Origin of the sequence: Bradyrhizobium sp. ORS 86 (assembly GCF_045571475.1) — a bacterium.
GTDB lineage: Bacteria > Pseudomonadota > Alphaproteobacteria > Rhizobiales > Xanthobacteraceae > Bradyrhizobium.
Genome location: NZ_CP120699.1, coordinates 5,802,550 through 5,916,211 on the forward strand (window position 1 = coordinate 5,802,550; position 113,662 = coordinate 5,916,211).

The following is a 113,662-nucleotide window of genomic DNA, read 5'->3' on the forward strand; positions in this document are numbered from 1 at the left end:
CCTGCCAGATCTTCTCGCCGATCATGCAATTGACGCGCGGCTCCTTGTCGGCGGCCCGCACCACGGGTCGCTCCGGCGTGCGGCCGGCGACCTCGAGCAGGAGCTTGGTGCGGATCGCCTCCTTGAACTTCTCGCGGTCCTTGATCGACACCACGAAGGAGCCGGGACCGCCGATCACGCAGTCCTCGTAGTACCAGTCGAGATTTTCGATATCCATCGTCGAATAGGACGGCTCCTTCACCATGATCGGCAGGCCGTTGATGACGATGCCCTTCTCCAGCGCCATGTCGCGCGCGGGCTGGATCGGCGCGCCGTTGTTGTTGGGTCCGTCGCCGGAAATATCGATGACGCGCCGCAGGCCGCGATGCGGGTTCTCGTCGAACAACGGAACCGCGAAATAGATCGCACCCGAGATCGAGGTGCGCGAGGCCCGGCGAACCGGCGTCTTCATGATCTCGGCCGCGACGGCATCCGCGGATTCAGGACCGTCGATCACGCGCCAGGGGATGATGATTTTCTGATCGTTTGACGCAGCCCATTCAACATAGGTGATCGAAATCTTGCCGTTCGGCCCGGCCTTGAGCGCCTGCAGGAACTCCCTAGAGACGATCGCCTGCGCGTAACCCTCGCGCTGGACCGCGAGTTCGTCCATGTCCATCGAATAGGAGACGTCGACCGCAAGGATCAGTTCGACATCGACGCTCGGGGTGGATTCCTTCTCGACCAGCCGCTCGTTGGGCTGCGTTCCCGGCCCGGGCGCGGCAACACCGGCCGCATCGCCGCTTGCCAGCATGCCGGCGACAAGCACCGCTCCGATCGAGACATACCAGCGCATCGCTGCCCTCCCGTCGTATGACTGTCATCGTGACACGCAAATCAGGCGGCGCAAAGCGCGAACAGCGTCCGCGCTTCACATTCAGGTTAAGCCCGTCCGCCTTGATTTGGGCGACGACGACGGCGCGCGCCGTGCCGTTGCCGCAATGAGCCCGTGCAAATCGACCGGTTCCAGCGAAGCCCGGAAGGCATTATTATCCGGAGTGCAACCGTGAGGGAGGTGCCGGGCAATGCCCGATACCATCGTCAAGCCGAAAACCAAGGCGAAGACCAAGGTCGAGCGGCCGCGTCTGCACAAGGTCATCCTGATCAACGATGATTACACGCCGCGTGAATTCGTCGTGACCGTGCTGAAGGCGGAATTCCGCATGACCGACGATCAAGCCTACAAGGTGATGCTGACGGCGCATCAGCGCGGTGTCTGCGTGGTCGCGGTGTTCACCAGGGATGTCGCCGAGACCAAGGCGACACGAGCCACCGACGCCGGCCGCGCCAAGGGCTATCCGCTGCTGTTCACCACCGAGCCGGAAGAGTAGCACCCTCACCGCTCCGCCGGCTGCGCGAGCTGCGCCCGTCCGCCCGCCGCGATGTCGGCGACGACGGCGCCCATCACCAACGCACCGCCGACGAACGCTCGGACCGACGGCACCTCGGCAAAGGCTAGCCACACCCAGAGCGGCATCAGCGGTGTTTCGAGCGTGGCGATCAGCGAGGCCTGCCCGGACGGTATCAGCCGGGAGCCCAGCGTGAACAGCGTGAGGCCGAGCCCGACCTGGCAGAACCCGAACATCGCGAGCACGCCGAGGTCGGATGCCGTGGCCGAGCCGATAGCCTGCGCAAAGGGAATGCTGATCAGGCTGCCGAGAAAGTTCGATAATGCGGCAGCCGCAACCATCGGTGTCTCCCGATGCCTGCGGATGGCGACCGTCATCAGCGACAGCGCCAGCATCATCACGCAGGCGAGCCCGATGCCCCTATAATCCGCGACGCCGCCTGCACTGCTGACGGCGACGGCCACGCCGACCAATGCCACCGCGCTGGCCAGCAGCGTCCGCGGCAGGGCGGCTTCACGCAACCATATCCAGGCGATCGCGGCGGCGGCAAAGGGCTGGACGGCGACGATGACGGCGACATTGGCCACGCTCGTCATTTGCAAGGCCGGGATGAACGTCACCATGCCAACGGTCGAAAGGCCGGCCACCAGCCAACCGCTGGCGCGCATCGCGATGAGGTCGCGCGCGCCACGCCGGCCTTGGGTGGCGACGAGGAACAGGGTGATCGCGCCGCCGCCGAACAGCCCGCGCCAGAACAGGATGGTCCAGGAATCGAAGTGGAGCAGCCGGGTGAAGAACGCCGCGGTGCTCCATGCGACCGCGGCCGCGGCGATCAGGGCAATGCCGGTCCGATGCTGGGCATCCACGCACTTGGCGCCGCTCCTAAAGCACGATGAGATTGGGTTGAATCGTCATCGCGCTTTAGCTTCCTGCTTGAGCATGATCTTTTCGGAAAGCTGCATCACACTTTTCCGGATCATGCTCTAGGCGTGAGCGGCGCGCGACGCTTCGTCGTGCAGGCCATAGACCCGCTCAGCCTTCGAGAATCCGGCGATCGGAAACTCGCCAAGCTCGCTCCAGCCGCCGTCGCAAATGCCGGCGAAGCGCTCGGAGGCAACGACAGTGCGGCCAAGTCGGCCGGCGATCCTCTCCAGCCGCGCGGCGAGATTGACCGCAGGCCCGATGCAGGTGAAGTCCAGCCGGTTGCCGCCCCCGATATTGCCGTAGAGCACGCGCCCGAGATGCAGGGCGACGCCGAAGCGGAAACGCTCGACGTCTTCGCCATTGGGAAATTGCAGCGCCGCGACGCCGGCGCGAGATTCGCGCGCCGCCTCCAGCACCCGTGAACAAACCTGCTCCTCGTTGCCGACATATTCGTCGACCGGAAACACCGCGAGCAGGCCATCACCCATGAATTTCAGCACCTCGCCGCCGTGGGCGCGGATCGCGGACACTTGGCAATCGAAATAGAGGTTGAGGATCTCCACCATGGTCTCGGCCGGCAAGCGATCCGACAACGCGGTGAAACCGCGCAGATCGGACAGCCAGATCGCGGCATCCATCGTATCGGCATGGCCGCGCCTGATCTGGCCGCCCATGATGCGCTCGCCGGCGCGGTTGCCGACATAGGTATCGAGCAGAAGCGCGGCGGTGCGCCGCAGCGTCACGATCTCGATATAGCGCGCCAATGGAACGGTGAGCGACCGGATCACGTTCAGTTGCTCCTCGGTGAAGCCACCCGGCTGCTTGGTGGTCCAGCTCGAAGCATTGGGAAAGCCGTCAGTGTTGATCAGCGGCATGGCGATGTAGTCGGTGACGCCTTCCGGGCGCAGGTCCTCGACAATCGGAAAACGCGCGCTTGCCGGATCGTCGAGCCGCGCCCTCACCTCGACGCATTGCTTGAAAACGATCGAAAGCGGACTTGCGGCATATCCCGGGGAGTCCAGAATGTCGTGACTGACGCTGCCGGTCTCCACTTCGGCCCCAGGCTTCCAGATGAAACTGCGCCCGTAGATCTCGGGATGCAGCGTGCGAACGAACACGCCGACGCGCCATAGCGGCAGGCCGGCGCGAACCACGCGTTCGCAGCATTCCGCCATCATCTGCGACGGGGTGGGCGCCGAGCGCGCTCCGCCGATCATCCACTCGATGATGTCCCGCAACTCCGACGCGTTCATGGCAGTACCCCCGACGAGCACCCGACCTGGAGCAGCTTCGGTCTGGCTGAATCAGAACCGAAGCTCCAGATTCTTGTTTTGGCGCGTTCTCTTGGCAAGAAACCGGTGCCTGTCCCGGATCAAGTCCGGGACAGGCCTCGCCCGAAAACGCAGTAGCGACCGCTACTATACAGGAATCAGCGGCCGGTCTGTCCGCGATGGCGCAGAAAATGATCGGCCAGCACGCAGGCCATCATGGCCTCGCCGACCGGCACGGCACGGATGCCGACGCAGGGATCGTGGCGGCCTTTGGTCAGGATGTCGGTGTCGGCGCCTTTGCGATCCACGGTCCGGCGTGGCGTCAGGATCGAGGATGTCGGCTTGACCGCGAAGCGCACCACGACCGGCTGGCCGGTCGAGATGCCGCCCAAAATGCCGCCGGCATTGTTGGACAGGAACCTGGTGCCGTCATTGCCGGTCCGCATCTCGTCGGCGTTCTCTTCGCCGGAGAGCTCCGCAGCACCGAAACCTGCGCCGATCTCGACGCCCTTGACCGCATTGATGGTCATCATCGCCGCCGCCAGCTCGCTGTCGAGCTTGGCATAGATCGGCGCGCCGAGCCCGGCCGGCACGCCCTCGGCGACGACCTCGATCACGGCGCCGATCGAGGAGCCGCTCTTCCTGATGCCGTCGAGATAGCTTTCGAAGAATGCCGCCTTGTCCTTGTCCGGGCAGAAGAACGGATTGTTCGCGATCTCGTCCCAGTCCCACTTGTCGCGATCGATCTTGTGCGGGCCCATCTGCACCAGCGCGCCGCGCACCTTCACGCCCGGCAGGACCTTGCGCGCGATTGCGCCCGCCGCGACGCGGGTCGCGGTCTCGCGCGCCGAGGAGCGCCCGCCGCCGCGATAGTCACGCAGGCCGTATTTCGCCTCATAGGTGAAGTCGGCATGACCGGGGCGGAACTTGTCCTTGATCTCGGAATAATCCTTGGAGCGCTGGTCGGTATTCTCGATCAAAAGCGCGATCGGCGTGCCCGTCGTCACCTGCACGCCGGTCTCCGGATGCGCCATCACGCCGGACAGGATCTTCACCGCATCCGGCTCCTGGCGCTGGGTGGTGAAGCGCGACTGGCCGGGACGGCGGCGATCGAGGTCGTGCTGGATCTCCTCCACTTTGAGCGGGATCAGGGGCGGACAGCCGTCGACCACGCAGCCGATCGCCACCCCATGGCTTTCGCCGAAGGTCGTCACGCGGAACATATGGCCGAAGGTGTTGAAGGACATCTTTTGCGCTTGTGTAAGTCAGTTCTGGCTTGTGGTAACGCGCGCAGGCACCGGGGTCAAACTACTGATCCGTCATTCCGGGGCGATGCGCAGCATCGAACCCGGAATCTCGAAATTCCGGGTTCGCCCTCCAGGCGCCCCGGAATGACCGCGTAGCTCAACTATATTTCCGCAACCCGGCCTCATCGAATACGTAGACCGCGCCCTGCTCGATTGTGAGATCGGCGGCGCTGGCCGGGGTCTCGAAGCCGAGCGCCACCATCAGCGCCCGGGCGGTGCCGCCATGGGCGACGGCGACCGTGTCCGAGCCCACCGACTGGTACCAGTCGGTCATCCGCGCCTGCACCTCGACATAGCTTTCGCCGCCCGGCGCCGCCACCGTCCACTTCTCGACCAGGCGCCGGGCATAGAGGGCGGGGTCGGCGGCCTGGGCTTGCGTGAGCGTCGATCCTTCCCACGTCCCGTAGCCGATCTCGCGCAGCCTGTCGTCGAGGGCATAGCCGCCCGGCGGCAGGCCGAGCTCGGTGCGCACCAGCTCCATGGTCGCACGCGCCCGGATCAGCGGGCTGGCAACGAAGGCGAGCTGCGTCTTGTCGCGACCATCGCGGGCGAACAGGCCGGCGAGGATGCGCCCCGCATGCGCCGCCTGGCGGCGGCCGAGCTCGTTCAGCGCGATGTCCTGCACGCCCTGCAGCCTGCCTTCCGCATTCCATGAGGTCTCGCCGTGACGGATATAGTAGATCGTCGGCACCGGCATTGCGTGATGATTAATCCCTGCTGAGCGAGTTGCGTTGCCTCGTAGAGATCACGTAGCCGGAATCGACATGCCGGGTACAGCCCAAATCTGCTCTTTGGCCACCGCGCCGCGCGGACAAATCGGCGCAATCGGAATAGTCACGTCATTTGGGTGTTATGTTGGGAAAGGCGGCTGCCGCCGCAACCATCGAAGACAGGGATGCATGACCGCCTTTCGTCAAAGCGTCGAGGCCATGATACCGGCGCTCCGTCGCTACGCGCGCGCACTCGCGCGTGACGCCGACATCGCCGACGATCTGGTGCAGGACACGCTGGTGCGGGCGCTCCGCTCGGAGCGGCTGTTTCTCGGCGGCGACCTCAGGAGCTGGCTCTACACGATCCTGACCAACCTTAACAAGAACCGGCGGCGCTCGCTGGCGCGCCGGCCGCCACTGATGCCGCTGCTCGACAACAACGCCGACGCCAGCGGCACCGAGGCCGAGGGACGCGATATCGAGCGCGCATTGTCGACGCTGGTGGAGGAGCAGCGCTCGGTGCTGCTGCTGGTGATGCTGGAGGGCCTGAGCTACCGCGAGGTCGCCGACATCCAGGGCGTGCCGATCGGCACCGTAATGTCCCGGCTGGCCCGCGCCCGCGCCCATGTGAGAGCCTCGCTGGACGGCGAGCGTCCGGCGCTCAGGCGGGTGAAATGACACGATGTGTGACGGCAACGTTACGCGTGAACGATTTCCAATCGAGATTTGACAGAGACGACTGATATGACCGACCCGAACATTCCCGTCACCGAAGACGAGTTGCATGCTTACGTCGACAACGAGCTGCCGGCCGAGCGCCGCGGAGATGTCGAGGCCTGGCTCGCGGCGCATCCGGACGAAGCGGCGCGGGTGCAGTCATGGCGTGCGATGGCGGAGGCGCTGCACGCGCGCTACGATTCCGTGCTCGACGAGGCGGTGCCGAAGCGGCTCGAACTCGAGCGGCTGGAGCGTCAGCCGCGGCGCTGGATCTATGGCGCGGTGGCGGCAACGCTCACCGCCTTCGTCGTCGGCGGTGGCATCGGCTGGGTCGCGCGCGGCATGGCGGTCGCGCCATCGACCTTCCAGAGCTTCACGCTCGATGCCCTCGATGCACACCGGTTGTATGTGGTCGAGGTCCGCCATCCCGTCGAGGTGCCCGGCAACGAGCGTGCGCATCTGCAGGCCTGGCTGACCAAGCGCTGCGGCTGGGACGTGCGCGCGCCGGAGCTGACCGGGCTGAAGCTGATCGGCGGCCGGCTGCTGCCCGGACCGGGCGGGCCGGCGTCGTTCCTGATGTATGAGAGCGCGTCCGGCGAGCGCTATACGATCTACACCGCGAAGGCGAAGACCGAGGCGACGCAGATGCGATACGCCGTGCACGGCAATGACGGCGCGCTGTTCTGGGCCGACCGTGGTGTCGCCTATGTCGTCAGCGGCGGCACCGACCGCTCGCGCCTGACGCAGGTCGCGCAGGCAGTCTACGATCAGATGGAGAAAAGCGGCGGATAGCGCACGTCCACCGAAACGCCACGACGCCAGCGTTGAATGAATCTTGCCTCATTTGGCGTCCCAATTCGGACATTGAAAATTTCGAATCGTGTCATCGGCACGTCTCAATATCGCACCGGATGATCACGCGAGGATGATCTGCGCTCGATCCGCCGATCGACGCACGCGGCCTCGATTGGGGTTTTGTACCGCGCTGGTCCCCCTCTCGAGGCCGCACTCCCTCGTCCGCTCCCGAACCGTCCGCTCGCCGCAGAACGGGACGGAGCGGCTTGCTATCCTCTGGCGCCAGCGCGACCTTGGCACTCGCGGACGCTCGCCCCCGGCCCCGAAACACTCCGGGGCAGTTCAGTTTCGCATCTCAAGCGTGTCGGCTGTCAGCCGAGATCGCTGCGCGGATTGTAGGGGTGTCGATCCCGCCACGTCTGCATCAATGCCTCAAGATCGGCATCGTTCCCGTCGGGGAGGATGATGCGGGTGGTGACGTAGAGGTCGCCGGTCGCGCCCGCCTTCGGCAGACCCTTGCCCTTGAGGCGGAAGGTGCGGCCGCTGGAGGTGTTCTTCGGGATCGACAGTTCGACCGCGCTGCCGAGCGTTGGCACGCGGACCTTGCCGCCGAGCACCGCCTCATAAAGTGTGATCGGCAGATCGATCCTGAGATCATTGCCATCGACCTTGAAGAACGGATGCGGCGCGATCGAGATCGTGATCAGGAGGTCGCCGGGCGGATGACCGGGCGCGGTCTCACCTTGCCCTTTCAGCCGGATCTGCTGGCCGCTCGCGACGCCCGCGGGAATCTTGACGTTGAGCTCACGGCCGGTCGGCAGCCGAACGCGCTTCTCGCCGCCCTTGACCGATTCCTCCAGTGACACCGTCATGGACACCGAAAGGTCGAGATCGACCCCGACCCCGCCGCCGGCATCGAATTCGAACGGGCTTGCGCGCCCGGCGCGACCACCGCGGGCCGCGTTGCCGAACATGCTGTTGAGGATATCCTCGAAGCTGCCGCCACCCATGCCACCGCCCGGGCCGGTGCGGAAGCTGTACTCGAAGCCGCCCGGACCGGCACGGCCGCCGGCACCGGCGCCGCCGCCGGGGAATCCCTGGAAGCGCGGCTTGCCTTCCGCATCGATCTCGCCACGGTCGAACTGCCGGCGCTTGTCCTCGTCGCCGATGATCTCGTTGGCAGCGTTGATCTCGGCAAAGCGGGCGGCTGCCTTGGGATCACCCTTGTTGTTGTCGGGATGATGCTTTTTGGCGAGCTTGCGATAGGCGCTCTTGATCGTCGCAGCGCTGGCGCTCCGCTGCACCCCCAACACGTCATAGGGGTCGCGCATCCGTCAGGTCTCCTTCACGGGAAAATCAGTCCAGGATCGGGAACCCGTCCGGGCCCACCTTGCTTTCATCTGGGGGTTCAGTGGCATTTTTGCAACTAGCCCGGCGCCGTCGCCACCTCAAATACCGGCGGCACTCAGGACTTTCTCCACGGCGTCATGCTACGGATTTCCCACCGCCCCCGTCCAGTCTTGCAGGCGACGCCCTGCAACCAGGTTTCGGTGGTTCCGTTGACGTAGCTTGCGAGAAAGTCGCGGCAGACCCGGCCATCCTCGCCGGAATAGGCCTGCGCCAGCGGCGTCACCGATCCGCGTGCCCCGGTCTGCGGATTCTCCCAAGGCTGGCTGGAATCCTTGTCACCCTTGGTCAGCACGTCGGAGGCCGCGTTGCGGGCGAAGGCAAGGTCGCTGTCGGTCGGCACCACCGCGTTGACCGGTGTCGGGCGGATCGAGCCCGTCACATCCGCGTCGTCCACCCGCGCGAAGGCATCGACCTGCGACAGGCTGCAGCCGCTTGCGCCGACACCGATGAGAATCAGTGTAACCACCGTTCCCGCGGGACGGATCGCCGATAGGCCAATGCGGTCCCATGCCCTATATAGGGCGAGCAACGCGTTTTGTGACGCGGGCGGAAGCAAATCGGGACCCCTGACATGACCGACACGACCTCCATCAAACACCCGACACCGTTAACATCGGGTGATTTTACCGCGGCGGAGGAGCCGTTCGCGTTGTTCGGTGAATGGTTTGCGGAGGCTGCCAAGTCCGAGCCCAATGATCCGAATGCGATGGCGCTCGCCACCGTCGATGCCGAAGGGCTGCCCGACGTGCGGATGGTGCTGATGAAGGGCTTCGATGCCGACGGCTTCGTCTTCTACAGCCACATCGCCTCCGCCAAGGGCCGCGAACTGGCCGCCAATCCGAGGGCGGCTTTGCTATTTCACTGGAAATCGCTGCGTCGGCAGGTGCGGATCCGCGGCCTTGTCGCGCCGGTGACCGATGCCGAGGCCGATGCTTATTTCGCCACGCGGCCGAAGCAGGCGCAGATCGGCGCGTGGGCGAGCAAGCAATCGCAGCCGCTGGAAAGCCGTTTCGCCTTTGAGCAGGCGATCGCCAAGGTCGGCGCGAGATACGTTATCGGCGAGGTGCCGCGGCCGCCGGGCTGGAGCGGATGGCGGATCACGCCCGTGCGCATCGAGTTCTGGCATGACCGTCCGTTCCGCCTGCACGACCGCATCGAATTCCGCCGCGACGGCGCCGGTAGTGCGTGGTCGAAAGTGCGGCTGTATCCCTGATGCCAATTTGTTTGAGCATGATCTCTTCGGAAAACCGGCTTCCACTTTTCCGGATCATGCTCCGGACGCCGACGCCGTTCAACGCTGAAAGGTCCCCATGTCTCCCACATCGAACGCGCCGCGGCGCACGCTGCTCCTGACCGGCGCCAGCCGTGGCATCGGCCATGCCACAGCGATCCGGTTCTCATCCGCCGGCTGGCGCGTCATCACCTGCTCGCGGCACGCCTTTCCCGAAGTCTGCCCGTGGGGCGCTGGGCCGGAAGACCATATCGAGGTCGATCTCGGCAGCCATGACGACACCGTGCGCGCGATCTCCGAAATCAGGCGACGGCTGGAGAACGACGAACTCCACGCGCTAGTCAACAATGCCGCGATCTCGCCGAAGGCCCCGGGCGGCGGGCGGCTCGGCACCATGGATACCGACATCGAAACCTGGAACCAGGTCTTTCACGTCAACTTCTTCGCGCCGATCATGATCGCGCGCGGGCTGATCGAGGAGCTGAAGCACGCGCGCGGCGCGGTGGTGAACGTCACCTCGATCGCGGGCTCCCGCGTGCATCCCTTTGCCGGCGCGGCCTACGCGACGTCGAAGGCGGCGTTGGCGGCGCTGACGCGCGAGATGGCATCGGACTTCGGCCGCGTCGGCGTCCGCGTCAACGCGATCGCGCCGGGCGAGATCGATACCGCGATCCTGTCGCCGGGCACCGAGAAGATCGTCGAGCAGCAGATCCCGATGCATCGCCTGGGCACGCCAGACGAGGTCGCCAAGATCATCTACGTGCTGTGCACGGAAACCAGCTCTTACGTGAACGGCGCGGAGATCCACATCAACGGTGGCCAGCACGTCTAGCGCTAAGGGTTAGTTGCGACGTCATTGCTGGGAGAGAGAGGGACGAAGCGATCCCGGCCGCCGCCGCGGCCGTATTCCAGGGATGGCTTCGATTGCGAATGCAACGACGCAAGAAGGCTTCTGCCTCCGAGGCTTCTGCCTCTAGTCCGCGTAGAACCTGCGCGACTTCTTCTCAAGCGGCCGCAGCGCGATGTCATTCAACGCGCTGGAGCAGTCGTCGTCGTCTTCACCATCGAGCAACGCAGCGCCACAGTATCGGCAAAGCCTCGGCGAGATCGCCTGCACCTTGCCTGCTGCGCGGTCTTGTTGATAGCGCGCAAAGTCGATGACGTTACGCCGTGGGGTTATGATCTTCTCAACCATTGCTGTCCTCCGGCTTCGAGGCAGGCGTTATCGCAGACAAGTTTCGCCCAAACGTTCAGGGCAACACTCAAATTTTAGGAGAGGAAATAAGGCAGCCTGCCCTAATCCCAAAATGCGACGCGCGCGCTGAAAGCAGCCGTCACAGCCACTTCTTCCACTTGAAGATCCAGTACGGCACGATCGCCGCGGCGAGCATGCCGACCAGGGCCAGCGGGTAGCCGTGCGTCCATTCGAGTTCCGGCATCACCTTGAAGTTCATGCCGTAGATCGAGGCGATCAGCGTCGGCGGCATCAACACCACCGCCATCACCGAGAACAGCTTGATGATGTTGTTCTGTTCCAGATTGACCACGCCGAGCATGGCGTCGAGCACGAAGGTGATCTTGTTGGAGAGGTAGGAGGCGTGGTCCGTCAGCGACGCCACGTCGCGCTGCATGGTCTTGAGCTGCTCGCGCATGTCCTTCGACCATTTCACCCCTTCCACGACCGCGGACAGGAAGGTGACGAGGCGTCCGATCGAGACCAGGCTTTCACGGACCTTCGAGGTCAGGTCGCCCTTGCGGCCGATGGCGATCAGGATCTGCGAATATTGCTTGGCGTGGCCGTGACGCTCGCTCTCGGGCTCGAAAATGTCATGCGATACCTGATCGATATCCGCGCCGCAGCGCTCAAGAATGTCGGCGCAGCGGTCGATCACGGCGTCCAGGAGCTCCATCAGCACCTGCTCGCCGGTGATGCCGGGCGGGCAGGCGCGTGCCAGCTTGTTCTCGACCAGCGCGAACGGCTTGGGCAGATCGTAGCGCACCGTAACCAGGCGATGGCCGGTCAGGATGAAGGTGACGGCCGTGGTCCGCGGCATGTCCGTGTCGGACTGGCACATCAGCGTCGCGGTCATGTAGCGCGCGCCACTCTCGATGTAGAGACGGCTGGAGATCTCGATCTCCTGCATGTCTTCCCGCGTGGGAACCGCGATCTTGGCCAGCCTCTCGACGGCCCGATCCTCCTCCACGGTCGGGTTCACCAGATCGACCCACACTGCGTTGTCAGGCAGTCCGGCCAGGTCGGTGATGGCAACCTTTTTGAGGGACACATCGGAGGGGACGAACACCGACAGCATTGGGAACTCCGGAGGCGGCTGGCAGACCGGTGGACTTAGCCCGATTCTGGCTGGCGGTTCATGACTGGGACATGAATCCGGTGCCGTTTTGTAGCGGCCAAGCGGCGACGGCGTGACATCTGCCGCTCCGATCGTTGCCCGTTTGCACCGAAAGGCAGCCCGGCGGTCGAAAATTTGCGGCAAAAAAGCCACAGACGGCGTCCCGCAACGCGGGAAGAGCATCTAAACGCTGGGATTGACGGGAGGTTTCGGCAATAATGCTTTCGATGGAATCGTGGCGTTTGGGGCGCGTTATGGGCGCTTTGGGGCGCGGATTTTCGATTGGACTGTAATCATGTCGCTCAAAGTTACCCTGGGAATTCTGGCCACGGGCCTGACGCTGTCTGGTTGCATGCAGGCCACAACCTACGAGGCAACCAACACCGCGAACTTCAAGCCACGTGACAAGGAACTCATGGCGAAGAGCACCTTCGTCAAGACGCCGGTCGCCGAACCGTTCCGCCGCGCCATTGTCGAGTACCACCGCAAGGAAGCCCCCGGCTCGATCGTGGTCGATTCCGACAACCATTACCTCTACTACGTGATGGATGGCGGCAAGGCGATCCGCTACGGCATCACTGTGGGCGAAGAGGCGATGGCCTGGTCCGGCATCGCCAAGGTGGGCGCCATGACCGAATGGCCGGCCTGGCACCCGACCCCCGGCGAAATCTCCCGCCTCGGAGTTCCCAGCTACGTCGCCCCCGGCCCCGACAATCCAATGGGTTCGCGCGCGATGTATCTTTACTCGGGCGGCAAGGACACGCTGTTCCGGATCCACGGCACCAACCAGCCGGAGTATATCGGTGCGTCGATCTCGTCAGGTTGCATCCGCATGACCAACGAGGACGTCATCGACCTCTATAACCGCGTCAAGCTCGGCACCATCGTGGTGGTGTTGGAGCCCAAGCATGGCGACTCGCCGTTCAATTCGCAGATGGCGCTGCAGGGCGGCGGCGGCAACGTCACCTACTGATCCGCCCGACCATCGCAGACGACATCAAGGGCGCCGGCTATGCCGGCGCTTTTTCGTTGGCCGTGGCCTGGTCGCGGCGGCGTCGGGAGCGGCCGCGTCTTCCGCTTTCGTCGCGTCCGGCTTGCCGTGGTCTGCCTTGGACGTATCAGGTTCGGACGAGCCAGTTTTCGGCACATCAGGCTTGGACGTGTCGGATTTGGCCGCTACCTCGCGCGGTGGAGCGTCCTCCGGGCGGGCCGCCGGCAGCAGCGGGGCGACCTGCGGCAGCGGGTCATACACATTCCACTGGCAGATCCGGTAATTATTGCGACGCTCCATCAGGTCGAGATGGATGTGGTCCTCGTGATACCAATCCGAGCCCGGGCCAAGCACGGTGGAGAAGCGGGTGCAGACCGAATGCAGCACGGTCTCGCGCAAACTGCGCGGCACGGTGCGGTCGGTGAGCGAGATCGAGCTGCCGTTGGCGAGCTTGAAGGCGCGCACGTCGAGCGCATTGGCACGGCCATGCTCGGAGAGCTGCGCACCGGCCACACGATTGCGGCCGCGGCACTCGAACGAGTCGAAATTGTCGAGATCGCTGATCGGGCTGCCAAGTCCGGCGGCTAGCGGAGCGATGTCGGTGCGAACCCATTCCGCGACCGCAGTCGCCATCTTGCAGCGGAGGACCGCAGCCGGTTTCACCGCAACCTTCCGCTTGTCCGGCAGCACGATCGCTTCCAGCCGCACCAGATCCTCGCCGCCGCAATCGCCGGGGCCGTGGATGTCAGGGATGCTCGGCGCAATCGCGATCTCCTCGGTCAGGGCCTGCCGGCAGGCCGTGGGCTGCGGCGGAGCGGGCTCAGCCGGCTTTGCGGCCTCGGCGGGCTTGGCCTGCTCCGCGGGCCGCTCCGTCACCGCGGGCTGCTTCGCTGCGGCCGGCGCCTCGGCGGGGCGCGGCCTCGGCAATGGCACGGCCGCGCGGCGCTTCACCGCGCGCGGCTTCGCCGGGCGGGCGCCGAACAGGTCATCCCATGGAAAGCCGGCCGAGCGCCGGGCGGCCTCCGCCGGATTGGCCTGCACGCCAAGCCAAAGCAGCGCCGCGGCGGCGGTAACCATTGCCGCGCGCCCGCGACGAAACGCGCCATCAGCCCATTTTCGGCTTGCTTTCTCCGCGCTAAAGTTCATGTCAATTCCATGATTTTACTGCCGGCCGACCAAGATGCCGGTGGATCATGCGTGAGGATTGAGGAGGGATTTGCGTATGCTTGGCTTGATGCAAGATTGGCCCTTGCTGTGTCACAAGATTATCGAGCACGCCGCGAAATATCACGGCACGCAGGAGGTCGTGACGCGGTCGGTCGAAGGCCCCATCCATCGCACCAATTACGCTGAAATCCACGCCCGCGCGCTGAAGGTCTCGCAGAGCCTGGAACGCGACGGCATCAAGCTCGGCGACCGCGTCGCCACGATCGCCTGGAACACCTGGCGCCATCTCGAGGTCTGGTATGGCATCATGGGGATCGGCGCGATCTGCCATACGGTGAATCCGCGCCTGTTTCCGGAGCAGATTGCCTGGATCGTCAACCACGCCCAGGACCGCATCGTCGTCACCGACCTCACCTTCGTTCCGGTGCTGGAGAAGATCGCGGGCCAGTTGCCGAGCGTCGAGCGCTATGTGGTGCTGACCGACAAGGGGCATATGCCAGAGACCACGCTGAAGAACGCGATCGCCTATGAAGACTGGATCGCGGCGTCCGACGGCAAGTTCCAGTGGAAGACCTTCGACGAAAACACCGCGGCAGCGATGTGCTACACGTCCGGTACGACGGGCGATCCCAAGGGTGTGCTCTACTCGCACCGGTCCAACGTGTTGCATGCGCTGATGGCCAACTCGAAGGACGCGCTCGGCACCTCCGCCGCAGACACAATGCTTCCGGTGGTCCCGTTGTTCCATGCCAACAGTTGGGGCATCGCCTTCTCCGCGCCTTCGATGGGCACCAAGCTCGTGATGCCTGGCCCGAAGCTCGATGGCGCCTCGGTCTATGAATTGATGCAGACCGAGAAGGTCACCCATACGGCTGGCGTGCCGACGGTGTGGCTGATGCTGCTGCAATACATGGCGGCCAACAACCTCAAGCTGCCCGATCTGCAGATGGTGGTGTGCGGCGGTTCGGCAATGCCGCGCTCGATGATCAAGGCTTTCCTCGACATGGGCACGCAGGTGCGCCACGCCTGGGGCATGACCGAGATGAGTCCACTCGGCACGCTGGCCACGCTGAAGCCGCCGTTCTCCGGACGCACCGGCGAGGAACGGCTCGACGTCCTGCAGACCCAGGGCTATCCGCCGTTCGGCGTGGAGATGAAGATCACCGACGATGCGGGCAAGGAGCTGCCGTGGGACGGCAAGACCTTCGGCCGGCTCAAGGTCTCTGGCCCTGCGATCGCAAAGGCCTATTTCAGGGTCGAGAGCAGCATCCTCGACGAGGAAGGCTATTTCGACACCGGAGACGTCTCCACGATCGACCCGCACGGCTACATGCGGATCACCGACCGCTCCAAGGACGTCATTAAGTCCGGCGGCGAATGGATTTCGTCGATCGATCTCGAGAACCTTGCGGTCGGCCATCCGGCGGTCGCGGAGGCCGCCGTAATCGGCGTCCATCATCCCAAATGGGATGAGCGCCCGCTCCTGATCGTGCAGCTCAAGCAGGGCCAGAACGCCACCCGCGAGGACATCCTGAAATACATGGACGGCAAGATCGCGAAATGGTGGATGCCCGACGACGTCGCCTTCGTCGACGGTATTCCGCACACCGCAACCGGCAAGATCCTGAAAACGGCCCTGCGCGATCAGTTCAAGGACTACACCTTGCCGACGGCAGCAGCCTAGCCTCGTTGTCACCCTCTTCCCTTGCGGGAGAGGGTGCGCTCCGCATAGCGAGCGCGGGTGAGGGGTCTGTCTCCGCGGAGCTAGACCCCTCATCCGTCGCGGACTTCGCATAGCCGATGCGGCGCATCGGCGGCCTCTTTGGAGGACGGCGGCCGATGGGCCGCCTGTGGACACCTTCTCCCACAGGGGGAGAAGGTGTCCCCCAAATTCCCTTGAATTTGCCGCAGGTCCGTGGTCTCACACGGATCAGTCACGGCGGCATTGGTCGCCCCGGCGTATCTCAACCGGGAGATTTTTCGACGATGGCGCGCAGGTTCTCCGCTCCCTACCAGCAGGAGCCCGTGTCCGGTCTCGCCACCTGGTCACGCAACCTCGCCATCTTCTCCGTCGTCGCAGTGCTGGTTTCGGTCCTCATCGTCCGCTTCGGATTCCTGGAGGTGAAGCCGGCGCTGGCGACCTTCTTTGGCGCGCTGGGCTGTGCCGGCCTGTCGATCCTGGTCGGCCTCGGCGCCTTCGCCGCAATCTGGCAGAACGGCACGCGCGGCATGGGCCGGATCCTGCTCGCATTGTTGATCGACGCCCTCGTGCTCGCCTACCCCGCCTACCTCCTCTATCAGTACCGCAAGCTGCCGCGGATCTACGACATCACGACCGATGCGATCGATCCGCCGAGATTCGAGGCGCTGGCACGCTTACGCACCGGTGAAGGCACCAATCCTGCGGCCTATGCCGGCCTTTATTCGGCCGAACAGCAGCGCAAGGCCTACCCCGACATCGAGACCGTCGAACTTGAGGCGTCGGCCACCCGCGCATTCGATGTGACGCTGCGGCTGGTGAACCGTCGTAAATGGCTTGTTATCGACGAGCGCGCGCCGCAGCCGCCGCGCAATATCGGCCGGATCGAGGCGGTGGCGCGCACGCCGATCATGGGGTTCCGCGAGGACGTCTCGATCCGGGTGACGCCCGACGGCGAGGACTCGCGCGTCGATATCCGCTCGGCCTCGCGTTACTTCGACGCCGATCTCGGCAGCAACGCGGCGCGGGTGACGAAGCTGATCGAGGACATCAACACCGCTGTCGACAACGACAACTCCAAGCCGGCGAAGAAGCCGCAGGCTCCGCCGCCGAAGGCGCCGGCGAAGACGGTGAAGAAATAGCATTTCGCCGCGCCACCGCCGTGCTCCCTCGCCCCGCTCTCGCGGGGAGAGGGTTGGAGCGAGGGGCCTCTATCAGCGAACGCAATGGCGAGACCGAGCTTGTGGCATGCCCCTCACCCGAAATTCGAGCTACGCCCGAATTTGGACTTCTCGCCGTGAAGAACGGGGCGAGGTTAAGAAGCCAGCCGATACGTCCCGCCGATCACGGGATCGCCATCGGTCACGACAATGCCGCGTCCGACAAGGTCCTCCAGATGCGCCAGCACGGAATAGCCGGCGGCGGTGGCGAGGCGCGGATCGAGCCCGATATAGATCGCGCGCACCATCGTCGGGATGTCGGCCTCGCCCTTGCCGAGGCGATGCAGGATCGATGCCTCGCGCGCTCGGCGGTGACGGGCCAGGAAGCGGACATAGCGCGGACCTTCCGGAATCTCAGGTCCATGGCCTGAGAAATAGAGCTGCTCGGGCCGCTGCTCCAGCCGCTCGAGCGATGCCATGTAGTCGATCATCGAGCCGTCAGGCGGCGCCACGATCGAGGTCGACCAGCCCATCACGTGGTCGCCGACGAAATTGATGCTGCGCTCGGCCCATGCAAACGCCAGATGATTGGCGGTGTGCCCTGGCGTTGCGACCGCCTCCAGCGCAAAGCCCGCGCCTTCGATGACGTCGCCGTGCTTGACCTGCACATCGGGTCGGAAATCGCGGTCGGCGCCGGATTCCGGATTGTGCTTCTCGCTCTCGAAGCGTGGACGCGAGGCGCGATGCGGCCCCTCGGCATAAACCGGCGCGCCGGTCGCGGCCTTGATCCGCGGGGTGTTCGGCGAATGGTCGCGATGGGTATGGGTGACCAGTATGTGCGTGACGGTTTCGCCCCTGACCGCATCGAGCAGCGCCTTGGCATGCGCCTCGTCATCCGGACCGGGATCGATGATCGCGACCTTCCCCTTCCCCACGATGTAGCTGACGGTCCCGGTGAAGGTGAACGGACTCGGATTGTTGCAGAGGACGCGGCGCACGCCGGGCCGGACCTCTTCGACCACGCCGGGCTTGAGCGGGAAGTTGCGGTTGAACGGGATGTCGTCGTTGTCGGCCATGGGATTACCTACACTCGCTGTCATCCCCCGCCAAAGCGGGGGATCCAGTAAACGCTGGCAGTCATGATTAAGCGAGAGGCCTCTGGAATACTGGATCGTCCGCCCTCGCGGACGATGACAGCATTGCCTTGGGCACGCCAGCGCTCCTTACGAGAACGCCTGGATACCCGTGATCGCACGTCCAAGGATCAGAGCGTGGACGTCGTGGGTCCCCTCATAGGTGTTCACGGTTTCCAGGTTCGCGGTGTGCCGCATCACGTGATATTCGATCTGGATGCCGTTGCCGCCGTGCATGTCGCGCGCCATACGGGCGATGTCGAGCGCCTTGCCGCAATTGTTGCGTTTGACGATCGAGATCATCTCCGGCGCCATCTTGCCTTCGTCCATCAGACGACCGACGCGAAGCGAAGCTTGAAGGCCGAGCGCAATCTCGGTCTCCATGTCGGCGAGCTTCTTCTGCACGAGCTGGGTCGCGGCAAGCGGCCGGTTGAACTGCTTGCGGTCGAGCGTGTACTGGCGGGCGCGGTGCATGCAGTCCTCGGCGGCGCCCATCGCGCCCCAGGAGATGCCGTAGCGGGCGCGGTTGAGACAGCCGAACGGCCCCTTCAGGCCGGACACGTTGGGCAGCAGCGCGCTTTCCGGCACCACGACGTTATCGAGTACGATCTCGCCGGTGATCGAGGCGCGCAAGCTGAGCTTGCCGCCGACCTTCGGCGCCGACAGACCCTTCATGCCCTTTTCCAGGATGAAGCCGCGGATCTGGTTGTCATGCGCTGCTGACTTGGCCCAGACCACGAAGACGTCGGCGATCGGCGCATTCGAAATCCACATCTTGGCGCCGTTGAGCTTGTAGCCGTCCGACACCTTCTCGGCGCGGGTCTTCATGCCGCCGGGATCGGAACCGGCGTCCGGCTCGGTCAGGCCGAAGCAGCCGACCCACTCGCCGGTCGCAAGCTTGGGCAGATATTTCTTGCGCTGGTTCTCGTCGCCATAGGCATAGATCGGATACATCACCAGCGAGGTCTGCACCGAGTTCATCGAACGATAGCCGCTGTCGACGCGCTCGATCTCGCGCGCCACGAGGCCATAGGCCACGTAGCTCGCATTGGCGCAGCCATATTCCTCCGGGAGCGTCACGCCGATCAGACCGAGCTCGCCCATCTCGTTGAAGATCTCGCGATCGGTCTTTTCTTCGAGATAGGCTTTGGTGACGCGCGGCAGGAGCTTGTCCTGTGCGTAAGCTCGGGCAGTGTCGCGGATCAGGCGCTCGTCCTCGGTGAGTTGCTCGTCGAGCAGGAACGGATCATCCCACTGGAAGCTGGCAGCAGCCGGCTTGTCCTTGGCCTGGGGGCGCACGCTCATGAAACATCCTTTCGCATAGGTCTTTCGGAGTTTGGCGGATAAATTAAAGCGCTATGCTGCAAAGCGCAATTGAATTGGGTTTTCGTCATTCCGCGGCATGCGACGGGGTGAGCCTCAGCGACGCGCCCCGTGGAATCCCGAGATTCCGGGTTCGATGCATGCGCATCACCCCGGAATGACAAATGCTAGTGCTCGAGCTTCTCGTTGGACACGATCTCGATGCCGAAGCCGGAAAGACCTTTGTAGTCGTGCACCGACGACGTCAGGTTGCGGATCGAGGTGACGCCGAGATCGCGCAGGATCTGTGCGCCGACGCCAACCTCGCGCCACTGTTTGTTGCGATCGGCCTCCGCGCTCTTCATCTCGCCGACCGGCTCGACCGGAACACCCGCAGCGCCATCGCGCAAATACACCAGCACGCCGCGGCCGGCATGCTTGAACTGTCGTAGCACGGCTTCCATCCGCGCCTGACCGGTGAACAGGTCCTTGACGATGTTGGGCTTGTGCAGTCGCGTCAGCACGTTCCGGCCGTCGCCGATGCCGTTGTAGACGAAGGCCGCATGCATGATCTCGTCGAATGGCGAGCGATAGGCGAAGCCCTGGAGCGGGCCGATCGGGCTCTCGGTGGTGAAGGTTGCAACTCGCTCGATCAGCTTCTCGCGCGCCTGGCGGTAGGCGATCAGGTCCGCGATCGTGACGTGCTTGAGCTTGTGGGCGGCGGCGAATTTCGCGACCTGCTCGCCCTTCATCACGGTTCCGTCGTCATTCATCAGCTCGCTGATGACGCCAACCGGTGGCAGGCCGGTGAGCTTGCACAGATCGACCGCGGCTTCGGTATGGCCGGAACGCATCAGCACGCCGCCATCGCGGGCGATCAGCGGGAAGATGTGACCGGGCCGAGCGAAGTCGTTGGCACCGGCGTTGGGATTGGCGAGCGCGCGGCAGCAGGAAGCGCGTTCCTCGGCCGAGATGCCGGTGCCGCCGTCCGGCTTGTAGTCGATCGAGACCGTGAACGCCGTGGTGTGGTTGGACTCGTTGTGCGCCACCATCGGGTCGAGCCGCAGCCGGCGCGCGTCATCGGTGGTGATCGGCGCGCAGACGATGCCGGAGGTGTGGCGGATGATGAAGGCCATCTTTTCCGCCGTGCAGAACGACGCCGCGACGATCAGATCGCCCTCGCCCTCCCGGTCGTCATCATCGGTGACGACGACGAGCTCTCCCCCTGCAAACGCCTGTAGCACTTCCTGGATCGTATCGGCCATTGTCCTGACATCTCGCTATGTGCAGGCAGTGGATTAGCCGGGTTCCTAAGCCCGCGCCAGTATCATTATGCAACCCGCCATGCATTGGACAGGCATACCAGGGCGGTGACGGACACCCGTGGCCCGGATGGAGCGAAGCGCAATCCGGGACATTCCCGCGTGCAAGGTCCCCCGGATTTCGCTTCGCTGCATCCGGGCTGCAGTGCGAGCTCCTACGGCAGCACCTCGCGCCGCTCGGCCAGCCGGGCATCCATCTCGGCGCGCTTGTCGTCGAGCAGGCCGGCATCGGTGGCCTCGATCACGGCATAGAGTTCGCCGGCGTCGCTGATCCGGGTCACCGTGACATAGTCGGCGCCGGCCTTGTAGAGCTCCTCGACGTCGGCCAAGAGATCGGCGGTCGCGACGATCTTCGCAGTCGGGTTCAGGGTCCGGACATGGCGCACCAGCTTCTCGTTGTCGGCGCCGACGAGCAGGAAATCCGGCACGCTCAGGATGATGATCTCGGCCTTGCCGATGCCGGCATGGACCAGCGTATCGACATTGCTGATGTCGCCGTAGATCACATGCAGCCCGCGGTCGGAGAGCGTGCGGAACACAAGCGGATTGAAGTCAATGACGCTAATCTGCTCGAGCAGCGACTGGTTCTGCCGCTCGATCTGGTTGAGCAACGCGCTCGCCGCGCGGAAAAAGCCGAGGATAACGATACGCCTGATCTCGCCATGGCCGCCCTCGCCCGCCCCCTCGCTGTCCTGGGCGTGGTCGAGATCGCGCAGCCCTATCCGCTTCAGGGGACCGATCAGGCCACGCACGATCTGGTCGCTGCGCCCCATCGCAAAGGTCGAGAGCACCGCCAGCACTACGAAGGCAAACGAGGCGGCGCTCGCAGTCTCGGTCGAGATGTGATTAGCGGCGGTCCCGGTCTGGATCACCACCAGCGAGAACTCGGAGATCTGCGCCAGATTGATCGCGGGCAGGAGGCTGGCGCGCAGGCCCTGCTTCATCAGGTAGAGCGGCGTGAACGTCGTCAGCAGCCGGCTCGCCACGGTGAACGCGGCGATGACAAGCGCGAGCCCGATCACCGAGAGGCCTGGAATCGGGATCGTCATGCCGAGCGCGACGAAAAACAGGGTGATGAAAAAGTCCCTGAGCGTCGTGACCTTCGCGGTGACGTCGAGCGCGTACGGAAAGGTCGAGATCGAGACTCCGGCGACCAGCGAACCCATTTCGCGGGACAGATGCAGGCGCTCCGCGATCTCGCCGATCAGGAAGCACCAAGCGAGCGCTCCGAGCAGCACCAGCTCCGGCCGGCGCGCGATCTGGTGGAACAGCCGCGGCAGCACGTAGCGGCTCAGCACCAGCGCGGTCGCGACCAGGACGGCGACGCGGGCGATCGACAGCAGCACCACGCCGACCTGCAGATTGTCGAGGCTCGGCTGCACGGCCAGGAACAGGATCGCGAAGATGTCCTGCAAGACCAGTACGCCGAGCGTGATCCGGCCCGGCAGGGTGTCGAGCTCGCGCTTCTCATAGAGCACCTTGACGATGATCACGGTCGAGGACAATGCGCAGGCGACGCAGAGATAGAGCGCATCGAACTTGCCGCCGCCGATCGAAAGGCCAATTCCCGCAAAGAACAGGATGCCGAGCAGGCAGCCGCCGATAAGCTGGCCGGCACCGGCGAACAGAATCACCTTGCCGGCACGGACGATCTTCTTCAGGTCGATCTCCAGCCCGATCATGAACAGCATGAAGATCAGGCCGAGCTCGGAGATGACGCTGATCGATTCCTGCGACTTGACCCAGCCCATGCCGAATGGACCAATGAAAAAGCCGGCGATAAGGTAGGCGAGGATTAGCGGCTGCCGGGAGAAATGGGCCAGCAGCCCAAGGCCCCAGGCAAACAGGATACAGAGAGTGATGTCGCGAATAAGCTCGTGCATGCGTCAAGGCTTCCTGTGCCGCAACCTAGAGGGCTGGGCGTGAGGATCAATCAAGCAATGTGTCACATCCGCGCAGGCGGCGTTTTTCTCGCGATTCTCGCCTGCCTGTTGACCCTGCGCATGACACAGGCGCTAGCGCAATCCCCGGGAAGTATTGAGCAAAATTTTGCGAATTCGCTCACCTCAGTGCCGGCGGGGGATCTCTCCGTCACCGGCGCATTCTATGTGCCGGTCTATTCCAGCGTGTCGATGAGCCAGGGCAAGCTCAGGGCCGATTTCTCGGTGACCCTGAGCGTCCACAACGCCTCCGAGACAAAGCCGCTGGTGCTGAAGCGGATCGCCTATTTCGACACATCAGGCAAGATGGTGGAGAGCTACCTCAAATCGCCGGTCGCGCTAAAACCGTTCGCAACCGTCGAGGTCGTCATCGCCACGACCGATACCCGCGGCGGCACCGGCGCCAATTTCGCGGTCGATTGGGCGGCCGCCGGCGAGATCGCGGAGCCGGTTGTGGAGGCGTTGATGATCGGCAGCGTCGGCGCCGGGCATTATGCGTTCATCACTCAGGGCCGCCCGGTCAGGCTGCTCGGCAAGAACTAACTTCATGGAAGGCCGCGCCAGGGCCTTCTCAACGACAACAAAGACGGAGCGAAACATCCATGTCCACCTCAGCCCAGTTCGATTTTGCACCCCTGCTCCCGGCCGGCCTGCCCGCGCCGGCCGCGCGGTGGACCGGGCTTGCGAAGTACAGTTTCGTCGGCGGCAACAACGATCCCGAGCAGGTCCCGGTCGAGGGGCTGCTGGAGGCGGTCAACGCCGTGCTCAAGCGCGAGGGCAAGAATCTCGCGACCTACAACCTCGCTCACGGCCCGCAGGGTTACCTGCCGTTGCGCGAATTCCTGGCGCAGAAGCTGAAACGCGACGCCGGCATCGCCTGCACGCCGGACGAGATCATGATCGTGTCCGGTTCGCTGCAGGCGCTCGACCTCGTCAATCACACCCTGCTCGCCAAGGGCGACACGGTGCTGATCGAGCAGGAGACCTATCAGGGCTCGCTGAACCGGCTGACGCGGCTCGGTGTCAACGCGGTCGGGATTCCGCTCGACGGCGAAGGCATGCGAATGGACGCGCTGGCGTCGGCACTCGCTGATCACAAGCGCCGCGGCATCACGCCGAAATACATCTACACCATCCCGACGGTGCAAAACCCGACCGGCTCGATCCTTCCCGAACGCCGCCGCGCCGAGATGCTGAAGCTCTCACAGGACTACGGCGTGCCGATCTTCGAGGACGATTGCTATGCCGACCTGGTCTGGAGCGGCGCGCGGCCGCCCGCGATCTACGCCATGAGCCAGCACGGCGGCGTGATCCATATCGGCTCGTTCTCGAAATCGATCGCGCCGGCGTTGCGCGTCGGCTTCATCGTGGCACCTTGGGAGATGATGTCGCGGATGCTGGCGCTGAAGACCGACGCCGGCTCCGGTGCGCTGGAGCAGATGATGCTGGCCGAATATTGCGCGCCGCACTTTGCGACCCATGTGCCGCGGCTGACGCGCGGCTTGCGGGCCAAGCTCGACACGCTGATGGAGGCGCTGAACGAGCAGTTCGGCACCGCCGCCGAGTTCGAGGCGCCCAAGGGCGGCATCTTCCTGTGGGTCAAGCTGCCCGACAACGTCGACACGATGAAGCTCTATCAGGCGGCGCTCGCCGCCGGCGTCTCGATCAATCCCGGACCGGAATGGTCGACCAGCAAGGCGCACTCGGGCAGCCGGCTCAGGCTCTGCTTCGCGAGCCCCTCGCATCAGCAGATCCGCGAAGGCATCGCCGTGCTGGCCGAAGTATGCCGGAAGGAATTCGGCGTGCCGACGCGAAGCAGCAATGTGGAGAAGCGCGGTTAGCTCGTGGCACGATAGACCAATCCGTTGTGCTCGGAGTGACGCGGCAATGCGCATTTGCTGAACAAGCGTTCAGGAAACTCTCCGGCTTCCGCAGGAACGTTTCAATCGCTGCGCTGTTTCATTCTCGCTTAATTGAGGAGGATGAGATGAAGAAGTTTGGATATGTTGTTGCTGCAATCGGCGCGCTCGCATTGGTGGCGCCGTCGGTCGCGAGCGCCGATACTGTCGTGGTGAACCGCGGCTATCATCATTGGGACCATGGTTGGCGCGCCCACGCCGAAATGCGCGACCACGGCTGGCATCGCGGCTGGCACCATCATGACCGCGTCGTGGTGATCAAGCGACATCGCTACTGAGACCGGCACAATCAACACCAAGGCCGACACGATAGAAATGGAAAATGGCTCCTCGCGGAGCCATTTTCTTTATGACGCTGCATCACCGCCAGTTGCAGATGCCGCCTGAGCGGCACGGCCAGGTCTGGATCCGCGTATCGCGGGCCTGGGCGTCGAGCGGGTTGCTGTGGCGACGCGCCAGCTTGGCCCGCGCGGGAACGCGCCTTTCCGCTCGCTGCTTCTCGACCGGCTTCCGCTCGACCTGCTTCTTCTCGACCGGCTTCGCCGTCACCTTGGCAGTGCGCACGGCCCTCTGGGGCGCAACCTTGGTGTCCTCGACCTTCGGTTCGGCATTGGCCTGCGGCGTAGCCGCGCCAGGAGCGGAATTGGCTTCGACGGGGACCGGCTCGAACTGGGCAGGCGGGCCGAGCCGCTTCGGCGACAGCACGGCCCTGGAGAGATCGAGACTGAAGAATTCGTCCGGACGGTACTCGTCAGCGAATGCCACGCCACCCAACAGCAGGGACGCGGTGCAGACGGCGACACCAAATACGCTTTTCAGGACCATCAAACGGCCTCCTGAAATCACCCGAACAGAACAATAATTCACGTAGGAGCCCGGCCGCGCCAATCCAGCCGAAGCCGCGAGCGGGGCCACCGTTCAACGACGGCGGCCGCGGAAGGTTCCCACCGCGGCCGACTTCACGGCCTTATTCGGCCGCCTGCGCCATCGGCCGGCCGATCGCGCTCTCCAGCCGCGCACATTCGCCGCGGAAGCGGGCGACGTTGGCTTCCTTGATGTGGCCGTAGCCGCGCACCAGATCGGCCGACTTCGCCAGTGCCACCAGCCGTGGCAGGTCGACCGGCTTTTTGCCGTCGAGATGACGCAGGATCATCGCGGAATATTCGCCCGGCAGCGCGCGCTCCATCCTGCGCTCAGCGGTGTAGCCGAAGATGTCGAATGCGGTGCCGCGCAAGCCCTTCAGTCGCGCCAGGATGCTGAAGGCCTGGAACACCCATGGGCCAAACTCGCGCTTCTGCAGACGTCCGGTGACGGGATCGCGTGGTGCGAGCAGTGGCGGCGCCAGCAGCACCTTCAGCTTCGGATTGCCGTCGAACTGCTCCCGCAAGGACCTGGCGAACTCGCCGTCGGAATAAAGCCGGGCGACCTCATATTCGTCCTTGTAGGCCATCAGCTTGAACAGGCCCTTGGCGAACGCCTCGGTCAAATCCTGCGAACCGGGCGCCGCCGCAGCCTCGGCCGCACGCACCCGCGCGACGTCGGCGAGATAGCGCTTGGCGTAAGCCTCGTCCTGATAGTCGGTCAGGAACTTGGCGCGGTACGCGATTGCCTCGTCCAGCGTCCGCTTGGCCGGCGCAGCACCCGCGCTCTTGAAGCGCGCGGCGCTGATGACGCGCGGCAGGTCGTGCGCGGCAAGCCGTCCCCACGAGAACGCCGTCTTGTTCATCTCGATCGCCGCACCGTTGAGCTCGATCGCCTTCAGGATGGCATCCAGCGACAGCGGGATCGCGCCGCGCTGGAACGCAAAGCCGAGCATGAAGGCGTTGGTCGCGATGCTGTCGCCCATCAGCGCGGTGGCAAGGCCCGTGGCGTCGAGAATGTCGAGATCGCCAGGCGTCACCGCGCCGTTCAGCGCATCGCGCATCGCGCCGGCCTCGAAATCGATGTCCGGATCGATCACGAAGCTCGCGGTCGGCAACAGATCGGCGTTGACCACGGCGCGGGTGACGCCGCGCTCGGCCCGGCTCAGCGCCGGCGCGCTGGTCGCAACGACGAGGTCGCAGCCGAGGATCAGATTGGCATTGCCCGGCGCGATGCGGACGGTGGTCAGCATGTCGGCCGCCGGCGCGAGCCGGACGTGGCTCATGACAGCGCCGTTCTTCTGCGAGAGGCCGGTGAAGTCGAGCGTCGAGCAGGCCAGCCCCTGCACATGCGCGGCCATGCCAAGCAGCGCGCCGATGGTGATGACGCCGGTGCCGCCGATCCCGGTGACCAGGATGTTGTAGGGCGCATCCAGCGCGGCCGCCGGCGGCGTCGGCAGGTCGGCGAACAGCGCTTTCGGATCGGCCGCGGTGCGGTCGGCCTTGCGCAGCTTGGGATCGAGCACGGTAACGAAGCTCGGGCAGAATCCCTCGATGCAGGAGAAATCCTTGTTGCAGTTCGACTGGTCGATGCGGCGCTTGCGGCCGAACTCGGTCTCCAGCGGCTGCACCGAGACGCAGTTCGAGGCCTGCGAACAGTCGCCGCAGCCCTCGCAGACGCGCTCGTTGATGAAGATGCGCTTCGCCGGATCGGGATAGAGCCCGCGCTTGCGGCGGCGGCGCTTTTCTGCGGCGCAGGTCTGGTCGTAGATCAGAACCGTCAGGCCCTTGATCTCGCGCAAGTTCCGCTGCACGGCATCGAGCTCGCGGCGATGATGCACGGTGGCGCCGGCAGGGAAGTAATTGGCGGGGTACTTGTCGGGATCATCGGAGACGATCGCGAGCCGCTTGGTGCCTTCGGCCGCCACCTGGTGGGCGATCTGCGACACCGTGAAGCCGCCCTCGGCAGGCTGGCCGCCGGTCATGGCGACCGCGTCGTTGTAGAGGATCTTGTAGGTGATGTTGACGCCGGCGGCGGCGGCCGCACGCAGCGCCAGCAGGCCGGAATGAGTGTAGGTGCCGTCGCCGAGATTCTGGAACACGTGCTGTTCGGTGGTAAAGGGCGCCTGCCCGATCCAGCTCACGCCTTCCGCGCCCATGTGCGAGATGGTCTGGGTGTTGCGGTTCGGCACCGACAGCGCCATGCCGTGGCAACCGATACCGGCCATGGCACGGCTGCCCTCGGGGATCTTGGTGGAGGTATTGTGCGGGCAGCCCGAGCAGAAATACGGGGTGCGCGCCAGCTTGACGCTACCCGTGCCTTCGGCCGGCCGATCGAACGCCTCGAGCTTGGCGAGCCGCTGCTCCAGCATCGGGCTGCGATGCCCGAGCTTGCGCAGCCGCGCCACCACGGCGGCCGCCACCATGGTCGGCGTCAGCTCGCCTTCGCTCGGCAACAAAATCGCGCCGCTCTCGTCGCGCTTGCCCACCACCGATGGCCGCTTCGAGGCGTCCATGTTGTAGAGGATGCGAACAAGCTGGTCCTCGATGAAGCCGCGCTTCTCCTCGACCACGAGCACGTCCCGCAGGCCTTCGGCGAAGGCGCGCGCCCCGCGTTGCTCCAGCGGCCAGGTCAGCGCCACCTTGTAGATGCGCAGGCCGAGCGTCTGGGCCTCGGCGTCCGTGATGCCGAGATCGGCGAGCGCCTGGCGCAGATCGAGATAGGCCTTGCCGGTCGCCATGATGCCGAGCCGCGCCGGCTTCGAATCCAGCACGATGCGGTCGAAGCGGTTGACGCGGGTAAAGGCGGCGACCGCCTCCATCTTCGGACCATGCAGCCGCCGCTCCGCCTCCAGCGGCGGATCCGGCCAGCGGATCGACAGCCCGCCCGGCGGCATCTCGAAGTCGTCGGGCATGATGATCTTGATGCGGTCAGGGTCGCTGACGATCGAGGCTGAGCTTTCCACCGTCTCCGAGATCGCCTTGAAGCCGACCCAGCAGCCCGAATAGCGCGACAACGCAAAGCCGAGGATGCCGAGATCGAGATAATCCTGCAGCGTCGCCGGATTGACCACGGGCATCAGTGCCGAGGCGAACACCTGCTCGCTCTGATGGGCCAGCGTCGAGGACTGGCAGCCATGGTCGTCACCGGCGAGCGCGATCACGCCGCCATTGGGGGAGGTACCGGCAGAATTGGCGTGCTTGAGCGCATCAAGCGAGCGGTCGACGCCGGGGCCCTTGCCGTACCAGATGCCGAACACGCCATCGACCTTGGCGCCCGGAAACATGCCGACCTGCTGGCTGCCCCATACCGCGGTCGCCGCCAGGTCCTCATTGAGACCCGGCACGAAGGCGATGTCATGCTCTTTCAGGAAAGACTTCGCGCGCCACAGCGCGTGGTCGTACATGCCGAGCGGCGAGCCGCGATAGCCGGAAATGAAACCCGCGGTGTTCAGCCCATGCGCGCGATCGCGCTCGCGCTGCAACATGGGCAATCGGACCAGCGCCTGGGTACCGGAAAGGAAAATTCGTTTCGCGTCCAACCGGTACTTGTCGTCCAGTCCAACTTCCATCAACGCCATTCGTCAGGCTCCCCGTCCCGTCTCTGCCACGCCGGTGTGACCCGGTCTCGTTTCATTCGGACAGGATCATGCATCAGCATGCACTGATTTTGTTATGCATGAACAGCCCTGTTCCCTTGCGGCAAGACATATCTCCTTTCTCCGCTGCCTATGCGTGGTCTTGCCGAACGCCGGCTTCTTTGAAACGGTGGCGCGCAAAGGGAGACCAAGGATGATCACAGTCGAATCCGCGTTCACGACGGAAATCGTGGAGAATGGCGATCTGCTGGTGGGTCCCTGGCGCAGCCCGAAGCAGATGCTTCGGGCCCAGGTCTACGACTCTCACGCGTCGATCCACGACGACGCAACCGCGCAGAAGCTCGGCTTCCGCGGCGGCACGATCGAAGGGCCAACTCACTTCAGCCAGTTCGCACCGTTGTGCGAACGGATCTGGGGCCGGGCCTGGTTCATAACCGGATGCCTGTCCGCGCATTACCGCAATCCGGCCTTTGAGGGCGAGGAGGTGCAGGCCCAGATCGAGAAGCCGAAACCGGGCCAAACCGTCTGCGCGATCGGAATGATCAAGCGCGATGGCACCGAGATCCTGCGCGGGACCGCGTCGATTGACGGCGACGGCACGGAGACGGCCCTGACCCGCCGGCTCGGCGACTTGAAGCCATTGACCGATCCCGTCATCCTCGCCGACATCAAGGTCGGCATGAAGACGCCGCGCCAGGCGATCAAGATGGATTTCGACCAGAACATGGGCGATCTCTACCCATTCTCGCTGACCGACAAGCTGAAGGTGATCACCGAACCGTCGGACTACTATTCGCTCGAGCACAATCCCTGGGGCCGCGCCATCATCCCGATGGAAATGCTGAGCGTGCTGTTCCAGTACCGCGCGCGCGAGGACCGGCTGCCGGTTCGCGGCCTCGCCGTCGGATTATTCGCCGACCAGGAGATTCGCCTGCTGCGCGGGCCGCTATTCCCAGGCGAAACCTACTGGGCTGAACGTGAGGTCGTCGCGCTCTCCGGCAGCAAGCGCACTGAGAGCATGTGGGTGCGCACCACCGTGTTCGACGCCGACAACATTCCGGTTGCGACCATGCTGCTCAACGGCGCCAGCATGAAGGACTCCTACGCCAATTATCAAACCGAGTACAAAGCGCTGTACGGCTGAATCCCGCCCATCCCGCAAGCCGCCGAACCAAGGACAACAACAATGGCCCGCCTGCCCTATCTCGAAGCCGATCAGGTTGCGCCCGAATATCGGGACATGCTCAAGCGCAACACCAATTTGCACAAGCTGCTGGTCAACTCGCCGGACATGGCGCGCGCCTTCAACGGGATCGGCGGCTACATCCGCTTCAAGAGCAAGCTCGATCCGCGCTTGAGGGAACTCGCGATCCTCCAGGTCGGATGGATGGAGAAGTCGGAATACGAGTTCACCCATCATGTGAAGATCGGCAAGGAGTTCGGCGTCACCGACGCCGACATCGAGGGCCTGATCGCCGAGACCGAGGGCAAGCCGTCGAAGCTCGAGCCGCTCGCCAGGGCGATCCTTCGAGGCGCCCGCGAAATGGTGCGGGAGCTCGCGATGTCGGATGCGACCTTTGCCGAGATCAAGGCGCAGCTCTCCGACGAGCACATGACCGACCTCGTGCTGACCATTGCATTCTACTGTGCCGTGGTCCGCGTGCTCGCGACCATGAAGATCGACAACGAACCAACCTATAAAGAGGTACTGCAGCAGTACCCGTTACCGGGAGTGAAGTGACATGCGCCTGCAAGATCGTGTCGCTATCGTCGTCGGGGCCGGACAGAGCCCCGGTGAGGGCATCGGCAACGGCCGCGCCACCGCGCTAACGTTTGCCCGCGAGGGCGCGAAGGTGTTGTGCGTCGATCACAATCTGGTTTCAGCGCAGGAGACCGCCGACCTGATCGCGGCCAAGGGCGGCACCGCAGTGGCCTTCAAGGCCGACGTTACGAAGAACGCCGACATCAGGGCCATGGTGACCGACGCGCATACGCGCTGGGGCAGCATCGACATCCTGCACAACAATGTCGGCGTCAGCCTGTCCGGCGGCGACGCCGAGCTGCTCGATATCACCGAAGAGGCCTTCGATCGCTGCGTGGCGATCAACCTGAAGAGCTGTGTTCTCGCCGCCAAGCACGTGATCCCGATCATGCGACAGCAGCAGCGCGGCGCGATCATCAACATCTCCTCGATGGCCGCGATCACGACCTATCCCTACGTTGCCTACAAGGCGACGAAGTCCGCGATGATCGCATTCACCGAGCAGCTCGCCTACCAGAACGCGCAATACGGCATTCGCGCCAATGTGATCCTCCCCGGGTTGATGAACACGCCGATGGCGGTCGACACCCGCGCCCGCGAATTCAAGAAGAGCCGCGCCGAGGTCGAGGCCGAACGCGACAGCAAGGTGCCGCTCCGCCACAAGATGGGCACCGGCTGGGACGTCGCCAACGCCGCGCTGTTTCTCGCTTCCGACGAAGCCAACTTCATCACCGGTGTCACGTTGCCAGTCGACGGCGGCGCGAGCGTGCGGCGCGGTTAACCAATGCGGTTAACCTCTGTGACGACATCACGCGTCGCGATGCATCACGATTCGAAAAACTTGAAATAATCCAATGACACGATGATGTGACGGTGGGTCCACATAAATCGAAATCCTGACTCGTTGTGGTCGCACGAAATTCATCTGCGCTCTGTATCTCGCATCCCGTGAATTGCTGGAGTGCAAAGATCCATGAGCGAAGAACTCGAACTCAGACCCGATCAGTGGGACGCGTTGAAAGCGCTGCGGGCCCCCGCGGCAAACCCTTCCAAACTGAGCCGGTTTGCGGTCGAAAGCCTCATCACGCTTGGCTATGTTGCGGTGCGGGGTGATTCGTTTGCGTTGACGCCTGCGGGCCGTAAGGCGCTGGTCCGCGGTTCCTCGCAACTGCTGCTGGACATTGCCGCCTGACCTTTCGAAAACTTCATGAAAACGCACGCGGCATCATGCCGCGTGCGCCTTGTTCGGGATCGTCGCCTCGCCGTGCTGGGTCAACGGCTTCATCCCGGTGAGGCTGCGCAGCAGCACATAGAATACCGGTGTCAGGAACAGGCCGAAGACCGTGACACCGATCATGCCGGAGAACACGGCGACGCCCATCGCGCGCCGCATCTCCGAGCCCGCGCCGGTCGACAGCACCAGCGGCAACACGCCCATGATGAACGCCATCGACGTCATCAGGATCGGCCGCAGCCGCAACCGGCTTGCCTCGATCGCGGCACGGATTGGCGAACGTCCAGCGAATTCAAGCTCGCGCGCAAATTCGACGATCAGAATCGCGTTCTTGGCCGACAGTCCCACCAGCACGATCAGGCCGATCTGGGTGAAGACGTTGTTGTCACCCTTCGAGAGCCAGACGCCGAACATCGCGGCCAACAGGCCCATCGGCACGATCATGATGATCGAGAGCGGCAGCGTCAGGCTCTCATAGAGCGCGGCGAGCACCAGGAACACCAGCAGGATCGCCAACGGAAACACCCAGAGTCCCGAATTGCCGGCGATGAATTCCTGATAAGTCAGGTCGGTCCACTCGAAGGCAAAGCCGGGCGGCAGCACCTCCGCGGCGATCCGCGTCGCCGCCTCCTGCGCCTGGCCGGAGGAATAGCCCGGCGCCGCGGCGGCGTTGATGTCCGACGACAGGAAGCCGTTGTAGCGGATCGCACGCTCCGGACCCGCGCTCTGGCGGACCTTCAGCAGCGCCGACAGCGGCACCATGTCGCCCGAGGACGAGCGCACCTTCAACTGCCTGATATCGTCGGCCCGCGCGCGGAACGGAGCGTCGGCCTGGACATAGACAGAATAGGTGCGCCCGAACTTGTTGAAGTCGTTCACGTAGTACGACCCCAGATAGATCTGCAGCGTATTGAACACCTCAGTCACGGGCACACCGAGCTGCAGCGCCTTGGTGCGATCGATGTCAGCAAAGAGCTGCGGCACGTTGACCTGGAAGCTGGAGAACGCGCCGGCGATCTCCGGTGCCTTCTGGATCGCGGCCATGAACGCCTTGGTCGCATCGTTCAGCGCCTCGTAGCCGAGGCCGGCGCGGTCCTCGATCTGCAGCTTGAAGCCGCCGATGGTGCCGAGCCCGTTGACCGGCGGCGGCGGGAACATGGCGATGAAAGCCTCCTGGATGCCGGCATACTTCTTGTTCAATTCGGCTGCGATCGCCGGACCGCTCAGCGAAGGATCCTTGCGCTCGTCGAACGGCTTCAGCGTCGAGAACACGATGCCGGCATTGGAGGAGTTGGTGAAGCCGGAGATCGACAGGCCCGGGAACGCCACCGAGCTCTCGACGCCTGGCTGCGTCAGTGCGATGTCGCTCATCTTGCGGATCACTTCCTCGGTGCGGTCGAGCGTGGCGCCGTCGGGCAGTCGCGCAAAACCGACCAGATACTGCTTGTCCTGGCCCGGCACGAAGCCGCTCGGCACCTGCCTGAACAATACGCCGGTGACGCCGATCAACAGCACGTAGATGCCCATCACCGCGGCCTTGCCGAAGATCACCTTGGAAACGGTGCGGCCATAGTTCTCCGAGGAGCGGGTGAAGACGCGGTTGAAGCCGCGGAAGAACCAGCCGAGCCCCTTCTCCAGGATCAGCGTCAGCCGGTCCTTCGGCTCGTGGTGGCCCTTCAGCAGTAGCGCCGACAGCGCCGGCGACAGCGTGAGCGAGTTGATCGCCGAGATCACTGTCGAGATGGCGATCGTCAGCGCGAACTGCTTGTAGAACTGCCCGGTGAGGCCGGAGATGAAGGCGAGCGGCACGAACACCGCGATCAGCACCAGCGCGATCGCGATGATCGGCCCCGATACTTCCCGCATCGCCTGGTTGGTGGCATCGCGCGGCGATAGGCCGGACTCGATGTTGCGCTCGACATTCTCGACCACGACGATGGCATCGTCGACCACGATGCCGATCGCCAGCACCAGGCCGAACAGGCTAAGCGCGTTGATCGAGAATCCGAATATGTGCATCACCGCGAAAGTGCCGACGATCGACACCGGGACGGCGAGCAGCGGAATGATCGAGGCGCGCCAGGTCTGCAGGAACAGGATCACGACCAGCACGACGAGCGCGATCGCCTCCAGCAGCGTGTGGATGACGGCCTCGATCGAGGAGCGCACGAACTGCGTCGGGTCGTAGACGATCTGGTAGGACACGCCTTCCGGCATGTTCTTCTTGATCTCCGCCATGGTGGCGCGGACATTGTCCGAAATCTGCAGCGCGTTGGAGCCGGGGGCCTGGAAAATCGGCAGCGCGACCGCCTGCTTGTTGTCGAGCAGCGAGCGCAGGCCGTATTCGGAAGCGCCGAGCTCGATCCGCGCGACGTCGCGCAACCGCACCACCTCGCCCCGCGAGCCTGTCTTGACAACGATGTCGCCGAACTGCTCCTCGGTCGACAACCGTCCTTCGGCGTTGACGGAGAGCTGCAGGTCGATGCCCTTGACGCTGGGCGACGAGCCGACCACGCCGGCGGCCGCCTCGACGTTCTGCGCCTGGATCGCACGCACCACGTCGCTCGCGGTCAGGCTGTGTTCGGCGGCCTTTTGCGGATCGACCCAGACCCGCATCGAGTAGTCGCCGGCGCCGTAAATCTGCACATCGCCGACGCCGTCGATCCGCGCCAGCCGGTCCTTGACATTGAGCACCGCATAGTTGCGCAGATACGTCATGTCGTAGCGGTTGTTCGGCGATAGCAGATGCACGACCATGGTGAGGTCGGGCGAGCTCTTCTTGGTGATGATGCCGAGCTGGCGCACCACCGCCGGCAGGCGCGGTTCGGCCTGCTGCACGCGGTTCTGCACCAGTTGCGTCGCCTTGTCGGGATCGGTGCCGAGGCGGAAGGTGACGGTCAGCGTCATCGCTCCGTCGGTGGTCGCCTGGCTGCTCATATAGAGCATGCCCTCGACGCCGTTGATCTGCTCCTCGATCGGGGTCGCGACCGTCTCGGCGATCACCTTCGGATTGGCGCCAGGATAGGTCGCGCGCACCACGACCGACGGCGGCACGACGTCCGGGTATTCCGAGATCGGCATCGCCAAGAGCGAGATCAGGCCGGCCAGGAAGATCAGGATCGACAAGACGCCCGCAAAGATCGGCCGGTCGATGAAGAATTTTGAAAGATTCATAGTGATGCCCCCGGGCGCAGCAGCTTGTTAACGCTGCGCCGTGTGCTGGTTGGTCTCGGCCGATGCCTGTTGCATGCCTCTCGCGCCCATCTCGGCGACTTCAGTCTTCAAGAGCGCGCCGGGGCGCACGCGTTGCAGGCCGTTGACCACGATGCGGTCGCCCGATTTCAGTCCGGCGGTCACGACGCGCAGACCGTCGACCGAGCCGCCGAGCGTGATCGAGCGGTAGACCGCGCGATTGTCGTCGCCGACCACCATGACGAACTTCTTGTCCTGGTCGGTGCCGACCGCACGCTCGTCGATCAGAACCAGCGTCTGCTGTTGCGGCTGGCCCATGCGCACGCGCGCGAACTGACCGGGGATCAGCCGGCCGTCATCGTTGCGGAACACGGCGCGGACGCGGATGGTGCCGCTCTGGCCGTTGACCTGGTTGTCGATGAGCTGGATGTGCCCCTTGGCGCCGAGGCCGCCTGATGTCGTCATGTCGACCGGGATCCGGCCGAGGTCGCCGCGCTTGCCGGAGGCGTCGGCGATCGAGTTCAATGCCCGCAGCACCACCTCTTCGTCCGCATCGAAGCTGGCATAGATCGGATTGACCGAGACGAGCGTGGTCAGCACCGGCGACGCAGTGCCGGCGGCGACGAGGTTGCCGACGGTGACCTCGATCCTCCCGACCCGGCCATCGACCGGCGCGCGGACCTCGGTGTAGTCGAGGTTGAGCTTTGCTGTCTGCAGCGTGGCTTCGGCCGCCTTCACATTGGCGATCGCCTCACGGTTAGCGTTGTCGCGCTGGTCGAAATCGCGCTTGGTCACGATGTTGTTGCCGACGAGCTGCGCGCCGCGCTCGACCTCAGTGGCGGTGAAGACGGCGCGGGCCTTCGCGGCCTCGAGCTGCGCCTGGGCCTTATCGACCTCGGCGGCATAGGGCGCGGGATCGATCTTGAACAGGACATCGCCGGCCTTCACCAGCGCGCCCTCCGTGAAATTGGCCGAAAGGATCGCGCCGGCAACCCGCGGCCGAACCTGGACGCGGTCGACAGCCTCGAGCCGGCCCGAGAAGTCATCGAACAGGGTGGTCCGGCGCGGCTCGACGACCGCAACGGTCACCGCGACGGCCTGCTCGGGAGCGGTCGCGGCGGTAGTCGCCTGCGCAGCATAAAAATAGCGGCCGGTTGCGATCGAACCGGCCACCGCAACGGCGCCGAGGATCACGATACCGCCGACGCTGCGTCGGAAACGGCCGGAACGGGAGGTTTGGATCAGCGAGGGCATTTGCGCGCTCCAGATAACTGTAGTGTTCGCTACAGATGTGGAGCTGGACGCGGGTCCGCAAGATACTTATGTATCGGACGCTAGGAAATTCTTAGCAGACTGTTGGGGAAACTGGAAGTCAGGGGAAAGATCAAATTCGACAACGGGATAGAGTGGGGACAATCCGTCACAGAAACGGCACCCGGCTCAGGGAGTGAGACACATGGCTATGGGACGTCCCCGCGCTTTCGACGCCGATGCGGCGTTGGACCGGGCTATGGAGGTGTTCTGGCGGCACGGTTACGAGGGCGCAACGATCGCGCAGCTCACCGAAGTCATGTGCATCAATCCACCGAGCCTCTACGCCGCCTTCGGCAGCAAGGAGGGGCTCTTGAAGGCCGCCCTCGACCGCTACACTGAGAAGCGCAACGCCTGGATGGAGAAGGTGCTGAGCGCTCCAACCGCCCGCGACGTGGCGGAGCGGATGCTGATGGAGACCGCCGACACCCAGACCGACCCCGCCAACCCGCCGGGCTGCTTGCTGGTCCAGGGCGGCCTCGCCTGCGGCACCGGCTCGGCCAACGTCCCGTTCGAACTGGCCGCGCGGCGCGCGCAGACCGAGGAGCAGTTGCGCGAGCGCTTCGTGCGCGCCAAGGCCGAGCATGATCTCGGCGAGGCCGCCGATCCCGCCGCGCTCGCGCGCTACCTCTCCGCCATCACCGCCGGCATGGGCGTGATGGCCTCTTCCGGCGCCGACCGCGAGGCATTGCGCCAGGTCGCAGCGGTGTCGTTGAAGGCGTTCGAAGAGCAATCGAAGGGCAAGCAAGCCGCCTAGCCATCACCACATCGTCTGCCGCGCACGCTCGGGCCATTCCCGATCGTATTTTTCGCCGCCGACGGTGTTCGCGCTCATCTCGGCGAGGATCTGGCCCGGCGTCGGCAATGTCCTGGGGTCAACCCGCTTGTCTGGATTCCAGAGGTCGGAACGCACGATCGCGCGGGCGCATTGGAAATACATCTCCTCGACCGTCATCACGATGACCGTGCGCGGCGCCTTGCCCTCGATCTTGAACGAGGCAAGCAACTCGGGCTCTGTCGTGAGATAGGCGCGGCCATTGACGCGCAGCGTGCTGCCCGAGCCCGGGATCAGGAACAATAGCCCGACGCGGGGATCGCGGACGATGTTGCGCAGCGAATCGCAGCGGTTGTTGCCGCGGCGATCCGGCATCATCAGCGTCTTCTCGTCATGGATGCGGACGAAGCCCGGCAGATCGCCGCGCGGCGAGCAATCGAGCCCTTCGGGCCCCGCTGTCGCCAGCGACACGAAGGGCGATTTCTCGATCAGCGCGCGGTAGAGCGGCGTCACGCAGCCCGCGACCTTCACGGTCGAGGCATCGTTCGGGAAACCATAGATCGCCTCGAGTTGCTCGATCGTCTCAATCACCGACATCAGTGCCCTTTCTCGTTTGGAAGTCGCCGCCTAACCGTCCCAGCGCTCGCCCTTGATGACGCGGACAAGCTGCCGCGCGTGATAGTCGGCGGTGCCGGAATTGACGATGGTGAAATCCGGCGTCGCGGTGGTTTCGTCGACGGTGCGCGCCAACCGCTGCGCGAGCTGGCCGTCGCTGGCGCGGGCGCGCATCGCGATTCGTGCGGCGAGCACATCCGGCGGCGCCGTAATCGAGACCACCACGACATTGGCATAGTTGCGGCGCGCGGCCGAGATCACCGTGCGTGAGACATTGGCGATCACGGTGCGGCCGGCTCCGATGTCGTCGTCGATGATCCGCGACAGCGCATAGCGATGCCCATGGGCTTCCCAATGCATGGCATAGTCACCGGCAATCACCGCGCGCTGGAACGCCTCCGCGCTGACCTCCTCGTTGTCTTCCGAGGCCGAGGCTTCGCGGGTGATCAGGCGGCGCGGAAACACAATATTGCGGTCATCGCTACAGGACGCCTTCGCCAATCCCAGCAGCGTGTCCTTGCCGGCACCGCTCGGGCCGACCACCAGCACCAGCCGTCCGGGGCCGATCGCGCCGGCACGCGGCGCGGCGATGATCGGAGCTTCGCTCATGCGACCCTCCTCCCTTCGCGCCAGACGCTGCGCACCACCGGCAGGCCACGCGCGATGTGCACCCGGATCAGATCGGCGCGTTTGCCGACCGCGATCTCGCCGCGATCGGCAAGCCCGACCGCCTCGGCCGGCGTCTTCGTCACGGTCCGAACGGCGGACGCGAGATCGATCGTCGGCACCCGCTGCGGCAATTGCAGCGCCGCCATCAACAGGCTCGACGGGATATAGTCCGACGACAGGATATCGAGCATGCCCTCGCGCGCCAGGTCGACGGCTGCAATGTTGCCGGAATGCGAGCCGCCGCGCACGACGTTCGGTGCACCCATCAGGATGTCGATGCCCGCGGCGTGCAGCCCGCGCGCGGCTTCCATCGTGGTCGGGAACTCCGCGACCGACACCTTGTCGTTGACGGCATCGGCCACGTTCTCGTCCGTGGTGTCGTCGTGGCTCGCCAGCGGGATCTTGTACTCATGCGCCAGCGCGACGATCGCGCGCATATTGGTCGCGGCATATTCCTTCTGATAGGAGAAGCGCTTTGCGAACAGCACGTCGAGCTGAGCATCGGTCATGCCACCGCCCTTGCCGCGGTAGTAGTCGCGCAGCTTCACCTCGTCGCGGAACTGGCGCTGGCCCGGCGTGTGGTCCATCAGCGACATCAGCCGGACATCCGGGCGATCGATCAGCTCCTTGGCTTCCGCGACCACGTCGGGCATCGGAATTTCGCAACGCAGATGCAGGAAGTGATCGGCGCGCAGCAGCTTCTCCTCGCGCGCCGCCGCGATCGCCTCGGCCAGCAGGCCGGCGCGGCCATCGACGCCCTCGGCGCCGTCCTCGCGCCACACGCGGAGCGAATCCAGCACCGTGGTGATGCCCGACGTTGCGAGCTGCCCGTCATAGGAGATCACGGCTGCAACCGGATTCCAGTACACCTTGGGCCGCGGCACGTAGTGCATTTCGAGATGATCGGTGTGCAACTCGATCATGCCGGGCATGATCAGATCGCCGCCGACGTCCTCGGCCGCTTCTGGCGCCCTGCCCTCGCCAAATTCGGCGACCTTGCCGTCTGACATCGCGACCCAGCCCTGCTCGATTACGCGATCGGCGAGGACGATCCGGGCGTTGCCGATGACGGTGTCTTGCTTGGCGATCATTTCAAACGGTCCTTCAGGCAGCAGCGGCAAACGAAGTCACATCGACGGTACGGTCCGCAATCAGATGCCGGATCTCATCGTCATGGACGATCGCGACCATCGCGACGCCCTTTGTCTTCTTTTCTGCAATCAGCTCAACCACCACGGCGCGGTTGGCGGCGTCAAGCGACGCGGTCGGCTCGTCCAGCAGCAGTATCGGCAGATCCGAGATAAAGCCACGGGCAATGTTGACGCGCTGCTGCTCGCCGCCGGAGAAGGTCGCCGGCGGCAGCGGCCACAGCCGCTCCGGAATATTGAGCCGGCGCAGCAGGCGGCCGGCGCGTGCGCGGGCCTCCTCACGGGCGACGCCATTGGCGATCAGGGGCTCGGCGACGACGTCGATCGTCGCCACCCGCGGTACGGCACGAAGAAACTGGCTGACATAGCCGATGGTCGAGCGGCGGATGCTCAACACCTGGCGCGGCTCGGCGGTGGCAAGATCGATCACCGCACCATGATGGCGGATGCCGATCCGGCCGCGGTCGCAACGATAATTGCCGAAGATCATCTTCAGAATGGAGGATTTGCCGGCGCCCGACGGGCCCGACAACACCACGCATTCGCCCGGTTCGACGTGGAACGAGACGCCGCGCACCACAGGCAGCTCGACGCCGCCCTGCAGGTGCATGGTGAAGGTCTTCTCGGCATTGGCAAGTTCGATCATCGCGGTCATTTGCGGACTCATGGCGGCAGAATCGAGGAAACGAGCAGTTGCGTATAGGGCTCGCGCGGATCGTCGAGCACCTGGTCGGTCAATCCGGTCTCGATGACACGGCCGCCCTTCATCACCATCACGCGGTGCGACAGCAAGCGGGCGACGGCGAGATCGTGGGTCACGACGATGGCGGCAAGGCCGAGCTCACTGACGAGGTTGCGCATCAAATCGAGCAGGCGCGCCTGCACCGAGACGTCGAGGCCGCCGGTCGGCTCATCCATGAACACCAGCCGCGGCTCGGTGACAAGGTTGCGCGCGATCTGCAGCCGTTGCCGCATGCCGCCGGAATAGGTCTTGGGCGCGTCGTCGATGCGGCCGACATCGATCTCGACCCGCTCGAGCCAGGTCGATGCGGTGTCGCGGATCCGGCCATAGTGATTCCAGCCGACCGCCATCAGCCGTTCGCCGACATTGGCGCCGGCCGAGACCGCCATGCGCAGCCCCTGCGCCGGATCCTGGTGCACATAGCCCCAATCGGTGCGGAACAGGAAACGTCGCTCGGCTTCGCCAAGGCCGGCGAGATCGCGTAGCACGCCGTCGCGCATCCGGTAGGACACCCGTCCCGCGCTTGGCGCGAGCTGCGCCGAAAGAAGCTGCAGCAAGGTCGACTTGCCGGACCCGGACTCGCCGACGATCGCCAGCACCTCGCCGGGATAGAGCGAGAAGGAGACGTCGCGACAGGCCGCGAGCTGGCCATAATTCTTGGCGAGCCCTTCGGCGACCAGCAGCGGCTGGTCGTTGTCGAGACAAGACGGCTCAGACATGCGCCTTCTCCTTGTGCGGCGCCGCGCTGAGCGCGCCGTGATGACCGGCCGCCTGGCGCTGCTCGCAGAAATCGGTGTCGGAGCAGACGAACATCCGCCCGCCCTTATCGTCGGTGACGATCTCGTCGAGATAGGAATCAGCAGCGCCGCAGAGCGCGCATGGCGCATCGAAGCGATAGCGCGTGAACGGGTGATCCTCGAAATCGAGCGAGACCACGGTGGTGTGCGGAGGGATCGCATAGATGCGCTTCTCGCGGCCGGCGCCGAACAGTTGCAGCGCCGGGCAATTGTCCATCTTCGGATTGTCGAATTTCGGCGTCGGCGACGGATCCATCACATAGCGCGCGTTCACCTTGACCGGATAGGCGTAGGCGGTGGCGATGTGGCCGAACCGCGCGATGTCCTCATAGAGTTTTACATGCATCAGTCCGTATTCGGCGAGCGCATGCATGCGCCGCGTCTCGGTCTCACGCGGCTCGAGGAACCGTAGCGGCTCCGGGATCGGCACCTGATAGACCAGCACCTGCCCCGCATGCAGCGGCGCCTCGGGAATTCGGTGGCGGGTTTGGATCACGGTCGCCTCCGTGGTCGAGGTCGTGGTCGCCACACCCGCGGTCTTGCCGAAGAACTTGCGGATCGAGATCGCGTTGGTGGTGTCGTCCGAACCCTGGTCGATCACCTTCAACACGTCGTCAGGCCCGAGGATCGCTGCGGTCACCTGCACGCCGCCGGTGCCCCAGCCATAGGGCATCGGCATCTCGCGGCTCGCGAACGGCACCTGATAGCCGGGAATCGCGATCGCCTTGAGGATCGCACGGCGGATCATCCGCTTGGTCTGTTCATCGAGATAGGCGAAGTTGTAAGTCGGCGCGTTCATTCCGCGGCCTCCCGCATTTCGGGCGAATGGTTCGCCTCGGCGAATTCCTGCCGCAGCTTGCGCAACAGGCCGAGCTCGGACTGGAAGTCGACATAATGCGGCAGCTTCAGATGTTCGACGAAGCCGGTCGCCTGAACATTGTCGGAGTGCGACATCACGAACTCCTCGTCCTGCGCTGGTGAGCTCACCTCCTCGTCAAGCTCGCGTGCGCGAAGCGCGCGATCGACCAGCGCCATCGACATCGTCTTGCGCTCGCTCTGTCCGAACGCCAGGCCATAGCCGCGAGTGAAGCATGGCGCCTCGGTCGCCGAGCCCTTGAACTGATTGACCATCTGACATTCGGTCAGCTCGATCGAGCCGAGCGGCACGGCGAAGCCTGCATCCTCAGCGAAGAACTCGACCTCGACGTCGCCGAAGCGGATCTCGCCGGCGAACGGATGGTTGCGGCCATAGCCGCGCTGCGTCGAATAGCCGAGCGCGAGCAGGAAGCCCTCATCGCCGCGCGCGAGATTCTGCAGCCGCAGGTCGCGATCAGCCGGAAAGTTCAGCGGCTCGCGGGTGAGGTCGCCGACCGGTGCGTCAGCGTCCGCCTGCGGCGAGCTTTCGATCAGGCCGTCACGGCCGAGAATGTCGGTCACGCGCGGCGTCGCGGCCTGCGACGCCTCCGCCGTCAGCGGCTGCTCCGGCACCAAACCCTCGGCAAGCTGCGGATCGAGCAGCCGGTGGGTGTAGTCGAAGGTGGGCCCCAGGATCTGGCCGCCCGGAATGTCCTTGAAGGTCGAGGAGATCCGGCGACGCACCTGCATCTCGCCGGTATTCACCGGCTCGGTCGCGCCGAAGCGCGGCAGCGTGGCACGGAACGCGCGGACCAGGAAGATCGCCTCGATCATGTCGCCGCGCGCCTGCTTGATCGCCAGCGCCGCGAGCTCGCGATCGTAGAGCGAGCCTTCGGTCATAACGCGATCGACGCCGAGCGAAAGCTGCTCGGCGATCTGCGCCAGCGACACTTCCGGTACATCGCGGTCGCCACGCCGCTCATGCGCGAGCAGGCGGTGGGCGTTCTCGATGGCGCGTTCGCCTCCCTTGACGGCTACGTACATGGCTTACACTCCACTTGCGACCAATCGCGTAGTGCGCGGGATCGCGACAATCGCATCGTCATGAACCAACACGACGTCGATGCCGCGCGGGAACAGGGCTTCGTTGATCGAAAGTCTTCCGAACAGGTCGCGCGGCTGGATCATCGCTTGCAGCAGCGCGGTGCCGTCGATGCCCGGGCCCTTCAGTTCGAAGGCCGGTCCCTGCGTCAAGCTGTCCACCTGTAGGATCAGCGTGGTCGAGCGATCCGGATACTCGCTGCTGCCGAACGCGAAGCGATCGAGCGCCGGCAGGTTCGCGGCGTCGCCGATCAGCGCGAAACTGGCGACGGAGGGATCCGCGATCACCGGCGCGCTGGTGTGAAACTTGAGCCATCGCGCGACGTCTGGTGTCGCCGACATCGCACCATCGAGCCAGATCGGCGTGTCGTGATCGAACAGTGTCAGCGCGACCGCAGCCGTGCCGCGCATCACCCCGGCGGGCGTCCCTGCACTCGCCGTGACGCGCTGGATGCTGCCCGGGCGCGCCATCGCGTCCATCACCGAGCGGAACGTCGACTGCGCCGACAGCACCTTGTCGGCAAAACCTGCGGGCAATTCGGCAACCGTCGTCATCGCATCATCCCTCCCCGCGCACCATCGTGTAGAAATCGACTCGCGTGGCCGCGGTCTCGGCGGCCTTGCGGCCGCGTTCAGCGTCGATCGCCGCGCGCAGCGGCGCAATCACCTTCGCCTCCACCGCACCGGACAACGCCGCCGATTGCACCATGGCGTCGCACAGCGCGATCATCTGCGCCTTTTGTGCGTCGCGGCCGAGCGTGTAGCCGAAACCGACTTCCCCGGTCGCAAGCCGCACCACGGCGCGCGACACCGTCGCCTCGCCGAGATTGAACGGCGCGCCGTCGCCGCCGACCCGGCCGCGCAGCATCACAAGGCCGTTCTCGGGCTCGCGAAGATTTTCATGCGCAGGCATCGCGATCTCACGCATTCGCTCGGCGATCGCGGCGGCGCCGGAATGCGCCAGCACCGCCATCGCGGCCTTGCGCTGCGCTTGTTTGCTGTTCGGTCCGGTCGAAGCCATGAGAAACCTTGCCCGATTCAAGTTGTCTATGTTAATAGACAACTTGATAGCGGAGCGCCATGACTGTTTCGTGACAAACTGAAGATTTCTGCTATCACGGCGCCATGAGCATGCAGGAAAGTTCCGGCGTCGCCTTGTGGCGGCAGGTCGCCGACGGCATCGAACGCGGCATCGCTGACGGCCGCTTCGTCGCGGGCGAAAAGCTGCCGGGCGAGATGGAGATTGCCGAGACCTACCGCGTCAACCGCCACACCGTGCGGCGTGCGCTGGCGGCGCTGGCGGAACGCGGCCTGGTGCGCGCCGAGCGCGGCAGCGGCACCTATGTCGAGGCGCAGCGCCTCGCTTATCCGCTGCGCTCCCGCACCCGATTTTCCGAGATAGTCGGCGCCGGCGGACACGAACCGCGCGGCCAGTTGATCGACGCCCGTGACGACGTCGCCACCCGCGAGATCGCTCGCGAGCTAGGCTTGAAGATCGGCGCCGCACTGGTCCGGATCGAGTCGGTCCGGCTCGCCGACCGCACCCCGATCTGCGTCTCCACCACCTGGCTGTCGGCCGAACGCTTTCCCGACGCCGGCAGCGTGTTTGCCAACGTCCGCTCCATGACGAAGCTGCTGGCGCATTACGGCGTGAAGGACTACCGGCGTTCCTCGACCCGGATCACCGGAGCGATCGTCGATGCCACCGACGCCGCGCGGCTCAATCTCGCGCTGGGCCATGCGGTGCTCGTCGTCGATGCCACTGACGTCGACACCGCGGACAAGCCGCTCGTCACCAAGCGCTCGCGCTTCGCCGCCGAGCGGGTCGAGTTCCTGGTCGAGAATGGTTGAGACGTTACGAGGTCCCTGCTCTCCCTCGCCCCGCTCTTGCGGGGAGAGGGTTGGGGTGAGGGCCCCCTCCGCAAATGCGAGAGTTGAGGGTGCGCGGAGAACCCCCTCACCCGGAATTTGCGCTACGCGAAAATTCCGGCCCCTCCCCGCGCGCGGTAGGGCAATTGCATTTGGAAGAAAAACGCCCTGTGGTCTATCCTTCGAGACGCCCGCCTTTGGCGGGCTCCTCAGGATGACGTCCGGTTTTGCGGCGCAATAGTAGACCCTCATGGTGAGGAGCGCCGCTTGCGGCGCGTCTCGAACCACGAGGCCGAGGACGTGCGCAGCCGCCCAAGGCGGCATATGCGATTGCCCTGCCGCGCGCGGGGAGAGGCAACAGAGAATTAAGCCACCGCTCTCCGCCCGATGATGGCGAAGCGAAGCTTGCTGGAGATGAAGTCGATCGCGGCGACCGCGATCAGGATCGTCAGGATCAGGAACGACACCTTTTGCCACTCCAGCACGCGGATCTGCTCAGCGAGCTGCAGGCCGATGCCGCCGGCGCCGACGATGCCGATGATGGTGGCCGAGCGGGTGTTCGACTCGATGAAATAGAGCACCTGGCCTGCGATGACCGGCAGCACCTGCGGCAGCAGGCCGAAGCGAATTTCATGCAGCGCATGGCCGCCGGAGGCCCTGACGCCCTCGACCTGCTTGCGATCGGCCACCTCGATCGCCTCGGAGAACAGCTTGCCGAATGCACCGAAATCCGACACCGCGATCGCCAGCACGCCGGCAAACGGGCCGAGACCGACGACGTTGATCCAGACCAGCGCCCAGATCAGCGTATCGACGCCGCGGAGCGAATCCAGGAACCGGCGCACCGGAAAGCGGATCAGGTTCGACGGGATGATGTTGCGCGCCGCCAGCAGGCTGACCGGCAGCGCCATCACTGCCGCAAGCGTGGTGCCAAGCAGCGCGATCGACAACGTCTCGCCGAGCGCCTGCATGTAGAGCGGAAAGGACGAGCCGGGATTGGGCGGGATCATCATCATGGTGATCCAGCCGAGCTGACTGATGCCGCCAACCAGCTTTGCCGGCGAGAAATCGAGATCGACGAGGCCGAACACGAAGATCGCCAGCGCGGCCGCGATCACCGCCGGCGTCGCCAGCCGCGCCGAGGCGGGCCGCTCGAAGACGTCGGGATATTTCGCCCGCAGCTCGCAGGTATTGGGCGTCGGCAATTGGCTCATCGGCGCGCCTCCTTGCCGAACAGCCGGGCGCGCAGCCAACCGGTCGAGATGTCGATGATGAACACCGTGACGATGATCATCACGAGGATGGCGCTGACATCGGAATAGTAGAACTTGCGGATCGCGACCACGAGCTCCTGGCCAATGCCGCCGGCGCCGACGAAGCCCATGACCGAGGCCTCGCGGACGTTGATCTCGAACCGCAGCAGCGCATAGCTGGCGTAGCCGGCCACGACCTGGGGCAGCACGGCAAAACGCATGCACGACAGCCAGCTCGCGCCGGTGGAGCGGATGCCCTCGACCGGTTTCATGTCGGCATTCTCAACGATCTCGGCGAATAATTTGCCGAGCGCACCGGTGGAGTGGATCGCGATCGCCAGCACGCCGGCCATCGGCCCTAAGCCGAAGGCGATCACGAAGATCAGCGCGAACACGATGCCAGGCACCGTGCGGGCGAATTCCAGCAGGCGGCGCACTCCGAACCGTAGCCACGGCGACGGCGACGTGTTCTCGGCCGCGAAGAAGTTCAGAGCGAAGGCGAGCACGGCGCCGATCAGCGTGCCGACATAGCTGATCAAAAGCGTCTCGCCGAGCAGCTTCAGCCACTTCTTCCAGCCCCAGAGCCACTCGGCCGGATTGGTCCACACCCGCCCGCCGGAATCGAGGGTGAGGATGCGATCGAAATAGCTGACGAAGTTGCCGAAATAGGTGAACAGCGTGCGTAGATTCACTTCCGCGCCGAGCGCCGCGATCAGAAGCGCCGCACAGAACACCGCGACCGCCAGCGTCGCCTTCAGCCGCTTGCGAGCGATTGCCTTGCGATAGGCATCGTTCAGCGCCGCCAGTTGCTGGGCTGGGAGGACGGATACGGCGGTCGCCATCGCGGGCCAATCTGCTCGAGAAAGTAATGGAAAAAGGGCCGGGTCATAGAACCCGGCCCAGTTCAATGCGCGCGCGATCAGGACGCCTTCTTGCGCAGGTTATCCACGAACTTGATCAGCTCGATGGTCTTGTCATAGTCGGCATTGGTGATCGATTGCCACGGACGGTTCTTGCCGTCGGACAGCTTCTTGAAGGCCTCCGGATCCTTCTTGTCGGCATCGAGGAACGCCTGCTTAATCGCGGCCTTCATGTCGTCGGGCAGGTCGCGGAGGTAGGCATAGGGCGAGTTGATGATGAGGTCGGACTTCGAAATGATGCGGAAGTCTTCCTTCTTCATCGGCGTTCCGTCGCTCGACTTCACCATGTTCTTGTTGAGCATGCGCGTGAGATTGGAATCGTCGTCGGCGTTCCACCAGTTGGCGGCGACGTCCACGGTGCCCTGCGCCAGCGCCAGCACGGCGTTCTCGTGGCTGCCGGTGAAGATCACCTTGGAGAAGAAGCTGTCCGGATCGATGCCCATCTGGTTCAGCTTGAAGCGCGGCATGTTGTTGCCGGAGGTTGAATTGGGATCGACCAGGCCGAGGTTCTTGCCCTTGAGATCCTCGACCTTCTGATACGGGCTCTTGGCGAGCACGTAGAACACCGAGTAATACCCCTTGGAGCCGTCGGCATTGACGTCGATTACGAACGCATCGGTCTTGACGCCAGTGAGAAGGGCACGCGAGAACGACGCCGGACCGTAGTAGCCGATCTGGATGTTGCCGGCGCGCTGGCCCTCGATCACCGCTGCGTAGTCGTTGGCGACGCGCAGGTTCACCTTGATGCCGAGTTCCTTCGACAGGTAGTTGATGAACGGCCCGAAGCGCTCGGTGACGCCGGAGCCGTTCTCGGCCGGAATCACGGCGAAGGTGATCTCCGGATACTTCGACTTCCAGTCCGAGGCCGAAGCCGAGCCGGCGAATGCCAGCGAGGCAGCGCCGGCCAATACGGTGCGACGAGTGATCATGATAAACCCCTTGTTGTGGTTACGCGTGTTTGGCCGGGCGAAATGCCCGTCCATCCTGATCGGGAATTGTGCGCCGCTCAGGCCGCCGCTGCGGTGCCGAGCGCCGGAACATTTGCGCCCTCGGGCGCGGGCAACGGCGCCCCGCCGATGACGTCATTGGCCTCGAGGTCGTAGAGCTCTCGGGCGATGTGGTCGGTCAGCATCGATGGTTGACCGTCGAACACCACGCGGCCCGCCGCCATGCCGATCAGGCGGTCGCAATAGGTCCGCGCCAGGTCGAGCGAATGCAGGTTGCAGAGCACGGTGATGCCGAAATGCTTGTTGATGCGCAGCAGCGCATCCATCACGATCTTGGTGTTGCGCGGATCGAGCGACGCAATCGGCTCGTCGGCCAGGATGATGTCGGGCTCCTGCACCAGCGCGCGTGCGATCGCGACGCGCTGCTGCTGGCCGCCGGAGAGCTGGTCGGCGCGCTGTGCGGAGAGTTGCGCAATGTCGAACTGCTCGAGCGCGGACATCGCGAGCGCCCGGTCCTGCTCCGGCCACATCTGCGCCAGCGAGCGCCACGACGGGATTTCGGCAAGCCTTCCCATCAGCACGTTGGTCAGAACGTCGAGCCGGCCGACCAGATTGAATTGCTGAAAGATCATCGCCGAACGCGCGCGCCACTGCCGCAGCGCCTTGCCGCGCAGCGCGGTGACGTCGGTGCCTTCGAACAGGATGCGGCCGGAAGTCGGATCGGCGAGGCGGTTGATCATCCGCAGCAGCGTCGACTTGCCGGCACCGGAGCGGCCGATCACGCCGACGAAACTGCCCGGCGCGATCGAGAATGACGCGTCATCGACTGCGGCTTTTGTGCCGAACCGGCACGTCAGACCTTCCACCACCAGCATGCAATGCTCCACCCGCGTCTCGATGGGGCCATCGCTATCCCCGCTGTTTTACAGTTATGTGACGACACGGCCACGGTGCGGCGATCGTCCACACCACCTCTCTTACCGTCATCGCAACGTCATGGTCTTGTCATCAAGCACCCTGATGACGAGCGCATCTCCCTGGAAGCCATGATTTGCGGAGGCCCTGATGGCCGGAAAGAAACTCTCGATCGTACCGACGATCGATCCCACCGCGGCGGTGCGCGACAGCAAGCTCGGCACCTATACGGAAGTCGGCGCGCGCACGATCCTGCTGGAAGTCAGCATGGACGATTACTCCTACGTCGTGAATGACAGCCAGATCACCTACACGACGATCGGAAAATTCTGCTCGATCGCCGCGATGACCCGGATCAATCCCGGGAATCATCCGATGCATCGCGCGACGCAGGCGCATTTCACCTACCGCGCCAGCGCCTACTTTCCCGGAGAGGGCGACGACACCGACTTCTTCAACTGGCGACGTGCGCATCACGTGCATATCGGCCATGACGTATGGATTGGTCACGGCGCGATCATATTACCGGGCCGGAACATCGGCACCGGCGCCGTCGTCGCCGCGGGGGCGATCGTCACCAAGGACGTGCCTGCCTATACGATCGTTGCCGGCAATCCGGCGCGTCAAATCAGGCCGCGCTTTGCCGCGCCAATCGCAGATCGCCTCACCGCACTGGGCTGGTGGGACTGGGACCACGAGACGCTGCGCCGCGCGCTGCCCGATTTCCGCAAGCTTTCGGTGGAAGAGTTCCTCGACAAGTACGAAGCTGAGAGTGCGTCCGAATCACAAGACAAACAGCGGAGTGCCGCATCGTGACCGACATTTTCATCGAAGGCGGCCGCGCGCTGATCGAGGGGACGTTCGTCGAGACATCGCTTCGGACTGCGGGACGCGGCATCGCCGCGATCGATGCCGACCAGGGCCGCGCGGCGCTCCACCTTGATGCCAACGGCTTGTTGGTGCTGCCTGGCATCGTCGACCTGCATGGCGATGCCTTCGAGCGGCAGATGATGCCGCGTCCCGGCGTCGACTTCGCGACCGACATTGCGCTCATCGACAGCGACCGGCAGGCGATCGCCAACGGCATCACCACCGTGTTCCACAGCACGACCTGGTCATGGGAGCCCGGCCTGCGCAGCGCCGACAATGCGCGGAAACTGCTCGAGACGATCGAGGCATTGCGGCCGCAGCTTGCCGCCGATACGCACTTTCACCTGCGCCACGAGACCCACAATCTCGACGCCGAGGCCGAGATCACGCAATGGCTCGCCGAGGGCCGCATCGACCTGTTCGCCTTCAACGATCACAGCAACGTCAAGCCGAAGAAGCGCAACCAGCTCGCCGAGCGTGCCGGGCTCTCGGTCGAGGCGATCAACGAGATGCTCGACCAGGTCGTCGCCCGCCGCCCCGACGTGCCGGCCTCGATCGCGCGTCTGGCCGCCGCGGCGCGTGCCGCCGGCATCCGCATGCTCTCGCATGACGACAACAACCCCGTCATGCGCCAGGAGTATCGCGCACTCGGCGCTGCGATCGCCGAATTTCCGATCAACGAGGAGACCGCGCGCGACGCGGCCGCCGCCGGCGACTTCATCGTGTTCGGCGCCCCCAACGTGGTGCGGGGCGGCAGCCACACCGGCTGGACCAAGGCATCCGAGATGATCGCGAAGGGCCTCTGCTCGGTGCTGGCGTCGGACTATTACTATCCGGCACAACTGCTCGCAGCATTCCGTCTGGCGGCCGACGGCATCCTGCCGCTCGCCAGCGCCTGGGACCTGATTTCCTCGGCGCCGGCGCGCGCCGCGGGGCTCGATGATCGCGGCGTGCTGGCTACCGGCCGCCGCGCCGACATCGTCATCATCGACGACCAGGTGCCGTTGCGGCCCCGCGTCGTGGCTGTGATATCAGCCGGACGATTGGTGCATCTGGCGGATGCAAGCTGTCTCGTTCATTCGCGCGCGCCGCGCAAGACGGTTGCAGCGGCGTAGCCTCACTCTATTCTGCTGCCATGGCCAATCATCCGCGCTACGCGATCTACCATGCGCCGTCACCGGACAGCGCGCTGCACCGCTTCGGCTCGATGCTGCTCGGCTACGATGCTGCGTCGGGTGACGACCTCCCGTTCCCCAATGGGGTCACCCCCGACTGGCGCGAAGTCACAGAGGACCCGCGCAAATACGGATTTCACGCCACGCTGAAGGCGCCGATCACGCTGGCCGACGGCAAGCGCGAAGGCGACCTCATCGAAGCCTGCGCTGCCTTCGCCGGCCGCGCGCGGCGCATTCCGGTGATCGAGCCGGTCGTCGATGCGATCAGCGGCTTCATCGCGGTGATTCCGGCGCAACGTTCCGACGACTTGCAACAGCTTGCCGCCGACTGCGTCATCGAGTTCGACGCCTTCCGCGCGCCGCTGACGCCGCAAGATCGAGCCCGCCGCAAACCCGAGAAGCTCTCGGCGCGACAATGCGACTATCTCGATCGCTGGGGCTATCCTTACGTCATGGAGGAATTCCGCTTCCACATGACGCTGACGGGACGGCTGAGCGACGACAGGCGCGGCCCGATCGTGGCCTGGCTGCGCGAACGATTTGCGACACTCGGTCTCACGACGCTGGCGATCGACCGTCTGGCGCTGTTCAGGCAGGACCACACAACGTCCCGCTTCCGCATCATCGCAAGCTGGCCGCTGCGCGGCGGCTGAGATTGACCGCGAGGCTACTTCCACCCGGGCTCGCGCCACGCCTGGACGGGACGAGAGTACGCCTATTCCGCCGGCCGGGTGCGCGCGATGATCTCGGCGGCGCCCTTCTCCAGGAGCTCCATCCCGACGGCGCGGCCGAGTTCGCGCGGGCGGCTCGCCGGGCCGCGTCGCGTCGCTTCGATGAAGCGGCCGGCGTCGTCGAGCACGGACGCCCGCAGCGTCATCTCGCTGCCGGCGAGCGTCGCGTGTCCCGCGATCGGCGAATTGCAGTGGCCGTTGAGCACCCACAGCACCTCGCGCTCGGCCGCGGCGCTGAGCCGCGACGGAACGTTGTCGATTGCCGCCAGCCGCGCGCGCGTCACCCAGTCGGTTTCGACACATTCGACGGTGACGATGCCCTGCCCGACCGCCGGCAGCATCTCATCGACGGAAAAATCATGCGCGATGCGCGCGGCCATACCGATGCGCTCGAGGCCGGAGCGCGCCATCACCAGCGCATCCGCCGGTCCCACCGCGCCGCCATCGGGCAAGCGCTGCTTGTCGCCGCGATCGAGCTTGGCGATCCGGGTGTCGGCGGCGCCGCGGAAATGGATCACGGTGGCTTCGGGGAACAACCGGCGCAGATAGGCGGCACGCCGCACCGCGTTGGTGCCGATCATGAACCCCTTGCCGCGCGCGGCGCGGAGGGTCTCGAGCGACAGGCCGGGCCGCAGCACGAGCGAATCGTTGGCGGCATCCCGCGCCAGCATCGCGCCGAGAACCAGGCCCGGCGTCTCCTCATTGCCCGGCACGTCCTTCAGCGAATGCATTGCGGCCTGCAACGTGCCGGCGCGCATTGCCTCGCGGATCTCGGCGACGAAAGCGCCGCCCTTGCCGCCATGCTGCAACAGCTTGCTGGTCTGGTCGCGGTCTCCGCGGGTCTCGAACTTGACGACCTCGACGGCCAAATCCGGCGCGGCGGCGCGCAGCAGGCGCGCGACGTCGTTCGTCTGTGCCAGCGCCATCGCGCTCTTGCGCGTCCCGATTCGTAAAGCCTGTCCCGACACAGTGTCTCCGATGCGAATGACCATCAGGGGCTGGCATTAGAGCAAAAGGCCAGTCAAAACAACGGTTTTTGCCCCGACCGAGCCGCGCTCAGGCGATGTCGTCGACCAGCACGACGCCGGCTGCCAGCATGGCGGTCGTGGCGGTCGCGAGCGAGCCCGCGAGATCGATGGCGCGGCAGCCCGACAGCACCACGGTGGCCTCGAAGCCGAGCCGCCGCGCATCCAGCGCTGAATAGTGCACGCAGTAATCCGTCGCGAGCCCCGCCATGACAATCCGCGTCAGGCCGCGCTCGCGCAGATAGCCGGCGAGCCCGGTCGGCGTTGTCCGATCGTTCTCGAAGAACGCGGAATAGGAATCGATCGCCGTGCGGAACCCCTTGCGGATCACGAGCTCGGCCCTGTCGGTCGCGAGCTGCGAATGGAAGGCGGCGCCGGGCGTACCCTGCACGCAATGATCCGGCCACAGCGTTTGCGGACCATAGGGCATGGTGACGGTCGAGAACGGCGCCGCGCCGGGATGCGACGACGCAAAGGAGCTGTGGCCCGCCGGGTGCCAGTCCTGGGTCAGCGCCACATGGTCGAACCGCTCGGCGAGCCGATTGATAACCGGCACCACGGCATCGCCATCCGCGACTGCCAGCGCACCACCGGGGCAGAAATCATTCTGCACATCGATGACGAGCAGGAGATCGTCGGGCCGGATTGTCATCGCGGCCTCAAGTTCCGATCCGAAGCGGCGCGTGCAGCTTGCGCAGGCAGGCGATCACCGACAGCGCGGTGATGCGGCCGGTCTTCGGATTCTCCGAGGGGATGTTCTCGATCGTCATCGAGAACCGGGCAGAATCGGAATCGACCTCGATGCGGTGGGTGTTGCGCGTCACGGTCGGGTCCGCCCAGATCTCGACCCGGGTGCGATCCGGGCCGATGCCGGCGAGCGACAGCGCCACCGCGACGTTGAGGTTGGCCGGAAAACCCTTCGCCGCCTCGCGCGCGCTGCCCTCGAACACCCGCAGCGGCTCGGCGATGCCCTCGATCCGGATGTCGTTCTCGACCAGATGTGGCGCGCCGAGCAGGCCGGCCACCGGCTTGCGCGTCACGATCGTCGCCGAGTGGATGGTCCCGAGCGCGGCGGCCGTCACCGCATCGAGCCCGATCAGCGCGCCGGTCGGCACGATGATCTGGCCGCCGTTGTCCCTCGCAAGGCCGATCAGGTCTTCGTTCTGCAGCAGCGCGCCGACGCTCAGCACCACGGCGGTCTTGCCGCGCTCGACCGCCGGCGCCACGATCGTGCGCACCAGCTTGCTCGGTGCGCACTCGACGACGATGTCGGCAACATCGGCGAGATCGGCGATCGGCAGCACCTTAGGCGGCGCCTTCAGCTCGGCAAGCCAGCCGCGATGCTTCGCGGGATCCTGCGACGACACCGCCACAAGCGCCAGCCCATCGATGCCTCGATCGAGCGCCTTGACGACATCGGCCCCGATCGCGCCAAGGCCGGCCACCGCCACGCGGGTCCTGGTTCTGGAATCCGCCATTGCTTACGTCTTGCCTCCGGCGAGCATCTTGACCAGGCGATAGAGATAATCCTCGCCCTGATAGAACGACTTTACGAGCACGCGCTCGTCCTTGCCATGATTCCTGTTGTCGTTGATGTCGGCGGCAAGCCCGGAGTGGCCGTAGGTCGGAATCCCGGCATTGCGCAGATAGCTGCCGTCGGTTGCGCCGGTGCTCATGACCGGGACGATCGCGGCATCCGGCCAGAACTCCTTCGACAGCTTCTCGATCGACCCCATCACCTCCTCGTTCAGCGGCGACGGCGGGCTCAGCACCGCTTTGCCGGTCGGCGTCACCGCGATCTGCTTGTCATCAAGCACCCGCTCGATCGTCGCCTGCACACCCTCGACCGGCTCACCCGGCATGATCCGGCAATTCACCTTGGCGGTCGCGAGCTGCGGCAGCGCGTTCAGGGCATGGCCGCCTTGCAGCATGGTCGCGACGCAGGTGGTGCGGAGCTGCGCGTTGTAGCCGACATTATCGGACAACCGCGCCAATGCCGCGGGATCGGGCTGCGGCGCCAGCACCGCACGGATGTCATCCGCAGTCTGCTTGGTCTCCAGCTCCGCCATCCGCGTGAAATAAAGCCGCGTCGTCTCGTTGATATTCAGGGGGAAGCTGAAATTGGAGAGCCTGATCAGCCCCGCCGCAAGACGATAGATCGCGTTGTCCTTGCGCGGCAACGAGCTGTGGCCGCCGCGATCCTTGACTGTGAGCTGATAGCCGATCGAGACCTTCTCGCTGGTCTGCACCGTGTTGCGGATCGCCTTGCCGTCCTTCAGCCCGACGCCGCCACCTTCATTCAGCGCGAATTCGGCATCGATCAGGTCGCGGTGGTTCTTGATCAGCCACTGCATGCCGAGGCCGTTGGCGTCGAGGATCTCCTCGTCGGTCTCAAGCGCCACGATGATGTCGCGGTCGGGCTTATAGCCCTCCCTCTTGTAGCGGATCAGGTTGGTGATGAAGGCGGAGGCCATGTACTTGTCGTCGCTGCTGCCGCGCCCGTAGAAGTAGCCATCCTGCTCGGTGAGCTTGAACGGGTCGACCGACCAGTCCTCCCGGTTGGCAGGGACGACGTCCAGATGGGCGACCAGCAGGATCGGCTTGCGCGCGCCGGAACCGTGCAGCCGCGCCACCAGATTGCCCTTGTGCGGCGCCGGCGAGAACACATGCACGTCGCTCTCCGGGAAGCCCGCGGCACGCAGCCGGGCGCCCATCGCCTCGGCGGCCTTCTGCGTATCGCCGGTCGCGGTGGTCGTGTTGATCTCGACCAGCTCCTGATAGATGCCGCGGGCGAACTGCTGCTGCTCGGTCAACCCTTGCGCCGCCGCGGCGGTTGCCAGCAGCACCGGACCGATAACGGCGGACAACAGCAGCGATCGACTTACTTTCCTGGTCTTGTACGACATCGTGCTCTCCCCGGAATTCCACCGCCTCACCGGCCGAATTCAGACAGGCGGCCCACGCTTTGGCAAGACGGCGAGCCATTCAATTTACGCGGGTATATCCCCGTAGTTTCGCGCGCATCACTTCGCGGCCATGTCCTTGGCCGCGACCACCTCGATCTCGACCAGGAAGCCGGGATTGGCGAGCGCGGCGACGCCAACCACGGAGCGCGCGGGCAGGTTCGGCTGGCTGCCGCCGAAGAACTGCGTATAGCCTTCCATGAACGCCTTGAAGTCCATCGGCGCGGACGGGGTGTGCACCAGGAACACCTGCATCTTGACGACGTCGCCCATGCCGAGCCCCTGGCCTTCAAGGATGCCCTTGATGCGATTGAGCACGCCGACCGTCTGGGTCCTGGTGTCGCCATAGGCCTGCGGGCTTGCCGGATCGGCGTCCTTGTTGGCGACCGGCGGCACCTGGCCGCTGACATAGATGGTCGTCGCACTGCCGGTGACGGTGACAGACTGCGCAATCGGGAATGTCGAATTGGGGATGGGATGCCTGATCACATCGGCGCAGGCTGCGGTCGCCACGGCGGACAATGTGGCACCCAGTGCGATAGCAGCGAATTTCATCAGTCTTTCCCCTGAGCTTGTGACGCGATTAGCGGCGGGCGTCCTGAACGTCCTTTGCTGTCACCACATCCTGAAAGTTGTTGCCGAAATGCGTCCGCAGATAGTTCACAACGGCGGCGACCTGACCATCAGTCATCATGTCGCCGAAGGCCGGCATGCCACGACGGCCATTGACGACGAGGAAGACCGGGTAGCTGCCGGTTTCGAGATTCTTGTTGCCGGCCAGGGACGGATAGCTTCCGGCGCCGATCGCTCCGGTGGCATCCGCCATATGGCAGCCCTGGCAGACATTGGCGAACAACTCCTCGCCGGTCATCTCCACGAAGCGGTAGCCCGAAGAGAACGTGCGCGGACTCGCGGTACTGTCCTGCCCGATGGCGGCGGTGGCCGACAGCAGTGTCAGCGCAACAACCGCCGATGTCCTTGCCAACGTCATCACGTCTTCACCACGCGTTCGTGCAGCCGCGTGACGGCGTCGAGCGAGGACAGGATCGCGCCCTCCTGCCATGCCGGCAGGTCGGACGCATGCTCGCCTGCCAGCAGCACGCGGCCATCGATCTGGCAGAGGTTGCGATAGTGTTGCGCGCGTCCGGCCTCGCTCCATTCGCCACTACAGCCGAGCGTGAAGGGCACGCGATGCCAGGCCACCGCCACGCCGGTCTCGAACTCGGCCTTGTACTGCGGATGGATCATGGCGCCGAACTCGACCGCGCTCTTGACCCTCTCGGCGGGCGTCATCGCGGTGAACTCGTAAGAATTGGCGCCCTCGAACAGGTAGCCGCCGAGCAGGATGCCGCGGCCGTTGCGGTTGAAACCATAGTTCGGATAGGCAATCTGCCGGATCGGCAGGTCGGTGAAGCTGATGCCGCCGTAGATCGCCTCGTCCTCCTCCCAGAAGCGGCGCTTGAACTGCAGCCCGATCTTCACCGAGGCGGCATAGGGCAAGGCGTCGATCGCGTTCTTCATCGGCGCGCCGACATCGATCGGCAACTGGCTCAGGATCGACAGCGGGATGGTGCAGATGCACCAGTCGGCGGTCGCCTGCTGCACGGCAGAGGGGTCGGCCGTATCGACATAGCTCACGGTGACGCCGGTGCCGTTCTGCTGAATCTGCGTCACCCTGGCGCCAAAGCGGATGAGATCGCCGACCTCGCGCGCGAACGCCTTGCCGATCATGTCCATGCCGCCGACCGGCTGGAACATCGTGGTCTGGAAATTGTAGCGGGCAAACGCTTGCAGGTAGCGCCACAACCGCGAGCGCAGGATCTCCGACAGCGAGATCGGATCGCTCGGCAGCGGATCGGCCGAAAGCCCGCCGCCGGGATCGCGCGCATAGCCGCGGAACTCCGCAGAGTCGAGGCTGGCGCCGTACTTGTAGTTGCGATCAAGCGCGCCCCAGGCCCGTAGCGACTGCAGCAGGATCTCCTGGTCCTCCTTGGTCACGGTCTCGTCGAGCTTGCCCTGTTGCGTGACCTTGGCGAGCAGCTCAGACACCTGGCCCTGGAAATCCGCCTTGATGCTGCGGATGCGTTGCGGCTTGCCGTCGAATGCGCGCGTCGCGTGCAGATAGGCATTGTGGTTGAGCTGGATGAAGGGCTCCAGCGCCACGTTGAGCCGCCGGCAGTAATCGAGCAGCGCGCGGTGGTGATAGGGAATCCGCCACGGACCGGGATTGATGTACAGGCCCTGCTCGAATTCGCATGTCTGCTTGAAGCCGCCGAGCTCGACGAAGCTGTCGCCGCCGCGGATGGTCCAGTTGCGGCCGCCAGCCCGGCTGTTGAATTCGAGGATCTGGACCTTGTAGCCGGCCTTGCGCAGCTCCAGCGCCGCCGTCATGCCCGCAAGCCCCGCGCCCAGAATCAGCACGGATGCCCCCTTCGGGTTGCCTTCGAGCCTGAGCGGACCCTTGTAGGCAGATTCCGCCGCGAAGCCGAGGCTCGTCATTGCGTGGTACATCGCCGAACTGCCGGCGATCGTGCCGATCAGCGCGAGCAGGTTACGCCGCTTGATCACGGATCCGTTCTGCACCGCCGCTCACCCAGCCGCATTCATCGTTCGAGAAAGGAAACGGGTGATGCGACCTCTGTCAAGAAACCGCACACCCTGCACATGCACCCACACGCGCTTTTGATACGTCAGGCCACGCGTTCGAGATGCACGCGACGGCAATCCATTTCATAGTCGAGGCCAACCACCGGCGGCCGGCCGAAATGCCAGGTCAGGCCGTTGCGGAGGGCGCCTCTGAAATGGATACGGTCGTCGCGATGACGTCCAGTGATGGAGGATACTCCCGATCAGCGTGATGTCATCACGGCTGTCGTTCGTGCGAATTCCGCAGCCGCATCCACTGCTGTCGTCCCGGCGCAGGCCAGAGGCAATATCGTGCCCCATCCACCGCCGTCGTCCTGGCGAAAGCCAGGACCCATGATCACCGCATTTGATTGTAGACCGGAACGTGGCCCCAGCGTCGCGCACCAACGGGCATTTGGGGGAATGGGTCCCGGCCCTCGCCGGGACGACGCTGAGTTTGTTGCACCGCTTGTGAGTCATACGTTCGCATTCTCGCGACATGAATTGTCCGAGGTTTGCATCTCGTTCCGCCCTCTCTTGGACAGAGGGCGCAGGGAAAGCCGGGTGCCGATCGCACCCATGGGCCCCGAGCAAGGGTAGAAAGCTCGGGGGTAGGACCACAGGTGTAACCGGAAACACTCCGGCTTTCCCTGCGCGATGGGTTACGGCTTATACGCGCTCGCCCCGGCGAGACTGGGCTTGGTTGTCACCGCCGTTGCAAGACGCAATTGCGTCTTGCAACAGGACACCTGCCACTAGGGCGTCAGGCCTGCACGACTTCACCGTCCGCCTCATGCGCACTCGTCAGTTGCGCAATCGGCGTCCACCGCATCTCACCCGGCATTCGTGACGATCGCGAAGCGCCCCTCAGGCGGGTGAGACGGGTGCATTAGACTTCTGAGTTGGGTCAATCGCGAAGCGGAATCTTGCCCGTCGGGTTAATTTGTCGCAGGGCGACGCTCTCTCCCGGTCACTCCGGGGCTCGCGCAGCGAGAGCCCGGAATCCCTTTCAGGCGCATCACCCGTGGAGAAACAGATTCCGGGTTCGTGCTTCGCACGGAATGACGCAAGGAGAAAGCTGCCACGCTCGCCAAATCAGCCACTCACCCGTGGCCGCGCTGGGCCTCGAGGCTGCGGCTGTAGCGCGACATGGCAAAGCAGAACAGGAAGTAGATCACGCCAACGAAGATGTAGACCTCGACGCTGAAGGACTGCCAGGCCGGATCGATGATCGCGGTCTTCGCTGTCGTCAGGAGGTCGAAGATGCCGATGATCAGGACGAGGCTGGTGTCCTTGAAGAAGGCGATGAAGGTGTTGACCAGCGGCGGGATCACGTGGCGGATCGCCTGCGGCAGCACGATAAGCGCGTTCTTCTTCCAGTAGGACAGTCCGAGCGCGTCCGCAGCTTCATACTGCCCGCGCGGCACCGCCTGCAACCCGCCGCGCACGACCTCTGCAAGATAGGCGCCGGCATAGAGGATGAAGGCGATCTGCGCGCGCAGCAATTTGTCGATGTTGAAGCCCTCGGGCATGAACAGCGGGAACATTACGCTCGCCATGAACAGCAGGCTGATCAGCGGCACGCCGCGGATCAATTCGACATAGAGCACGCAGAGTGAGCGGATTGCAGGCAATTTCGAGCGGCGGCCGAGCGCGACCAGGATTCCGAGCGGGAAGCCGAAGGCCAGCCCGAAGGTGGCAAGGATCAGCGTCACCGGCAGCCCGCCCCAGCGCTCCTGCGAGACATAGGACATGCCGAGGAAACCGCCCCACATCAGGGACCCGATCACGACCAGCGCCGCGGCCCAGAGCACGAACAGCTCCTTGCGCCAAAAGCTGCGACGGCTCGAGACGGCAAACAGCGCGATGAAGATCAGCACCGCGAGCGCCGGCCGCCACTGCTCGTCGAACGGATAGGTCCCGAACAGGATGAAACGATACTTCTCGGGGATCACGGCCCAGCAGGCCCCCAGACCCTGCGCCGCGCGACAAGTGCTGGTGTCGTTGCCTGGCACGTGCCAGATCGCGTGGGCGACGCCCCATTGCCAGAAGCCGACGGCGGCCTTGCCGATCACGAAGGCGAGCAGCAACGTCACGATGGTCGAGGGAATCGACCGGAACAGGTTGGCGCGCAACCAGGCGACGATCTGACCGCCGAGTGTCCGCCGCGCACGCGGCCGGCCGACCGGAAGCGGGTCCTGCGGAACATGTGCGACCGAGCTCATGTCAGCGCTCCACCAGCGCGATCCGCGCATTGTACCAGTTCATGAACAGGCTGATGCCGAGGCTGACGGTGAGGAACACCATCATGATCAGCGCGATCGATTCGATCGCCTGTCCGGTCTGGTTCAGCGTGGTGTTGGCGATCGAGACAATGTCCTGATAGCCGACGGCAACCGCAAGCGAGGAGTTCTTGGTCAGGTTGAGGTACTGGCTGGTCATCGGCGGAATGATGACGCGCAGCGCCTGCGGCAGCACGATGTGCTGCAACGAGAAACTCGGCTTCAACCCCAGCGCCTTGGCCGCATCCCATTGCCCGCGCGGCACCGCCTGAATGCCGCTGCGCACGATCTCGGCGATGAAGGCGGAGGTATAGGTGACGAGCGCGATCAGCAGCGCGAAATATTCCGGCGCCAGCGTCAGCCCGCCGACGAAATTGAAGCCGCGCAGCTCGGGCAGCGTGACGGTCCAGCTCGCGCCCGCCAGGAACGACACCAGTGCAGGCAACACCACCACGAGGCCAAGCGCGTAAGGCCAGGCCGGCCGCGCCTTACCATCCAGCATCTGCTGGGCGATCAGGCGCCGCCCGATGAAGTGCAGCACGATCAGCCCGGCGACCAGAGCCAGGATCGTCCACCAATTGGCTTCGTGCAGCGGAACCGAGGGCAGCACTAGCCCGCGGTTGGACAGGAATACGCCCTCGACCGGCTTCCAGGCCTGACGCGCCGCCGGCAACCCCTGCATCAGTACGTACCAGAACAACAATTGCAGCAGGAGCGGCAGGTCGCGCAGCACCTCGACATAGACGGCGGCGAGCCGCGACAACAGCCAGTTGGTCGACAGCCGCGCAATGCCGATCAGGGTGCCGAGCACGGTGGCCAGCACGATGCCGATGACAGCGACCCGCAGCGTGTTGACGATGCCGACGATGAAGGCGCGCAGATAGGTGTTTTTCGGCGTATAGTCGATCCAACTGTCGGCGATCGGCATCCCGGCTTCGCGCCCGAGGAAGGCAAAGCCGGTCGAGATGCGGCGGACCGAGAGGTTGTGAACGGCGTTCGACCACAGCCAGGCGACAACGGCGATGGCGATGCCGACCACCAGGATCTGCCAGAACAGGCCGGCGACGCGCGGATCGCTCAGCGAAAGCCGCAAGGGCCGGGCGGGAGGGCGTTTCGGCGTCGTTGTCGTCACAGCACAAGAATCCTTATGAGAAACGATCTTCTGCCATGCGCGGTATGCGCACTTCATATGTTGCACCAAATTGATATTCGTGCAACATATGTTTCATGGCGCAGGCTCAGGCGAAACCGTCGCCCCTCAACGAATTGTGCAGCGCACTGCCGTCGCTGCCGATGCGGCTGCAGGAGGTTGGTCGTTTTGTCGCGGCGAACGACTACGACGCGACCACCCGCTCGATGCGCGAGCTTGCCTCCGTCGCCGGCGCCGATCCAGCCTCCTTCACTCGTCTTGCCAAGGCGCTCGGCTATTCCGGCTGGGACGAGCTGCGCGCCGCGCTGACCGAGGCGCGCCGGCCCGCGCAAGCTACGCCGTTTTCCGGCCGCGCGAAGGGCCGCCGTCCGGGACCTAATGCGGATGTCACGCTGGTCAAGGAGAAGCTCGCCGCTGAAGCCGCGGGACTTGCGCGAATTTCGGCGAGCGCGATCGCGGAAGCCGCGCGTGCGCTGCACGGCGCTGACCGAATCTGGATATCCGGCTATCGTAGCTGCCGCAGCGTCGCGGAACTGCTGACCTACCAGCTCCGCCTGTTCCGCCCCGACGCGGTGCAACTGGTCGGCGGCTCGGGCCCGTTCGACCTGGATCATGGCGCCTTTCGTGCGGACGACGCCGTCGTCGCGATCGGCTTCGCGCCCTACACGACCGTCAGCGTCGAGACCGCGCGTGCGGCTCACAACGCCCGTGCCAAGCTGGTCGCCATTGCCGACGCGATCACCGCGCCGATGGCCGAAGGCGCCGATCATCTGCTGCTGTTCGAGGCCGCCTCCTCTCCCGGCTTCTTTCCGAGCCTCACCGGTGCGATCGCCGTTGCGCAGTCTTTGGCTGCCGTCACCTTCACGCTGGGCGGCGCGAGCGCCAAGCGTAAGCTGGAACAGACCGAGGGCCGGCTTGCCGAGATGTCGCAGTATTTTGTCGAGAAAGGATGAGTGTCATGGCCGCCACCAGGACCCGCGTGATGCATCGAAGCCTGCGCGAGACGCCGCCGAAAGCGATCGGCGGCGACGGTGTCTGGCTGATCGCGGAGGATGGCCGCCGCATTCTCGATTCCTCCGGCGGCGCCGCAGTCTCCTGCCTCGGCCATCAGCATCCGCGCGTGCTCGCCGCCATCGCGAGGCAAGCATCCCAGCTCGCCTATGCCCACACCGGCTTCTTCTCGTCGGAGCCCGCCGAGGAGCTCGCCGAGCGCCTGGTCGGCCATGAGCCCGGCGGCCTCGCCTACGCCTATTTCGTCAGCGGCGGATCGGAAGCGATCGAGGCCTCCATCAAGCTGGCGCGGCAGTATTTCATCGAGCGCGGCGAGCCGAAGCGCGCGCGCTTCATCGCGCGTCGCCAGAGCTATCACGGCAATACGCTGGGCGCGCTGTCCGCCGGCGGCAACGCCTGGCGCCGCGAGCCCTATGCGCCGCTGCTGTCGCCCTCATTCAGCCATGTCACGCCGGCCTTCGCCTATCACGAGAAGCGCGACGATGAATCGGAGGCAGCGTTCGTCGGCCGCCTCGCTGCCGAGCTCGAGGCCGAATTCCAGCGGCTCGGCCCGGACACCGTGGCTGCCTTCATCGCCGAGCCCGTGGTCGGCGCCACCGCCGGCTGCGTGCCCGCGCCGGAAGGCTACTTCAAGGCGGTGCGCGAGATCTGCAGCCGCCACGGCGCGCTCTTGATCCTCGACGAGGTGATGTGCGGCATGGGCCGCACCGGCACGCTGCATGCGTGGGAGCAGGAAGGCATCTCGCCCGACATCCAGGCGATCGCCAAGGGCCTCGGCGGCGGCTACCAGCCGATCGGCGCGATGCTGGCGAGCGGCACCATCGTCGACACCGTGCGCAACGGCTCCGGCGCATTCCAGCACGGCCATACCTATCTGGCGCATCCTTTGGCCTGCGCCGCCGCGCTCGAGGTGCAGCGGACGATCAGCGAGGAAAAGCTGCTCGATCAGGTCAAAGAGCGCGGCAGGCAGCTCGAGCAGCGGCTGATCGAACGCTTCGGCAATCACCGCCATGTCGGCGACATCAGGGGCCGCGGCCTGTTCTGGGGCATCGAGCTGGTCGCCGATCGGGCGAAACGCCAGCCGTTCGATCCCAAGCTGAAATTGCACCAGCGGATCAAGTCCGCCGCCTTCGCAGGCGGGCTGGCCTGCTATCCATCGGGCGGCACGGCCGACGGCCTGCGCGGCGACCATGTGTTGCTGGCCCCGCCCTATATCGCAACTTCCGGCGACATTGACATGATCGTCGAAAGACTCGGCGCTGCGGTAGACAGCGCGCTGAAGGACGTTGGTCACTAGAGGAGGATGGAATGTACAGGGGTATCATCACGGCAATGTTGCTCGCGGCGGGCATCACCAGCGCAGGAGCGGCGACACTCGACACCGTCAAGCAGCGCGGCACGCTGGTGTGCGGCGTCTCGACCGGCTTTGCCGGTTTCTCGGCGCCGGACTCGCAAGGCAATTTCAAGGGGCTCGACGTCGACTATTGCCGCGCGCTGGCGGCCGGCGTGCTCGGCGATCCCACCAAGGTGCGCTATGTCGCGCTCACCGCGCAGAACCGCTTCACCGCGCTGCAATCCGGCGAGATCGACGTGCTTTACCGCAATTCGACCGAGACCTACCTGCGCGGCGTCACGCTCGGCCTGCGCCAGGGGCCGATCAATTTCTACGACGGCCAGGGCTTTGTGGTGAAGAAGGATCTCGGCGTGAAGGAGCTGAAGGATCTCAAGGGAGCGACCGTCTGCGTCGCTCAGGGCACCACGCATGAAGTGACGCTCGGCGACTACGGCCGCGCCAACGGCATCGACTGGAAGCCGCTGGTGTTCGACCGCGTCGACACCATGTACCAGACCTTCTTCGGCGGCCGCTGCGATGCCATGACCCAGGATGCCTCCGCGCTCGCCGGCGCGGTCGCGACCGCGGCGCCGAAGCCGGACGACTATGTCGTGCTGCCGCAGACCATCAGCAAGGAGCCGCTCGGCCCGTTCACCCGCAACGGCGACGAGGTCTGGAGCGACATCATCACCTGGCTGCATTACGGTCTCGTCGAGGCCGAGGAACTCGGCGTCACGCAAGCCAATGTCGAGGAGATGGCGAAGTCGCAGACGCCCGCGATCCAGCGCCTGCTCGGCGCCTCCGGTGATCTCGGCTCGCGGCTCGGCCTCGCCAACAACTGGCTAGTCGGCGCGATCAAGGCCGGCGGCAATTACGGCGAGATCTTCGAGCGCAATGTCGGCAAGGCAAGCCCGCTGAAGCTCGAGCGCGGCCTCAACGCCACCTGGAACAAGGGCGGCCTGATGTACGCGATTCCGTTCAAGTAATGCGTCTTACCTCGCCCCGCTTGCGGGGAGAGGTCGGATTGCGAAGCAAAGCCGTAGGGTGGGCAAGCGAAAGCGTGCCCACCCTGACGCGCACGGAGCAACAATGGTGGGCACGGCGCTCGCGCTCCTTTGTCCATCCTACGCGGCGACAACGTCATGCGCATCACCCTCATCCATGCCCTGAAGCACTCGATCGTTCCGATCGAGGCATCGTTCGCGCGGCTGTGGCCACAGGCACGGCTGATGAACCTGCTCGACGACAGCCTTTCGGCCGATCTCGCGCAGGACGGTAAGCTCACCCCGCGCATGACGGAGCGCTTCCTGACCATGGGCCGCTATGCTGTCAGCACCGGCGCCAATGGCATCCTATTCACCTGCTCGGCGTTCGGCACCTGCATCGAGGCGGTCGCGCGCGCGCATGCGCCGATGCCGGTGCTCAAGCCGAACGAGGCGATGATCGAAGAGGCGGTTGCGAAGGGAAAGAAGATCGGGCTGCTCTCGACCTTCGCGCCGACGCTGGTCTCGATGCCGCCGGAGTTTCCGTCCTCCATCCAGCTCGTGCCGAAACTCGCCGAAGGCGCACTGGCCGCGCTCGACCGTGGCGACCGCGCCGAGCACGACCGCATCGTGGTCGAGGCGTCGAAGGATTTGCGCGACTGCGACCTGATCGCGCTCGCCCAGTACAGTATGGCGCCCGCCGCCGAGCGCGTCGCCGAGGTCACCGGCAGGCCGGTGCTGACCACGCCCGACAGCGCCGTCAAGAAGCTGAAGGCGATGCTCGGGGTTACGACCTAGTCGGCGGCACCGGCCGGGCCGGTGCCGCGCGCATCGCTCACCCGCCCGCGTCATTCACGTTCAAATCGACGCCTTGCGGATCCCGGATCGTCGACACCGTGATCAGCGAGATCAGCGACAGCACCGCGATATAGACGCCGACGCGCCAGGATTGGCCGTAGGTGCCGATGATCCATTGCGCGATCATCGGCGCGAAGGCGCCGCCAAAGATGGCGCCGAGCGCGTAGCCGATCGAGACGCCGGAATAGCGCACCTTGGCCGGAAACAGCTCGGCATAGAGCGCCGCCTGTGGCCCGTAAGACAGGCCGAGCGCGATCGTGAGGCCGACGGCACTGGCGAAGAACAGCAGGAGGTTCTTGCTGTCGATCAGCCACCACATCGGCACCGCCCACAGCACCATCAGCCCGTAGCCGATCTGGAAGGTCCTGATACGGCCGATCCTGTCGCCGAGGATGCCGCCCGCCAGCGTGAAGACGAACCAGCTCACCGCGGCGAGCGTGCCGATCAGCAGCAGTTGATCCGGCGGCATCTTCAGCGTGTTGGCGCCGTAGCTGATGATGAACGCGATCAGGATGTAGCCGGCCGCGTTGTTGGCCATGAAGATCAGCGCCGTGCGCAGGATCTCCTTGCTGTGATTGCGCATCAGATCCTTCAGCGGCGCCGAAGATTCCTTGCGGCGGCGGTGCATCGCCTGGAACACCGGCGATTCCTCGACGGTGCGGCGGATCAGGATGCCGACGACGATGAGTGCAATCGACAGCAGGAACGGAATCCGCCAGCCCCATTCGAGCATCGCCTGCTTGCCGAGCGTCGTGGTGAGCAGCCACAGCACGCCGGTCGCCAGGATCATGCCGAGCGGTGTGCCGATCTGCGGGAACGAGCCAAAGAAGCTGCGCCTGTTGACGGGTGCCGATTCCACCGACATCAACGCCGCGCCGCCCCATTCGCCGCCGGCCGAAAAGCCTTGCAGGATGCGGAGGAGAATAAGGATTGCCGGCGCCCAGGCGCCGATCTGCGCGTAGGTCGGCAGCACACCGACCAGCGCGGTTGCCGCGCCCATCAGGAGCAGCGTGACCACCAGCATGTTCTTGCGCCCGAAGCGGTCGCCGAGATGGCCGCAGACGATGGCGCCGAGCGGGCGGAACAGGAACGACAGGCCGAGCGTGGCAAACGCCACGATCTGCGCCAGCAGCGGATTGTTCTGGTTCATCGGCGCGAAGAACAGTGCTCCGAACACCAGGCCGGCCGCCTGCGCGTAGACGAAGAAATCGTACCACTCGATCGTGGTGCCGACGAGCGTCGCGGTGAGGACCTTGCGTTCCTCGTCCGACAGTTCAGCGCCGCGCGAGCGCGCGGACAGTTCGATGGACATGTGGCCTCCCCACTACCCGTTTCTGTTGGTGTGGGGCTGCTCGATTGGCCGCGATGCGCCTGCCCCGCACGATGCTGGCCGCTGGAATAGCAGAGCTTGCCGTCCGGCACGAGCAAAATAGTTGCAGTAGCAACGATATGGCGACCTCTCCGCCCGCCGTAGCCCGCTCTCATGACCGGGCTACCTCACCCGCTGCCGACGGGCACCCATCCCAAAACGCCGATTGTGCAGCGCAACAAGGCCGCTATGATTGCGGCTCTCCAAGAGGTCGCTAAGTGTCTGACATCAATGCCGATGCCTGGGTTTCCTCAGGCCACCGCCCCATGGGCTTTCCCGAATTCGTCGTCATTATCGCTTCCATCATGGCGCTGAACCCGCTGGCGATGGACATGATGCTGCCGGCGCTGCCCAACATCCGCTCCGCCTTCCACCTCGCCGACGCCAACCGGCCGCAGATGGTGCTGTCGATCTTCCTGGTCGGTTTCGGCGTCGGCCAGTTCGTGATGGGCCCGCTGTCCGATAGGTTCGGCCGCCGCCCGGTGCTGCTCGGCGGTATGAGCGTCTACACCATCGCCGGCCTGCTCGCGATCATGGCGCCCTCGTTCGAGACGCTGCTGCTGGCGCGGGCGCTGCAAGGGCTCGGCACCGCGGCCACCCGCGTGATCGCGACCTCGATCGTGCGCGACTGCTATGCCGGGCGGCGCATGGCGAGCGTGATGTCGCTTGCGATGATGGTGTTCATCGCGGTTCCCGTGATCGCGCCGTCATTCGGCCAGGCGGTGATGCTGCTGACGCAATGGCGCGGCATTTTCGTGCTGCTGATGATCTACGGCGTGATCGCGCTCGCCTGGAGCGCGCTGCGCATGCCGGAGACGCTGCCGCCCGAACTGCGCAAGTCGCTCGCGATCCCCGAGGTGCTGTCGGCGTTCCGCCAGACCGTGACCAACCGCCAGACGCTCGGCTATGCGCTCGCTGCCGGCGGCGTGCAGGGCTCGCTGTTCGCCTTCGTGTTCTGCTCGCAGCAGGTATTCACCGAGATCTTCAAGCTCGGCCATTACTTCCCGGTCGCGTTCGCAGCCTGTGCGGTCGGCGTCGCGATCGCGGGCTTCCTCAACTCCCGCATCGTCGGCCGCATCGGCATGCGCGTGATCTCGCACGCCGCGCTGACCGGCTTTGCCGTCGTCGCCGGGGCGCTGCTCCTCGCCGTGAAGACCGGGATGCTGACGCTGCCGCTGTTCATGGCGCTGTCGGCGCTGATGATGTTCGCATTCGGCCTGATGATGGCGAACTTCACTGCGCTCGCGATGGAGCCGCAAGGCAAGATCGCCGGCACCGCCTCGGCGCTGTACGGCACCATCACCACTTTGCTCGGGATCGGCATCGGTACCACGATCGGTCAGGACTATGACGGTACGCTGCTGCCGTTCGCGACCGGCTTCTTCCTCTGCACACTGGCTGCGCTCGCCGTCGTGCTGGTCACGGAAAAAGGCCGGATGTTCCGGCCGCATCATCACCCGGTTTGATGATCAGTAGCCCGGATCGAGCGAAGCGAAATCCGGGATTTGGCCCGCGGCGACATAGCCCCGGATTGCGCTTCGCTCTATCCGGGCCACGATTTTATATCGCGTCAAGTTTCCCGGGTCCGCGCCACGCTGCTCCGCGCCCGCGCCGGAGCCACGGCTCGCCGTGACGTCTCGAACCCGTGCATGCCGGTCTGCCACTGCAGGCCGACGATCGCGCCCTTCATCGGCTGCAACAGTGCAAGCGAACTGAACAGCGTCACCGGCAGCCAGATCGCGAGTTGCAGCCAGGCCGGCGGCGCGTAGTTCATCTCCAGCCACAATAGCGCCGGCACCACGATGTGGCCGACCACCACGATCACGAGATAGGCCGGAAAATCGTCGGCGCGCTGCGGGGTGAAGTCCTCGCCGCAGACGTCGCAATGATCGGCGACCTTCAGGAACCGGCCGAACAGATGGCCGCGCCCGCAGTTCGGGCACTTCATCGAGAAGCCGCGCAACATCGCCTTTTGCAGGGAGATCGACTCTGTCATCGCCGTGATCCTTGACCTGATCCGTTGATCCATACAATATGCGTGGAGAGGCATACAATCAAAGACAAAGCGCCGAATTGCATGGATTGGATCCCTACAGTTTCGGAATGGCAGGGCCCGATGTTCCTGCGCATCGTCGACGCGCTGGCCGCCGATATCGCCAGCGGCCGGCTGGTGCGTGGCGAACGACTGCCGACCCACCGCGCGCTGGCCTCCGCCCTCGGCATCGATCTCACCACGGTGACGCGCGCCTATGGCGAGGCGCGCCGGCGCGGATTGCTGGACGCTCGCGTCGGCCAGGGCACCTTCGTGTCGGAGACCACCGCGCGCGCCGCCTCCGACCTGCCCGCACCAGTCAACATCGACTTGTCGATGAACCTGCCGCCACAGCCAGTGGAAGCCAATCTCGATCTCCGCATCGCGCGGGGACTCGCCACCATCCGCGCCGAGGCCGGCTTTTCCGCCTATCTCGGCTATGCGCGTCCCGGCGGCACCGCCGATGAGCGCGAGGTCGCAGCCTCCTGGCTGCAACAGCGCGTGCCGCAGGCGTCCGCCGACCGCATCGTGATTTATCCGGGGTCGCAGGCGATCATCTTCAACGCCCTGCTGGCGCTGACCTCGCCCGGCGACGTGGTGCTCACCGAGGCGCTGACCTTCCCCGGCGCGAAGGCCGCTGCGGCGCGGCTCGACATTCGTCTGGTCGGCGTGGCGATGGACACCGAGGGCATCAGCCCCGACGCGCTCGACGCGGCCTGCCGCATGTACAAGCCGAAGGCGATCTATCTGGTGCCGACGCAGCACAATCCGACCACCGCGACGATGAGCGCGCCCAGGCGCAAGGCAATCGCCGACATCATTCGGAAGCGCGGCTGCGTGCTGATCGAGGACGACGTCTACGGTCCGCTGGAGCCGCAGATCGCGCCGATCGCGACGCTGATTCCCGAGCGCAGCTATTTCGCCGCCAGCATCTCGAAGTGCATCGCGCCGGCGCTGCGCGTCGCCTATCTGCTGGCGCCCGATGCCGCCGCGGAGCAGCGCATGCGCGCGAGCCTGCAGGCCACCATGCAGATGCCGCCGTGGCTGATGGTCGCGCTGGTCACGCAGTGGCTGCGGTCCGGCGTCGCTGCCGAGATCATCCGCGCCATCCGCAACGAAGCGGCCGCGCGCCAGCAGCTCGCGGCGCGCTTCCTCAAGGGTGTGACCTATGCAGCGCGGCCGGCCAGCCATCACATCTGGTTGCCGCTGCCGAAGCATTTCCATGGAACCGACCTGCTGTCGCATCTGATGCGCAACGGTCTCGCCGTGGTCGGCGAAGACGCCTTTGCGGTCGGTGATGCCGCGCCACGGGGCTTGCGGATCTCGCTCGGCGCCGCGCGCAACCGCGCCGAGCTGAGCCAGGCGCTGCAGGTGCTGTCGCACGCCGTCCGCACCCCGGTCGGCGCGACGCAAATTGTGTAGATTTTCCGCGATCGTCGTACGTCTCAGGAAAATACTAGGTCGCGCGCAGTGCTCGCGTTAAAGTCCGCACGCCCGGAGGATTGCTTCGGGTATCGGGGCTCACTCGTCAATGTCACGCAGATTTCATCCTGCATACACGATCCTTTCGATGCCGAAGCGTTTCCTCGGAGCGGTGGCGCTCTCGGCTGTGCTTTTTGCGAGCGCCACCGCTCCTGCGCGTGCCTCCGAGATTCCTGCACCATCGTCCGAGGGCCTCGAACGCATCACCGCGTTCTTCAACAATGAAGTCGCAACCGGCCGTCTGCCGGGCGCCGTCGTCCTGATCCAGCAGCACGGCAAGGCGGTCTACCTGAAGTGCTTCGGCGTCCAGGACGTCAGGACCAAGGTGCCGATGACACCGGACACCATCTTCGCGCTGCATTCGATGACCAAGCCGGTGACCAGCGTCGCTGCGATGATGCTGATCGATGACGGCAAGCTGGCGCTGAACGACCCGCTGTCGAAATACATCCCGGCCTTTGCCGACGTGAAGGTCGGCGTCGAGCCACCCGGCAAGAACGACCTTGCGACGCTGGAGCTGGTGCCGCCGAACCGTCCGATCACCATCGCAGATTTGATGCGGCAGACCTCGGGCATCACCTACGAATATATCGGGGCCGACTGGGTGCAGCGGATCTACGCGCAGGCGCATCTGTTCGACGGCAAGTTCGACAACAAGGAGTTTGCCGAACGCATCGCAAAGCTGCCGCTGTCGCGTCAGCCAGGCACGCTCTGGCGCTACGGCCATTCGACCGACGTGCTCGGGCGCGTGATCGAGATCGTCTCCGGCAAGTCGCTCTACGCCTTCGAGAAGGAGCGGATCTTCGACCCACTCGGCATGACTAGCACGAAATTCGTGCTCGATACCGATGCGGAGCGCGCGCGGATGGCGCGGCCGCTACCGACGGACCAGATCCTGCTCGACGCCGAGCGTGGCCGGCTCGCGCATCCCGAATGGGAGTCCGGCGGCGGCGGACTGTTGTCCACCGTGCTCGACTATGGCCGCTTCGCCCAGATGCTGCTCAACGGCGGCGAGTTCGACGGCAAGCGCTATCTCAGTCCCGCCGCCTTCAAGGACATGACGACGGACCATGTCGGCCCCGGCTCCGGCGTCGGCCGCGACTACTGGTACTTTCCCGGCGATGGCTTTGGCTATGGCTACGGCATCGGCATACGCACCGATCCCGGCATCGCCAAGCCGCCACCGCCCGGCTCGATCGGTGAATTGAAGTGGGACAGCGGCAGCGGCACCTATTTCGGCGTCGATCCGAAGCTCGACATGATCTACATCCTGCTCGAGCAGACCCAAAACGAGCGCGGCCGCATCACCCCCGCATTCAAGAAGCTGGTCTACGACGCCTTCGGCGCCGACTGAACGCCACGATCGCGCGTCGATCCGTTGTAGGCGCGCTGCTCCATGCACGTCATTACAAGCCAGACGGGGCGCGCAAATGCGCGCCCGATGACAGGCTCCGCGAAGCAATCGATAGCTCCGCAAAATGGAAGGATGGATTGCTTCGCTTCGCTCGCAATGACGGCGAGGCAAAACCGTCATATCCCCTCAGATCACATAAAACCCGTGCGTGCCGTCGCGGCGAAGCTGGTCGACGAGGCCGTACTCCCACTCCAGATAGGCCTGCATCGCTTGCTCCGCGACGTCGGTGCCTTCATAGGGGCGCCGGTAGCGATGCGCTGGATCCCCCTTCGGCAGCACTTGCGGCGGTCCAACCTCGAGTGAACCGTCATAGCCGCCGTCGAGCACGTAGACCTCCCACCCCATCTGGGCGAGCCAGGAGGCCGTCATATCGGCGCGGATGCTCCTGTCGTCGGTCAGAACGATGCGCGCGCCACGCACCGGGGCTGCCATATCGATCTCCTGGACGAGCTGGCCGCCCGCGTAATGGCGGAATCCGGCGAGATGACCCGCGGCGTATTCGTCGGCCTCGCGCACGTCGAAGCGATAGAGTGTGCGATGCGCTTCCTGCCGAAGCGCCGCGAGCTCGCTCGCGCCGATCCGGCGGACACCGGCACGATAGGCGACGTCCCGCGCATTGTCGCTTGCACCGTCGAACGGTCCGACGCCGCCGCGCCTGTCGGCACCGTGTTCGAGGTTGTGCCGGGCGAGCGTCCAGCCGATCGTGCCATTGCGCAGGGCTCGCACCTTGTTGGGCAGTCCCGCATTGATCAGCGACTGCGTACCGATGATCGAGCGGGTGCGGCCGGCGCAGTTGACGATGATCGTGGTATCGGGATCGGGCGCCGCGTGCCCTGCGCGCAGCACGAGCTCAGCGCCGGGCACGCTCACCGAGCCCGGAATGTTCATCGTGGCATATTCGTCGAACCTTCGGACATCGAGGATCGCGATATTGGCCTTTGCTGCGATCAATGATGCGACCTCGTCGGCACTGAGCGACGGCGTGTGACGCCGCGCCTCGACCAATTCGCCAAACGCCTTGGCGTAGGAATTGACGTCCTGGAACAGCTCGTAGCCGGCCGACCGCCAGCCCTCTAGACCGCCGGCCAGCGCGCGAACATTGTCATAACCCAGCGCCCGGAATTGCGCGCTTGCGGCGCCGACCAAGCCCTCGCCGTTGTCACAGAGAACGATCGGCACGTCCTTGCGCGGCAATCGTAGCTCGGCCTCGAGCGTAATCCGGCCGGCCGCCATGTTGGCGGCAAACAACGGATGGCCGGTAGCGAATTCCGCCTCTTGCCTGATATCAAGCAGTGCGATCTCCCAGCGCAGCAGCAACGCCGAGCGGATATCCTGGGGTGTAACGGTGGGCAGAGTCATGGAATGCAAGCCTGGACGGAAGCAACGGGCGGACCTGCTCTATACCGAAACCACGCTCCGTCAATGGCTCCGCGGCCGCCCCTGCACTGCATTTAAGTCTTCGTCATACACCAACACGGAACGAAACGCCGCCATCCCGCTTTGCTCATTCCGGTGCGCTTGCTACGTTTGCGGCCGGCCCGATTGGCGCCCGATCAGACCTTCCGGACAAGCGAAGGCGACGGGGCCATGCCCTGAAGCCCGGGAGGATGACCATGAGAACCGCTGGAAATGAGCCTCTGTCACGCTACGCCCTCGCCTTCGTGCTGGCCGGCGGACGCGGCAGCAGGCTTCAAGAGCTCACCGACAAGCGCGCCAAGCCGGCGGTCTATTTCGGTGGTAAATCACGCATCATCGATTTCGCGCTGTCGAACGCGGTGAATTCCGGCATCCGCCGCATTGCGGTGGCGACCCAGTACAAGGCGCACAGCCTGATCCGGCATCTGCAGGGCGGCTGGAACTTCTTCCGCCCGGAACGAAACGAGAGTTTCGACATCCTGCCCGCCAGCCAGCGCGTCTCCGAAACGATGTGGTATGTCGGCACGGCGGACGCGGTCTATCAGAACATCGACATCCTGGAGGCGCATGGCACCAAGTACATCCTGGTGCTCGCCGGCGACCACGTCTACAAGATGGATTATGAGATCATGCTGAAGCAGCATGTCGAGAGCGGCGCCGATGTCACGGTGGGCTGCCTCGAGATGCCGCGGGCGGAATCCAGCGCCTTTGGCATCATGCATATCGACGAGACCGGCCTCATCCACTCCTTCCTGGAGAAGCCGGCCGATCCGCCCCCGATGCCCGGCAAGCCCGACAAGTCGCTGGCCAGCATGGGCATCTATGTTTTCAATTCGGAATTCCTGTTCGACGAATTGCGCCGCGATGCCGCCGACCCGAACTCGGCCCACGATTTCGGCAAGGACATCATTCCCTATATCGTCAAGCACGGCCGGGCGATCGCGCATCAGTTCAACGATTCCTGCGTCCGCTCGGGCGATGATCCCCGCGCCTACTGGCGGGATGCCGGCACTGTCGATGCCTATTGGGGGGCCAATATCGATCTCACTGACGTGGTGCCCGAGCTCGATCTCTACGACCGGTCATGGCCGATCTGGACCTATGCCGAGATCACCCCGCCCGCCAAGTTCGTGCACGACGAGGAAGGACGGCGCGGACAAGCCGTGACGTCGCTGGTGTCGGGCGGATGCATCATCTCCGGCGCTGCGCTGCGCCGCTCGCTGCTGTTCACCGGCGTGCACGTCAATTCCTACGCCTATGTCGAGAACGCCGTCATCATGCCCTATGTCAATGTGGGACGCGGCGCGCGTCTACGGAACGTCGTGATCGATCGCGGGGTACGGATTCCGGAAGGCCTGGTGGTCGGCGAGGATCCCAACCTCGATGGCCAGCGCTTCCGCCGGACCTCGCAAGGCATCTCGCTGATCACGCAGCCGATGATCGACAGGCTCGGGACATGACGCCCATCCGCGTCCTCGCGGTCGCCTCGGAGATTTACCCGATCGTCAAGACCGGCGGGCTTGCCGACGTGGTCGGGGCGCTGCCGGCGGCGTTGAAGCAGCACGGCGTCGCAACGCGAACGCTGGTGCCGGGTTATCCCGCCGTGCTCGGGACGCTGTCATCCGCCGAGACGCTACTTCAATGGCCGGAATTCTATGGCGGGCCGATCCGTGTGCTCGCCGGCACGCATGACGGCCTCGATCTCTACGCGCTCGATGCACCGCATCTGTTCGCACGTCCGGGCAATCCCTACGTCGGCCCCGACGGCACCGACTGGCCCGACAACGGCATCCGCTTTGCGGCACTGTCGCGGATGGCGGCCGAGATCGGTCAAGGCGCCATTGTGTCCTTCGTTCCCGACATCGTGCATGCGCATGATTGGCAGGCCGGACTCGTGCCGGCCTATTTGCACTATGGCGGGCAGCCGCGGCCGGCCACCGTGATGACGGTGCACAACCTCGCCTACCAGGGACAGTTCCCGCCCGAGATGCTCGCGACTTTCGGCCTACCGGGTGAATCCTACACCATCCACGGCGTCGAATATTACGGCACAATCAGCCTGCTGAAGGCCGGGCTGCAATTCGCCGACCGCATCACCACGGTGTCGCCGACCTATGCGCAGGAGATCCAGGGCGACGAAGGCGGCATGGGGCTCGGCGGCCTGCTGCGCGAACGATCCAACGTGCTGAGCGGCATCCTCAACGGCATCGATATCTCGGTCTGGAATCCGGCCACCGACCCGAACATCGCCGCCCGCTATGGCGTGGAGCAGTTGGCTGAGCGCACCACGAACAAGCTGGCGCTGCAGCAGCGCTTCGGCCTTCGCCCCGATCCGGGCGCGCTGCTGCTCGGCGTCATCAGCCGGCTGTCGTGGCAGAAGGGCCTCGACCTGCTGCTTGAGACCGCGCCAACGCTGCTCGGCGAAGGCATCCAGCTCGCTTTGCTCGGCAGCGGCGACCGCGATCTGCAAGATCGCTATTCGGCGCTGGCGCGTGCCCATCCCGGACAGATCTCGGTCGTGATCGGCTATGACGAGGCGCTGGCGCATCTGATCCAGGCCGGCGCGGATGCGCTCGCCGTGCCGTCGCGCTTCGAGCCCTGCGGCCTCACCCAATTGTGCGCGCTGCGCTATGGTGCGGTCCCGATCGTCGCCAATGTCGGCGGCCTTGCCGACACCGTCCTCGACGTCGACGAGATCGCGGTGCACGGTGGCGCGGCAACCGGCGTCAAGTTCGGCCCGGTCACTCCGGACGCGCTCGCCCATGCCCTGCGCAAGGCGAACCTGCTGTTCAACGACCAGGTGACCTGGCGCCGGCTGCAGCAGGCCGGCATGACAACCGACGTCTCCTGGCACAATCGCGCCGGCAGCTACGCGGCGCTCTATCGCGATCTGGTCGCGGCACGCCGCGGCTAAAGCATGATGGATCGGGGTTGACCTGAAACAGCGCCCAAGGTCACCTCTCCCTTTGGGAGAGGTCGATTTGCGCAGCAAATCGGGTGAGGGGTTGTGGTCTATCGAGAGCGCGAGGCCCTCACCCGACGCGATCAGTGCAGCAGATCGCAGGCCGCGATGCGATTGATGTCGGCCAGTCGCCGGTCGGCATTTGCGTTGAGATCGAGGCTTCCGACGAGGTCGAGCAGACGGCCATAGGCGCGCTCGGCGACCGCGACGGGCAGCGGCTCTTCGTCGAAGGCCTCGATATAGCCGCCGACGAGACCGCTCAGCAGCCGGCATACGGCCCGTTGCTCGGGGTCGTGGCTGCTCAAGGTCTCGAGCTTTTGCTGGAAGGTTTTGAAGGTCCGCAAGCCGTGGTGCTGTTGCGAAAGCCACGTATGCAAATCGGACGCATTGGGAACGGACATATCAGCCTCTTCAGGTAGGAGAAGAAGCTACTGGCTTATACAGCCGATCCGGGAGCTGAGCCATCGCAATTTTCGCAAGGCTGCTGCTCCCCGGTTGCGCCTCCACCTCGTCGCAGCATGATCAGAGCCGTGCGAGCGCCGGAAGAATCCGGTAGCGGGCGATCTCGTGCGGATATTCGCCGCGATTGGCGAGCAGTGCGATGCCGAGCTTCCGTGCCGGCACGAGGCCGACATAGGCCGAGGCGTTGTTGAGGCCACCGGGCTTGTCGACGATGGTGACGTCGGCAACGCGCACATTCTCCCATGCCATCGCCTGCCCGAATTTCTCATCGATGCGAAAACTCTCGCGTTCGGTCATCTGCAATGCGGCGCGCAGCTCGGGATCGATCACCGCACCGTCGAGGCAAGCACGAAGCAGCACGCCGAGATCGCGGGCCGAAGAGAACATCTGACCAGTTCCCGGAAAATCGTAATAGCCTTGCTGGTCGCCCGGCGGACCGATCGGCTGGCCCTGATCGGAGTAGCCCTGAACCATGCGCTGCATGATCTCGGTGGGCGCCAGCGCACGATTGCCCTCGCCGTGCTCCGGAATGAACGTCGATATCATGCCGAGCGGATTCATGATCCGGCTTTCGATCAGTGCGCGGATCGGCATCCGGTAGCGACTCTCCAGCACGAGTTGCAGGAGGACGTAGCCGGCATGCGTATAGATCCGCTGCCTGCCGGGCTGCTCTCCCGCCTGTGGGGTCCACGCATTGAGCATCGCGATGAACTGATCCCGGCTGAAGGTCGCGTTTGGCCAGGGCGGATGATCGGTCGGCAGCAACAGACCCGACGTATGGGTGACGAGCTCGCCGATGGTGACGCGGCTGATATAGTCGCCGTGCAGCTCGGGCAGATATTTACTGACCGGATCATCCAGCCGCAGTTCGCCTCTGATGGTGCCGAGCGCGATCAACGTGGCTTCGAAGATCTTGCGCAGCGATGCGAGACTGAACAGCGTGTCCGACGTGACCCGCCCCTTGGCCTCGGCGTCGGCGAAGCCGTAGTTGAAGAATGCGAGCTTGCCCCCGGCATAGACGACCACGGCAAGGCCGCCCGGATCCGCGGCAGTAGCAGTCGGCGCGAGCTCGCGGGTCACGATGTCCCGGACCTGCGTGGAGATGTCGGCGTCAGCGTCAGCCACGGCCCGAGGGGTCAGGATCAAAGCCATCGCGAGCGTGAACACTGCGAGCCGGGCTGAAAGCCACAGTCTCATGGAATCGATCGTCCAGATGCAGGGAGGCCCGTGAAGGGCTCGGCGAAACAGTCCAGGTATGGCGGCTGATCGATCTTATCCGACAACCCGCGCAACCGAACTCACGATTGCGCGCGTACCCGGCACGATTCGGCGTCCGATTGTGGCGACGCCGGAACCAATGACAGAATCGGGAAGACGATCGCCGGTGCCGCGCTACTCAAGGCCCAGGTAGTAGCGCCACTCCGTCCCCATGTTGTCGTCGGTGACGACGGCCTTGTCCAGCGTTCGCGATAGGAGGACGGGACACTGCTCGATCATGTCGCCATCGAGGCGATAGTCATGCATCAGCGCGTCGAGATCATCACGGTCGGCCTTGTCGGTCAGGTTGAACTCGGGCTTCCCGTCGATCGTGTAAGTCTCGAGGACCTTCCGCCACCGCGCGTAATTCCAATCCAGCGGCGCATTCGACGCAACCATGTGGTTCGTGAACCGGGCGCCATAGGGAAACACGGAACAAGCGGTTTTCTGCACCCGCCTGGACGAGGTCGTGTTGTAGAACACGATACCCCCGAGATTGAGGTGCCGGCCGACGACTTGGAGAAACTCCGTCGACAGCAGGTTGGTCGCATTGGCGCGGAAATTCCAGGTCGTATTGGAAACGACCGCATCGAACTGCCGGTCGGGATGCCGGTTCAACCAGCGGCGCCCGTCATCTTCGATGATCGTGACCTTCGGATTGCGCAGCACCGACTGCACCTCGGGCTGCTCCGCGATCAACTGGGTATAGCCGGGATTGATTTCGATGATGGTGAGCGATTCAACTGCCGGGTTGTTCGCAATGACCTGCGCCCATGAGCCGGATGACAGCCCGATCATCAATACGTCACGCGGCGCCGGATGGAACAGGCTGAGCGCGAACGGACGAATGATGCCGTTGCGATCGGATTTCAGGTTGGTGTTGAAGCGCCCGTCATACATGCCGTTACCGTAGACGGTGCCGTCGGTATCGACCGTGATCACGCCGCTGCGATTCTCGACCACACGGGCAAACCTGTGGTCGTGGATTGCGTGGGGCTGAAGATTTTCGAACATCTGTCGGGAGAGGAGCGGTGCCATAACCGTTCCGGCGGCCAGAACCGCAACGGCGATCGCGACCGCCCTCCCCCGCGCACCAGCCACGGCGCTGGACTTGTGGATCAGGATCAACGAGCACAACGTTCCGATCGCAAGCAGCAGGATGCTGATCTGCTGCAGGCCGAGATAGTTCGTCAGGACAAAGCCGGTGATGACGGCACCGGCGGCGCATCCGGCAATGTTCGCGCTGTAGAGCAGCGCGGTCCGCATGCCGGCCCGTTCATCCGCGACAAGGCCGAAATGCGACAGGAACGGTAGCAGCGCGCCCCATTGCCGCGCGATCAGGTAAACCCCGGCCATTGCAGTCCCGATGAGGCCGATGCCGGTCCCGGCGAGCCAGGTCACCAGCGGGAGAAAGGCCGCGCCAGCAATATTGGCCAGGATCAGGCCCTTGGCAGCCTCGTGGATCGCCTCCGCGGGAGACAGCTTCGCGCAAACCTGGGCTGCGTTGTACGCGCCGCTGGCAATACCCGCCAGAAAGCAGCACAGCACGAACGCGAATGCCACCGAGCTTGATCCGGAGGCGAAGGAGGCGACGCGGAACAGGAATATCTCGTACGACAACGAGACAAAACCGCCGACGGCAGCAAGCAGCATGACGAACGGCATCGAAAGGATCGGTAGCGCGGTCCGCGTGCGTTCTGCAACGATACCCGCGCTGTCCGGATCCTCACGGCGATGATGGACCGCGAACGCGCCGACCGCGACCGCAACATTGATGCCGGCGGCGACGTACACCGCCACATGCATGCCGAAATAGGGAAAGATCACGAAGGCGCAAAGCAGGCAGGCGGCCGAGGCCCCCAACGTGTTGACGTAATACAGAAGGCCGACCGAATGGGCGATCTGGCCCGACGTCCGCACCAGATATGAGACGAGGATCGGCAGCGTCGCTCCCATCAGGAGCGTGGGAATCAGGACGAGCAACAGGTTGACGGCAGCAATTGCCGGCAGCGACCATTCCAGCACGAGGTCGCCGACCTGTTCGAAGATCCAGAGCGAGGCAAGACCGAATATCGCGGTCAACAATTCAATGCCGCCAAGCAGCAGCAGGGGCCGCACGATGTATCGCCGCGTGATCCATCCGCCCGCCAGGCTGCCGAGGCCGAGGCCGAGCATGAAGGCCGTCACGACGATGGTCACGGACTCCGTGTTGACGCCGAAGATGCGAAACAGGCTCCGCTGCCAGGTGAGCTGGTAGGTGAGCGCTGGAACTCCGGAGAAAAAGAAGAGGACGGGAAGGATGCGGTAGCGCAGTGCCGATGACGCCGAGCCGGCCGTCGACAGTTCAATGGTCGTCACTTTCGTCTCCCGACTGGGGAAGACTTCCAGATAGCAACAATCCGTCAATCAAAGGTTGCAACGAGCCTATGGATTCGAGCAATAGAACGCCCTGCGTCGGAGCTCGTACATTGCGGTTCTCGATGGAAGAACCCAGCGCTCTTGCGATTCAGGGTGGATTAACCAGGCTCTGGCCTGGAGCGGTATCGGAGGGAGGATACCGGACAGATCGTCGGCATCCGACCCTGACGAAGACAGTTACCATCCGCCTAAAGGGCGATGGGCAGCGGTGATATGCAGGTTGTGCCAAGCGTCTCCGATAACGCGCGATCGACGCGATGGCGCTGCCATTGACAGGTGTGCGGCGGGTGTTCGCAAGCGCGCATAGGATTTGATCTAATCAGCCCATTCGCCGCGAAGCAGTCTCGTGTCTGCCGTTCTCGCGCAACAACGCTCGACGATGAATGGACGCAGTGGCGCGGACGCGGCGCGTTCTATGATCAATCGCAAGCCGCTCGCACTGATCACGCCGCGATGGCGTACCGAGTCCTCAGCAAAGTTCCACATCGTGTTGAATCCCGGCAACACCACCGAACAAAATGCGCGATCTCGCAGATTGTGAGGCGTTGGATCACGACTGTGCCGCATCCCGATCCAATCCTGCTCGCGGGTGGGGCGCAAGAACACGGCAATTGGGGAAGAGCCTTCATGCAGCATGGACCGTCGGGCGCACGGAGCGCGGAGTCATCTGGATTTGTTTTCCATTTCCAGCTCGCCAGCAATGGCGCGAGACGCGCGTGTAGCCTCACGATCCAGGCCGAGAGCGCCAACGAGGCGACGCGGATCTTCCGCGAAAACTGGACCACCATCGAAACGATGGCGCGCGACGGCGTCAGCGCGGGCACGGTCAGTTCGACGCAAGTCTGCCTCGCTATGTCCTGACATCTCCGATCGCGCAGCGCGCGAGGATTGACCGGCGCACCACGCGCGGTTCGCCAGAAGCACCTTGCAATCGAGCGGGACGCAGATTCCCGGCCCGTGACGGTTTGACGCGGGTACATGCAACGGCGCTCGCCACGCCGTCGCGACACGCCGAATGCGGTTGGCACAGACCCGCTCACGCAAGCTGACATCGGCAGCAGCGCGCAGCGCGCGCGACGTCCCACCTTAGAGAGATTCAAGTCCAGTCCAGTTCTTTTCACGCGCGGCGGCTGCTAGAGGCGCGGGCGCGAACGTGTTCTTGCTGACTGGAAGTATCGGAAGTGACTCTCAACGCTGATGGCCGGCTTGTCGGAGACCATCGAAATCCTGCCGACAAAGGCCGCACCCATCTGCTCATCGGCGCAGCCATCCTGCTCGCCGATATCTCGTCCTCGGTCACACCAGCGAATGCACAATCGAGCGTTGCGCTGCCACCCGTCACGGTGGAATCGGCGACGCAGAAGCGCAAGCCCGCGACAGCGGCGGCGAGAGCGGCGCAGCAGCCACAGGCCGTCGCCGCGCGCCAACGCAATCGCAATGCCCAGCCGGCGCAACCGACCCCGTCCGAGCGCGCCGCCGCCGCGGCCGCCGCACTGAACGAAGCCAAGCTCGGCTATCGCGCGATGCCGAGCGCGACGACGCTGCGCAGCGGCGCCTCGCCGCTCGACACCTCGCAAGCGGTCAACATCGTGCCCGAGCAGGTGCTGAAGGATCAGCTTCCGCGCAACCTCGACGACGCGCTGATCAATGTCAGCGGCGTCACCCAGACCAACACGCTGGCCGGCACCCAGGACGCCGTGATCCGCCGCGGCTTCGGCGACAACCGCGACGGCTCGATCATGCGCAACGGCATGCCGCTGGTGCAGGGCCGCAGCTTCAACCCCGCGGTCGAGAGCGTCGAGGTGCTGAAGGGCCCGGCGTCGCTGCTCTACGGAATCATGGATCCCGGCGGCATCGTCAACACGATCAGCAAGCGACCCGAGCTCTACCAACACGGCTCGGTCACGCTGCTGGGCTCGACCTATGCCAACTCCAGGAGCGGCGCCGACGGAACCATCGACATCACCGGCCCGATCGGCGATGGCGGCCTCGCCTACCGCTTCATCGGCTACGGCGTGAGCGAAGACTACTGGCGCAACTTCGGACGCCACCGCGAGATGCTGGTCGCGCCGTCGCTCGCCTGGTACGGCGAGAACACGACGGTGCAGCTCAACTACGAGCACCGCGAGTTCATCACGCCGTTCGATCGCGGCACCGCCTTTGATCCGGTGACCAAGGCGCCGCTCGCGATTCCCGCGACGCGCCGGCTCGATGAACCCTTCAACAATATGTGGGGGACCTCCGACCTGATGCAGGCCTCGGTCGAGCACCGCCTGAACCAAGACTGGAAGCTGTTCGCCGCCTACAGCTACAACACCGAGAGCTTCAGCGCCAACCAGCTCCGTATCACCGGCATCAATGCCAGGACCGGCGTCGAGACGCGCAGCAATGACGGCACGCAGGGCTCGCTCAGCAATGCGAGCTACGGGACGTCCTATCTGCAGGGCGGCTTCTGGATCGGCAGCATGCGCAACGAGGTACTGTTCGGCGGCGACGGCCAGTATCGCACGATCTATCGCGACAATCTGATCCGGCAGAGGACTCCGAGCTTCAATTTCTACAACCCGGTCTATGGACTGGTCACGCCGGGCACGACGGTGTCGGCCACCGACAGCGCCCAGACCGACAAGCTCGGCCAGTGGTCGCTGTTCTTCCAGGACACGCTGCATGTGACCGAGCGGTTCGCGCTGGTCGGCGGCGTCCGCTACATGGATTACGATCAGTTGGCCGGGCGCGGGCGGCCCTTCATCACCAACACCAACGTATCCGCGGACAAGGTGCTGCCGCTCGGCGGCGTCATTCTCAAGCTCACCGACCAGGTTTCGCTCTATGCCAGCTACACGCAGTCGCTGAAGCCGAACTCGACGATCGCGCCGTTGAGCAACGGCGGCGGCGTCGTGCTCGGCTCGAACATCGCGCCCGAGGAAGGCGTGCAATACGAGACCGGCCTCAAGTTCGACCTCAACAAGCGACTCTCCGGCACGGTTGCGTTCTACGACATCGACAAGAGCAACGTGCTGGTCAGCCAGCTCGACACCACCACCGGCCTCAACGTGTACACCACCGCAGGCAAGGCGCGCTCGCGCGGCGTCGAGGTCGACGTCACGGGACGCCTCACCAACAACTGGAGCATGATCGGCAGCTACGGCTACACCGACGCACGAGTGACCGAAGATCCGACTTATGCGGGCAACCGGCTGCAGAACGTCGCGATGAACACCGCCTCGCTCTATCTCGTCTACGACTTCGGCACGGCCCTGCCCGGCCGGCTTCGGCTCGGCGGCGGTGCACGCTATGTCGGCGACCGAGCCGGCGATGCCGCGAACAGCTTCGTGCTGCCGTCGTATACGGTCGCGGACGTCTTTGCGACCTACGAGACCAGCTACCAGACCTTGCCGGTCATCTACCAGTTCAACGTCAAGAACCTGTTCGACACCGTCTACTATCCCTCTGCCGTCAGCAATCTAGCGGTCGCGATGGGCGATGCGCGGCGCTTCTCGCTGTCGGCGACGGTGAAGTTCTGACATGCGGGCGGTGCGGACAGCGATGGGCTTGCTCGCCGCGCTGGCGGCGGCCGTCGGCTGCACGGCGGTGCGCGCCGACGAGATCACGCTTTACGCAACCCGCGAGGCCCATCTGCTCGAACCGGTGACCGCGGCCTTCACCAAGGCAAGCGGCATCGGCGTCAGGACCGTCTTCATCGAGGATAGCCTGGTCAAGCGCCTGACGGCCGAAGGCGAGGCGTCGCCCGCCGATGTGCTACTGACCATCGGGCTCGACAAGACCACCCAGCTCGCCGATCGCGGGCTGACCCAGGCGGTTGCATCCTCAGAGGTCGAGCAGGCCGTGCCGCCGCACTTGCGGGGCGGCAGCTTGCAGTGGATCGCGCTCGCCCTTCGTCCCCGCGTCGTGATGGCGCGCAACGATAATCCGCTTGCCGCGATCGACTACGAGGATCTCGCCGATCCCACATGGCGCGGCAAACTCTGCATGCGCCCGGCGCTGCATCAGAACAACGTCGCGCTGGTCGCGGCCTATCTCGCGCATCACGGCGCGGAGGCGACCGAAGCCTGGCTCAACGCCTTGAAGGCTAATCTCGCCCACAGGCCTGCCGGCAAGGACAACGACGTGATCCGCGAGATCGCGCAAGGAAGCTGCGAGATCGGCATCGGCAACACGGTCGCGCTCGCGCAGCTTCGCGACGGCCGCGAGGTCGGTGACTGGCGCGGCTGGGCTGAAGCTGTGAAGGCGGTGCCGACCGCGTTCAAGGGCGGCGGCACCCACGTCAACCTGACGGGCGTGGCGATCGCAAAGCATGCACCCCATCCGGCCGCCGCCAAGCAATTCATCGAGTTTCTCCTGACACCGGCCGCCCAGCAGAGCTTTGCCGCCGCCGAGTTGGAATATCCGCTGCTGGCAGCGGCGCAGCGAGCACCGATCCTCGATGCGATCGGGTCGTTCACGGCCGACAAGCTGCCGATCGACCGGATCGCCGCGCATCAGCAGGCCGCGATCACGCTGATCAGAAAGGTCGGCTTCGATGAGTGACCGGCGACATCGGATCAAGGCTGCATTGTTGCAGATCCATTCCGTCGTTGGCCTCGCGCTTGCGCTGCTGTGGGCCCTGGTCGGGTTGACCGGCGCCACGATGAGCTTCGAGGATGAGATCGAGGCAAGCCTGAACAATGGCATCATGCATGTCGACGCCACCACGACACAGCGGCTGACGCCCGACGAGCTGGTCGAGCGGCTGCAAGCTGCTGGCGAGACCGGCAAGGTCTCTGCCGTGATGATGACGAGCGATCCATCCGCCGCCGTGCGGATCCGCTTTGCCCGCGGCGACGGCGGGCGGCCGTCATCGGTCTATGTCGATCCCTATGACGGCCATCTGCTCGGCTCGCCGCGCGGCGAGGCGTTCTTCGCCGCCGTCCGCAAGCTGCATCGCTGGCTGCTGTTGCCCGGCGACGGCAACGGCTATGGCCGCAAGATCACCGGCACCGCTGCAATCTGCCTGATCGTGATGCTGATCTCCGGGCTCGTACTGCGCTGGCCGCGTGGCGCCGGCAGCATGAAGATGTGGCTGAAGCCCAACCTGGCGCTGCGCGGCCGCGGGCTGCACCGCTCGCTGCATGCCGTGATCGGCACCTGGGTGCTGCCGATCTATCTGGTGATGACGCTCACCGGCCTCTGGTATTCCTTTGAATGGTACAAGACCGGCGCCAACTGGCTGCTCGTGCGTCCTTCGACGTCGGATGCCGCCCAGCCCAGATCGCCGCGCGGCATGGTTGCGGCAGATGCGAAGGGCGAGGCCAAAGGTGATACCAAGACCGCCATCACGCCGCTGACCTTCGATCGCGTCTGGTCCACCTTCCTGCACGAACAAGGCAGCCGCTATGCAAGAGCGCTGCTGACGTTGCCTGGCGGCGCCGGCACGGTGGTGCGCGTCAGGTCGTGGGCGCGGGACTCGACACTCGAAAGCGTGCGTGACGAACTGCGCATCGATGCCGTCACCGGCCGCCTGGTGTCGGCGGACCTCTACGCGAACAAGACGCTGGGTGAGCGCATCCTCGCCGGCGTGCTCGACATCCACCGCGGCGCCATCCTGGGATGGCCCGGTAAGCTCGCCTTCATGCTGGCCGCGGCGCTGATGCCGCTGTTCACGGTGACGGGCTTGCTGCTCTATGTGTCGCGCCGCAGGCATCGCCGCCTCGCGCGCCCGCCGATCGGAAGCCTCGTCCCGGGCGAATGAGATTCATTCGGCTGGCGACGGCTTCGGCCCGTCGCCGGCTGCGCGCAAGGCGGTCAGGCCCTCGCGAAACGTCGGATAGCGCAGCACGACGCCCAGTTCGTCACGCATCAGCGTGTTGCGGACCCGTTTGCATTCGCTGAAGAAGGTTCGCGACATCGGCGTCAGCTCCGCACGCGCGTACGGGATATCCGGGGGCGGTACCACACCGCAGAGCTCTGCGGCAAACGCCACCACATCCTGCGGCGGAGCGGGCTCATTGTCGGCGCCGTTATAGATGGCGCCCGCCCGCGGCCGGCCGAACGACGCCTCGACCATCTGCGCGATGTCCTCGACATGGATCCGGTTGAACACATGCCCGGGCTTGACGATCCGTCGTGCCTTGCCTTCGGCGAGTTGAACGAGCTGGTTGCGGCCGGGGCCATAAATCCCCGCCAGGCGGAAGATGTGGACGGGAACGCGGTGCATAGCGCCGAAGTCCAGCCACTGCCGCTCGACGTCGAGCCGCCGGCGCGAGGCGTCGCTCATCGGCGTCGGCACCGTCGTTTCGTCGACCCATCCGCCGTCGTGATCGCCGTAGACGCCAACCGTCGACAGATAGCCGATCCAGCGCAAGCGCGAGGCCGCGGCCAGGTCGTCACGATAAATCTGGAGCACAGGATCCTGCTGTGCGACCGGAGGCACCGAGACCAGCACGGCATCGCTGTCCGCAACCTCGCGCGCAATCGCCTCGTCGCGCTCGGCAGTCGCAAACAGCCGCACCGCATAGCCCGCGCCGGACAGCGGATCGGCCTTCGCCTGCGAGCGCACCGTTCCTGCGATTGCCACGCCACGCGCCGCGAGCCTTTGCGCAACATACGTTGCCGAATATCCCAGCCCGAAAATGAACAGCTTCATCCGCGATCCGCTTCATCCATCCACGGCCCCATCTGTCGATGAGGCTCACACCATGCTTCGGGCTCACGCGCACGAATGGTCCGGTGAGCAGCCGGTACCTCTCTATGCCATGGTTCGGCCCGTCTCCCCAAGCCGTGAACCGCGGCAAAGCCCTTCGCCGGCATCGCCGCCCGATCGATCGTGCGGTCTCCGGTCTGCTTTCAGAGCGCGCAGCCACTTGGTTGCACGCGCACCAATGATGGCGCCGCGATGAACGCGTCGTCCGATCGCGGCTCATCAATGGCATACGCTCGGCCGTTTGGCGGCGCCAACAAGGCCACACAGCAACATCGCTCACTTTGCGTCCGCGAAACTGCCACCGTAAGGCTGATGTAAGCCTCGGCGAGTAGCCTGATCGCACGTTTTGGCGCCTCGCAGGGGACGCAAATGGAATATTCGAAAGTATATTCAGCCTTCCGGAGCCGCGCGTTTTGAACCGAAGGCAATGGCTGGCCGGTGCGGCTGCTCTTCTGGCGAGCGAGCGAGGATGGGCCTTCGGCATTGGTCCGTCCGAGCCTGGTGACGACCGCCCCGATTCCGCCGGGAACGCAAACAGCGGCAGCAATCCCGTCGTCCTGCCGAACTTCGCGTTCGAGCCCGAGACCGAGGCGCTTGCCGTCGCATGGGCTGCGGCCGGCGCGACGATGACGCGCCGTCGCAAATGCACCTTCAACCGGGGCATCAGGCGGCTGAAGAACTTTCCCGTCGGCGATCCGGTCTGGCCGTGTCTCGTCCACCTCGGTAAGGCCGGGCCGACGCTTGCCGCGTCAAGGATCAACATCAAGACCCCCGGCACGCATGACTTGACGCAGGTCGGCAACATCACGCTGCTCGCCAACGCCACGGTTGCGGCTTCTGGAGGCGGCTACTTCCGCATCACCGGCTTGAAGTGCTCCAGCCTGCCTCAGACAAGCCACGCGGTTGGCGTCTTCTCCTCTTCGCCCGGCGCTGTGGCCGACACGTCTTCCGAAATCGGCGCCAACGATTCCACGAGCGGCGTCAGCATTGGGATCTGGAGCAGCGACGCAAGCACGATGGCCGCTCGCTGCGGCGGCGCACGCGTTACTGCCATCGGAAGCGCGGCGGATTGGGACGGCCAGTATTTCAACGCGGTCTCGCGAGGCGACTCTGCGGGCTTCCGGGCCTATCGCAACGGCCGCCTGGTCGCCGATGTCGCATCTGTCTCGCGGGCTTTGCCTGCACAGGAGATATACCTGTTGGCAGCCAACAACAACGGGACCCCGTCCGGCAGCTCCAGGGCACTGTCCAGTTGGTTCGTCGCCAACCGCAATCTCACCATGGCGCAGATGCAAGAGCTCAGCGCCGTTCTTGCGATGTGGCATCAGCTCATGTCCACCGCTGAACTGGACACTTATGAAGCGGGTTACCAACCGCAGAACGTCAACGCCTACGATGCGATCGTCTATGGTGCGACAGCGGCCGGCGTTCTCGCCGCGCGGTCGCTGGCTCGGGAGGGACATTCCGTCTGTATCGTGGGCGGCTGGCGTGACTACAATGTGGGCGGAGTGCCCGGCGCCGGCGGGTTGGGTTGGACCGACAGCACGGCTCCGAGCGCGATCACGGGGCTGCCGCGATATCTCATCAATCGCACCCAAACGCTCGCCGGCGATTTTGGCTGGACCGTTGGCACCGCTCCAACGGAGTTCTCTGGCGTGGCGCGATATCTCAGCAAGCGCGTCAAGACGCTCTTCAAAGGCAGGTCCGACATCTATTTCGAGCCTCGCCATTTCGAGCAGGCCAACCGGGAGCTGCTTGACCCCTCGTTCACAGGCGGCGCCGATATCCCGGTCTATTGGTCAACCGGCGCGGTCAGCGCGACCGTGGTGGACGGACAAATCACCGGCTTCACGACACGGGATGGCCGGACGTTCAGCGGAAAAGTCTTCATCGATTGCTCTTACGAGATGGACCTCGCCTATGTCGGCGGGTGCACCATGACGGTCGGTCGCGAGGCAGCCGGCGCTGGTGCGGAAGCGGCGAATGGCTTCCGGGGAGTTCAGACCACCTTTGGCACACGGCCGAACCAGGCGACCAATCATTCCGGCACGACGGTCGACATCGATCCCTGGAACACGCCCGGCGACACGAAGTCCGGATTGATCGCCGGCGTGCAGAGCGTGTTCACCGACGGCACCCCTGCGAACGGCTCGGCCGATGGCAAGGTTCAATCGATGGCCTATCGGCTGACATTGACCACGACGCCAGCCTATATGATCCCGTTCCCGTCGACTCCACCCGCCGGCTACGCGAAGTCGAAATATGAGATCCTGCTGCGCTTGTTCGCCGCCGATCCCACGCTGGTTCTGACCGATATCTTCAATATCCAGCCGCTGGCGGCTGGCGTGTTCGATTTCAATACCAAGAACGTCATGTCGAGCGACTTCGTGGACCCGACCTCGACCGAATACGCCACGGCAAGCTACGCTCGCCGCGAGGAGATCATCCAACTCCACAAGGACTACATCCACGGGCTGTGGTACCTCCTGCAACACGATGAGGACAGCCGCATTCCCGCCGCGGTCCGCGCTTCGGCCCTGACCTACGGTCTGTCGGCGAAGCACTATTTCTCCCCGAATTGGGGCGATCAGCCGAACTTCAACAGCCAGATCTATGTCCGCTCCGGTCGCCGTATCGTCGGCGACTATGTGCTCACGGCCGAAGACCTCAACGCGGCGGATGGCACCACGCCGCGCTCGACCAAGACGATTGCGGTTGCAGCCTACGACATGGACAGTCACGCCATCGAATATCGGGCCTATTTCGACGGCACGAACTGGAAGGTCATCATCGAGGGCAATATCTACATCACCCCGACCAGCGGCGCGGACAAGAAGGCCCCGATTCCTTATGAATATATGCTTCCCAGGACGGGGGACCCGTGGAACCTGCTGTGTCTGTTCGGCGGCTCAGCCACCAATGTCGCGATCAGCGAAATCCGCATGGAGCCGCCGTTCTGGCAGATGGGCCAGTCAGCAGGGGTTGCAGCCGCGCTCGCGATCGAGAACGGCGACAACAACGTAAAGAACCTTGCGGCCAACTACGCCAAGCTGCGCGCACGGCTTCTCGGAGTGAAGCTGCTTGCCGGAGAAACCACGCTTTCGCTGCCCATGGTGAACTAGTCTTACTGCGGAGCAATCGGTGGCCGCTGCACATCGCTCCATCCCCATCATTGCAAGCGACGCGACTTGTCCGCCGAAGCCCTGGCGAAGGCGGAAGCAATCCATCGCACGGCGCGCGTGGAAGCATGGATTGGACATTGACCCGGCATGGATCGACAATACACTTCCGCTAGTTCAGCCCGGAAGCCATGTCATGGCGAGCTTCGTTCAGTTCTTGCAGCATTCTGGTGTGTACGCTGCGCAAAGCTTCATGATCGTTCCTCGGGGAGGCTTCAACCTGGTCTGCCTCCGCGACAGCAAGGACGTTCGCCTATCCTATGATCGAGATCGGCTACAGATTGACGATGTGCGCCTCGAGCACGTCGAACGCGTCGCTCAGGAATACATCGACGCTCGCTTTAGGACGCAAAGAAGCCAGGAGCGCGAAGATCAGTCGCTGCGTCTGCGTACAGCGCTGTATGCCACCGCACGGCCGGAGGGCCCTGCCCGCGCCCTCAAGATCTCGGCCAAAGGTGTCGGTATTCCAGAACTTAGAGCCATGCGCGGCAGTACAGGCATCAAGTTGGAGATCGCCATTCTGCCGCGCAAAGACTTCACGATCGCATTCAAATTCCTCAAGCACCTCGATCAATCGGGCAAAGTGATCAACGCCACGAAATGGACGCCGGATGACGTGCCCTGGTTTCTTACCAAGCTGAACTGGACGTTCGGGGCTCAGGCGAACATCTTTTTCACCGCAGTCGATGCCACATGGATTACGGTGCAGAAAGCCCTGGGGGCAAAAATCTCGCGCGATGTGTTTCGAAGCGATATCGTACCGTTCAAGAGGCGCGATGCCGATCTCACGTGCTTTCTCGTCGGCGACTATGACGCAATGGATAATGAGGCGGCCGGAGAGTATCTGCCTGATGAGCAGGTATGCGTGGTTGTCGACCAGGGCAATCCGCCCGTGTTCGACTATGGCGAAGCGTTCATTGGCGTCATGGCACACGAGGTCGGTCACTTCCTGCACCACAAGCGGAACATGCCCGGAAGTGGGCACCATGACCGGAGCGGTGTTTTGCTTTCCAGCGGTATGGAAAGCTTATCCCTAGACAAGCAGCTCGTGAGCAACATCACCGCGTGGTGAGAGCGGCATGGTGAGAGCGCTCGTTCTCGGCAATCTCTTCGGCACGTTGAGGCCACGGTCAGCGCCGGCAGTGCATTTGAATGCCGAGCCTTGCAATGACGGCGTGAGACATCGAGCGAGAACTATCCTCACCGTCGTCGGGACGACGAACGGAGAGGCCCGGCTACACGACCGGCGGCGGCAGAGGGGTTCCGGCTTTCGTCGACGGGGTTGGGCGGGAGAGCCGCAGCCCACAGTGGGGCAAGGGCCACGACAGGAAGCCCACAAGCCGTGAATCGTGTAACGACCGCGGCCTCGGAAGCTGATATGACATTGGGGTGAAGCAGGCGTTGCCGGTTGACTTGGGAACCGCCAGCAATCAGAAAACGCCTGAAAATTGAATGGTCGGAGTGGCAGGATTCGAACCTGCGACCCCTGCGTCCCGAACGCAGAGGGCATCTTCTAAGTTATTGATTTTTCTTGCTGCTACGTGTTCTTCCGTCCCGTTTTGTTCACGGTCGTTTCACCCAATTCGTTGCGATTTCGTTGCGGCATTTTTGAAGAAAGAACGGAGCTGGTGAGACGTGGGCGTCTTTGAACGCGCGGCGGGATCTCCGGCCGAGGTTATCTCAAGGTCCACGAGAGCTTACCTGCCTCGGAGACGCCGGACCCGTGGCTTGATCGCCCCGCCTATTCAGTGCAACGCGAGGACTTTTCCAGAAAAACTCTCCGGCTGCTGAGACTTTCGCGAGCAGCTCTCATCTATCTGTCCCTGGCGATGCACGATAAGGAGCGGAAGCGCCCCAAGGGCAACCGCGTAGTGGCTCCGAACCGGAATGACATGACCCATCAGGTTCTTACTGCGTATGGCAGGAAGCAAGTTGCGCTCAAACACGTCCAGGGCGCCATCGTAGTCAAATCGGCTTAGAAATTCGTCGGCCAGATCCTGTCCGACGCGAACAAAGGAATCTAGCGCGTTCGCCATGGAGTAGAACTTCATGGCGTGAATGCGGGAAAGCCCAGAAAACGTGCCCATACGATTGAGGGCCATTGCATGAAGATCGAGCGTATCTGCCAAGTGCTTCAGGTCGTCCGCTTGCTTGGCTTTGGCGCAGGCTCCGACAATGGATCGGGCTGAGAGAATTTGTCGTTCCGGTCGTGGCAGAAGATCTGCCCGACGCGCTAGAGCCGAACAAACTCTACGTAGTTGGCTCTCCTTCCCAACCTTGGTCAGCTGCTTTGATATGCCCATGTGGCTGCCGCGCCGTCATTCAACTGAGCTTAATAAAAAACGATGACCCTCGATGGACCCTGAGCTACGACGAAAGCCGGTCAGCAACGCTCTATCCGTCGATTTGGCGACTGAAAGGATGCCGGAGCCACTTCTTCGTTCGTAAGAATGAGATCATTTGGACAATGGATCTCCGATGAATTGTCGACTGAAGTTGAGAAAAGATGAACCGGCTTTCAACACCTAGTATTTGGGAACGTGATGCGTACGGCAGTCGAAAGGCCCCTCTGAACCGGAGCCCTTGATGTTGGCATTATAGTATTGGCCCATCGACGGTGCAGCCAGAAAAGCCTCGAAGGTCGCTGCCGGCATCTCGCAATAGGGGTAGTAGACCGATCTCAGCTGCACAATCATGAACTGCTGAGATTTGTCATAGCAGGCTCGGCTGATAAAACTGCTCCGCGAGACGTCGGTGCAGGCGAAGCGCGCAAGATCCAGCTTACCGTAGTATTTCACGTCGATGGTCTCCGCCGCCGCCCAGGTGGCGCCGGCGAGAGAAGCTGCGATGAGGACGGCAAACCGAAACATGTAGAATGTCTCCTTACGCCAGACCCGCGTTTGACCTCAGGGATGTTTTTCGGTTTTCGAAGCGCGATCTTCGGCGGCGATTGCTTCCTTCTCGCACATGTACGCGCCGCGCTTCGTCGTGCCGTAGCTCCTCGTTCCCGCGAAGTGATAGACCTTCGACGGTAGGTTAACCCAGACGACGGTGTCGGTCGGGCAGCGGGCTTTTGCGGAAGCTTCATCTGCAAACTGCCCGGCCTCCAGCGTTGCCTGGTCTTTCGGCGCGGACGTTTGCGATGCCGGAGCCGGCATAGGCGCCGCAGTCGTCGTCGTCGAGGCCGGCTTTTGTGGCGCTGGGGCTGGCGCGGCTTGCGTCGCGGTTGGTGCGGGCCGACCCGGAGGGGGCGCAGCAGGTGCCGGCTTGGGTTGGGGAGCAGCCGCACTCGGCGTAGTGCCGCCGGCCTTGCACTGCTCGACATAGGCCTTTTCGGTGACGCCGCGGGCTTGCATGCCCGCCTTGTCAGCTCGCCATTCGGCGATGCACTCCTTGGCGGTCTTCTGGGAAGACGAGGTACTTGTCGACGGTGACGGTGCCGCAGCGGGCGGAGGCGTCGCGGCGCTCGGCCTCGGCGGAGGGGCGGAGGTCGCTGGCGCCGCACCTACCCTGCACTCTTCAACGTACGCTTTTTCGGTCACACCCCGGGCTTGCATGCCGGCCTTATCAGCGCGCCACTCGGCGGTGCACTCTTTTGCGGTTTTTGATCCGGTGGCTGTCGCCGCCGCCGGCGGCGCCTCTGCCGGCTTAGCTACCGGCGCGGCGGCGGCTGGCTCCGCCCCAGCCCTGCATTGTTCAACGTAGGCTTTTTCGGTCACGCCCCGAGCTTGCATGCCGGCCTTGTCGGCGCGCCACTCCGCCGTGCATTCCTTCGCAGTCTTTGCGAAGGCCGGAGCCGCCGAGATGCTGCATACAACCGCAGCAGCGATGAGACCATTACCGATCTTCATGTTCGTTCTCCTGGTTCCGTGGCCTGCTAATCCGCCAAAGTGGTCAATTCGTCTCGTTGGGCAGTGATCGCGTGTACGCCGCGACTGAACCGCGGACGTCCGGTTGTAAAAAAGCCGCTGCAGGTGGTCTTGGCGTCGCAGCGATCGCATTCCTCCACGAAGCCGTTTTTCCAGTCCGAGATCGACTGGAGCGCGTGCGGCCAAACAGACTTTGGAAGAACACACTTGGGAAGGTTGTACACCGACACGTTGACGCCAGCGGCGCTCAAGTGATCGACGGCCCTCGCGAGTCCGTCGCCATAGTCCACCGGATCCATCCAGAGCATGGCATCGTTTGCAATTGCAAAGCCGGTGTTTTCGAGGCCCATCAACGCGACGTGGTCGACGAACGGCAGATTGCGGGCAAGCCACCGACCCGTGTCCTCGATGATCGGCGCGGTCAATGCATGCAGGACGACGCGGATTTCGACCCGTTGTCCCCGGTCCTTGAGCTTCAGAATACCCAGGATCGTCTCGTCGAACGCACCCTTGGCCTGCACCACGTGATCATGGACATGATCGACCGAGGCATAGACCGGAATGGCAGCCATCAGGTTCGGGTGGCCGATATCCTTCCAAGCGTCGACAATCCGCGAGTCGGAGAATGCGCGGCCATTCGTGAGCACCTGGATGGCGGTCGCTGGCAGCCGGTCGCGACACTCCTTCAGGACGGCGATGAAATCTTCCCAATCCGACAAGGTCTCTCCGCCGGTAAACGTCAGCGCACGGGTCGCCCGATCAATGAGAGGCAGGCTTTCCTTGATTTCGCCGAGGATCCACCGGTCATCGACATCTTTCGGTGGTTGCGAGCACATCAGGCAGTAGTTGTTGCACCGTTCCGTGACCAGAAACGAGTTGTGCGCCGAGTTTCGGCGATACAGCGTGCGAAATTTCCTCGATGCATGATCGAAACCGATGACATCGCCGTCCGAGAGATAGTCATACTTCGGGGGAACGGCGACGAGCCGTCCTGTGAACGTACCGGGTAGATCGATTGCGCCGTCGGAGACGACAAGGATGGACGGCCAATCGGCTTCTATCGCGCGCCGGATCTCGCCTGGCGTTCTGGCGAGCGCGAAATCAGCCATGTGACGTTCGGCGGCGCTGTCGACCGACCGGAGCCTGAGGACCGATCGGGCCTTGTCCGAGGAAAATCCAGCGCTCAGCGAGGCCGTGCCATAGAGAGGAAGGGTCATGGGGCGGCCCATCGTCGCAAGATGGCAGCATCTTCCGGAGAGTTCTCCAGAATGTCCAGCAGCAGGCCCATGATGCCTTTCTGGCGAGCGCAAAATGCCGACAGAGGCTTGATTCCCAAGGCGTCACCCTGCGTCGCGTGATGATAGACCGGGTCCGCGCCGCAGTGGCTCTCATACACACAGGTCGAGCATTCGGGAGCGCACTGCGTCAGCGACGACGAAATCGCGCCGATCAGCGCGTCCGACAGGATGAGCGAATTGTAGCTGTCGTGTTCAACGTGACCGAGCCGGAAAGCGTCGTCGCCGGTCTCGGCCAGCATCCTGCCTTCATCCGACGCGAAAACATTGCCGTCATAGTTGTAGACCAGTGCGCCAAGGCCTGCGCCGGCTGGGCTGCGCAAATCAACGTAGCCAATGGCGCGATCCGAGAGCATCCGTGTGAGAAGGAGCGCCGCATAGAACTCCCGGAACGGGGTGCCCTGTCTGTTGATCTCCAGAACCCGGCGCAACCCGCGCTCATAAAAGGCAAGCCACTTCTGTGCGTCGTACTTGGCGAACTGCTTCGTTTTGATCGCAAATCCGAAGGGCGAAAGCGGGCGCAGGAAGATGCCATCCAGCCCCAATTGCAGATATTCGTCGATGATCTCATCGACGCGATCGAGGCTCGCCTCCGTAGTGGTCATCAAGGCCCCGACTCCGTCGGGACCTAGAAACTCCCTGGCTCGCCGGATGCCTGCGACAGCTAGTTCATGACTGTTTGCGCCGGGTCGCGGACGGTTCTTGTTGTGCAGGTCGGCGGGACCATCGAGGGACGTCGACAGCAGCACGTTGTTCGTCTTGCAAAAGTCAAGAACGGCATCGTCCAACAAGGCCAAGTTTGAGGCGATGACGAAGTCGAGCTTCTTGCCGGACCGAGCTTTCGCAGCGGCAACAATCGTCCTGATCAGCGGAAAATTGAGAAGCGGCTCCCCGCCCTGAAACTCAATCTTGATCCGTGCCGATGGGCTGGCGAAGGCAATGTCCAGGGCGCGCATCGCCGTTTCTTCGCTCATATCGAAGCGCGAGCGATCAGTGCTTTGGCGCGAAACCTGGCAATAGGGGCAAGAATGCTCGCAACGGAGCGTTACGACAAAAATATGCAGCGGGGTCACCTGCTGCAGGAACGACATCCGGCTTCTCAGCCGAGCCGCCAAAAGCTGCCGCTGCGCCTTCTGGTTCGTCCCTGTGACCAGATGAGCCGCATAGGCCTTTTCGTAGAGGCCGTCGCCGGGTCGAACCTGAAGGTCGACCAGCCTGTTCAGTTCGTCTTCAGTCAGGCGGATTAAATCGCCAACCATGTTGGCGACGAGGTACCGGTTCGCGCCGGCGCGCTCAAAATTGAACGGCAACAACGAGAGATCTTCGGTTGCCGCGCTGAAGGTTTCAGGAGGTAAGAACCGCGCCATGGTCCTCCGTCGGGACTCTATTGGGCATCATTTTGGTTAGCGGCCAAGGCCCCGAAGGCAAGTGCGAGGATGACGTTGCGAACGCCTTCTGTTCTTTCAGCGACGCGAGCCCGCAAGTTTTCGTCGGCGACAAGATTCAGAAACCGCTCCTTCAGTTCGTCCGAACTGAGCGCGGCTCCCTTTGGCGTACTTGCAGAAGCAACCAGGCGGCAAACATAGCGGTCGCCCGTCCGGTCAATCTGGCAGGTCGCCGTTCCGATCAGACGATAAGCTGCCGCATCCAAAGCGCTGAGGCTTTGGATGCTTGAATCGAAATCGACAGCTACCTCGACCGGGGACGCCGCAGGAAGCTTAGCGGCTGGAGGCATGGGACGCATGAGAAGCATGCGACGCGTGGGAGGCATGCTGGGCGACGATGGTGCCATCGGCCTGCTTCGTCATGACGAAGCCGAGAAGGTCCTCACCCACCTGATAATGGGCGTTTGCCTGAAGGTTGGTGACAGCGTTTTCGGCCGCTACCGCGGTTGTGTCGTTGGCAACTACTGCCTTGGCCTCTGCGCCCTGAACCGACATTCCGGTGAGCGATGCGAGCGCAGCGCCAAGCGAAAGCACAACTTTTGATTTCTCAGTCATATAGCCCCCCATTACCTAATTTTGCTCAATGAATATGCACTCTTACAACTTCCAAGGGCGAAAAGTCCATAGTTCTATTGGTTGAGAGCGTTGGGTCCCGGACCGGCGCCCCGCTGCGCGAAACCTGCCGGTCATTGATTTTGCAGCATCTTATCTTTGAAAGGCCGTCAGCGGGTACGACGTTCTGGTCCGAACCCGTGGGTGTCATACGACGGCCGCGACGCCAACAACGCCTTGATCACGTAGAAGACGTGCAAATCCGGCGTCGATATCTGAATCGGCAAGATCCTTCAGAAACCACCGCTAGGACTCGGTGGCTGTCGCTGCGGAGGCCAGAGCCCCCTAGGTCAACTCCGTTGCGGCTTGGCTGCCGACTTCTCGGGCTCACGGCTTCATGGCCGCCGCCCTCACGTGGACAGTGTCACCTGGGTACGGCCACGTACTTGTCCGGGATGAGCCACAGGCCGGCGTCGAGCGGCGGCTTGATGTCGAACATCTCGGCGCCGTTCCGGAAGTGGAAGACCCGCCGGATGCGGTAGGTCGATGGATTCTGGGCGGCAACTTCGTACTGGGTGCGGGACAGCCAGAACCGCGTCCGCGCGTGCCCGTTGGTGGTCTTGATCTCGAGAAGGCTCTCCTCGCCGTCCGACTCGAAGGACCGAATGTCGTAGCCCCGATGGTCTTCGCCGCGATCGGCGGGCCAATCCATCTCCTTGGCCAGGTCGCGCCGACCGGCCCGGCACAGCCGGTCGAATTCGAACCTGAACACCATTTCCTCGCCGGCACGCCCGAGGGAGCGGTTGAGCTCGTCCCGGGCCGCCGCGTCGTACCTGCTGACCAGGCGCCGCAGCGCCGGATGACGGTCCTGCAGGTCCGAATTCAGAAATGCCGGTGGCGGCACCAGCGCCGGCCCTCCCGCCGACGTGAAGCGCGGCTGTATCGACGCCGGGTCAGCAAGAACCTTCGGATGCAGTCCCAACTGGGCCTCGACGGCCTCCACTAACGCGTCCTGGTAATTATGGGCGGGCAGCAACCCCGGGAGCCAGGCAATCCCGAGCTCGTCTAGAACCGCGGACACGTTACGGAGCTTCCACTCGATCGACTTCTCGGAGCGGCCCACCTCTGGCGCCAGCCTCCGATACAGATCGGCCTTGTTGACCTTGTCGCCGGCGCGCTCCCGCTCAAGCATCAGGAAATAGTTCGCGACCACGATTGCGACCTGCTCGGCCGTCCAGTCGGTGCCCTTGGCTCCCGACGCTGTGCTCTCGGCGTCCACTGATCGCTTCCCCTGCTCGCCGGGAATCCTACCAGGCAGCAGCCGATCCGCAAAATTCCGCAAAGACGCAATCGGGTAGGCGCGCAATTCAATCTCCCTATATAGATCAGGGGACGGCAAAAAGAGACGAGCTCGCTTCCATGCCCTGTCACGGGTTGAACTGCACCAGCGAAGAACTGATCAAGGCGCACATAATCCCCGCCAGCTTCGGCCGATTCATCCGTGGCACGGACGCCAACGTGAAGATGACGCCGGAAAGGGTCGGCGTAGCGACGCCACAACTAGGAGAATACGATCACGACATACTTTGCGGCCCGTGCGACCGATTCTTAGGCCTCGACGACGAGTACGCGCTGGGCATCTGCGAACGCTTCGAATCCGATCACCGGAAGTTCGATCAGGGCATTTTTGAGATGCCCGGCGTCGATTGCGAGCGCTTCTGCAAATTCGTCCTGTCCGTCCTATGGCGCGGTTCGATCAGTCGTCGCCCAAATTTCAGCTCGATCGATCTCGGACCGTATGAGGACCGGGCGAGGGACGTGCTGTTCGGAGCCACATCCCTGTCCAGCCTACGCGCCTTCGAGGTCATCATCCAGCGCTACCGCAGCGACCACATGGACACAACGAAGTGGTATTTTCAGCCGGTGCGGCAGCCGTTCGGCGAGCTGAACGCCTACGGCTTCGGCTTGGCTGGATTTCGCATAGTCGCAAAACTCGACAACAGGCTTTTTCCGGAAGGCTACCGTCCGCTTGTCCTCAACCGTTCGGGCGCCTTCCGCGGGCTGTACGTGAGTCTCGAAGACTGTTCTGAATTCGAGTCGATGGCGATGATGGTGCGGAACAACGCGGGCCGAAAGGCCCCGTTTCGCCGTTCACGTTCAACCTAGGTCGACGCCGGCATGTGAGCGATCCGCAACGCGACCGAAATCGGATGAACACCCGCGAACGGGGTGCGGATTGCCCGACTTTTCGATACCTCGGGGGCGGCGCAGCGGATAGGGTGCGCCTTCACCGGATCTCTCGATCCGCCCGCAATCTTCGTACGAATGCGATGTCTCAGGACACGATCAGCTTGGCCGCGATGGCCGAGACGTTGAGCCGATCGGCCGACTATCGCGTGCTGCGGCGCCTAGTCCCGCGGCTCCCACTCGTGCAGCCCGTCGGGCAGGACGTCAGAACCGCGGTACTGCTGGACACCGAGACCACGGGCCTCGACTCCCAGAAAGACGAGATCATCGAGCTCGGGATGGTCAAGTTCGACTACCTGCCGGATGGCCGGATAGTCGGCGTCCGCGACTCGTTCTCCGCCTTCAACGAGCCGACCGTACCTATCCCCGACGAGGTCACTGCGCTCACCGGCATCACCGACGAGATGGTCGCCGGTCATCGGATCGGCGAAGCGACAGTGATGGCGTTCGTCGAGGACGCGGTCATCGTGGTGGCGCACAACGCAGGCTTCGACAGGAAATTTTCGGAGCGCTACTGGCCGATCTTCGAACGCAAGGCTTGGGGCTGCAGCGCGACGGAGGTCGATTGGCGGAAGCACGGCTTCGAAGGTTCGCGGCTCGGCTACCTCTTGAACGGTGCCGGCTTCTTTCACCAGGCCCACAGGGCGGTCGACGATTGCCACGCTCTGCTCGAAATCCTAGCGCTCGAACTGCCGGCGACGGGCTCGCCGGCTCTCGCGCTCCTACTGGAGACAGCCCGAAGAAAGACGATGCGGGTCTGGGCCGAGCAGTCGCCCTTCGATCTCAAGGACTCCTTGAAACGACGGGGTTACCGATGGTCCGACGGGAGCGACGGCCGGCCCCGGTCCTGGTACATCGACGTTGGCGAGACCGCGCTTGACGACGAGATCGCGTTTCTGCGGACCGAGATCTATCTCCGCGACATCGATCCGCGAGTGCAGAAATTGACCGCCTTCTCCCGCTTCTCGGCGAGGATTTAGCGTGCAACCATTCACATCGTGACGTGCCCTATCGACCCGATTCGGCTATGCCGAGCGACCAAGGATTAAAAAGATGGCGTTCACGCTGAATGACGCATTCCGAGTGCTGCGCGCGCGGGGCGTAACCGAAATGAAGGTCGGCCTACCGGAGAACGAGATCGTCGAGGGGCCATCCGATGGCTGGGCCTACTATAGCTACTCAAAGGAATTCTACTTCTGCGTTGATGGCGACGGCAGCGTCGTCGGGGGCCGGGAGGCTTTCGAAGAAAAGCTGAGCTTGCTGAAGCCGAAGAAGCGCACGGCTGTTCGAGCGAATTCCAGGAGCTAATCCTGCTCGAAGCGGACTCGCCCAATGTCGTTCTTGGTTGCGACTGCGACCGGCCGAGTAAGTCATCTGACCCCGACCTGCAGTTCGGGAAGTCACGAAAGATCCACGCCGGCTTCGCAAATGCAGAGCGAGCGGGCACGACCTCTGAGGTAAGCCCAATCGCACTGCCGGTTAGTAAGGATTTGGAGTGTTCGGCGGGCAGTAGAGTTCAATCAACCTGTCCGTCCCCCCACGCAGACTTCGAAGCTGATCATCGTCGGGACCCTTCCGGGCATCCCGAAAATCGATCTGATTCGGAAATCCATTCACTCCTCTGACCAGAAAAGTGATGTCCGGATAGCCGAGATCACGCTCCTCCCTCGCGATCTCGTTGAAATGGGCCTGGTAGGGAAAATTGCCCATCTGTTTGCCGGGATGGATCCGATTGAAAAACTCCGTGTAAGTCGGGAAGGCCCCCGCGACCGCACAGCGGAGCAGTTCGGCACGAATCTTGGCCTTCAATTCATTGTCCATCGGTGCCTCCCGTTTCCGGCAGCATAGACAATTCCGGGACGCTGGCCATCAGGGCAACGGCAGACTTCCGAAGGATGGACAGCGAACTTGAAGTTGTATTCATAGGTCGAAGAAATGGGGAGGGGAAATAGATGATTTCCGCCAATCAACACGCCGTGGCCGACGTCCTGGGCGACACCTTCGTCCACGAGATACCACCCTACCAACGTCCCTATGCCTGGCTTCCAGAACATGCCTTGCAGCTGTTCGAGGACCTCCGTGAGGCGATGCAGTCGGGCGACGGCGAGCCGTACTTTCTGGGCAGCATCGTCCTCATCAAGCCGCCCGGCCAAGTCATCGGGCAGGTCGTAGATGGCCAGCAGCGCCTCACCACGTTGACGATTCTCGCCGCGGTCCTGCGAGACGCGGCGACGGAACAGCAGGAACGCGACGCGCTCGGAGCCGCCGTCTACATCGAACCAAACCCGTTTATGAATCAAGTCGAGGCCGTGCGGGTGATCGCGCACGTGGAAGATCGCGTCTTCTTTCGGGAAGCGATCCAAGTCCCCGGTGCCACAGCCAAGACCGAGCCACCTCACAAGCCGAAGAATGAGGCTCGCCGGTCTCTTCTCCCTCGTCATCAGCATCGAATTCGCTCCTGCAGTGGGACGAATCCTTCGCGCCCCTCCACCGTTCCGCGCGGGTAGCACAGGACAGGGATTCGAAATCGAGGGAGCCGCAGCTTGTCCACGTGTTCCGCCATCCTGTGCAAAAGCAGGTCAGGCGGCCACCTTGTCCTCCCTGTCGGCGCCCCGCATGACGATCTTGAGCGCGTTGTCCAGAAGGGGCCGCGTGCGCGGCGAGAATCGTGCTCATGGAGCGGGCGCGGCCGAGCTCATTGGGGAGCGTCTTACTGTCGCCTCCGACAAGTGGGTTCGGGTAGTGCTTGGCGCCATTACCCTCCGCCGCCGGGCTAGGCGCCGTCGAACGACGGCCAGCAGCCGTCTTCCTCATGGCGCCCGCTTCGCTGAGTGCAAGTGTTGTCCAGCAGGCGCTGGCCGACATCCTTCCAGAGTGCGTCCCAACCGGTAAAAGCCGCGACGAGTCGACCTTGTGGATCCTGACGACTCCAGCGCAGCGGCGGCGCTCCGCCCTCAGAATATGTGGAGGAATTTGGCTTTGCGTGCCTCCACACAGGCTGGAAGTGCGTCCCAGTATTCCCTGGGCAAATCGGCGTTGGGAGCCGACCCGTGCATCTAAGCCACGTTTTTGCCGACGAGAGAGGTCATCCTGTCCATCTGCCTGGGTGTCGGCAGCGAGTCCGACGAACGTCGTGTCGTTGTGGATGGCGCGGATTTCGTGGGCGCAAGCCCGCGACCGTTGCGTGCAACTGCCGTTTCCGCCACTACATGAGCAGATGGCGACTTGGGAGCGAACCCGACGGGTATGGCGAAGAAGGGCGGATCGCAGAGGCTGAAGGATCAGAACCGTTGGCAGCTATGGCTGATCATCGCCGCCAATGCCGCCGTGTTTTACGGTGCGTGCCAGTGGGAGACATTTCAGATGTCAGGCCTGAAGGCTGCGCTCGCCAGCGCGGCCGATCTTTTACCAGTAGGTCTGGCCATCGTCGTCACCACGGTCGCCAATGGCCTGCTGAGTTCGCCCATGAAGGATAGGTTGGTGTTTCTGCGCTGGCATGAGGCGCTTCCCGGACATCGGGCATTCAGTGTCCACGCGAAGGCGGACCCGCGGATCGATTTCACCCGTCTGCAGCGGGCCTGCGGCAACAAGGTTCCCGTCGAGGCGAAGGATCAGAATAGTCTTTGGTACCGCTTTTATCTCGAAGTACAGGACGTTCCGTCCGTGCAGCAGGTACACCGCGATTTCCTGCTGCTGCGCGACTATACGGGCTTTGCTCTGTTGTTTCTGATCGGGCTAAGTATCGCAGCTCTGTTTCTCGTCGCGCCGTGGAAGGCGTTCGGCGTTTACCTCGGCATTCTGCTTCTTCAACTGATCGTCGTCAGGCACGCGGCGGCGACCTACGGCATCAGGTTCGTCTGTACCGTGCTGGCTCAGAAGGCCGGGAAGCCCGCGACCTCTACCGCCAACCGAGGATCACGCGGATAATGCCAAACCTTCGCCGCGGCGGATCGAGAACGACCGGGGGACTCGTCGGCTCGAAGAGGTGAGGACGGATTTCGTCCGGCGTCACGATCGTGACCAGGGTCGGCAGGCCGACTTGATCCAGTATCGATCTCAGGCTGATCACCGCGCCCTTGTCGGTGTCGCTGAGATCCGAACCGCCCATCGGATGGGTGTGCCACTCGCCGACGTACGTCAGCAGTCCGCCGGTTCTCCGTTGGACGTTTTCCAGCGCTTCGGGGAGCTTCTCGGTACCGCGCGTGAAGACCCATGGCGTGCCGCGGCTGTCTGGCGGGGCGGGCACCAGGCGGGTCACGTAGATCATCTTTCTTGGGGCGGCGATGCGCCCGACGAGAATTCCGCCGGTCTCGCTCGGGCCGTGCTTTCGCAATAGCGTCGACATCGTCTCGGCGGCGCCGGCCGCGATCCGGATCCGCCAGCCGCAATCGGCTTCGAGCACGACGGTGGGCGCGAACGTCTGCCTCGATGCCCTGCTGTCCCCGTCGTCACCGAGGAAGCTTCTATAGACGGCGCCTTCGGTGCGGGACGGACCGTCCTTGGCTAGGTACGGGCGGAGCCGTCGCGTCACCGCCGCTGCATGGAAGGAGACCACCTCGTCGGCCAGCCGCATCGTCGCCGAACTGCAACTGAGCCCGATCTGGATGTCCTCGAGACCGCCCGACCCCACGCGGTCGTCGCGTGTAGCCTTTACCTCCTCGAGCCAGGCGGCGACGGTGTCGTCCTCGATCGCGGAATCGTAGATGAGCGTCTGCAGGTCGTCGATCCGCGGGTTGCGGCCCTGTCCTTCGATGGACAGCAGTCCCAGTCTTCCGCGATGCGCCATCTCCGCGCGGTGGACGCGGACCGCGGCCGGAAGGTCCGCATCGCGCAGCGCGTTGAACACGATGTTCGAGGCCGTCATGTCGACGATATTGGCGTATCCCTCGAAGAAGTCCGGCTTGCGCAGGAGAGTAAGCGCGGACCCGTTCACTCCCTCGACGGGAAGCTCGGTCTGGCCTGGATAGAGCTTAATCAGGTCGTCCTTCAGCGCTTCTGCCTTCGACAGGCCGATGGCACGGCCGCCGAGAGCATGCCGAACCAGATTGTGAGGCGCGATCTTGGCGTTATCGACAATCTTCAGCGCCACGCTGCCGCTGCGGGCGAGATGGGTTGCGACCTTCGAGCCGAGCGCGCCGGCGCCGAAGACGACCGTCGGCTGGGCCGCTCCGCCGGCCGGGAGGGCCGAGACTTGTCGCGCGAAATCTGGCGTGAGGGGCGTGCGATGATCGGACAGGTCGACGGTCGCTGCGAGGTCCCAGCCGCCGTCTTTCGGCCAATGGTCGCCGCCGGCCAGGATCAGGAAGTTCAGGAGCTCGATGTCGGAATTGGTGCCGAGAACCTGCCCTGGACGCCTGACCGCCAGCACGATCGGCACGCCGGCGAGAATCTGAAGATCGTGCGACAGGTAATCGGCGAGGGCCTGCGTGAGCGGAATTCCGAGATCGCCGGCCCAAGTCTCGAGCTCGCCGAGCGTTTGGGGAAGCTCGCCGAAATGTTTCCTCGATACTTCGCCCTCGGCGGCCCAAACCAGCAGACCGAACAGTCTGCGTTGAAAGAGACCTTTGAATTGAGGCTTCTGCTGCAGCACGTTGATCGCGGTCGCCAGCGACTTCTGCGCATCGTAGGCGTCGGGCGGAATGGGCGAGACCTGCCGCACCGCGTAGCCGGAGGCGCCGACCTCAGCCATGGTCTCGTCGTCGAGCAGATCGAACGAAATCGCGACGTGACCGGCCGCACCGCCGTTGGTCTTCCAGTGCTCCTGGATGTGCTCGAGATTGTCGCCGGGTGGGTAATAGAAGGTACCGAGCTTGTCGACCGCTCGGGTCGGTTCGAAACCGTCTCCCTCGGGCACGAGCCGGTTGCGGGCGGCATCGCGAAGCCAGCCGCGGGCGCGTTCCACTAAGTCGACGACGGTGTGCTCGGCAAACCAAGTGTCGATCGAGCCACGATGTAGACAGAACCAGGCCGGAAGCTTCGGCCCAGTGACGTTGAGGTGCGGAAACGCGGTCTTCGAGAAGTCGGTCCGGTCCGAATAGACCAACGGCGCCACGTACGGGAAAGAGACCTTGTGGAACAACAGGACGATCGGTTCGCGCTTGCGGATATCGACGCCGCCGACCGGCCCGCGGCTCGGCAGCTCGACATTCACCGTCAGCGGCACGGCTGCGTAATTTGCGTTCCAGTAGAGGACAGGGACGTCGGTGTCGGTGAACTTCGCGCGCAAGTCCGCGACCGCCGCTCTTATCCCCAGCGACAGCTTCTCCTCGTCCTCCTTGGCTTGCGGCGAAGAATGCAGTTCACCCATAGGTCTGCGGAGTGCTCGCGACCTTCTTGACCGCATCGTCCACGTAGCCGACGTCCTCCGGATCGAGCAGCACCGGGCCGCTCTCGCTGATTTCGAAGGTGGTCGGCAGCGGGCGCTTCGGGTCCCCCACCTCGGACAGGCTGACGAAGCTATCCTCACCGACCGCCTCTTCGTACTCCTCTTTGGCCGCAAAATGCGGAGGATTGTCGTCGTCGTCCTTGATCGCCTTGCACGACGCGATCACGCGGGCACCGTCGAGACCCTTGCCGAGGATGGCGAGGGAGTCTTCGGCCGGCACCTTGTTGTACTTGTACTCTTGCTCGCTGAAGAACGTCCACGAACAGTGGTGCGGCGCGAGGAAGAGATCGAACGCCAGCTTGTCGTCGTCGCTGAGCTCGAGGATCTTCGACCAGATCGCCGCGCCGGCATCCCCGCCGAACATGGCGAGCCCGGCATGCTTTGTCGCGCCGACATCGAAGCAAGCCTGTAGCACCACGCTAGTGTCGTTGCGATCGGCCAGCTTGTCGTCGACCTCCTTGCGGAACGGCGCATGGACGAAGAAGCGGAAGTCCTTCTTCGTCTTCCGGTCAATGACGTCGATGTAGTTGCCCGGCGTGACGACCAGATCGCCGAGCCCCTGGTAGGCCGGGTTGTTGCTGTGGCCGACGACGCGGATGCGGTTGCCCGCATTGTTGCGCGCGGGCGATTTCGCGAGATGGAGATCGATGCGGCGCTGCGCTTCCTTCTTGAACGCCTTCGCCCACTTCGACAGCTCGCCTTCGTGGTTCGCGAAGATGCGGTGGGTGAACCACAGCTCGTCGATGAGGATCAGGTCTTCCTTGGAGTGCTTCACCGTGTATTTGGCCGGGTCGCCTGTGTAGAACATGGTGTCGAACCCGCGGCAGTGATCCTGATCGGCGTGGGTCAGGATGAAGACGTCGACGTGGGGGATCTCGCCGTCCAGCTTCTTGCCGAAATCGAGCAGATGCTGATGAACGTCGTAGCGGCTGGGGTCGTCCTCGTCGCTGGCTTCCTGAGTGGTGTTGCAGTCGATGATGATCTGGGTGTTGTCGCTGAGGGTGATCAGCGAGCAATCGCCGTTGCCGACAGGGAAATACGTGATACGCGGGTCCATTGCATCTTCTCGAATCTTGTAGGAATAAATAAAACTGGCGGTTGCGAAGGTGGTGGCGACGCGGTCGTTCGGCAAGGTTCGGTAAGCGTACTTTCCCGCGGGAATAGAAGTTTTTTTTCGTTGACTCTTGGTCTGCTCGATTGCCTGGGCCGACTTGATTCGCCGCTTAGTCACCGACGAGCTCGGTCGACGCACTCGATGGCGCAAGCCACGATGGCGTCGTGCCGGGCGCGATTTTCTTAGGTCGTTATCGGGGGTCTCATGAAGCGTCTCGCGATCTTTCTCGACGGTACTTGGAACACACTGAACAACAACACGAACGTCTGGAGGCTGAAGTCCCTGACCGCCGAGACCGTCGACCAGCGCGTCTACTATTCGCAGGGGGTTGGCACCCGGCGCGGCGAATCGGCGCGAGGCGGCGTCACCGGGTGGGGCATCGATGACGAGATTATCGAAGCCTACACGTGGCTGATCCAGAATTTCGACGACGGCGACGAGATCTTTATCTTCGGTTTCAGCCGAGGCGCGTATACCGCGCGCAGCCTGTCGGGCCTGATCTGCAAGTGCGGTGTCCTCAGGCTCGGCGCGCCGCTGTCCATCGAGCAGCTCTACGCGCGGTATCGCATCTACGATGCCCCGACGATCAGATCGCTGCTGGGCAAGCCGCTGCCGGACGGTGCCTCGCTCGAGGAGCGCTGGCTGACGGCCTATTCGCGGCCCACCAAGGTCAAGTTCGTCGGCGTGTGGGACACCGTCGGTTCGCTTGGCCTTCCTGTGTGGAGCATGGCGGCCAAGGTCCGCAAATATCGGTTTCTCAACACGCATCTGCGGCTCGACAACGAGTACGCCTTCCACGCGCTGGCGCTGGACGAACACCGGAAGAATTTCGAACCCACGTTCTGGACCAGGACGGATAGGGTCGGGCACGAAGGAGCCGCCGAACGGCAGATCGACAAGGTCGAGCAGCGTTGGTTCGTCGGCGCGCATGCCAACGTCGGCGGCGGTTACGCGAGCGACCCCTTGGCGCAGCGACCGCTGAAGTGGCTGATGGAAAAGGCGGTCGGTTTGGGGCTGGTCTTCCGCAACGAAGTCTCGCTCGACGTCTCGCAGGTCGCGCCGCCCGTCACGGATTCCTACCGCGAGTTCGCTTGGGGCCTCTATCGCTTCGTCTCGCGACCGTTCTACCGGCCCGTCGGCTTGCCGCCGGAGAAAGGAACGCAGGCCACGACCTCGCGCATCAACGAGACCGTTGACGGCTCGGTCTTCGACCGCTGGCGTGCCGATGGGTCGTACCGCCCCGAGAACCTAGCTTCGTGGGCAAAGGCGAAGGGCGTCGATCCCGCGAAGCTCGTTGGCGCCGTCATGACCACCGATCTCAAGGTCGTCGCCGGTTGACCGACGCCTAGGCTATCGAGCCGGACTAGCGCGCGAGGCATCCTCACTGCTGCCGACGCGCGTCGACGATGCGCAGCAGATGGCTTGCGAGCATAACCTGCTCTCGCAGCCGAGTCACTAAGGTTGACCGTCCGATGAGAATGAGGGTTCTTGTACGATCCGATCGCGCCTGCGAACAGGTGGGCCATCCGCCGACCACAAGGTACTCTCCGTCCCGTACAGCGCGAGTTCCTCGGCAAGTCCAGAGTGGATCACTTCGCCGCGCTTAGCAGCGAGCGCGCAGAAGGCGCTCGCGAGAGCGTGCCTGGCCGCCTCCTCTGACTTCGCCTCGACCAAGATCTCCGGAGGCGATTTCTTTACCAGCGGAGGATGCTTCTCGGCAGGCAGAAGACCGAGAGCCTTTTCGTACAGTTCCTCCGCAAATGCGATGAAGTCTTCCGCTTCCTCGGGCTCGACGCCAGCGTTCTCGTAGTCAGCGACCTGGCGGGCCCGCTGAGTTCGATTGATCATTTCGCCGTAGTGCTTGGGTAAGGCGCCGGTCTTCACAAACAGCCGGCTGAATGCGCCCAATGTCGGACCGTGGGATTTCGCGACGAAGTCGGGCTCCTTAGATATGATCAGAGCCCGAGCCGAATTAAATGCCGAGTAATACGCCGGCCGACGGCATCGTCAGGTGCGTCACCCTCCAAGAGAGCCCTGGCGGCCTTAGCTGAGTGGGATGCTTTGGCCAGCAGATCGCGGATCATTTGAAGCCTTGACGGCAACGCCTTCGCGCTTAATCGCGCGGATCAGTGCCGGATTAGTGTGCCGCTCAGGGTTTTCCCATTCGTCCAACGAAATCGGTGCCGTTTGAATATCCATACCGGTTTCGACGATGGCGTCGTTTGCCAAGTCAGCCAAGTGGTCACGGACCGCGCGACGATCGCGAAGGTCGCGCAGAACAACTGCAATGTCGATGTCACTGTCCGATCTGGCTTCGCCCCTTGAGCGACTGCCAAATAGGACGAGTTGTATCAGCCTCTCGCCGTAAGCGGCGCGGGCGGCATCTTCAAACAGATTGACGGCCCGACGAGCGACAGGCGACATGGCTTCGGGCGGATCTGCAGAATGGTTTATCCAGGCAGCCATGCTCACAGTATAGGGCTCTATGCTCCGGTTGTCTCCAAATCGGAGCATAATTAACCATAGCCATAAGGCTCATCGACCACCAGGCAATCGCCCAACAAATCTCGGATCGCTGCTACATGTCCCTCGCCGCGAACTGCCGCATTACACCCACCATGCTTCCGATTATGGACGAACATGAACCTCGGCAGGCCGCTCATGAGGCGCAGGCAAATGCAGTTGCGCTGGTTAGCACTACAAGGATTTATGACGCGCTAGACGCTTCGGCTACCACTTTGCGCTTATGCCGGCCATCGCCTGATCGATCTTTGCGCCCGTCTCCTCCAGGCGGCCTTTTTGGTAGTTCAATTTGACCGATAGGTGCCCGGAATCATCGATCGGAAACGCCATCGACGCGTTCAGATACTCATATTTCTGGTTCGTATCGAGATCGCGCAGCCACTCGTAAGTCACATTCAGAACGGCGCTCTGAAGCCAGTTTGGCAGAATGAGATCGCTGGCCTTCGGCTGAAGGGTTAGCGACAGAACCGGCCCTGCCCGCGAAACCGCGTTGTGCATGGAGAAGATTGGATCCATGGCGCCTCCGCTCAATCGCTCCGTGTGCTGAAAGCGCACAATAGGATCTGCTCGCGCTACCAGATACGGACCGACATCGAAAGGATAGGACAGCCTGTAGTTCCCCGAGACCGGTTGCCATTCCAATGTGGTCGACCATGAGTGCGGCGAGGTCTCGAAGTCAGTGTTGTATGCTCCCTTCACCCTGAAGTACTGAGCGGCGCCGAGCACGTTTGCCAACGCCAGTTCTTCCGTATTGCCAAACGACAATACGTCAGACTGCTTCGACTTCAGCGCGGCATTCGAATTCGAGAGCCAATTAAAGTTCATCCATGCGGACGACGAAATGCCAGCTACATAGGGCGTGCCCGCCACCGCCGGACGGTCTGTGTTGCGCCACGTATAAGCGCCACCGACCACACCCTTTGCAGCCCAACTCGTGTTCTTGATCACACCATCCCGAGACACGCTGAACGACGCCCCGGTGGCGGTGTTTAATGGCTTTGGCTCTTTGAACACGCCGACTTCTTCTGCGCTATCGCGCAAATAAAAGAGCCAGTTCGATGGGGGCGAGACTTGCGACGGCTGCGTCGGTCCGAATAATGGCTCGGCTGTGTCGCCCTTAGCGTCGACATGCACCTGCTTTCCCTGCTGATTAGCCACTTCGACGGCCACGTTCGCCTGGTCGATCATCGGTTGCAGGTCGCTCTCATAGCGAGCTAGTTCGGCTTGGCTCAGTCTACCATCGCAATTAACGTCATACTTTCGATAGATATCGCTCTGCTGATGCATGACAAATACGCGCACTTCGGACGGCCTGAGATTGCCATCCTTGTCTCCGTATCGACAGACATCTCCCTTGACGGCCAAAGCCGCGGTCGATGACAGCGCGATCGAAAGGAGTGCCAAGATTGCAGTCTTCCCGTGGAAAGGCATGACGGGCTCCTCTCGTTAGCTACGGCCCGACTTCCTCTTTTTCGCCTTCCTCGCCGCTGCTTTCGCGCGCTTGGTTGGCTTTTTCGGCGTTTCGATCGATGCCAGAACGGGCTTTGATGAACGCATCAAGGTCGTCAGGGGCGTAACCTCGACGCGGGCTTGTGGCGCGACAACATGATGAATGTGATTGGAAATGAGGCTAGCCAGTTGAGCGATCGTAGACACAAATCGCATGTCGTCCTGTATAAGAACGACACCGAGATGTACCATCCACTGCTCGGTTGACAGTTCGTCAGCGACTTCCGCCCAGGCTTCGGGAGTGTATCTGTATCGCTTTTTGACGTCGGTGCCGGGGAAGATCGGTGCGGTGTCCTGCGGGAATAATCCCTGAAAATAGTGGATCAGGTCGATTTGAATTTCACGGATTGAGACCGAAAAGAGTTGCATGGCAAAGCCTCCAGCACAAATGCAGCGAGGCGGAGAATGCAGATATTAGGGCGCCCCCGTCGCCGCAATTGGTCGACGGCCGGCAAAACATTGGCGCAATCAACTTTCAACTAATTCCCCGTCCCGGCGCCGATTGAAAATGCCAATGTCGACGACGTCAAGTTGTTTTTTGTTTGCCGGACTTAGACATTCATAATCAAGGCGCCCACCGGAGCGTCGTTTACAGCGGGGTCGGTTTGCACCGTTCAATCTCATCGGTACGGACAGCCAGCGTGCCGCCCTCAAATCCCGATCTCGTCACTCGATCCTAAATGAAAGCTGATCTTCGTCATTGCTCGGCAGGATAACCCGAGCTCCATGCCGGACAGGACGCACCAAATTGTGGGCGAGCAGCTTCTGTTCAACGTCGCCTCGTTGCATTCGGGCGGACGCCCAGCGCTCAAACCAATACTGTGCGATCCCAGAAGTGCCGGCCTCGGCTTCCTCAAGCGGAAACATGTAGTTTGGCGTTTCGTCGAGCCGCAGCAGATATTGTGAAGTATTCGTTGCGAGCTTGACGCCATAGACGACTTTTTCGATGCCGTGCTGAAGTAATTCGTCCGAACTGATGCCAAGCGCGTTCAGTCCATCGCGCAGTGACCGCAATTTGGGACTTGTCCCCTCGCCGAAGACATTGTTGACCCGGCGGCCGTTGGTCAAACTCGTCGTGAATTGTTCGATCGCAGCCTTGGTATCACGTCCGAATTGAAAGGTGCCGACGCAAGTCGTCCGGCTACGCTGGCCCGTGAGGTATTGATAACGAACCATCTGCCCGCGCGGACCACCGATGGTATCACAGGGATATGACGTTCGATCGTATTGGTTTGGGCGCTCGCCATAGAGGCTCGTCGTGCCGATGAAGACAAGGTTGGCAGAGCGCACGATCGCCCGGCCCGCCATCGAAGAAGCGATAACGCTTGGCGCGGACTGATACCGCCTTCTGTATTCGAGAACTACCTCCGGACTCGCCGCCAGCATGGCGACAAGTTTTCCCCCGAGGAGCACGTTATAGGGCGGGACGGCGCCACAGACCGTCAGGTCTGCAATCTCAGTGCCCACAGTCATCGAGCGGGCCAATCGAACGACCTTTGTAAATGCAGCGCGGCCGTTCCCAGACCCGAGCAAAGCCTCTAAACGTTTCGGCTTCGGTACACCGTCGAACGCATCTTGGATCGTGTTTCGTGTTTCGAGGAGGCTGGCGATCTCGCGCGCGCGTTTGAAGGTGAACAGAGGCGAGCGCGCGAATTTTAGCCACTCAGCGGCCGTAACGCGTATGGCGTCTCCTCCAGCCTTGTTGAGCCCAGCCTCAGATCGCGC

The 113,662-nt window shown here is 63.9% G+C and carries 107 protein-coding genes (2 of these 107 running past the window's edge); 44 read left to right on the forward strand and 63 right to left on the reverse strand.

Annotated features, from left to right (window positions below; translation table 11 throughout):
• Positions 1-835 carry the 5' portion of a DUF1194 domain-containing protein gene (locus tag P6U25_RS26735; protein ID WP_407147750.1) on the reverse strand. It extends 17 nt beyond the left edge of the window, so 835 of the gene's 852 nt are visible here — the first part of the coding sequence; its start codon is at positions 833-835; its stop codon lies off the left edge, out of view.
• A gap of 229 nt (positions 836-1,064) precedes the next feature.
• Between P6U25_RS26735 and clpS the strand changes: the two genes are divergently transcribed.
• Complete coding sequence (gene clpS / locus P6U25_RS26740) at positions 1,065-1,370, forward strand: ATP-dependent Clp protease adapter ClpS (RefSeq protein ID WP_280976549.1); 306 nt, start codon at positions 1,065-1,067, stop codon at positions 1,368-1,370.
• 5 nt (positions 1,371-1,375) lie between these two features.
• On the opposite strand, the gene P6U25_RS26745 is transcribed toward clpS, so the two are convergent.
• From P6U25_RS26745 to P6U25_RS26760, 4 genes are all read right to left on the reverse strand, one after another.
• Positions 1,376-2,254: a DMT family transporter gene (locus P6U25_RS26745; protein WP_407147751.1), complete on the reverse strand. Its 879-nt coding sequence runs from the start codon at positions 2,252-2,254 to the stop codon at positions 1,376-1,378.
• 117 nt (positions 2,255-2,371) lie between these two features.
• Positions 2,372-3,565, reverse strand: a complete 1,194-nt coding sequence (locus P6U25_RS26750) for an adenylate/guanylate cyclase domain-containing protein (RefSeq protein ID WP_407147752.1) — start codon at positions 3,563-3,565, stop codon at positions 2,372-2,374.
• 176 nt (positions 3,566-3,741) lie between these two features.
• On the reverse strand, positions 3,742-4,830 hold the full coding sequence (gene aroC, locus P6U25_RS26755; protein ID WP_407147753.1) for a chorismate synthase: 1,089 nt from the start codon (positions 4,828-4,830) through the stop codon (positions 3,742-3,744).
• A gap of 157 nt (positions 4,831-4,987) precedes the next feature.
• A complete protein-coding gene (locus P6U25_RS26760; RefSeq protein WP_407147754.1) occupies positions 4,988-5,587 on the reverse strand; it encodes a histidine phosphatase family protein in 600 nt (199 codons plus the stop codon).
• A gap of 202 nt (positions 5,588-5,789) precedes the next feature.
• Between P6U25_RS26760 and P6U25_RS26765 the strand changes: the two genes are divergently transcribed.
• Together P6U25_RS26765 and P6U25_RS26770 are read left to right on the forward strand one after the other, a co-directional pair.
• On the forward strand, positions 5,790-6,278 hold the full coding sequence (locus P6U25_RS26765; RefSeq protein WP_407147755.1) for a sigma-70 family RNA polymerase sigma factor: 489 nt from the start codon (positions 5,790-5,792) through the stop codon (positions 6,276-6,278).
• A gap of 66 nt (positions 6,279-6,344) precedes the next feature.
• Complete coding sequence (locus P6U25_RS26770; RefSeq protein WP_407147756.1) at positions 6,345-7,109, forward strand: anti-sigma factor family protein; 765 nt, start codon at positions 6,345-6,347, stop codon at positions 7,107-7,109.
• 374 nt (positions 7,110-7,483) lie between these two features.
• On the opposite strand, the gene P6U25_RS26775 is transcribed toward P6U25_RS26770, so the two are convergent.
• Both P6U25_RS26775 and P6U25_RS26780 read right to left on the reverse strand, forming a co-directional pair.
• Positions 7,484-8,443 carry a DnaJ C-terminal domain-containing protein gene (locus P6U25_RS26775; RefSeq protein WP_407147757.1) on the reverse strand — a complete coding sequence of 320 codons (960 nt, stop codon included), beginning with the start codon at positions 8,441-8,443 and terminating at the stop codon, positions 7,484-7,486.
• A gap of 134 nt (positions 8,444-8,577) precedes the next feature.
• Positions 8,578-8,988, reverse strand: coding sequence for an RT0821/Lpp0805 family surface protein (locus P6U25_RS26780; RefSeq protein WP_407147758.1), 411 nt, complete (start codon positions 8,986-8,988; stop codon positions 8,578-8,580).
• Positions 8,989-9,093: 105 nt separating this feature from the next.
• Between P6U25_RS26780 and pdxH the strand changes: the two genes are divergently transcribed.
• Together pdxH and P6U25_RS26790 are read left to right on the forward strand one after the other, a co-directional pair.
• Positions 9,094-9,735 carry a pyridoxamine 5'-phosphate oxidase gene (pdxH, locus tag P6U25_RS26785; protein WP_407147759.1) on the forward strand — a complete coding sequence of 214 codons (642 nt, stop codon included), beginning with the start codon at positions 9,094-9,096 and terminating at the stop codon, positions 9,733-9,735.
• A 97-nt stretch (positions 9,736-9,832) separates the two neighbouring features.
• Positions 9,833-10,585 (forward strand): SDR family NAD(P)-dependent oxidoreductase, encoded by a 753-nt coding sequence (locus tag P6U25_RS26790; protein WP_407147760.1) that lies wholly within the window; start codon positions 9,833-9,835, stop codon positions 10,583-10,585.
• A 141-nt stretch (positions 10,586-10,726) separates the two neighbouring features.
• On the opposite strand, the gene P6U25_RS26795 is transcribed toward P6U25_RS26790, so the two are convergent.
• Positions 10,727-10,948 (reverse strand): hypothetical protein, encoded by a 222-nt coding sequence (locus P6U25_RS26795; protein ID WP_407147761.1) that lies wholly within the window; start codon positions 10,946-10,948, stop codon positions 10,727-10,729.
• Between the two features lie 139 nt (positions 10,949-11,087).
• Entirely contained in the window at positions 11,088-12,065 is a 978-nt protein-coding gene (locus P6U25_RS26800; RefSeq protein ID WP_407147762.1) for a magnesium transporter CorA family protein, read from the reverse strand.
• Positions 12,066-12,399: 334 nt separating this feature from the next.
• Between P6U25_RS26800 and P6U25_RS26805 the strand changes: the two genes are divergently transcribed.
• Positions 12,400-13,077, forward strand: a complete 678-nt coding sequence (locus tag P6U25_RS26805; protein WP_407147763.1) for a L,D-transpeptidase — start codon at positions 12,400-12,402, stop codon at positions 13,075-13,077.
• Positions 13,078-13,101: 24 nt separating this feature from the next.
• Here P6U25_RS26805 and P6U25_RS26810 read toward each other — a convergent pair whose 3' ends face one another.
• A complete protein-coding gene (locus tag P6U25_RS26810) occupies positions 13,102-14,241 on the reverse strand; it encodes an extensin family protein (protein ID WP_407147764.1) in 1,140 nt (379 codons plus the stop codon).
• 76 nt (positions 14,242-14,317) lie between these two features.
• Here P6U25_RS26810 and P6U25_RS26815 point away from each other — a divergent pair, with 76 nt between their 5' ends.
• Both P6U25_RS26815 and P6U25_RS26820 read left to right on the forward strand, forming a co-directional pair.
• Positions 14,318-15,946: a fatty-acid--CoA ligase gene (locus P6U25_RS26815; protein WP_407147765.1), complete on the forward strand. Its 1,629-nt coding sequence runs from the start codon at positions 14,318-14,320 to the stop codon at positions 15,944-15,946.
• A 302-nt stretch (positions 15,947-16,248) separates the two neighbouring features.
• Positions 16,249-17,103, forward strand: a complete 855-nt coding sequence (locus tag P6U25_RS26820) for a DUF1499 domain-containing protein (protein ID WP_407147766.1) — start codon at positions 16,249-16,251, stop codon at positions 17,101-17,103.
• A gap of 173 nt (positions 17,104-17,276) precedes the next feature.
• Here P6U25_RS26820 and P6U25_RS26825 read toward each other — a convergent pair whose 3' ends face one another.
• The 4 genes from P6U25_RS26825 to P6U25_RS26840 form a co-directional block, all read right to left on the reverse strand.
• Complete coding sequence (locus P6U25_RS26825; protein WP_407147767.1) at positions 17,277-18,197, reverse strand: MBL fold metallo-hydrolase; 921 nt, start codon at positions 18,195-18,197, stop codon at positions 17,277-17,279.
• A 147-nt stretch (positions 18,198-18,344) separates the two neighbouring features.
• Complete coding sequence (locus P6U25_RS26830) at positions 18,345-19,559, reverse strand: acyl-CoA dehydrogenase (protein WP_407147768.1); 1,215 nt, start codon at positions 19,557-19,559, stop codon at positions 18,345-18,347.
• Between the two features lie 185 nt (positions 19,560-19,744).
• Positions 19,745-20,821, reverse strand: coding sequence for a 3,4-dihydroxy-2-butanone-4-phosphate synthase (gene ribB / locus P6U25_RS26835; RefSeq protein WP_407147769.1), 1,077 nt, complete (start codon positions 20,819-20,821; stop codon positions 19,745-19,747).
• Between the two features lie 212 nt (positions 20,822-21,033).
• On the reverse strand, positions 21,034-22,761 hold the full coding sequence (locus P6U25_RS26840; protein WP_407147770.1) for a cation:proton antiporter: 1,728 nt from the start codon (positions 22,759-22,761) through the stop codon (positions 21,034-21,036).
• Between the two features lie 120 nt (positions 22,762-22,881).
• Between P6U25_RS26840 and P6U25_RS26845 the strand changes: the two genes are divergently transcribed.
• From P6U25_RS26845 to P6U25_RS26855, 3 genes are all read left to right on the forward strand, one after another.
• A complete protein-coding gene (locus P6U25_RS26845) occupies positions 22,882-23,361 on the forward strand; it encodes a DUF3124 domain-containing protein (RefSeq protein WP_407152620.1) in 480 nt (159 codons plus the stop codon).
• Between the two features lie 59 nt (positions 23,362-23,420).
• Entirely contained in the window at positions 23,421-24,659 is a 1,239-nt protein-coding gene (locus P6U25_RS26850) for a PLP-dependent aminotransferase family protein (protein ID WP_407147771.1), read from the forward strand.
• Positions 24,660-24,805: 146 nt separating this feature from the next.
• Entirely contained in the window at positions 24,806-25,015 is a 210-nt protein-coding gene (locus tag P6U25_RS26855; protein ID WP_407147772.1) for a hypothetical protein, read from the forward strand.
• A gap of 82 nt (positions 25,016-25,097) precedes the next feature.
• Here P6U25_RS26855 and P6U25_RS26860 read toward each other — a convergent pair whose 3' ends face one another.
• Positions 25,098-25,562, reverse strand: coding sequence for a hypothetical protein (locus P6U25_RS26860; RefSeq protein WP_407147773.1), 465 nt, complete (start codon positions 25,560-25,562; stop codon positions 25,098-25,100).
• Positions 25,563-25,704: 142 nt separating this feature from the next.
• Entirely contained in the window at positions 25,705-29,178 is a 3,474-nt protein-coding gene (locus P6U25_RS26865) for an indolepyruvate ferredoxin oxidoreductase family protein (RefSeq protein ID WP_407147774.1), read from the reverse strand.
• 211 nt (positions 29,179-29,389) lie between these two features.
• Here P6U25_RS26865 and P6U25_RS26870 point away from each other — a divergent pair, with 211 nt between their 5' ends.
• The 4 genes from P6U25_RS26870 (at position 29,390) to P6U25_RS26885 (ending at position 32,150) form a co-directional block, all read left to right on the forward strand.
• Positions 29,390-30,340 (forward strand): hypothetical protein, encoded by a 951-nt coding sequence (locus P6U25_RS26870; RefSeq protein WP_407147775.1) that lies wholly within the window; start codon positions 29,390-29,392, stop codon positions 30,338-30,340.
• Between the two features lie 42 nt (positions 30,341-30,382).
• Positions 30,383-30,937, forward strand: a complete 555-nt coding sequence (locus tag P6U25_RS26875; RefSeq protein ID WP_407147776.1) for a carboxymuconolactone decarboxylase family protein — start codon at positions 30,383-30,385, stop codon at positions 30,935-30,937.
• A 1-nt stretch (position 30,938) separates the two neighbouring features.
• Entirely contained in the window at positions 30,939-31,739 is an 801-nt protein-coding gene (locus P6U25_RS26880) for an SDR family NAD(P)-dependent oxidoreductase (protein WP_407147777.1), read from the forward strand.
• Positions 31,740-31,931: 192 nt separating this feature from the next.
• Complete coding sequence (locus tag P6U25_RS26885; RefSeq protein WP_407147778.1) at positions 31,932-32,150, forward strand: hypothetical protein; 219 nt, start codon at positions 31,932-31,934, stop codon at positions 32,148-32,150.
• 33 nt (positions 32,151-32,183) lie between these two features.
• Here the strand turns inward: P6U25_RS26885 and P6U25_RS26890 are convergent, their stop codons facing one another.
• Positions 32,184-35,366 (reverse strand): efflux RND transporter permease subunit, encoded by a 3,183-nt coding sequence (locus P6U25_RS26890; RefSeq protein ID WP_407147779.1) that lies wholly within the window; start codon positions 35,364-35,366, stop codon positions 32,184-32,186.
• Between the two features lie 27 nt (positions 35,367-35,393).
• Positions 35,394-36,638 (reverse strand): efflux RND transporter periplasmic adaptor subunit, encoded by a 1,245-nt coding sequence (locus tag P6U25_RS26895; RefSeq protein WP_407147780.1) that lies wholly within the window; start codon positions 36,636-36,638, stop codon positions 35,394-35,396.
• A 202-nt stretch (positions 36,639-36,840) separates the two neighbouring features.
• On the opposite strand from P6U25_RS26895, the gene P6U25_RS26900 reads away from it, so the two are divergent.
• The gene (locus P6U25_RS26900; RefSeq protein WP_407147781.1) at positions 36,841-37,452 is read left to right on the forward strand and encodes a TetR/AcrR family transcriptional regulator; all 612 of its coding nucleotides are present in this window, start codon (positions 36,841-36,843) and stop codon (positions 37,450-37,452) included.
• A gap of 3 nt (positions 37,453-37,455) precedes the next feature.
• Here the strand turns inward: P6U25_RS26900 and P6U25_RS26905 are convergent, their stop codons facing one another.
• From P6U25_RS26905 to phnG, 9 genes are read right to left on the reverse strand one after another with little or no spacing between them, the layout of a single operon-like run.
• Entirely contained in the window at positions 37,456-38,067 is a 612-nt protein-coding gene (locus P6U25_RS26905) for a pyridoxamine 5'-phosphate oxidase family protein (protein WP_407147782.1), read from the reverse strand.
• A 30-nt stretch (positions 38,068-38,097) separates the two neighbouring features.
• Complete coding sequence (gene phnN, locus P6U25_RS26910; protein WP_407147783.1) at positions 38,098-38,694, reverse strand: phosphonate metabolism protein/1,5-bisphosphokinase (PRPP-forming) PhnN; 597 nt, start codon at positions 38,692-38,694, stop codon at positions 38,098-38,100.
• Entirely contained in the window at positions 38,691-39,845 is a 1,155-nt protein-coding gene (locus P6U25_RS26915; RefSeq protein ID WP_407147784.1) for an alpha-D-ribose 1-methylphosphonate 5-triphosphate diphosphatase, read from the reverse strand. The genes phnN and P6U25_RS26915 overlap by 4 nt, the downstream gene beginning before the upstream one ends.
• 13 nt (positions 39,846-39,858) lie before the next feature.
• Positions 39,859-40,557 (reverse strand): phosphonate C-P lyase system protein PhnL, encoded by a 699-nt coding sequence (gene phnL / locus P6U25_RS26920; RefSeq protein ID WP_407147785.1) that lies wholly within the window; start codon positions 40,555-40,557, stop codon positions 39,859-39,861.
• An 8-nt stretch (positions 40,558-40,565) separates the two neighbouring features.
• The gene (gene phnK / locus P6U25_RS26925; RefSeq protein ID WP_407147786.1) at positions 40,566-41,363 is read right to left on the reverse strand and encodes a phosphonate C-P lyase system protein PhnK; all 798 of its coding nucleotides are present in this window, start codon (positions 41,361-41,363) and stop codon (positions 40,566-40,568) included.
• Positions 41,356-42,240 (reverse strand): alpha-D-ribose 1-methylphosphonate 5-phosphate C-P-lyase PhnJ, encoded by an 885-nt coding sequence (locus P6U25_RS26930; protein ID WP_407147787.1) that lies wholly within the window; start codon positions 42,238-42,240, stop codon positions 41,356-41,358. The genes phnK and P6U25_RS26930 overlap by 8 nt, the downstream gene beginning before the upstream one ends.
• Positions 42,237-43,340: a carbon-phosphorus lyase complex subunit PhnI gene (locus tag P6U25_RS26935; RefSeq protein WP_407147788.1), complete on the reverse strand. Its 1,104-nt coding sequence runs from the start codon at positions 43,338-43,340 to the stop codon at positions 42,237-42,239. The genes P6U25_RS26930 and P6U25_RS26935 overlap by 4 nt, the downstream gene beginning before the upstream one ends.
• Positions 43,341-43,343: 3 nt before the next feature.
• Positions 43,344-43,952, reverse strand: a complete 609-nt coding sequence (gene phnH, locus P6U25_RS26940; RefSeq protein WP_407147789.1) for a phosphonate C-P lyase system protein PhnH — start codon at positions 43,950-43,952, stop codon at positions 43,344-43,346.
• Between the two features lie 4 nt (positions 43,953-43,956).
• Positions 43,957-44,418: a phosphonate C-P lyase system protein PhnG gene (gene phnG, locus P6U25_RS26945; RefSeq protein WP_407147790.1), complete on the reverse strand. Its 462-nt coding sequence runs from the start codon at positions 44,416-44,418 to the stop codon at positions 43,957-43,959.
• A gap of 104 nt (positions 44,419-44,522) precedes the next feature.
• Between phnG and phnF the strand changes: the two genes are divergently transcribed.
• Positions 44,523-45,248, forward strand: coding sequence for a phosphonate metabolism transcriptional regulator PhnF (gene phnF, locus P6U25_RS26950; protein WP_407147791.1), 726 nt, complete (start codon positions 44,523-44,525; stop codon positions 45,246-45,248).
• Positions 45,249-45,631: 383 nt separating this feature from the next.
• On the opposite strand, the gene phnE (P6U25_RS26955) is transcribed toward phnF, so the two are convergent.
• From phnE (P6U25_RS26955) to P6U25_RS26975, 5 genes are all read right to left on the reverse strand, one after another.
• Positions 45,632-46,480, reverse strand: a complete 849-nt coding sequence (gene phnE / locus P6U25_RS26955; protein WP_407147792.1) for a phosphonate ABC transporter, permease protein PhnE — start codon at positions 46,478-46,480, stop codon at positions 45,632-45,634.
• Positions 46,477-47,361, reverse strand: a complete 885-nt coding sequence (gene phnE, locus P6U25_RS26960) for a phosphonate ABC transporter, permease protein PhnE (protein ID WP_407147793.1) — start codon at positions 47,359-47,361, stop codon at positions 46,477-46,479. The genes phnE (P6U25_RS26955) and phnE (P6U25_RS26960) overlap by 4 nt, the downstream gene beginning before the upstream one ends.
• Positions 47,362-47,438: 77 nt before the next feature.
• Positions 47,439-48,368 (reverse strand): phosphonate ABC transporter substrate-binding protein, encoded by a 930-nt coding sequence (gene phnD / locus P6U25_RS26965; protein WP_407147794.1) that lies wholly within the window; start codon positions 48,366-48,368, stop codon positions 47,439-47,441.
• A gap of 77 nt (positions 48,369-48,445) precedes the next feature.
• Positions 48,446-49,261, reverse strand: a complete 816-nt coding sequence (phnC, locus tag P6U25_RS26970; protein ID WP_407147795.1) for a phosphonate ABC transporter ATP-binding protein — start codon at positions 49,259-49,261, stop codon at positions 48,446-48,448.
• 108 nt (positions 49,262-49,369) lie between these two features.
• Complete coding sequence (locus tag P6U25_RS26975; protein ID WP_407152741.1) at positions 49,370-49,516, reverse strand: hypothetical protein; 147 nt, start codon at positions 49,514-49,516, stop codon at positions 49,370-49,372.
• On the opposite strand from P6U25_RS26975, the gene P6U25_RS26980 reads away from it, so the two are divergent.
• Genes P6U25_RS26980 through P6U25_RS26990 form a run of 3 tightly spaced genes read left to right on the forward strand, consistent with a single transcriptional unit; the run spans position 49,452 to position 51,999 of the window.
• Positions 49,452-50,117 (forward strand): chloramphenicol acetyltransferase, encoded by a 666-nt coding sequence (locus P6U25_RS26980; protein WP_407147796.1) that lies wholly within the window; start codon positions 49,452-49,454, stop codon positions 50,115-50,117. The two genes, P6U25_RS26975 and P6U25_RS26980, sit on opposite strands and share 65 nt — an antisense overlap.
• Entirely contained in the window at positions 50,114-51,286 is a 1,173-nt protein-coding gene (locus P6U25_RS26985) for an alpha-D-ribose 1-methylphosphonate 5-triphosphate diphosphatase (protein ID WP_407147797.1), read from the forward strand. Before P6U25_RS26980 ends, P6U25_RS26985 begins: the two co-directional genes overlap by 4 nt.
• A gap of 20 nt (positions 51,287-51,306) precedes the next feature.
• Positions 51,307-51,999: a DUF1045 domain-containing protein gene (locus tag P6U25_RS26990; RefSeq protein WP_407147798.1), complete on the forward strand. Its 693-nt coding sequence runs from the start codon at positions 51,307-51,309 to the stop codon at positions 51,997-51,999.
• A 62-nt stretch (positions 52,000-52,061) separates the two neighbouring features.
• On the opposite strand, the gene hemC is transcribed toward P6U25_RS26990, so the two are convergent.
• The 9 genes from hemC to P6U25_RS27035 all read right to left on the reverse strand — a co-directional run bounded on the left by hemC (position 52,062) and on the right by P6U25_RS27035 (position 62,104).
• Positions 52,062-53,069: a hydroxymethylbilane synthase gene (gene hemC / locus P6U25_RS26995; protein ID WP_407147799.1), complete on the reverse strand. Its 1,008-nt coding sequence runs from the start codon at positions 53,067-53,069 to the stop codon at positions 52,062-52,064.
• A 64-nt stretch (positions 53,070-53,133) separates the two neighbouring features.
• Positions 53,134-53,754, reverse strand: coding sequence for a bifunctional nicotinamidase/pyrazinamidase (pncA, locus tag P6U25_RS27000; RefSeq protein ID WP_407147800.1), 621 nt, complete (start codon positions 53,752-53,754; stop codon positions 53,134-53,136).
• Positions 53,755-53,761: 7 nt separating this feature from the next.
• Entirely contained in the window at positions 53,762-54,580 is an 819-nt protein-coding gene (locus tag P6U25_RS27005) for an aspartate dehydrogenase (protein ID WP_407147801.1), read from the reverse strand.
• Between the two features lie 3 nt (positions 54,581-54,583).
• On the reverse strand, positions 54,584-56,008 hold the full coding sequence (locus P6U25_RS27010; RefSeq protein ID WP_407147802.1) for a M20/M25/M40 family metallo-hydrolase: 1,425 nt from the start codon (positions 56,006-56,008) through the stop codon (positions 54,584-54,586).
• Between the two features lie 117 nt (positions 56,009-56,125).
• Positions 56,126-56,620, reverse strand: a complete 495-nt coding sequence (locus tag P6U25_RS27015) for a RidA family protein (protein WP_407147803.1) — start codon at positions 56,618-56,620, stop codon at positions 56,126-56,128.
• A gap of 28 nt (positions 56,621-56,648) precedes the next feature.
• The gene (locus P6U25_RS27020) at positions 56,649-57,056 is read right to left on the reverse strand and encodes a c-type cytochrome (RefSeq protein WP_407147804.1); all 408 of its coding nucleotides are present in this window, start codon (positions 57,054-57,056) and stop codon (positions 56,649-56,651) included.
• Positions 57,056-58,648, reverse strand: a complete 1,593-nt coding sequence (locus P6U25_RS27025; RefSeq protein ID WP_407147805.1) for an NAD(P)/FAD-dependent oxidoreductase — start codon at positions 58,646-58,648, stop codon at positions 57,056-57,058. Before P6U25_RS27025 ends, P6U25_RS27020 begins: the two co-directional genes overlap by 1 nt.
• A gap of 1,145 nt (positions 58,649-59,793) precedes the next feature.
• On the reverse strand, positions 59,794-60,915 hold the full coding sequence (locus tag P6U25_RS27030) for an amino acid ABC transporter permease (protein WP_407147806.1): 1,122 nt from the start codon (positions 60,913-60,915) through the stop codon (positions 59,794-59,796).
• 1 nt (position 60,916) lies between these two features.
• Entirely contained in the window at positions 60,917-62,104 is a 1,188-nt protein-coding gene (locus P6U25_RS27035) for an amino acid ABC transporter permease (RefSeq protein WP_407147807.1), read from the reverse strand.
• A 95-nt stretch (positions 62,105-62,199) separates the two neighbouring features.
• Here P6U25_RS27035 and P6U25_RS27040 point away from each other — a divergent pair, with 95 nt between their 5' ends.
• From P6U25_RS27040 to P6U25_RS27055, 4 genes are all read left to right on the forward strand, one after another.
• Positions 62,200-63,075, forward strand: a complete 876-nt coding sequence (locus tag P6U25_RS27040; RefSeq protein ID WP_407147808.1) for a MurR/RpiR family transcriptional regulator — start codon at positions 62,200-62,202, stop codon at positions 63,073-63,075.
• Positions 63,076-63,080: 5 nt separating this feature from the next.
• Positions 63,081-64,430 carry an aspartate aminotransferase family protein gene (locus P6U25_RS27045; protein WP_407147809.1) on the forward strand — a complete coding sequence of 450 codons (1,350 nt, stop codon included), beginning with the start codon at positions 63,081-63,083 and terminating at the stop codon, positions 64,428-64,430.
• Positions 64,431-64,441: 11 nt separating this feature from the next.
• Complete coding sequence (locus tag P6U25_RS27050; RefSeq protein ID WP_407147810.1) at positions 64,442-65,452, forward strand: amino acid ABC transporter substrate-binding protein; 1,011 nt, start codon at positions 64,442-64,444, stop codon at positions 65,450-65,452.
• A gap of 156 nt (positions 65,453-65,608) precedes the next feature.
• Positions 65,609-66,247, forward strand: coding sequence for an arylsulfatase (locus P6U25_RS27055; protein WP_407147811.1), 639 nt, complete (start codon positions 65,609-65,611; stop codon positions 66,245-66,247).
• Positions 66,248-66,284: 37 nt separating this feature from the next.
• Here P6U25_RS27055 and P6U25_RS27060 read toward each other — a convergent pair whose 3' ends face one another.
• Positions 66,285-67,619: an MFS transporter gene (locus tag P6U25_RS27060; protein ID WP_407147812.1), complete on the reverse strand. Its 1,335-nt coding sequence runs from the start codon at positions 67,617-67,619 to the stop codon at positions 66,285-66,287.
• Between the two features lie 323 nt (positions 67,620-67,942).
• Between P6U25_RS27060 and P6U25_RS27065 the strand changes: the two genes are divergently transcribed.
• On the forward strand, positions 67,943-69,142 hold the full coding sequence (locus P6U25_RS27065; protein ID WP_407152621.1) for a multidrug effflux MFS transporter: 1,200 nt from the start codon (positions 67,943-67,945) through the stop codon (positions 69,140-69,142).
• A gap of 104 nt (positions 69,143-69,246) precedes the next feature.
• On the opposite strand, the gene P6U25_RS27070 is transcribed toward P6U25_RS27065, so the two are convergent.
• Positions 69,247-69,672 carry a DUF983 domain-containing protein gene (locus tag P6U25_RS27070; protein ID WP_407147813.1) on the reverse strand — a complete coding sequence of 142 codons (426 nt, stop codon included), beginning with the start codon at positions 69,670-69,672 and terminating at the stop codon, positions 69,247-69,249.
• A 120-nt stretch (positions 69,673-69,792) separates the two neighbouring features.
• Between P6U25_RS27070 and P6U25_RS27075 the strand changes: the two genes are divergently transcribed.
• Both P6U25_RS27075 and P6U25_RS27080 read left to right on the forward strand, forming a co-directional pair.
• Positions 69,793-71,130, forward strand: coding sequence for a PLP-dependent aminotransferase family protein (locus P6U25_RS27075; RefSeq protein ID WP_407147814.1), 1,338 nt, complete (start codon positions 69,793-69,795; stop codon positions 71,128-71,130).
• Between the two features lie 148 nt (positions 71,131-71,278).
• A complete protein-coding gene (locus tag P6U25_RS27080) occupies positions 71,279-72,544 on the forward strand; it encodes a serine hydrolase domain-containing protein (RefSeq protein ID WP_407147815.1) in 1,266 nt (421 codons plus the stop codon).
• A 186-nt stretch (positions 72,545-72,730) separates the two neighbouring features.
• Here the strand turns inward: P6U25_RS27080 and P6U25_RS27085 are convergent, their stop codons facing one another.
• The gene (locus P6U25_RS27085; RefSeq protein ID WP_407147816.1) at positions 72,731-73,963 is read right to left on the reverse strand and encodes a rhodanese-like domain-containing protein; all 1,233 of its coding nucleotides are present in this window, start codon (positions 73,961-73,963) and stop codon (positions 72,731-72,733) included.
• A gap of 254 nt (positions 73,964-74,217) precedes the next feature.
• Here P6U25_RS27085 and glgC point away from each other — a divergent pair, with 254 nt between their 5' ends.
• Both glgC and glgA read left to right on the forward strand, forming a co-directional pair.
• The gene (gene glgC / locus P6U25_RS27090; protein WP_407147817.1) at positions 74,218-75,480 is read left to right on the forward strand and encodes a glucose-1-phosphate adenylyltransferase; all 1,263 of its coding nucleotides are present in this window, start codon (positions 74,218-74,220) and stop codon (positions 75,478-75,480) included.
• Entirely contained in the window at positions 75,477-76,934 is a 1,458-nt protein-coding gene (gene glgA / locus P6U25_RS27095) for a glycogen synthase GlgA (protein WP_407147818.1), read from the forward strand. Before glgC ends, glgA begins: the two co-directional genes overlap by 4 nt.
• A 131-nt stretch (positions 76,935-77,065) precedes the next feature.
• On the opposite strand, the gene P6U25_RS27100 is transcribed toward glgA, so the two are convergent.
• The 3 genes from P6U25_RS27100 to P6U25_RS27110 form a co-directional block, all read right to left on the reverse strand.
• Positions 77,066-77,383, reverse strand: a complete 318-nt coding sequence (locus P6U25_RS27100) for a hypothetical protein (RefSeq protein WP_407147819.1) — start codon at positions 77,381-77,383, stop codon at positions 77,066-77,068.
• A 121-nt stretch (positions 77,384-77,504) separates the two neighbouring features.
• Positions 77,505-78,641 carry a serine hydrolase gene (locus P6U25_RS27105; protein WP_407147820.1) on the reverse strand — a complete coding sequence of 379 codons (1,137 nt, stop codon included), beginning with the start codon at positions 78,639-78,641 and terminating at the stop codon, positions 77,505-77,507.
• A gap of 195 nt (positions 78,642-78,836) precedes the next feature.
• Complete coding sequence (locus P6U25_RS27110) at positions 78,837-81,059, reverse strand: fused MFS/spermidine synthase (protein WP_407147821.1); 2,223 nt, start codon at positions 81,057-81,059, stop codon at positions 78,837-78,839.
• Positions 81,060-81,465: 406 nt separating this feature from the next.
• Between P6U25_RS27110 and P6U25_RS27115 the strand changes: the two genes are divergently transcribed.
• From P6U25_RS27115 to P6U25_RS27135, 5 genes are all read left to right on the forward strand, one after another.
• Positions 81,466-81,660 (forward strand): hypothetical protein, encoded by a 195-nt coding sequence (locus P6U25_RS27115; protein WP_407147822.1) that lies wholly within the window; start codon positions 81,466-81,468, stop codon positions 81,658-81,660.
• 86 nt (positions 81,661-81,746) lie between these two features.
• Positions 81,747-81,980 carry a hypothetical protein gene (locus P6U25_RS27120; protein ID WP_407147823.1) on the forward strand — a complete coding sequence of 78 codons (234 nt, stop codon included), beginning with the start codon at positions 81,747-81,749 and terminating at the stop codon, positions 81,978-81,980.
• A 320-nt stretch (positions 81,981-82,300) separates the two neighbouring features.
• Positions 82,301-84,643, forward strand: a complete 2,343-nt coding sequence (locus P6U25_RS27125; protein ID WP_407147824.1) for a TonB-dependent siderophore receptor — start codon at positions 82,301-82,303, stop codon at positions 84,641-84,643.
• A 1-nt stretch (position 84,644) separates the two neighbouring features.
• Complete coding sequence (locus P6U25_RS27130; protein WP_407147825.1) at positions 84,645-85,667, forward strand: extracellular solute-binding protein; 1,023 nt, start codon at positions 84,645-84,647, stop codon at positions 85,665-85,667.
• Positions 85,660-86,868, forward strand: a complete 1,209-nt coding sequence (locus P6U25_RS27135) for a PepSY-associated TM helix domain-containing protein (RefSeq protein ID WP_407147826.1) — start codon at positions 85,660-85,662, stop codon at positions 86,866-86,868. The genes P6U25_RS27130 and P6U25_RS27135 overlap by 8 nt, the downstream gene beginning before the upstream one ends.
• Positions 86,869-86,871: 3 nt before the next feature.
• Here the strand turns inward: P6U25_RS27135 and P6U25_RS27140 are convergent, their stop codons facing one another.
• Positions 86,872-87,762 (reverse strand): SDR family oxidoreductase, encoded by an 891-nt coding sequence (locus P6U25_RS27140; RefSeq protein WP_407147827.1) that lies wholly within the window; start codon positions 87,760-87,762, stop codon positions 86,872-86,874.
• A gap of 470 nt (positions 87,763-88,232) precedes the next feature.
• Between P6U25_RS27140 and P6U25_RS27145 the strand changes: the two genes are divergently transcribed.
• The 4 genes from P6U25_RS27145 to P6U25_RS27160 all read left to right on the forward strand — a co-directional run bounded on the left by P6U25_RS27145 (position 88,233) and on the right by P6U25_RS27160 (position 93,480).
• A complete protein-coding gene (locus tag P6U25_RS27145) occupies positions 88,233-90,941 on the forward strand; it encodes an FAD-dependent oxidoreductase (RefSeq protein WP_407147828.1) in 2,709 nt (902 codons plus the stop codon).
• 193 nt (positions 90,942-91,134) lie between these two features.
• On the forward strand, positions 91,135-92,070 hold the full coding sequence (locus P6U25_RS27150) for a hypothetical protein (protein WP_407147829.1): 936 nt from the start codon (positions 91,135-91,137) through the stop codon (positions 92,068-92,070).
• Between the two features lie 589 nt (positions 92,071-92,659).
• Positions 92,660-92,977 (forward strand): LA2681 family HEPN domain-containing protein, encoded by a 318-nt coding sequence (locus P6U25_RS27155; protein WP_407152622.1) that lies wholly within the window; start codon positions 92,660-92,662, stop codon positions 92,975-92,977.
• Positions 92,978-93,207: 230 nt separating this feature from the next.
• Positions 93,208-93,480 carry a DUF6527 family protein gene (locus P6U25_RS27160; RefSeq protein WP_407147830.1) on the forward strand — a complete coding sequence of 91 codons (273 nt, stop codon included), beginning with the start codon at positions 93,208-93,210 and terminating at the stop codon, positions 93,478-93,480.
• Positions 93,481-93,523: 43 nt separating this feature from the next.
• Here P6U25_RS27160 and P6U25_RS27165 read toward each other — a convergent pair whose 3' ends face one another.
• The 7 genes from P6U25_RS27165 to P6U25_RS27195 all read right to left on the reverse strand — a co-directional run bounded on the left by P6U25_RS27165 (position 93,524) and on the right by P6U25_RS27195 (position 99,438).
• Positions 93,524-93,868 carry a KTSC domain-containing protein gene (locus P6U25_RS27165; protein WP_407147831.1) on the reverse strand — a complete coding sequence of 115 codons (345 nt, stop codon included), beginning with the start codon at positions 93,866-93,868 and terminating at the stop codon, positions 93,524-93,526.
• 36 nt (positions 93,869-93,904) lie between these two features.
• Positions 93,905-94,849: a hypothetical protein gene (locus P6U25_RS27170; RefSeq protein WP_407147832.1), complete on the reverse strand. Its 945-nt coding sequence runs from the start codon at positions 94,847-94,849 to the stop codon at positions 93,905-93,907.
• A gap of 26 nt (positions 94,850-94,875) precedes the next feature.
• Positions 94,876-96,084 carry a His-Xaa-Ser system radical SAM maturase HxsC gene (gene hxsC / locus P6U25_RS27175; RefSeq protein ID WP_407147833.1) on the reverse strand — a complete coding sequence of 403 codons (1,209 nt, stop codon included), beginning with the start codon at positions 96,082-96,084 and terminating at the stop codon, positions 94,876-94,878.
• Entirely contained in the window at positions 96,081-97,529 is a 1,449-nt protein-coding gene (gene hxsB, locus P6U25_RS27180) for a His-Xaa-Ser system radical SAM maturase HxsB (protein ID WP_407147834.1), read from the reverse strand. The genes hxsC and hxsB overlap by 4 nt, the downstream gene beginning before the upstream one ends.
• 17 nt (positions 97,530-97,546) lie before the next feature.
• A complete protein-coding gene (locus P6U25_RS27185) occupies positions 97,547-97,897 on the reverse strand; it encodes a hypothetical protein (RefSeq protein ID WP_407147835.1) in 351 nt (116 codons plus the stop codon).
• The gene (gene hxsA2, locus P6U25_RS27190) at positions 97,881-98,162 is read right to left on the reverse strand and encodes a His-Xaa-Ser repeat protein HxsA2 (protein ID WP_407147836.1); all 282 of its coding nucleotides are present in this window, start codon (positions 98,160-98,162) and stop codon (positions 97,881-97,883) included. The genes P6U25_RS27185 and hxsA2 overlap by 17 nt, the downstream gene beginning before the upstream one ends.
• 421 nt (positions 98,163-98,583) lie before the next feature.
• Entirely contained in the window at positions 98,584-99,438 is an 855-nt protein-coding gene (locus P6U25_RS27195; protein WP_407147837.1) for a DUF3883 domain-containing protein, read from the reverse strand.
• Positions 99,439-99,578: 140 nt separating this feature from the next.
• On the opposite strand from P6U25_RS27195, the gene P6U25_RS27200 reads away from it, so the two are divergent.
• The 3 genes from P6U25_RS27200 to P6U25_RS27210 all read left to right on the forward strand — a co-directional run bounded on the left by P6U25_RS27200 (position 99,579) and on the right by P6U25_RS27210 (position 101,714).
• Positions 99,579-100,325, forward strand: a complete 747-nt coding sequence (locus P6U25_RS27200) for a hypothetical protein (protein ID WP_407147838.1) — start codon at positions 99,579-99,581, stop codon at positions 100,323-100,325.
• A gap of 164 nt (positions 100,326-100,489) precedes the next feature.
• The gene (locus P6U25_RS27205; protein WP_407147839.1) at positions 100,490-101,386 is read left to right on the forward strand and encodes a 3'-5' exonuclease; all 897 of its coding nucleotides are present in this window, start codon (positions 100,490-100,492) and stop codon (positions 101,384-101,386) included.
• A 73-nt stretch (positions 101,387-101,459) separates the two neighbouring features.
• The gene (locus P6U25_RS27210) at positions 101,460-101,714 is read left to right on the forward strand and encodes a hypothetical protein (protein ID WP_407147840.1); all 255 of its coding nucleotides are present in this window, start codon (positions 101,460-101,462) and stop codon (positions 101,712-101,714) included.
• A 171-nt stretch (positions 101,715-101,885) separates the two neighbouring features.
• Here P6U25_RS27210 and P6U25_RS27215 read toward each other — a convergent pair whose 3' ends face one another.
• Complete coding sequence (locus P6U25_RS27215; RefSeq protein WP_407147841.1) at positions 101,886-102,227, reverse strand: hypothetical protein; 342 nt, start codon at positions 102,225-102,227, stop codon at positions 101,886-101,888.
• Positions 102,228-102,358: 131 nt separating this feature from the next.
• Between P6U25_RS27215 and P6U25_RS27220 the strand changes: the two genes are divergently transcribed.
• Both P6U25_RS27220 and P6U25_RS27225 read left to right on the forward strand, forming a co-directional pair.
• The gene (locus P6U25_RS27220) at positions 102,359-102,913 is read left to right on the forward strand and encodes a DUF262 domain-containing protein (protein WP_407147842.1); all 555 of its coding nucleotides are present in this window, start codon (positions 102,359-102,361) and stop codon (positions 102,911-102,913) included.
• 739 nt (positions 102,914-103,652) lie between these two features.
• Complete coding sequence (locus P6U25_RS27225) at positions 103,653-104,333, forward strand: hypothetical protein (protein WP_407147843.1); 681 nt, start codon at positions 103,653-103,655, stop codon at positions 104,331-104,333.
• Here the strand turns inward: P6U25_RS27225 and P6U25_RS27230 are convergent.
• Positions 104,305-106,713, reverse strand: a complete 2,409-nt coding sequence (locus P6U25_RS27230; protein WP_407147844.1) for a ThiF family adenylyltransferase — start codon at positions 106,711-106,713, stop codon at positions 104,305-104,307. The two genes, P6U25_RS27225 and P6U25_RS27230, sit on opposite strands and share 29 nt — an antisense overlap.
• Positions 106,706-107,848: a hypothetical protein gene (locus P6U25_RS27235; protein ID WP_407147845.1), complete on the reverse strand. Its 1,143-nt coding sequence runs from the start codon at positions 107,846-107,848 to the stop codon at positions 106,706-106,708. Before P6U25_RS27235 ends, P6U25_RS27230 begins: the two co-directional genes overlap by 8 nt.
• A gap of 261 nt (positions 107,849-108,109) precedes the next feature.
• Here P6U25_RS27235 and P6U25_RS27240 point away from each other — a divergent pair, with 261 nt between their 5' ends.
• Positions 108,110-109,243, forward strand: coding sequence for a DUF2235 domain-containing protein (locus P6U25_RS27240; protein ID WP_407147846.1), 1,134 nt, complete (start codon positions 108,110-108,112; stop codon positions 109,241-109,243).
• A gap of 117 nt (positions 109,244-109,360) precedes the next feature.
• On the opposite strand, the gene P6U25_RS27245 is transcribed toward P6U25_RS27240, so the two are convergent.
• The 5 genes from P6U25_RS27245 to P6U25_RS27265 all read right to left on the reverse strand — a co-directional run.
• A complete protein-coding gene (locus P6U25_RS27245; protein WP_407152623.1) occupies positions 109,361-109,864 on the reverse strand; it encodes a HEPN domain-containing protein in 504 nt (167 codons plus the stop codon).
• An 84-nt stretch (positions 109,865-109,948) separates the two neighbouring features.
• Positions 109,949-110,371 (reverse strand): nucleotidyltransferase domain-containing protein, encoded by a 423-nt coding sequence (locus tag P6U25_RS27250; RefSeq protein ID WP_407147847.1) that lies wholly within the window; start codon positions 110,369-110,371, stop codon positions 109,949-109,951.
• Between the two features lie 264 nt (positions 110,372-110,635).
• Positions 110,636-111,859, reverse strand: coding sequence for a hypothetical protein (locus P6U25_RS27255; RefSeq protein ID WP_407147848.1), 1,224 nt, complete (start codon positions 111,857-111,859; stop codon positions 110,636-110,638).
• Positions 111,860-111,874: 15 nt separating this feature from the next.
• Complete coding sequence (locus P6U25_RS27260; protein WP_407147849.1) at positions 111,875-112,306, reverse strand: hypothetical protein; 432 nt, start codon at positions 112,304-112,306, stop codon at positions 111,875-111,877.
• A 297-nt stretch (positions 112,307-112,603) separates the two neighbouring features.
• On the reverse strand, positions 112,604-113,662 hold the 3' portion of the coding sequence (locus P6U25_RS27265; protein ID WP_407147850.1) for a Druantia anti-phage system protein DruA. 960 nt of this gene lie beyond the right edge of the window; only the last 1,059 of its 2,019 coding nucleotides appear in the window; its start codon lies off the right edge, out of view — the gene reads right to left on this strand; its stop codon occupies positions 112,604-112,606.

Excerpts from the sequence above, each read along its gene's own strand:
- P6U25_RS27165 (WP_407147831.1), bottom strand. The coding sequence starts at position 93,868 with ATGTTTCGGTTTGCCGTCCTCATCGCAGCTTCTCTCGCCGGCGCCACC.
- P6U25_RS27040 (WP_407147808.1), top strand. The coding sequence starts at position 62,200 with ATGGCGCAGGCTCAGGCGAAACCGTCGCCCCTCAACGAATTGTGCAGC.
- P6U25_RS27050 (WP_407147810.1), top strand. The coding sequence starts at position 64,442 with ATGTACAGGGGTATCATCACGGCAATGTTGCTCGCGGCGGGCATCACC.
- P6U25_RS26815 (WP_407147765.1), top strand. The coding sequence starts at position 14,318 with ATGCTTGGCTTGATGCAAGATTGGCCCTTGCTGTGTCACAAGATTATC.
- P6U25_RS26905 (WP_407147782.1), bottom strand. The coding sequence starts at position 38,067 with ATGTCGGTGATTGAGACGATCGAGCAACTCGAGGCGATCTATGGTTTC.
- P6U25_RS26810 (WP_407147764.1), bottom strand. The coding sequence starts at position 14,241 with ATGAACTTTAGCGCGGAGAAAGCAAGCCGAAAATGGGCTGATGGCGCG.
- phnK (WP_407147786.1), bottom strand. The coding sequence starts at position 41,363 with ATGTCTGAGCCGTCTTGTCTCGACAACGACCAGCCGCTGCTGGTCGCC.
- P6U25_RS27120 (WP_407147823.1), top strand. The coding sequence starts at position 81,747 with ATGCAGCATGGACCGTCGGGCGCACGGAGCGCGGAGTCATCTGGATTT.
- P6U25_RS27060 (WP_407147812.1), bottom strand. The coding sequence starts at position 67,619 with ATGTCCATCGAACTGTCCGCGCGCTCGCGCGGCGCTGAACTGTCGGAC.
- P6U25_RS27235 (WP_407147845.1), bottom strand. The coding sequence starts at position 107,848 with ATGGACCCGCGTATCACGTATTTCCCTGTCGGCAACGGCGATTGCTCG.
- P6U25_RS27240 (WP_407147846.1), top strand. The coding sequence starts at position 108,110 with ATGAAGCGTCTCGCGATCTTTCTCGACGGTACTTGGAACACACTGAAC.
- P6U25_RS26760 (WP_407147754.1), bottom strand. The coding sequence starts at position 5,587 with ATGCCGGTGCCGACGATCTACTATATCCGTCACGGCGAGACCTCATGG.
- P6U25_RS27250 (WP_407147847.1), bottom strand. The coding sequence starts at position 110,371 with ATGGCTGCCTGGATAAACCATTCTGCAGATCCGCCCGAAGCCATGTCG.
- P6U25_RS26775 (WP_407147757.1), bottom strand. The coding sequence starts at position 8,443 with ATGCGCGACCCCTATGACGTGTTGGGGGTGCAGCGGAGCGCCAGCGCT.
- P6U25_RS26890 (WP_407147779.1), bottom strand. The coding sequence starts at position 35,366 with ATGAATCTTTCAAAATTCTTCATCGACCGGCCGATCTTTGCGGGCGTC.
- P6U25_RS27225 (WP_407147843.1), top strand. The coding sequence starts at position 103,653 with ATGGCGAAGAAGGGCGGATCGCAGAGGCTGAAGGATCAGAACCGTTGG.
- hxsA2 (WP_407147836.1), bottom strand. The coding sequence starts at position 98,162 with ATGACTGAGAAATCAAAAGTTGTGCTTTCGCTTGGCGCTGCGCTCGCA.
- P6U25_RS26860 (WP_407147773.1), bottom strand. The coding sequence starts at position 25,562 with ATGGTCCTGAAAAGCGTATTTGGTGTCGCCGTCTGCACCGCGTCCCTG.
- phnN (WP_407147783.1), bottom strand. The coding sequence starts at position 38,694 with ATGAGCGAAGCTCCGATCATCGCCGCGCCGCGTGCCGGCGCGATCGGC.
- hxsC (WP_407147833.1), bottom strand. The coding sequence starts at position 96,084 with ATGACCCTTCCTCTCTATGGCACGGCCTCGCTGAGCGCTGGATTTTCC.
- P6U25_RS26915 (WP_407147784.1), bottom strand. The coding sequence starts at position 39,845 with ATGATCGCCAAGCAAGACACCGTCATCGGCAACGCCCGGATCGTCCTC.
- P6U25_RS26875 (WP_407147776.1), top strand. The coding sequence starts at position 30,383 with ATGGCCCGCCTGCCCTATCTCGAAGCCGATCAGGTTGCGCCCGAATAT.
- P6U25_RS26935 (WP_407147788.1), bottom strand. The coding sequence starts at position 43,340 with ATGTACGTAGCCGTCAAGGGAGGCGAACGCGCCATCGAGAACGCCCAC.
- P6U25_RS26750 (WP_407147752.1), bottom strand. The coding sequence starts at position 3,565 with ATGAACGCGTCGGAGTTGCGGGACATCATCGAGTGGATGATCGGCGGA.
- P6U25_RS27010 (WP_407147802.1), bottom strand. The coding sequence starts at position 56,008 with ATGTCGTACAAGACCAGGAAAGTAAGTCGATCGCTGCTGTTGTCCGCC.
- P6U25_RS26855 (WP_407147772.1), top strand. The coding sequence starts at position 24,806 with ATGAAGAAGTTTGGATATGTTGTTGCTGCAATCGGCGCGCTCGCATTG.
- phnF (WP_407147791.1), top strand. The coding sequence starts at position 44,523 with ATGAGCATGCAGGAAAGTTCCGGCGTCGCCTTGTGGCGGCAGGTCGCC.
- ribB (WP_407147769.1), bottom strand. The coding sequence starts at position 20,821 with ATGGCCGATACGATCCAGGAAGTGCTACAGGCGTTTGCAGGGGGAGAG.
- P6U25_RS26885 (WP_407147778.1), top strand. The coding sequence starts at position 31,932 with ATGAGCGAAGAACTCGAACTCAGACCCGATCAGTGGGACGCGTTGAAA.
- phnC (WP_407147795.1), bottom strand. The coding sequence starts at position 49,261 with ATGCTGGTGGTGGAAGGTCTGACGTGCCGGTTCGGCACAAAAGCCGCA.
- P6U25_RS26845 (WP_407152620.1), top strand. The coding sequence starts at position 22,882 with ATGACACAGGCGCTAGCGCAATCCCCGGGAAGTATTGAGCAAAATTTT.
- P6U25_RS27260 (WP_407147849.1), bottom strand. The coding sequence starts at position 112,306 with ATGCAACTCTTTTCGGTCTCAATCCGTGAAATTCAAATCGACCTGATC.
- hemC (WP_407147799.1), bottom strand. The coding sequence starts at position 53,069 with ATGGTCATTCGCATCGGAGACACTGTGTCGGGACAGGCTTTACGAATC.
- glgC (WP_407147817.1), top strand. The coding sequence starts at position 74,218 with ATGAGAACCGCTGGAAATGAGCCTCTGTCACGCTACGCCCTCGCCTTC.
- P6U25_RS26805 (WP_407147763.1), top strand. The coding sequence starts at position 12,400 with ATGTCGCTCAAAGTTACCCTGGGAATTCTGGCCACGGGCCTGACGCTG.
- P6U25_RS26790 (WP_407147760.1), top strand. The coding sequence starts at position 9,833 with ATGTCTCCCACATCGAACGCGCCGCGGCGCACGCTGCTCCTGACCGGC.
- P6U25_RS26900 (WP_407147781.1), top strand. The coding sequence starts at position 36,841 with ATGGCTATGGGACGTCCCCGCGCTTTCGACGCCGATGCGGCGTTGGAC.
- hxsB (WP_407147834.1), bottom strand. The coding sequence starts at position 97,529 with ATGGCGCGGTTCTTACCTCCTGAAACCTTCAGCGCGGCAACCGAAGAT.
- P6U25_RS27015 (WP_407147803.1), bottom strand. The coding sequence starts at position 56,620 with ATGAAATTCGCTGCTATCGCACTGGGTGCCACATTGTCCGCCGTGGCG.
- phnH (WP_407147789.1), bottom strand. The coding sequence starts at position 43,952 with ATGACGACGGTTGCCGAATTGCCCGCAGGTTTTGCCGACAAGGTGCTG.
- P6U25_RS26870 (WP_407147775.1), top strand. The coding sequence starts at position 29,390 with ATGATCACAGTCGAATCCGCGTTCACGACGGAAATCGTGGAGAATGGC.
- P6U25_RS26830 (WP_407147768.1), bottom strand. The coding sequence starts at position 19,559 with ATGAGCGTGCGCCCCCAGGCCAAGGACAAGCCGGCTGCTGCCAGCTTC.
- glgA (WP_407147818.1), top strand. The coding sequence starts at position 75,477 with ATGACGCCCATCCGCGTCCTCGCGGTCGCCTCGGAGATTTACCCGATC.
- P6U25_RS27140 (WP_407147827.1), bottom strand. The coding sequence starts at position 87,762 with ATGAAGCTGTTCATTTTCGGGCTGGGATATTCGGCAACGTATGTTGCG.
- P6U25_RS27080 (WP_407147815.1), top strand. The coding sequence starts at position 71,279 with ATGCCGAAGCGTTTCCTCGGAGCGGTGGCGCTCTCGGCTGTGCTTTTT.
- P6U25_RS26930 (WP_407147787.1), bottom strand. The coding sequence starts at position 42,240 with ATGAACGCGCCGACTTACAACTTCGCCTATCTCGATGAACAGACCAAG.
- clpS (WP_280976549.1), top strand. The coding sequence starts at position 1,065 with ATGCCCGATACCATCGTCAAGCCGAAAACCAAGGCGAAGACCAAGGTC.
- P6U25_RS27205 (WP_407147839.1), top strand. The coding sequence starts at position 100,490 with ATGTCTCAGGACACGATCAGCTTGGCCGCGATGGCCGAGACGTTGAGC.
- P6U25_RS27185 (WP_407147835.1), bottom strand. The coding sequence starts at position 97,897 with ATGCCTCCAGCCGCTAAGCTTCCTGCGGCGTCCCCGGTCGAGGTAGCT.
- phnG (WP_407147790.1), bottom strand. The coding sequence starts at position 44,418 with ATGGCTTCGACCGGACCGAACAGCAAACAAGCGCAGCGCAAGGCCGCG.
- P6U25_RS27075 (WP_407147814.1), top strand. The coding sequence starts at position 69,793 with ATGTTCCTGCGCATCGTCGACGCGCTGGCCGCCGATATCGCCAGCGGC.
- pncA (WP_407147800.1), bottom strand. The coding sequence starts at position 53,754 with ATGACAATCCGGCCCGACGATCTCCTGCTCGTCATCGATGTGCAGAAT.
- P6U25_RS26850 (WP_407147771.1), top strand. The coding sequence starts at position 23,421 with ATGTCCACCTCAGCCCAGTTCGATTTTGCACCCCTGCTCCCGGCCGGC.
- P6U25_RS26895 (WP_407147780.1), bottom strand. The coding sequence starts at position 36,638 with ATGCCCTCGCTGATCCAAACCTCCCGTTCCGGCCGTTTCCGACGCAGC.
- P6U25_RS26770 (WP_407147756.1), top strand. The coding sequence starts at position 6,345 with ATGACCGACCCGAACATTCCCGTCACCGAAGACGAGTTGCATGCTTAC.
- P6U25_RS27220 (WP_407147842.1), top strand. The coding sequence starts at position 102,359 with ATGATTTCCGCCAATCAACACGCCGTGGCCGACGTCCTGGGCGACACC.
- P6U25_RS27255 (WP_407147848.1), bottom strand. The coding sequence starts at position 111,859 with ATGCCTTTCCACGGGAAGACTGCAATCTTGGCACTCCTTTCGATCGCG.
- P6U25_RS26840 (WP_407147770.1), bottom strand. The coding sequence starts at position 22,761 with ATGCACGAGCTTATTCGCGACATCACTCTCTGTATCCTGTTTGCCTGG.
- P6U25_RS26880 (WP_407147777.1), top strand. The coding sequence starts at position 30,939 with ATGCGCCTGCAAGATCGTGTCGCTATCGTCGTCGGGGCCGGACAGAGC.
- P6U25_RS27105 (WP_407147820.1), bottom strand. The coding sequence starts at position 78,641 with ATGAGACTGTGGCTTTCAGCCCGGCTCGCAGTGTTCACGCTCGCGATG.
- P6U25_RS27065 (WP_407152621.1), top strand. The coding sequence starts at position 67,943 with ATGGGCTTTCCCGAATTCGTCGTCATTATCGCTTCCATCATGGCGCTG.
- aroC (WP_407147753.1), bottom strand. The coding sequence starts at position 4,830 with ATGTCCTTCAACACCTTCGGCCATATGTTCCGCGTGACGACCTTCGGC.
- P6U25_RS27030 (WP_407147806.1), bottom strand. The coding sequence starts at position 60,915 with ATGAGCTCGGTCGCACATGTTCCGCAGGACCCGCTTCCGGTCGGCCGG.
- phnD (WP_407147794.1), bottom strand. The coding sequence starts at position 48,368 with ATGATCACTCGTCGCACCGTATTGGCCGGCGCTGCCTCGCTGGCATTC.
- P6U25_RS27020 (WP_407147804.1), bottom strand. The coding sequence starts at position 57,056 with ATGACGTTGGCAAGGACATCGGCGGTTGTTGCGCTGACACTGCTGTCG.
- P6U25_RS27055 (WP_407147811.1), top strand. The coding sequence starts at position 65,609 with ATGCGCATCACCCTCATCCATGCCCTGAAGCACTCGATCGTTCCGATC.
- P6U25_RS26765 (WP_407147755.1), top strand. The coding sequence starts at position 5,790 with ATGACCGCCTTTCGTCAAAGCGTCGAGGCCATGATACCGGCGCTCCGT.
- P6U25_RS26990 (WP_407147798.1), top strand. The coding sequence starts at position 51,307 with ATGGCCAATCATCCGCGCTACGCGATCTACCATGCGCCGTCACCGGAC.
- P6U25_RS27230 (WP_407147844.1), bottom strand. The coding sequence starts at position 106,713 with ATGGGTGAACTGCATTCTTCGCCGCAAGCCAAGGAGGACGAGGAGAAG.
- pdxH (WP_407147759.1), top strand. The coding sequence starts at position 9,094 with ATGACCGACACGACCTCCATCAAACACCCGACACCGTTAACATCGGGT.
- P6U25_RS27100 (WP_407147819.1), bottom strand. The coding sequence starts at position 77,383 with ATGTCCGTTCCCAATGCGTCCGATTTGCATACGTGGCTTTCGCAACAG.
- phnE (WP_407147793.1), bottom strand. The coding sequence starts at position 47,361 with ATGGCGACCGCCGTATCCGTCCTCCCAGCCCAGCAACTGGCGGCGCTG.
- P6U25_RS26795 (WP_407147761.1), bottom strand. The coding sequence starts at position 10,948 with ATGGTTGAGAAGATCATAACCCCACGGCGTAACGTCATCGACTTTGCG.
- P6U25_RS26825 (WP_407147767.1), bottom strand. The coding sequence starts at position 18,197 with ATGGCCGACAACGACGACATCCCGTTCAACCGCAACTTCCCGCTCAAG.
- P6U25_RS27200 (WP_407147838.1), top strand. The coding sequence starts at position 99,579 with ATGCCCTGTCACGGGTTGAACTGCACCAGCGAAGAACTGATCAAGGCG.
- P6U25_RS27005 (WP_407147801.1), bottom strand. The coding sequence starts at position 54,580 with ATGGCGGATTCCAGAACCAGGACCCGCGTGGCGGTGGCCGGCCTTGGC.
- P6U25_RS26800 (WP_407147762.1), bottom strand. The coding sequence starts at position 12,065 with ATGCTGTCGGTGTTCGTCCCCTCCGATGTGTCCCTCAAAAAGGTTGCC.
- phnE (WP_407147792.1), bottom strand. The coding sequence starts at position 46,480 with ATGAGCCAATTGCCGACGCCCAATACCTGCGAGCTGCGGGCGAAATAT.
- P6U25_RS27045 (WP_407147809.1), top strand. The coding sequence starts at position 63,081 with ATGGCCGCCACCAGGACCCGCGTGATGCATCGAAGCCTGCGCGAGACG.
- P6U25_RS27215 (WP_407147841.1), bottom strand. The coding sequence starts at position 102,227 with ATGGACAATGAATTGAAGGCCAAGATTCGTGCCGAACTGCTCCGCTGT.
- P6U25_RS27085 (WP_407147816.1), bottom strand. The coding sequence starts at position 73,963 with ATGACTCTGCCCACCGTTACACCCCAGGATATCCGCTCGGCGTTGCTG.
- P6U25_RS27150 (WP_407147829.1), top strand. The coding sequence starts at position 91,135 with ATGGCGAGCTTCGTTCAGTTCTTGCAGCATTCTGGTGTGTACGCTGCG.
- P6U25_RS27210 (WP_407147840.1), top strand. The coding sequence starts at position 101,460 with ATGGCGTTCACGCTGAATGACGCATTCCGAGTGCTGCGCGCGCGGGGC.
- phnL (WP_407147785.1), bottom strand. The coding sequence starts at position 40,557 with ATGACCGCGATGATCGAACTTGCCAATGCCGAGAAGACCTTCACCATG.
- P6U25_RS27170 (WP_407147832.1), bottom strand. The coding sequence starts at position 94,849 with ATGAAGATCGGTAATGGTCTCATCGCTGCTGCGGTTGTATGCAGCATC.
- P6U25_RS26820 (WP_407147766.1), top strand. The coding sequence starts at position 16,249 with ATGGCGCGCAGGTTCTCCGCTCCCTACCAGCAGGAGCCCGTGTCCGGT.
- P6U25_RS27135 (WP_407147826.1), top strand. The coding sequence starts at position 85,660 with ATGAGTGACCGGCGACATCGGATCAAGGCTGCATTGTTGCAGATCCAT.
- P6U25_RS27130 (WP_407147825.1), top strand. The coding sequence starts at position 84,645 with ATGCGGGCGGTGCGGACAGCGATGGGCTTGCTCGCCGCGCTGGCGGCG.
- P6U25_RS27070 (WP_407147813.1), bottom strand. The coding sequence starts at position 69,672 with ATGACAGAGTCGATCTCCCTGCAAAAGGCGATGTTGCGCGGCTTCTCG.
- P6U25_RS26865 (WP_407147774.1), bottom strand. The coding sequence starts at position 29,178 with ATGGCGTTGATGGAAGTTGGACTGGACGACAAGTACCGGTTGGACGCG.
- P6U25_RS26980 (WP_407147796.1), top strand. The coding sequence starts at position 49,452 with ATGGCCGGAAAGAAACTCTCGATCGTACCGACGATCGATCCCACCGCG.